The organism is Erythrobacter sp. YT30, from assembly GCF_001542875.1.
In the GTDB taxonomy this organism is placed as follows: domain Bacteria; phylum Pseudomonadota; class Alphaproteobacteria; order Sphingomonadales; family Sphingomonadaceae; genus Erythrobacter.
This window is the reverse complement of the sequence record NZ_LMAF01000002.1, coordinates 630044-744761: the sequence shown is the minus strand read 5'-3', so window position 1 is coordinate 744761 and position 114718 is coordinate 630044. Positions and strand designations below refer to the sequence as shown.

107 protein-coding genes and 1 tRNA gene (2 of these 108 cut by a window edge) are annotated in these 114718 nt (G+C 55.7%); 58 read left to right on the top strand and 50 right to left on the bottom strand.

Annotated features, from left to right (window positions below; genetic code table 11):
• The 6 genes from pheT to amt all read left to right on the top strand — a co-directional run.
• Positions 1 to 1390, top strand: the 3' portion of a protein-coding gene (pheT, locus tag AUC45_RS08150) for a phenylalanine--tRNA ligase subunit beta (protein ID WP_067600907.1). 1016 nt of this gene lie to the left of the window's left edge; only the last 1390 of its 2406 coding nucleotides appear in the window; its start codon lies beyond the left edge, outside the window; its stop codon occupies positions 1388 to 1390.
• 19 nt (positions 1391 to 1409) lie between these two features.
• Positions 1410 to 2954, top strand: coding sequence for a peptide chain release factor 3 (locus tag AUC45_RS08145; RefSeq protein WP_067603664.1), 1545 nt, complete (start codon positions 1410 to 1412; stop codon positions 2952 to 2954).
• Between the two features lie 37 nt (positions 2955 to 2991).
• Positions 2992 to 3861 carry an alpha/beta fold hydrolase gene (locus AUC45_RS08140; protein WP_067600905.1) on the top strand — a complete coding sequence of 290 codons (870 nt, stop codon included), beginning with the start codon at positions 2992 to 2994 and terminating at the stop codon, positions 3859 to 3861.
• An 18-nt stretch (positions 3862 to 3879) separates the two neighbouring features.
• Positions 3880 to 4440 (top strand): pyridoxamine 5'-phosphate oxidase family protein, encoded by a 561-nt coding sequence (locus AUC45_RS08135; protein WP_067600903.1) that lies wholly within the window; start codon positions 3880 to 3882, stop codon positions 4438 to 4440.
• A 210-nt stretch (positions 4441 to 4650) separates the two neighbouring features.
• Complete coding sequence (locus AUC45_RS08130; protein ID WP_067600901.1) at positions 4651 to 4989, top strand: P-II family nitrogen regulator; 339 nt, start codon at positions 4651 to 4653, stop codon at positions 4987 to 4989.
• Between the two features lie 14 nt (positions 4990 to 5003).
• Complete coding sequence (gene amt, locus AUC45_RS08125; protein ID WP_067600898.1) at positions 5004 to 6341, top strand: ammonium transporter; 1338 nt, start codon at positions 5004 to 5006, stop codon at positions 6339 to 6341.
• Positions 6342 to 6546: 205 nt separating this feature from the next.
• Here amt and AUC45_RS08120 read toward each other — a convergent pair whose 3' ends face one another.
• From AUC45_RS08120 to AUC45_RS08110, 3 genes are read right to left on the bottom strand one after another with little or no spacing between them, the layout of a single operon-like run.
• On the bottom strand, positions 6547 to 8142 hold the full coding sequence (locus tag AUC45_RS08120; RefSeq protein ID WP_067600895.1) for a GMC family oxidoreductase: 1596 nt from the start codon (positions 8140 to 8142) through the stop codon (positions 6547 to 6549).
• 24 nt (positions 8143 to 8166) lie between these two features.
• Entirely contained in the window at positions 8167 to 9126 is a 960-nt protein-coding gene (locus AUC45_RS08115; protein ID WP_067600892.1) for a sterol desaturase family protein, read from the bottom strand.
• An 11-nt stretch (positions 9127 to 9137) separates the two neighbouring features.
• Complete coding sequence (locus tag AUC45_RS08110; RefSeq protein WP_233998600.1) at positions 9138 to 9560, bottom strand: hypothetical protein; 423 nt, start codon at positions 9558 to 9560, stop codon at positions 9138 to 9140.
• Between the two features lie 42 nt (positions 9561 to 9602).
• Between AUC45_RS08110 and AUC45_RS08105 the strand changes: the two genes are divergently transcribed.
• Complete coding sequence (locus AUC45_RS08105) at positions 9603 to 11045, top strand: amidohydrolase (protein WP_067600889.1); 1443 nt, start codon at positions 9603 to 9605, stop codon at positions 11043 to 11045.
• Between the two features lie 7 nt (positions 11046 to 11052).
• On the opposite strand, the gene AUC45_RS08100 is transcribed toward AUC45_RS08105, so the two are convergent.
• On the bottom strand, positions 11053 to 11484 hold the full coding sequence (locus AUC45_RS08100; RefSeq protein WP_067600888.1) for a TIGR01244 family sulfur transferase: 432 nt from the start codon (positions 11482 to 11484) through the stop codon (positions 11053 to 11055).
• Positions 11485 to 11815: 331 nt separating this feature from the next.
• Here AUC45_RS08100 and AUC45_RS16145 point away from each other — a divergent pair, with 331 nt between their 5' ends.
• The 6 genes from AUC45_RS16145 to AUC45_RS08070 all read left to right on the top strand — a co-directional run bounded on the left by AUC45_RS16145 (position 11816) and on the right by AUC45_RS08070 (position 18692).
• Positions 11816 to 12556 carry a cold-shock protein gene (locus AUC45_RS16145; RefSeq protein ID WP_067600885.1) on the top strand — a complete coding sequence of 247 codons (741 nt, stop codon included), beginning with the start codon at positions 11816 to 11818 and terminating at the stop codon, positions 12554 to 12556.
• 131 nt (positions 12557 to 12687) lie between these two features.
• Positions 12688 to 13887, top strand: coding sequence for an aspartate aminotransferase family protein (locus AUC45_RS08090; RefSeq protein WP_067603661.1), 1200 nt, complete (start codon positions 12688 to 12690; stop codon positions 13885 to 13887).
• Positions 13888 to 13970: 83 nt separating this feature from the next.
• A complete protein-coding gene (gene argF, locus AUC45_RS08085; protein WP_067603660.1) occupies positions 13971 to 14843 on the top strand; it encodes an ornithine carbamoyltransferase in 873 nt (290 codons plus the stop codon).
• A 64-nt stretch (positions 14844 to 14907) separates the two neighbouring features.
• Positions 14908 to 15810, top strand: coding sequence for an Hsp33 family molecular chaperone HslO (locus AUC45_RS08080; protein ID WP_369815228.1), 903 nt, complete (start codon positions 14908 to 14910; stop codon positions 15808 to 15810).
• 532 nt (positions 15811 to 16342) lie between these two features.
• Complete coding sequence (gene queC, locus AUC45_RS08075; RefSeq protein WP_067600882.1) at positions 16343 to 17032, top strand: 7-cyano-7-deazaguanine synthase QueC; 690 nt, start codon at positions 16343 to 16345, stop codon at positions 17030 to 17032.
• 61 nt (positions 17033 to 17093) lie between these two features.
• The gene (locus tag AUC45_RS08070) at positions 17094 to 18692 is read left to right on the top strand and encodes an MFS transporter (protein ID WP_067600879.1); all 1599 of its coding nucleotides are present in this window, start codon (positions 17094 to 17096) and stop codon (positions 18690 to 18692) included.
• Positions 18693 to 18866: 174 nt separating this feature from the next.
• Here the strand turns inward: AUC45_RS08070 and AUC45_RS08065 are convergent, their stop codons facing one another.
• From AUC45_RS08065 to AUC45_RS08050, 4 genes are all read right to left on the bottom strand, one after another.
• Positions 18867 to 20015, bottom strand: a complete 1149-nt coding sequence (locus AUC45_RS08065; protein WP_067600875.1) for an OmpA family protein — start codon at positions 20013 to 20015, stop codon at positions 18867 to 18869.
• Positions 20016 to 20204: 189 nt separating this feature from the next.
• Positions 20205 to 20441, bottom strand: a complete 237-nt coding sequence (locus AUC45_RS08060) for a DUF2793 domain-containing protein (RefSeq protein WP_082701034.1) — start codon at positions 20439 to 20441, stop codon at positions 20205 to 20207.
• A gap of 109 nt (positions 20442 to 20550) precedes the next feature.
• Positions 20551 to 21042, bottom strand: coding sequence for a terminase large subunit domain-containing protein (locus AUC45_RS15870; protein WP_369815226.1), 492 nt, complete (start codon positions 21040 to 21042; stop codon positions 20551 to 20553).
• Positions 21043 to 21050: 8 nt separating this feature from the next.
• On the bottom strand, positions 21051 to 21503 hold the full coding sequence (locus tag AUC45_RS08050) for a hypothetical protein (protein ID WP_067600866.1): 453 nt from the start codon (positions 21501 to 21503) through the stop codon (positions 21051 to 21053).
• A gap of 230 nt (positions 21504 to 21733) precedes the next feature.
• Between AUC45_RS08050 and AUC45_RS08045 the strand changes: the two genes are divergently transcribed.
• Entirely contained in the window at positions 21734 to 22360 is a 627-nt protein-coding gene (locus tag AUC45_RS08045) for a YqaA family protein (protein WP_067600864.1), read from the top strand.
• 12 nt (positions 22361 to 22372) lie between these two features.
• On the opposite strand, the gene AUC45_RS08040 is transcribed toward AUC45_RS08045, so the two are convergent.
• From AUC45_RS08040 to AUC45_RS08030, 3 genes are all read right to left on the bottom strand, one after another.
• Positions 22373 to 23620 carry an aminotransferase class I/II-fold pyridoxal phosphate-dependent enzyme gene (locus AUC45_RS08040; RefSeq protein ID WP_067600861.1) on the bottom strand — a complete coding sequence of 416 codons (1248 nt, stop codon included), beginning with the start codon at positions 23618 to 23620 and terminating at the stop codon, positions 22373 to 22375.
• Positions 23621 to 23632: 12 nt separating this feature from the next.
• On the bottom strand, positions 23633 to 23875 hold the full coding sequence (locus AUC45_RS08035; protein ID WP_067600858.1) for an acyl carrier protein: 243 nt from the start codon (positions 23873 to 23875) through the stop codon (positions 23633 to 23635).
• 154 nt (positions 23876 to 24029) lie between these two features.
• The gene (locus AUC45_RS08030; protein ID WP_067600855.1) at positions 24030 to 24398 is read right to left on the bottom strand and encodes a response regulator; all 369 of its coding nucleotides are present in this window, start codon (positions 24396 to 24398) and stop codon (positions 24030 to 24032) included.
• A gap of 95 nt (positions 24399 to 24493) precedes the next feature.
• On the opposite strand from AUC45_RS08030, the gene AUC45_RS08025 reads away from it, so the two are divergent.
• The 4 genes from AUC45_RS08025 to AUC45_RS08010 are packed head-to-tail and all read left to right on the top strand — an operon-like array spanning position 24494 to position 26984.
• Positions 24494 to 24742 (top strand): DUF3572 family protein, encoded by a 249-nt coding sequence (locus AUC45_RS08025; protein ID WP_233998598.1) that lies wholly within the window; start codon positions 24494 to 24496, stop codon positions 24740 to 24742.
• Positions 24739 to 25359: a hypothetical protein gene (locus AUC45_RS08020; RefSeq protein ID WP_067600848.1), complete on the top strand. Its 621-nt coding sequence runs from the start codon at positions 24739 to 24741 to the stop codon at positions 25357 to 25359. The genes AUC45_RS08025 and AUC45_RS08020 overlap by 4 nt, the downstream gene beginning before the upstream one ends.
• A gap of 5 nt (positions 25360 to 25364) precedes the next feature.
• On the top strand, positions 25365 to 25820 hold the full coding sequence (locus AUC45_RS08015) for a RidA family protein (RefSeq protein ID WP_067600845.1): 456 nt from the start codon (positions 25365 to 25367) through the stop codon (positions 25818 to 25820).
• A 27-nt stretch (positions 25821 to 25847) separates the two neighbouring features.
• Complete coding sequence (locus tag AUC45_RS08010) at positions 25848 to 26984, top strand: GNAT family N-acetyltransferase (protein ID WP_067600842.1); 1137 nt, start codon at positions 25848 to 25850, stop codon at positions 26982 to 26984.
• 6 nt (positions 26985 to 26990) lie between these two features.
• On the opposite strand, the gene AUC45_RS08005 is transcribed toward AUC45_RS08010, so the two are convergent.
• Positions 26991 to 27320, bottom strand: coding sequence for a sel1 repeat family protein (locus tag AUC45_RS08005; RefSeq protein ID WP_067600839.1), 330 nt, complete (start codon positions 27318 to 27320; stop codon positions 26991 to 26993).
• A gap of 318 nt (positions 27321 to 27638) precedes the next feature.
• On the opposite strand from AUC45_RS08005, the gene dksA reads away from it, so the two are divergent.
• The 4 genes from dksA to AUC45_RS07985 all read left to right on the top strand — a co-directional run bounded on the left by dksA (position 27639) and on the right by AUC45_RS07985 (position 30709).
• Complete coding sequence (dksA, locus tag AUC45_RS08000) at positions 27639 to 28097, top strand: RNA polymerase-binding protein DksA (protein ID WP_067600836.1); 459 nt, start codon at positions 27639 to 27641, stop codon at positions 28095 to 28097.
• 194 nt (positions 28098 to 28291) lie between these two features.
• Positions 28292 to 28669 (top strand): PilZ domain-containing protein, encoded by a 378-nt coding sequence (locus AUC45_RS07995; RefSeq protein ID WP_067600833.1) that lies wholly within the window; start codon positions 28292 to 28294, stop codon positions 28667 to 28669.
• A 168-nt stretch (positions 28670 to 28837) separates the two neighbouring features.
• Positions 28838 to 30274 (top strand): ABC transporter substrate-binding protein, encoded by a 1437-nt coding sequence (locus AUC45_RS07990; RefSeq protein ID WP_233998596.1) that lies wholly within the window; start codon positions 28838 to 28840, stop codon positions 30272 to 30274.
• Positions 30275 to 30292: 18 nt separating this feature from the next.
• Positions 30293 to 30709, top strand: a complete 417-nt coding sequence (locus AUC45_RS07985; protein WP_067600830.1) for a DUF4112 domain-containing protein — start codon at positions 30293 to 30295, stop codon at positions 30707 to 30709.
• A gap of 26 nt (positions 30710 to 30735) precedes the next feature.
• On the opposite strand, the gene AUC45_RS07980 is transcribed toward AUC45_RS07985, so the two are convergent.
• Complete coding sequence (locus tag AUC45_RS07980) at positions 30736 to 31344, bottom strand: HNH endonuclease (protein ID WP_067600827.1); 609 nt, start codon at positions 31342 to 31344, stop codon at positions 30736 to 30738.
• Between the two features lie 138 nt (positions 31345 to 31482).
• Here AUC45_RS07980 and gluQRS point away from each other — a divergent pair, with 138 nt between their 5' ends.
• The 4 genes from gluQRS (at position 31483) to AUC45_RS07960 (ending at position 34141) form a co-directional block, all read left to right on the top strand.
• Complete coding sequence (gene gluQRS, locus AUC45_RS07975; protein ID WP_067600824.1) at positions 31483 to 32301, top strand: tRNA glutamyl-Q(34) synthetase GluQRS; 819 nt, start codon at positions 31483 to 31485, stop codon at positions 32299 to 32301.
• Between the two features lie 24 nt (positions 32302 to 32325).
• Positions 32326 to 32559 carry an HIG1 domain-containing protein gene (locus tag AUC45_RS07970; protein WP_067603654.1) on the top strand — a complete coding sequence of 78 codons (234 nt, stop codon included), beginning with the start codon at positions 32326 to 32328 and terminating at the stop codon, positions 32557 to 32559.
• Between the two features lie 43 nt (positions 32560 to 32602).
• Complete coding sequence (locus AUC45_RS07965) at positions 32603 to 33178, top strand: cob(I)yrinic acid a,c-diamide adenosyltransferase (protein WP_067600821.1); 576 nt, start codon at positions 32603 to 32605, stop codon at positions 33176 to 33178.
• A gap of 93 nt (positions 33179 to 33271) precedes the next feature.
• Positions 33272 to 34141, top strand: a complete 870-nt coding sequence (locus tag AUC45_RS07960; RefSeq protein WP_067600816.1) for a 3-hydroxyacyl-CoA dehydrogenase NAD-binding domain-containing protein — start codon at positions 33272 to 33274, stop codon at positions 34139 to 34141.
• Between the two features lie 24 nt (positions 34142 to 34165).
• Here AUC45_RS07960 and AUC45_RS07955 read toward each other — a convergent pair whose 3' ends face one another.
• Both AUC45_RS07955 and mutS read right to left on the bottom strand, forming a co-directional pair.
• Positions 34166 to 34663, bottom strand: a complete 498-nt coding sequence (locus tag AUC45_RS07955) for a hypothetical protein (RefSeq protein WP_067600813.1) — start codon at positions 34661 to 34663, stop codon at positions 34166 to 34168.
• Between the two features lie 25 nt (positions 34664 to 34688).
• Positions 34689 to 37310, bottom strand: a complete 2622-nt coding sequence (gene mutS, locus AUC45_RS07950; RefSeq protein ID WP_067600810.1) for a DNA mismatch repair protein MutS — start codon at positions 37308 to 37310, stop codon at positions 34689 to 34691.
• A gap of 161 nt (positions 37311 to 37471) precedes the next feature.
• Here mutS and AUC45_RS07945 point away from each other — a divergent pair, with 161 nt between their 5' ends.
• Complete coding sequence (locus AUC45_RS07945; RefSeq protein ID WP_067600807.1) at positions 37472 to 39733, top strand: NADP-dependent malic enzyme; 2262 nt, start codon at positions 37472 to 37474, stop codon at positions 39731 to 39733.
• A 9-nt stretch (positions 39734 to 39742) separates the two neighbouring features.
• Here AUC45_RS07945 and AUC45_RS07940 read toward each other — a convergent pair whose 3' ends face one another.
• The gene (locus AUC45_RS07940; protein WP_067600804.1) at positions 39743 to 40447 is read right to left on the bottom strand and encodes a tRNA (guanosine(46)-N(7))-methyltransferase TrmB; all 705 of its coding nucleotides are present in this window, start codon (positions 40445 to 40447) and stop codon (positions 39743 to 39745) included.
• Positions 40448 to 40545: 98 nt separating this feature from the next.
• Between AUC45_RS07940 and AUC45_RS07935 the strand changes: the two genes are divergently transcribed.
• Complete coding sequence (locus tag AUC45_RS07935) at positions 40546 to 41790, top strand: mechanosensitive ion channel family protein (protein ID WP_067603651.1); 1245 nt, start codon at positions 40546 to 40548, stop codon at positions 41788 to 41790.
• Between the two features lie 510 nt (positions 41791 to 42300).
• Positions 42301 to 42819 (top strand): GNAT family N-acetyltransferase, encoded by a 519-nt coding sequence (locus tag AUC45_RS07930; RefSeq protein ID WP_067600801.1) that lies wholly within the window; start codon positions 42301 to 42303, stop codon positions 42817 to 42819.
• Positions 42820 to 43214: 395 nt separating this feature from the next.
• Here AUC45_RS07930 and ctrA read toward each other — a convergent pair whose 3' ends face one another.
• The 3 genes from ctrA to lptB form a co-directional block, all read right to left on the bottom strand.
• A complete protein-coding gene (gene ctrA, locus AUC45_RS07920; protein ID WP_067600795.1) occupies positions 43215 to 43910 on the bottom strand; it encodes a response regulator transcription factor CtrA in 696 nt (231 codons plus the stop codon).
• A gap of 224 nt (positions 43911 to 44134) precedes the next feature.
• On the bottom strand, positions 44135 to 45646 hold the full coding sequence (gene rpoN, locus AUC45_RS07915) for an RNA polymerase factor sigma-54 (protein ID WP_067600792.1): 1512 nt from the start codon (positions 45644 to 45646) through the stop codon (positions 44135 to 44137).
• 9 nt (positions 45647 to 45655) lie between these two features.
• Positions 45656 to 46435: an LPS export ABC transporter ATP-binding protein gene (lptB, locus tag AUC45_RS07910; protein ID WP_067600789.1), complete on the bottom strand. Its 780-nt coding sequence runs from the start codon at positions 46433 to 46435 to the stop codon at positions 45656 to 45658.
• Positions 46436 to 46707: 272 nt separating this feature from the next.
• Here lptB and AUC45_RS07905 point away from each other — a divergent pair, with 272 nt between their 5' ends.
• Complete coding sequence (locus tag AUC45_RS07905; protein ID WP_067600786.1) at positions 46708 to 47103, top strand: hypothetical protein; 396 nt, start codon at positions 46708 to 46710, stop codon at positions 47101 to 47103.
• Positions 47104 to 47160: 57 nt separating this feature from the next.
• On the opposite strand, the gene ppa is transcribed toward AUC45_RS07905, so the two are convergent.
• On the bottom strand, positions 47161 to 47688 hold the full coding sequence (ppa, locus tag AUC45_RS07900) for an inorganic diphosphatase (RefSeq protein WP_067600784.1): 528 nt from the start codon (positions 47686 to 47688) through the stop codon (positions 47161 to 47163).
• A 142-nt stretch (positions 47689 to 47830) separates the two neighbouring features.
• Here ppa and hisS point away from each other — a divergent pair, with 142 nt between their 5' ends.
• From hisS to metK, 6 genes are all read left to right on the top strand, one after another.
• On the top strand, positions 47831 to 49186 hold the full coding sequence (hisS, locus tag AUC45_RS07895) for a histidine--tRNA ligase (protein WP_082701033.1): 1356 nt from the start codon (positions 47831 to 47833) through the stop codon (positions 49184 to 49186).
• A 106-nt stretch (positions 49187 to 49292) separates the two neighbouring features.
• The gene (gene prfA / locus AUC45_RS07890) at positions 49293 to 50360 is read left to right on the top strand and encodes a peptide chain release factor 1 (protein ID WP_067600780.1); all 1068 of its coding nucleotides are present in this window, start codon (positions 49293 to 49295) and stop codon (positions 50358 to 50360) included.
• On the top strand, positions 50357 to 51196 hold the full coding sequence (prmC, locus tag AUC45_RS07885) for a peptide chain release factor N(5)-glutamine methyltransferase (protein WP_067600777.1): 840 nt from the start codon (positions 50357 to 50359) through the stop codon (positions 51194 to 51196). The genes prfA and prmC overlap by 4 nt, the downstream gene beginning before the upstream one ends.
• Positions 51197 to 51422: 226 nt before the next feature.
• Positions 51423 to 52052 (top strand): DUF4167 domain-containing protein, encoded by a 630-nt coding sequence (locus AUC45_RS07880; protein ID WP_067600775.1) that lies wholly within the window; start codon positions 51423 to 51425, stop codon positions 52050 to 52052.
• Between the two features lie 30 nt (positions 52053 to 52082).
• The gene (gene lnt / locus AUC45_RS07875) at positions 52083 to 53720 is read left to right on the top strand and encodes an apolipoprotein N-acyltransferase (protein ID WP_067600772.1); all 1638 of its coding nucleotides are present in this window, start codon (positions 52083 to 52085) and stop codon (positions 53718 to 53720) included.
• A gap of 75 nt (positions 53721 to 53795) precedes the next feature.
• Positions 53796 to 55046: a methionine adenosyltransferase gene (gene metK, locus AUC45_RS07870; protein ID WP_067600769.1), complete on the top strand. Its 1251-nt coding sequence runs from the start codon at positions 53796 to 53798 to the stop codon at positions 55044 to 55046.
• A gap of 55 nt (positions 55047 to 55101) precedes the next feature.
• Here the strand turns inward: metK and AUC45_RS07865 are convergent, their stop codons facing one another.
• The 6 genes from AUC45_RS07865 to AUC45_RS07840 all read right to left on the bottom strand — a co-directional run bounded on the left by AUC45_RS07865 (position 55102) and on the right by AUC45_RS07840 (position 58675).
• Positions 55102 to 55494 carry a hypothetical protein gene (locus tag AUC45_RS07865; RefSeq protein ID WP_067600767.1) on the bottom strand — a complete coding sequence of 131 codons (393 nt, stop codon included), beginning with the start codon at positions 55492 to 55494 and terminating at the stop codon, positions 55102 to 55104.
• A 69-nt stretch (positions 55495 to 55563) separates the two neighbouring features.
• Positions 55564 to 56088 (bottom strand): hypothetical protein, encoded by a 525-nt coding sequence (locus AUC45_RS07860; RefSeq protein WP_067600764.1) that lies wholly within the window; start codon positions 56086 to 56088, stop codon positions 55564 to 55566.
• 26 nt (positions 56089 to 56114) lie between these two features.
• The gene (locus AUC45_RS07855; protein WP_067600761.1) at positions 56115 to 56603 is read right to left on the bottom strand and encodes a GbsR/MarR family transcriptional regulator; all 489 of its coding nucleotides are present in this window, start codon (positions 56601 to 56603) and stop codon (positions 56115 to 56117) included.
• Between the two features lie 166 nt (positions 56604 to 56769).
• Positions 56770 to 57240, bottom strand: coding sequence for a DUF2269 domain-containing protein (locus tag AUC45_RS07850; protein WP_067600758.1), 471 nt, complete (start codon positions 57238 to 57240; stop codon positions 56770 to 56772).
• A gap of 59 nt (positions 57241 to 57299) precedes the next feature.
• Positions 57300 to 57953 carry a CoA transferase subunit B gene (locus tag AUC45_RS07845; protein ID WP_233998593.1) on the bottom strand — a complete coding sequence of 218 codons (654 nt, stop codon included), beginning with the start codon at positions 57951 to 57953 and terminating at the stop codon, positions 57300 to 57302.
• Complete coding sequence (locus AUC45_RS07840; protein ID WP_067600755.1) at positions 57953 to 58675, bottom strand: CoA transferase subunit A; 723 nt, start codon at positions 58673 to 58675, stop codon at positions 57953 to 57955. Before AUC45_RS07840 ends, AUC45_RS07845 begins: the two co-directional genes overlap by 1 nt.
• A gap of 445 nt (positions 58676 to 59120) precedes the next feature.
• On the opposite strand from AUC45_RS07840, the gene AUC45_RS07835 reads away from it, so the two are divergent.
• Entirely contained in the window at positions 59121 to 61439 is a 2319-nt protein-coding gene (locus AUC45_RS07835; RefSeq protein ID WP_067600752.1) for a CDC48 family AAA ATPase, read from the top strand.
• 6 nt (positions 61440 to 61445) lie between these two features.
• On the opposite strand, the gene AUC45_RS07830 is transcribed toward AUC45_RS07835, so the two are convergent.
• Positions 61446 to 62522: a mechanosensitive ion channel family protein gene (locus AUC45_RS07830; protein WP_233998591.1), complete on the bottom strand. Its 1077-nt coding sequence runs from the start codon at positions 62520 to 62522 to the stop codon at positions 61446 to 61448.
• Positions 62519 to 65356: a DNA polymerase I gene (gene polA / locus AUC45_RS07825; protein ID WP_067600746.1), complete on the bottom strand. Its 2838-nt coding sequence runs from the start codon at positions 65354 to 65356 to the stop codon at positions 62519 to 62521. The genes AUC45_RS07830 and polA overlap by 4 nt, the downstream gene beginning before the upstream one ends.
• Positions 65357 to 65620: 264 nt before the next feature.
• Here polA and AUC45_RS15540 point away from each other — a divergent pair, with 264 nt between their 5' ends.
• Positions 65621 to 65917 carry a hypothetical protein gene (locus AUC45_RS15540; protein ID WP_082701032.1) on the top strand — a complete coding sequence of 99 codons (297 nt, stop codon included), beginning with the start codon at positions 65621 to 65623 and terminating at the stop codon, positions 65915 to 65917.
• Positions 65918 to 66024: 107 nt separating this feature from the next.
• On the opposite strand, the gene AUC45_RS07815 is transcribed toward AUC45_RS15540, so the two are convergent.
• Positions 66025 to 67095, bottom strand: coding sequence for a serine hydrolase (locus AUC45_RS07815; protein WP_067600743.1), 1071 nt, complete (start codon positions 67093 to 67095; stop codon positions 66025 to 66027).
• 297 nt (positions 67096 to 67392) lie between these two features.
• Between AUC45_RS07815 and AUC45_RS07810 the strand changes: the two genes are divergently transcribed.
• Positions 67393 to 69708, top strand: coding sequence for a DUF305 domain-containing protein (locus AUC45_RS07810; RefSeq protein WP_067600739.1), 2316 nt, complete (start codon positions 67393 to 67395; stop codon positions 69706 to 69708).
• 76 nt (positions 69709 to 69784) lie between these two features.
• Here AUC45_RS07810 and AUC45_RS07805 read toward each other — a convergent pair whose 3' ends face one another.
• The 11 genes from AUC45_RS07805 to AUC45_RS16090 all read right to left on the bottom strand — a co-directional run bounded on the left by AUC45_RS07805 (position 69785) and on the right by AUC45_RS16090 (position 81475).
• Complete coding sequence (locus AUC45_RS07805) at positions 69785 to 71629, bottom strand: DUF885 family protein (RefSeq protein ID WP_067600737.1); 1845 nt, start codon at positions 71627 to 71629, stop codon at positions 69785 to 69787.
• A gap of 142 nt (positions 71630 to 71771) precedes the next feature.
• Positions 71772 to 73898 (bottom strand): hypothetical protein, encoded by a 2127-nt coding sequence (locus tag AUC45_RS07800; RefSeq protein WP_067600734.1) that lies wholly within the window; start codon positions 73896 to 73898, stop codon positions 71772 to 71774.
• A gap of 233 nt (positions 73899 to 74131) precedes the next feature.
• Complete coding sequence (groL, locus tag AUC45_RS07795) at positions 74132 to 75784, bottom strand: chaperonin GroEL (protein WP_067600731.1); 1653 nt, start codon at positions 75782 to 75784, stop codon at positions 74132 to 74134.
• Between the two features lie 53 nt (positions 75785 to 75837).
• Positions 75838 to 76125: a co-chaperone GroES gene (gene groES, locus AUC45_RS07790; protein WP_067603648.1), complete on the bottom strand. Its 288-nt coding sequence runs from the start codon at positions 76123 to 76125 to the stop codon at positions 75838 to 75840.
• A gap of 116 nt (positions 76126 to 76241) precedes the next feature.
• Positions 76242 to 77642 carry an MATE family efflux transporter gene (locus AUC45_RS07785; protein ID WP_067600728.1) on the bottom strand — a complete coding sequence of 467 codons (1401 nt, stop codon included), beginning with the start codon at positions 77640 to 77642 and terminating at the stop codon, positions 76242 to 76244.
• Positions 77643 to 77757: 115 nt separating this feature from the next.
• The gene (locus tag AUC45_RS07780) at positions 77758 to 79059 is read right to left on the bottom strand and encodes an MFS transporter (RefSeq protein ID WP_067600725.1); all 1302 of its coding nucleotides are present in this window, start codon (positions 79057 to 79059) and stop codon (positions 77758 to 77760) included.
• 211 nt (positions 79060 to 79270) lie between these two features.
• On the bottom strand, positions 79271 to 79651 hold the full coding sequence (gene rplL / locus AUC45_RS07775; RefSeq protein ID WP_067600722.1) for a 50S ribosomal protein L7/L12: 381 nt from the start codon (positions 79649 to 79651) through the stop codon (positions 79271 to 79273).
• Between the two features lie 72 nt (positions 79652 to 79723).
• Complete coding sequence (rplJ, locus tag AUC45_RS07770; protein ID WP_067600719.1) at positions 79724 to 80239, bottom strand: 50S ribosomal protein L10; 516 nt, start codon at positions 80237 to 80239, stop codon at positions 79724 to 79726.
• Positions 80240 to 80545: 306 nt separating this feature from the next.
• Positions 80546 to 80773: a helix-turn-helix transcriptional regulator gene (locus AUC45_RS07765; protein ID WP_067600716.1), complete on the bottom strand. Its 228-nt coding sequence runs from the start codon at positions 80771 to 80773 to the stop codon at positions 80546 to 80548.
• Complete coding sequence (locus AUC45_RS07760) at positions 80773 to 81318, bottom strand: DUF2975 domain-containing protein (RefSeq protein WP_233998588.1); 546 nt, start codon at positions 81316 to 81318, stop codon at positions 80773 to 80775. Before AUC45_RS07760 ends, AUC45_RS07765 begins: the two co-directional genes overlap by 1 nt.
• A 25-nt stretch (positions 81319 to 81343) precedes the next feature.
• Positions 81344 to 81475 carry a hypothetical protein gene (locus AUC45_RS16090; RefSeq protein WP_255356288.1) on the bottom strand — a complete coding sequence of 44 codons (132 nt, stop codon included), beginning with the start codon at positions 81473 to 81475 and terminating at the stop codon, positions 81344 to 81346.
• A 482-nt stretch (positions 81476 to 81957) separates the two neighbouring features.
• On the opposite strand from AUC45_RS16090, the gene rpoB reads away from it, so the two are divergent.
• From rpoB to gltX, 5 genes are all read left to right on the top strand, one after another.
• Positions 81958 to 86145: a DNA-directed RNA polymerase subunit beta gene (rpoB, locus tag AUC45_RS07750; RefSeq protein WP_067600706.1), complete on the top strand. Its 4188-nt coding sequence runs from the start codon at positions 81958 to 81960 to the stop codon at positions 86143 to 86145.
• A gap of 73 nt (positions 86146 to 86218) precedes the next feature.
• Entirely contained in the window at positions 86219 to 90499 is a 4281-nt protein-coding gene (gene rpoC, locus AUC45_RS07745) for a DNA-directed RNA polymerase subunit beta' (RefSeq protein ID WP_067600699.1), read from the top strand.
• A 126-nt stretch (positions 90500 to 90625) separates the two neighbouring features.
• Positions 90626 to 91339 (top strand): hypothetical protein, encoded by a 714-nt coding sequence (locus AUC45_RS07740; RefSeq protein WP_067600697.1) that lies wholly within the window; start codon positions 90626 to 90628, stop codon positions 91337 to 91339.
• Positions 91340 to 91425: 86 nt separating this feature from the next.
• A complete protein-coding gene (locus tag AUC45_RS07735) occupies positions 91426 to 91860 on the top strand; it encodes a DNA-directed RNA polymerase subunit beta' (RefSeq protein WP_067600693.1) in 435 nt (144 codons plus the stop codon).
• A 41-nt stretch (positions 91861 to 91901) separates the two neighbouring features.
• Complete coding sequence (gltX, locus tag AUC45_RS07730) at positions 91902 to 93230, top strand: glutamate--tRNA ligase (protein WP_067600689.1); 1329 nt, start codon at positions 91902 to 91904, stop codon at positions 93228 to 93230.
• Positions 93231 to 93233: 3 nt separating this feature from the next.
• Here the strand turns inward: gltX and pyk are convergent, their stop codons facing one another.
• A complete protein-coding gene (gene pyk, locus AUC45_RS07725) occupies positions 93234 to 94715 on the bottom strand; it encodes a pyruvate kinase (protein ID WP_067600686.1) in 1482 nt (493 codons plus the stop codon).
• 81 nt (positions 94716 to 94796) lie between these two features.
• On the opposite strand from pyk, the gene AUC45_RS07720 reads away from it, so the two are divergent.
• From AUC45_RS07720 to AUC45_RS07710, 3 genes are all read left to right on the top strand, one after another.
• Positions 94797 to 95120: a DUF1244 domain-containing protein gene (locus AUC45_RS07720; protein WP_067600683.1), complete on the top strand. Its 324-nt coding sequence runs from the start codon at positions 94797 to 94799 to the stop codon at positions 95118 to 95120.
• A 106-nt stretch (positions 95121 to 95226) separates the two neighbouring features.
• On the top strand, positions 95227 to 95463 hold the full coding sequence (locus tag AUC45_RS07715; RefSeq protein ID WP_067600681.1) for a DUF2312 domain-containing protein: 237 nt from the start codon (positions 95227 to 95229) through the stop codon (positions 95461 to 95463).
• A gap of 76 nt (positions 95464 to 95539) precedes the next feature.
• Complete coding sequence (locus AUC45_RS07710; RefSeq protein ID WP_067600670.1) at positions 95540 to 95884, top strand: heavy metal-binding domain-containing protein; 345 nt, start codon at positions 95540 to 95542, stop codon at positions 95882 to 95884.
• A 2-nt stretch (positions 95885 to 95886) separates the two neighbouring features.
• On the opposite strand, the gene AUC45_RS07705 is transcribed toward AUC45_RS07710, so the two are convergent.
• Complete coding sequence (locus tag AUC45_RS07705; protein ID WP_067600667.1) at positions 95887 to 96627, bottom strand: type II CAAX prenyl endopeptidase Rce1 family protein; 741 nt, start codon at positions 96625 to 96627, stop codon at positions 95887 to 95889.
• A gap of 48 nt (positions 96628 to 96675) precedes the next feature.
• On the opposite strand from AUC45_RS07705, the gene AUC45_RS07700 reads away from it, so the two are divergent.
• The 5 genes from AUC45_RS07700 (at position 96676) to AUC45_RS07680 (ending at position 99867) form a co-directional block, all read left to right on the top strand.
• On the top strand, positions 96676 to 97422 hold the full coding sequence (locus AUC45_RS07700) for a YebC/PmpR family DNA-binding transcriptional regulator (RefSeq protein ID WP_067600664.1): 747 nt from the start codon (positions 96676 to 96678) through the stop codon (positions 97420 to 97422).
• Between the two features lie 142 nt (positions 97423 to 97564).
• Complete coding sequence (ruvC, locus tag AUC45_RS07695; protein WP_067600660.1) at positions 97565 to 98035, top strand: crossover junction endodeoxyribonuclease RuvC; 471 nt, start codon at positions 97565 to 97567, stop codon at positions 98033 to 98035.
• Positions 98036 to 98043: 8 nt separating this feature from the next.
• A complete protein-coding gene (locus AUC45_RS07690) occupies positions 98044 to 98394 on the top strand; it encodes an ArsC family reductase (RefSeq protein WP_067600657.1) in 351 nt (116 codons plus the stop codon).
• Positions 98373 to 99422 (top strand): glycerophosphodiester phosphodiesterase, encoded by a 1050-nt coding sequence (locus AUC45_RS07685; RefSeq protein WP_067600654.1) that lies wholly within the window; start codon positions 98373 to 98375, stop codon positions 99420 to 99422. The genes AUC45_RS07690 and AUC45_RS07685 overlap by 22 nt, the downstream gene beginning before the upstream one ends.
• Positions 99412 to 99867 carry a thiol-disulfide oxidoreductase DCC family protein gene (locus AUC45_RS07680; RefSeq protein WP_067600651.1) on the top strand — a complete coding sequence of 152 codons (456 nt, stop codon included), beginning with the start codon at positions 99412 to 99414 and terminating at the stop codon, positions 99865 to 99867. Before AUC45_RS07685 ends, AUC45_RS07680 begins: the two co-directional genes overlap by 11 nt.
• Here the strand turns inward: AUC45_RS07680 and ubiG are convergent.
• Positions 99864 to 100604 carry a bifunctional 2-polyprenyl-6-hydroxyphenol methylase/3-demethylubiquinol 3-O-methyltransferase UbiG gene (gene ubiG, locus AUC45_RS07675; protein ID WP_067603646.1) on the bottom strand — a complete coding sequence of 247 codons (741 nt, stop codon included), beginning with the start codon at positions 100602 to 100604 and terminating at the stop codon, positions 99864 to 99866. The genes AUC45_RS07680 and ubiG overlap by 4 nt on opposite strands.
• 100 nt (positions 100605 to 100704) lie before the next feature.
• Between ubiG and AUC45_RS07670 the strand changes: the two genes are divergently transcribed.
• The 4 genes from AUC45_RS07670 to purU all read left to right on the top strand — a co-directional run bounded on the left by AUC45_RS07670 (position 100705) and on the right by purU (position 105012).
• Positions 100705 to 101961 carry an aspartate kinase gene (locus tag AUC45_RS07670; protein ID WP_067603644.1) on the top strand — a complete coding sequence of 419 codons (1257 nt, stop codon included), beginning with the start codon at positions 100705 to 100707 and terminating at the stop codon, positions 101959 to 101961.
• 125 nt (positions 101962 to 102086) lie between these two features.
• Positions 102087 to 102788, top strand: coding sequence for a helix-turn-helix domain-containing protein (locus AUC45_RS07665; RefSeq protein ID WP_067603642.1), 702 nt, complete (start codon positions 102087 to 102089; stop codon positions 102786 to 102788).
• A gap of 238 nt (positions 102789 to 103026) precedes the next feature.
• Positions 103027 to 104046 carry a GGDEF domain-containing protein gene (locus tag AUC45_RS07660; protein WP_067600649.1) on the top strand — a complete coding sequence of 340 codons (1020 nt, stop codon included), beginning with the start codon at positions 103027 to 103029 and terminating at the stop codon, positions 104044 to 104046.
• Positions 104047 to 104145: 99 nt separating this feature from the next.
• On the top strand, positions 104146 to 105012 hold the full coding sequence (purU, locus tag AUC45_RS07655) for a formyltetrahydrofolate deformylase (RefSeq protein ID WP_067600646.1): 867 nt from the start codon (positions 104146 to 104148) through the stop codon (positions 105010 to 105012).
• Here purU and AUC45_RS07650 read toward each other — a convergent pair.
• On the bottom strand, positions 105009 to 105425 hold the full coding sequence (locus AUC45_RS07650; RefSeq protein ID WP_233998586.1) for a beta-lactamase hydrolase domain-containing protein: 417 nt from the start codon (positions 105423 to 105425) through the stop codon (positions 105009 to 105011). The two genes, purU and AUC45_RS07650, sit on opposite strands and share 4 nt — an antisense overlap.
• A 35-nt stretch (positions 105426 to 105460) precedes the next feature.
• Positions 105461 to 107629, bottom strand: a complete 2169-nt coding sequence (locus AUC45_RS07645; protein WP_067600639.1) for a PQQ-dependent dehydrogenase, methanol/ethanol family — start codon at positions 107627 to 107629, stop codon at positions 105461 to 105463.
• Between the two features lie 99 nt (positions 107630 to 107728).
• Here AUC45_RS07645 and AUC45_RS07640 point away from each other — a divergent pair, with 99 nt between their 5' ends.
• Positions 107729 to 108619, top strand: a complete 891-nt coding sequence (locus tag AUC45_RS07640) for a dienelactone hydrolase family protein (RefSeq protein WP_067600636.1) — start codon at positions 107729 to 107731, stop codon at positions 108617 to 108619.
• Position 108620: 1 nt separating this feature from the next.
• Here AUC45_RS07640 and AUC45_RS07635 read toward each other — a convergent pair whose 3' ends face one another.
• Positions 108621 to 109583 (bottom strand): complex I NDUFA9 subunit family protein, encoded by a 963-nt coding sequence (locus AUC45_RS07635; RefSeq protein ID WP_067600632.1) that lies wholly within the window; start codon positions 109581 to 109583, stop codon positions 108621 to 108623.
• 197 nt (positions 109584 to 109780) lie between these two features.
• On the opposite strand from AUC45_RS07635, the gene AUC45_RS07630 reads away from it, so the two are divergent.
• Positions 109781 to 109867: transfer RNA gene (locus AUC45_RS07630), tRNA-Leu, on the top strand.
• A gap of 26 nt (positions 109868 to 109893) precedes the next feature.
• Here the strand turns inward: AUC45_RS07630 and AUC45_RS07625 are convergent.
• The 4 genes in view from AUC45_RS07625 to AUC45_RS07610 are tightly spaced (at most 4 nt apart) and all read right to left on the bottom strand, a layout consistent with a single transcriptional unit that may run on beyond the window.
• Positions 109894 to 111792, bottom strand: coding sequence for an acetyl/propionyl/methylcrotonyl-CoA carboxylase subunit alpha (locus tag AUC45_RS07625; protein ID WP_067600629.1), 1899 nt, complete (start codon positions 111790 to 111792; stop codon positions 109894 to 109896).
• A 4-nt stretch (positions 111793 to 111796) separates the two neighbouring features.
• Positions 111797 to 113404, bottom strand: a complete 1608-nt coding sequence (locus tag AUC45_RS07620; RefSeq protein WP_067600626.1) for a carboxyl transferase domain-containing protein — start codon at positions 113402 to 113404, stop codon at positions 111797 to 111799.
• Complete coding sequence (locus tag AUC45_RS07615) at positions 113401 to 113682, bottom strand: hypothetical protein (protein WP_067600623.1); 282 nt, start codon at positions 113680 to 113682, stop codon at positions 113401 to 113403. Before AUC45_RS07615 ends, AUC45_RS07620 begins: the two co-directional genes overlap by 4 nt.
• On the bottom strand, positions 113679 to 114718 hold the 3' portion of the coding sequence (locus AUC45_RS07610; RefSeq protein WP_067600620.1) for an isovaleryl-CoA dehydrogenase. It continues 130 nt past the right edge of the window; the window shows 1040 of its 1170 coding nt (coding positions 131–1170); the start codon falls outside the window, past its right edge — the gene reads right to left on this strand; its stop codon occupies positions 113679 to 113681. The genes AUC45_RS07615 and AUC45_RS07610 overlap by 4 nt, the downstream gene beginning before the upstream one ends.

Sequence of the window (114718 nt, the reverse complement as noted above, 5' to 3'; positions counted from 1 at the left end):
CGCCCGCATCGGGGTGACGGGGCGCAGACTGGGCCTTGCATCCGATGCGCGCACCCGGTTTGAGCGCGGGGTTGATCCTGCGTTTCTCGAAGAGGGGCTCGATCTTCTGACCGGGCTGATTGTCGAATTGGCTGGCGGCGAAGCGAGCGATATCGTCCGCGCCGGATCGCCGCCGAGCGAGGCAAAAGTGGTTGCTTTTGATACAGCTTTGACCGCGAAGCTGGGCGGGGTGGATGTGCCTGCCGATGAGCAGAAGCGGATCCTGGAAAGCCTCGATTTCGAAGTGGGTGGTGATTGGCAGGTGAACTGCCCGCTGCGTCGTCACGACATCGAAGGTCCAGCCGATCTGGTCGAAGAAGTTGTGCGTATTCACGGCCTCGACAAGGTGGAAGGCGTTGCTTTGCCCCGCATGGAAGGCGTGGCGCGGCCAACCGCGACACAGGCACAGATCACCGAGCGCCGAGTGCGCCGTGCGGCTGCCGCGAGTGGTCTCAACGAGGCCGTTACGTGGTGTTTCCTGCCTGAAGCAGAAGCGCAGCATTTCGCGCCTGAAGGCGCGGAATTGTGGTCGCTCGCCAATCCGATCAGCGAAGACATGAAAGTGATGCAGCCCTCGCTTCTTCCGGGCCTGTTAATCGCGGCCAAGCGCAATGCGGACCGCGGCGGGCAGACCTCGCGGCTGTTCGAGCTTGGGCGGCGGTACTTCAAGGGCGCGGATGGATTGAGCGATGAACGCGCAACGCTTGGTGTTGTCCTTAGTGGAGAGAAAACGCAGCGCGGCTGGGCGAGTGGCAAGGCGGCGCATTTCGATGCGTTTGATGCCAAGGCGATTGCGCTCGACCTGCTCGAGGCAGCGGGCGCGCCTGCGGCAAAGTTGATGGTGATGCAGCCGGTGGCAGAAGGAACGGGCACGCAATACCACCCCGGACAATCGGCGACTCTGCGCTTAGGGCCAAAGAAGGTCCTTGCGCGTTTTGGCATGCTTCACCCAGCAACGCTCAAGGCGTTTGATTTGGATGGTCCTGTCGCGGCGGCGGAGATTTTCCTCGATCAAGTCCCTCAAAAGAAAGCGAATGTAGGATTTGCGCGCGCACCCTTCACACCGCCAGCCCTGCAAAGCGTAAGGCGCGATTTCGCATTTCTTGTAGGAAACGAGATAACGGCAGACGATCTCACACGCGCAGTCCGATCTGCTGATAAGACCAGCATTGTCAGTGCCAAAGTCTTTGACGTCTTCGCCGGAGAAGGCGTGCCCGAAGGCAAGAAATCGGTCGCCATAGAAGTGACGCTGCAACCGCAGGAAAAGAGCTTCAAGGATAAAGACTTGAAGGCGATTTCCGATGCCATCATCGCAGCTGCAGCCAAGCTCGGGGCGGAACTGCGCGGGTAAGCGCTGGTCTGAAGCATATATGTCCAATCCCAAAAGCAACCGACGCACCTTTGCCATCATCTCGCACCCTGACGCGGGTAAGACGACGCTGACTGAAAAGCTGCTTTTGCAAGGCGGCGCGATCCACCTTGCAGGACAGGTAAAGGCGCGCGGCGATGCACGGCGAGCGCGTTCGGACTGGATGAAGATCGAGCAGCAGCGCGGTATCTCGGTCACCTCATCGGTGATGACTTTCGAGAAAGAGTATGATGGCGAGACCATCACCTTCAACCTGCTCGACACGCCGGGACACGAGGACTTTTCCGAAGACACCTACCGCACGCTGACTGCTGTGGATTCGGCGGTGATGGTGATCGATGCGGCCAAGGGTATCGAGCCGCAGACGCGCAAACTGTTCGAAGTGTGCCGCCTGCGTTCGGTGCCGATCATCACCTTCGTCAACAAGGTCGATCGCGAAGGGCGCGACCCGTTCGAAACGCTTGATGAAGTCGCCGATATGCTGGCGCTTGATGTGTCTCCCCAGAGCTGGCCCATCGGCATGGGCGGACAATTCGAAGGCATCATGAACTTCGCCGATGGAGCGGTCAGCCGTCCGGAAGGCGCTTCAAAAGAGTTTCTTGGAAAGCGGGATGAAAGCCCAACCATCCCCGCGGAGTTCGCCGAAGAGGCTGAACTGGCTCAAGTCGGCTATCCCGAATTCGATGCCGAGGCATATCGCAATGGCGACCTGACACCGGTCTATTTCGGGTCCGCGCTCAAGAATTTCGGCGTCACCGAATTGATCGATGCAATAGCCAAACACGCCCCGCCGCCGCGCGCGCAACCGGCAGGTGAGGAACGGATTGCGCCCGAGCATGATGAAGTCACGGGCTTCATTTTCAAGGTTCAGGCGAATATGGACCCTAATCACCGCGACCGCATCGCTTTTATGCGGCAGGTGTCGGGAACCTTCAAACGCGGCATGAAGCTGACGCCATCAGGCCTGGGCAAGCCCATTGCGATCCATTCACCCATCCTGTTTTTCGCGCAGGATCGCGAAATCGCGGACACCGCGGAAGCTGGCGATATCATCGGAATCCCCAACCATGGCACATTGCGGGTTGGCGATACGCTGAGCGAAAAAGATCAGGTCCGCTTTACAGGCCTCCCGAATTTCGCGCCTGAAATCCTGCGCAGAGTTCAATTGAAGGATCCGACAAAGACAAAGCAGCTTCGCAAGGCGCTGGATGACCTCTCAGAGGAAGGCGTGATCCAGGTCTTCTATCCTGAGATCGGCGCTCAACATATCGTGGGAGTCGTTGGCCAGCTTCAGCTGGACGTCCTGATTTCGCGGCTTTCGGCAGAATACAAAGTGGAGGCCGCGCTAGAAGCAGCGCCTTTCGCGACTGCGCGCTGGCTGAAGGGCAATCAAAAAGCGCTCGATGAATTTGAAAGCTTCAACCGCGCGAACTTGGCCAAAGACCGCGATGGTGATCTTGTCTTTATGGCGAAGAGCCCCTGGGATGTGAATTACCAGGTCGAAAAGAACCCCGAGCTCACCTTCTCCGCTACCAAGGAAAGGTAAGGTTGCAGGGAACGCAAGTTCGCGGCATGGCAAAACCATGAACGGCCATGGACCCACGTCACAGACATTCATCTCCCAAAGACTGAAGCTCAATTACTTCGACTGGGGGAATACGGAAAAGCCGCCACTGGTGCTGGTGCACGGCGGGCGCGATCATGCTCGAAACTGGGATTGGACCGCGGAAGCCCTGAGCGATGATTATCACGTCGTCGCAATGGATCATCGGGGGCACGGTGACAGCGATTGGGTGTCCGATGGCAATTATAATTCCAATGATATGGTCTATGACCTAGCGCAATTCGTTCACCAGCTTGGCCGCGGTCCTGTACGCATCGTATCGCATTCAATGGGTGGAAATGTCGCGCTGCGATATGCAGGCATGTTCCCTAAGATGGTCACCAAGCTTGTGGCAATCGAAGGGCTGGGGCCTTCGCCTGAATGGAAGGCAGAGCAGCGAAAAACGCCCTACCCAGAGCGGATGCGCGAATGGATTGAAAAGAAGCGCTCTGCCGCCGGGCGCACGCCGCGCAAATACGAAAGTATCGAAGCGGCCTTTGCGCGCATGATCGAGGAAAACTCATATCTCACCAAGGATCAGGCGCGTCATCTCACAATTCATGGCGTCAATCGCAATGAGGACGGCACTTACAGCTGGAAGTTCGATCCTCACTTGAACGTCTGGGGTGTTGAAGATGTCGCGGACGAGTTCATCGAGGCGACCTGGGGCGCGATTTCCTGTCCCACTCTGTTGCTTTATGGAGCGGACAGTTGGGCATCGAACCCCGAAAAAGACGGTAGGCTGGAGCATTTCAATACTGCACGCTTGATCGAATTTGAGAAGGCCGGCCACTGGCTGCACCACGATCAATTCGATCGGTTTATCGGAGTGCTGCGCGACTTTCTTTAGTGTCGAGGGAGACAAAAAATGGCTGATTTTTTCGATGCGCTTGATCCAAAGCACGTGGCGATGATTGAAAAGCAGCCGATCTTCTTCGTGGCCACGGCTGCTCCGGATGCACGGATCAATCTGAGCCCCAAGGGGTATGATGCATTTCGAGTTCTGTCCCCGAAGCAAGTTGCCTATCTGGACCTGGGCGGATCAGGCAATGAAACGCACGCGCATCTGGCAGCGGATGGTCGCATAACGATCATGTTCTGCAATTTTGACAGGCCTGCCCTGATTTTGCGGATCTATGGCAGGGGGCGCCCGGTTTTGCCGCAGGATGACGAGTGGGGGGAGCTGGCTGCAGGCTTCACTTTGATGCCTGGCACTCGCCAGATTTTCGTGATTGATGTCGAAAGCGTGCAAACCTCCTGTGGGTGGGGCGTGCCGTTTATGAGCCTTGAGGGTGAGCGCGAAACCCTGAAAAAAGCGCACCGTCAGAGCGATCCCGCAGAATGGGAGGCGAAGATGGCAAAACGCACCAGCAGCATTGACGGCCTTCCGACGCGCGCGACCGATCGTTACATTGAGGGGTGGTTCTGATGACACTTTTGCGAAGTGTTTGCAGGTTAGTCGCAATTTGAACACCTTTCTGCCTAATTAGTAAGCAAAAGGTTAAAATTTGTGCAGCTCCGAATGACAGCGAGTAATACAACCCTCTGATTCCGCAGCGTCACCCAAACGACAAAAAACTGGCACGCCTTTTGCTCCCTCATATGCGCCGGGTCGTCCGGTGCATAACAGGGGGCACAGATGAAATTCATCATCGCCATCATAAAACCGTTCAAGCTCGATGAGGTCCGCGAAGCGCTGGGCAGCATTGGTGTTGCGGGCATGACCGTTTCTGAAGTGAAAGGGTTTGGTCGCCAAAAAGGGCAGACCGAGATTTATCGCGGCGCAGAGTATTCGACCAATATGCTTCCAAAAGTGAAGCTCGAGATTGCAGCCAGCGACGAGATCGCGGCGCAAGTGGTCGAGACAATCGAACAAACCGCCAATACCGAAGCGATCGGAGACGGAAAGATCTTCGTGCTCGAACTCGCATCGGCAACCCGAATTCGCACCGGTGAATCCGGCGAAACTGCACTCTAATTGGGGGACGATAAGTGACACGTTCTGTTCTTAAATTCGCTGTCCTCGGCCTGGGTGCAGCTTCGATTGCACAGCCTGCCATGGCTGCGGTGCCAGCAGCCGAAGTGGTCGCGCCAGGCACGGCATACATTCTCAATACGCTGCTTTTCTTGATCGGCGGCTTTCTGGTCATGTGGATGGCGGCGGGTTTCGCCATGCTCGAAGCAGGCTTGGTCCGGGCGAAAAACACATCGACCCAGTGTCTAAAGAACATTGGTTTGTATTCGATTGCCGGCCTGATGTTCTGGGTGTGCGGTTACAACATCGCCTACCCTGGTTTTGCCGAAGACTCGCTAGGTCTGATCGGCGGATTTACCGGTATATATTCAATGCAAGATGTTGGCACAGCCGACACAGAAACCGGCTACTCGGTCGCGTCAGACTGGTTCTTTCAGATGGTTTTCTGCGCAACGACTGCTTCGATCGTGTCGGGCACAGTTGCTGAACGCGTGAAAATCGTACCGTTCTTCATCTTCGTGACTGCTCTAACTGGTCTGATTTACCCTGTTGTTGTCAGCTGGGAATGGGGTGGTGGCTACCTTGATAGCGTTCACGGCTTCAGCGATTTCGCTGGATCCACTCTTGTGCACTCAACCGGTGGATGGGCTGCACTTGTTGGCGCAATCATCATTGGTTCGCGGGCCGGCCGCTATGGGCCTGATGGAAAGGTAAACGTCTTTCCAGGGACAAACATCCCGCTTGCGACGCTTGGCACATTTATCCTCTGGCTCGGTTGGTTCGGATTTAACGGAGCGTCGCAGCTTGCAATGGGTACGGTTGGTGACGTTTCCGACGTGTCGAAGATATTTGTGAACACCAACATGGCTGCTGCCGGGGGTGTTGTAACAGCAATCATTCTGACACAGCTGCTCTACAAAAAAGCGGACGTGACAATGGCTCTTAACGGTGCCTTGGCAGGTCTTGTTTCAATCACCGCAGAGCCGCTTGCACCATCGGTTGGCGAATCCATCGTCGTCGGCGCTATTGGTGGTGCGATCGTCGTCTTCACGGTGCCGCTGCTCGACAAGCTCAAGATTGATGACGTGGTCGGGGCTATCCCTGTCCACCTTTTCGCGGGCATCTGGGGCACTCTCGTGGTTGCCTTCACTGCAGCGCCCGACGCCGGCGTTACCTTCATGGGTCAACTCGTCGGCGTGCTTCTAACCGCTGTCTGGGTCAGCGCTGCGTCAGCAGTCGTCTGGCTGGCTCTCAAATACACCATCGGCGTCCGTCCTTCGGAAGAAGACGAAGTGAATGGGCTCGATAAGGCGGAAATCGGGGTGGAAGCATATCCCGAATTCGCTCGCACATAGATCGGTGAAATTGCGCGGGGCGTCTAATGGTTGCCCGCCCCGCGTGATCCGAACCTGAAGTTTTTTAGTTTGGCGGGGGAATTCTTCCTCTCCCTTTTTCCCCGCCTCACCTTGTTCCTCCTGCGAACAAACACCTTATGACGGGTCGGAGCATAGCGCTCCGGCCCACTTTTTTATGGCGATTGCTTCAGCAGGGGCGCAGTGGTTAGGCGTGGACTTTTTCGTCAGCTTTCACAAAATCGGCGCAGCGCTCACCGATCATGATTGAGGGGGCATTGGTGTTCCCGCTCACGATCTTCGGCATCACGCTGGCATCTGCGATCCACAGACCATCAAGGCCGCGGAATCTAAGCGATGGATCGACCACTGCATCCTCGTCTGAGCCCATCCGGCACGTGCCCACGGGGTGATAGACCGAATCTGAACGCTCGCGCAGCAGATGATCGAGCGCATCATCATCATCGAGATCAACCGGATGCCTGTCCTTCGGGCCAAAGGCCTGCATTGGAGGGGTATCCACGATCCGATGAGACAGCCTAACACCCTCGCGCAAAACGACGATATCGCGCGGATCATCAAGAAAGTTCGGATCAATCAATGGTGCGTCAGCCGCATTGCGCGATCCCAGTCGCACAGTGCCTCGGCTCTCTGGGCGAAGCACACAGGCATGCAATGAAAAGCCGTGCTCTTTAACCTGTTCGCGGCCATGATCTTCCAAAACCGCAGGGACGAAATGCCATTGGACGTCCGGGCTGGGCGCATCGGGCATGACGGACCAGAAACCGCCTGATTCAGCGTAGCAAGTGGTCATGGCTCCTGTGCGCTTGCGCCTATGTTCGACCATTGCGGCTGCCATCCGCAGCGTGCCTTTGACAGTGCCACCGATCGGTACGTCGCTTTCCGTCTCCCAGCCAGAGACGTAGTCGATGTGATCCTGCAGATTTGAACCCACAACTGGTTTGTCGATCACAACATCGATCCCATGCTGCTTCAGATGCTCGGCAGGGCCAATGCCTGAGAGCATCAGAATCTGAGGTGTGTTGAAGGCGCCAGCTGAGAGGATTACGCCGTGCCGCGCATAAAGCATTCCGACGCGCTTCCCATTGCGAACCATCACTCCGGTGACGCGCCCGCCCTCGACCACCAGCTTTTCGACCAATGTGTTTGTACGGATCGCAAAATTGCCCTGTTCGCGGATGGGTTCGACATATCCGCGTGCTGCTGACCAGCGCTCGCCATTTCGTTGGGTGACCTGATAAAGACCAAAGCCGTCCTGACGCTCACCATTAAAGTCGTTATTCGTACGCAGCTGCAATTCCTGGGCTGCTTCAACAAACGCCTGACTGGTGGGATTCGGCGATCTTTGATCAGATACGAAAAGTGGGCCGCCAGCACCGTGGTAGTCATCAGCGCCGCGCTCGTTTGCCTCTGATTTCTTAAAGTATGGAAGGACATCTTCGTATGCCCAGCCATCACAGCCCATCGCGGCCCAGTTGTCGTAGTCCCACGCAGTGCCTCTGATATATACCATCGCATTGATAGCTGATGATCCGCCGAGGCCTTTGCCACGTGGCTGATAGCCGACCCGTCCATTCAGTCCCTTTTGCGGGATGGTATCAAACTTGTAGTTCGACGAGTTGCGAATGAAGGGCATGAAGCCCGGTGTCTTAATGATGACATTGTTATTTCGGCCGCCCGCTTCAATCAGGCAAACGCGACGCGTCCCATCAACTGCCAATCGTCCAGCAGCCGCGCTGCCACCGCTCCCACCGCCTATGACGATGTAGTCAAAGCTTTCCATGTTCTCTCCTCTTGAGCGAAGAGACTAGGCAGGTTCAGCTTTGTCCGCAATCGGGTTTTGATTGGCCACCTTTTTGCTTTCGGGCGAATTGCTCGTCTGCCGGGCTAGCCATCGTTGCCGGATGATATCCGATGTATCGCGGCTGCCATCATGGCTCCAACCCGGCTCGCGCAAGAGATAGGAGAGTTTGTGCCGCCATGGAGCGCGCCAGATGTCTCCCAGCATCCCGATCCATTCGTGAAAAACAGACCACAACAGATTGAAACTGCCCAACTGCTTGATGATCCCATAGCGGATCTTTTCGTCATCACGCTCAGGCTCGAAAGTGCCGAACATCTTGTCCCAGATAATGAAGACGCCTGCATAATTGCGATCAAGATAGCGGGGATTGGTAGCGTGATGGACACGGTGGTGACTTGGCGTGTTCATGAAAGCTTCGAACCAGCGCGGCATCTTGTCGATGGCTTCGGTGTGGATCCAAAACTGGTAGATGAGATTGATGCCACCAACGATGGCCAGCATGGCAGGATGAAAGCCCAGCAAAACCAGAGGCAGAGCAAACAAGAGACCGAATGTGAAAGTGCCCGTCCATGTCTGACGCAAGGCGGTCGAAAGATTGTAGTGCTGCGAGGAGTGGTGATTCACATGGGCGGCCCACATCCAGCGGATACGGTGGCCTGCGCGATGAACCCAATAATATTTAAGATCATCAAGCACGAAGGCGACCGGCCAAGCCCACCAAACAGTCCACCATTCCGGCCCGAAATTGAATACGCGATATTCGTAGGCGGCGATGAATATCGAGAGAGCGAAACCCCCGAATAACGCGCCTGCAACCGTAGAACCCAAGCCAAAACCCAAACTCACCAACGTATCCATCGGCTCGTATGCCTCCGGCGAGCGTACGCGGGACCAGATCATCTCGGCAAGGATAGCCGCAACGAAGAAAGGGACAGCCCATTGGGTAGGTGAGAACTCTGGCATAGCGCTCAAGGCTATAGGCGATTGATCGCATCAGCCCAAGAGGCCGCATCATCAAGGCGTAGGCGCACTGTGCCAAACTGCCTTTCTGCTTTGCCTGGATCAACGATCAAGGCATCCACCTCTTCGCGTGCAGAGGCGCTGGCGGTTAGGATGCGGCCAGCAAAATGGCCGCCATGCTGTTTGACAATCAGGATGCGCCCGTGGCTGTCGCGAAGGAGCCCCGCATCACCGGTGCGTGAGATTGAAACACGGTTAGCATTGAAGCCGTCAACGATCTCCTCGGCCACTCGGATCGCTGCATCATGGTCACTTAGAATAGGCTTGCCTCCAAGCTTGAGCCAACGGGTCAACCCATAGATGCCAAGGATGGCAATCAAGGATCCGCCGAAAATCAAGAGTTGAGAGAAGCCTTCCATGGCATTTACGATTGGCATGAGCTCAGGTTTGCGGCAAGCACATGCTCAAGGGAGATTGTGATGAAACGGTTTAGATACACTCTTGCTGCGGCAACATTGCTGACCGCGACACCGCTGACAGCAGACAATCACGCGGGACAACTGGGCCCCGATCCTATCTTGTTGGTCTCTGCAGAAGCCAGCCGTACTGCCCGTGTCGCACAGGAATTGTGGGACTTTGCCGAGCTTGGATACCTCGAAAATCGCTCAACTCAGCTGATGCAAACAGAACTTGCTTCGGAAGGGTTCAAGGTTGAAAGCGGGATCGCTGATATTCCAACCGCATTCGTTGCTGAATGGGGCGAAGGCGGCCCCGTGATCGCAATCCTTGCAGAGATGGATGCACTGCCTGGGATCAACCAGTCTGCATCCGCCACTCGTGATCCCATCGAGGGTAAGCATGCCGGCCACGCTTGCGGGCACAATCTTTTTGGCGCTGGTTCGCTGACCGCAGCAATCGCAGTAAAGAATTGGCTCGAAGCGACAGGGACGCCCGGTCGCGTTCGCTTGTATGGCACACCAGCTGAAGAAGGCGGTTCGGGCAAGGTCTACATGACGCGTGCTGGTATGTTCGATGATGTCGACATTGCCATTCATTGGCACGCGGATGATGAAAACAGCGCCGCTGCGCGTACTAGTCTTGCCAATCGTTCTGCCAAGTTTCGGTTTTCAGGAATTTCAGCCCATGCAGCAGGCGCCCCCGAGCGCGGTCGTTCAGCGCTTGATGGCGTTGAAGCGATGAACATGATGGCGAACATGCTGCACGAACATATGCCTCAGGATGCTCGGATGCATTACGTCATCACAAGCGGCGGTAATGCGCCCAATGTCGTGCCAGATTTTGCCGAGGTATTCTATTACGTCCGGCATCCTGATCCAGATGGCGTAGAAGACATTTGGGCGAGATTGGAGAATGCAGCGCGCGGTGCTGCAACTGGAACAGGTACTGAAGTCGAATGGGAAGTGATCCACGGCAACAATCCGCTGCTCGTCAATGAAGCATTGGCAAAAGTGATGGATGCCAAACTGCGGATGGTGGGCGGTGTTGAATACACTGAAGAGGAACGCGCTTGGGCTGCTGAAATCCAAAAATCGCTAGGGGACGCGGCCAAACCTCTTTCGAGTGCAACTGAAATCGGTGAATACAGCAAAAGCCTTGGCTACGGCTCAACTGATGTTGGCGATGTGTCTTGGGCAACGCCGACCGTGGGCGTGCGCACAGCTGCATGGGTTCCCGGAACAAGCGCGCATAGCTGGCAAGCGGTTGCGGCTAGTGGTCACTCGATTGGCCATAAAGGTGCACAGGTTGCCGCTAAAGCTATGACACTGATGGCCGTTGAACTCTTCACCAATCCCGATCTGCGTAAAGCCGCAAAAGCGGAATTCGATGCCGCGCGCGGAGATGATTACCGCTATCAGTCACTCCTAGGTGATCGCAATCCGCCACTCGATTACCGCAAATAGTGTGCGCTTAGCGCGATGCCAGCATATCGAGCATGGGCCGGATCGGGCTGACATCATAGCCGGCCGATTGTGCTGCCTCGGCTATATCATCGGGCGCGGCACCTGATTTTGCCCGTGCAAGTGACCAAAGAAAAGTCGAGCGCGTGCCCGATCGACAATAGGCAAGAACTTTGCCGTCGGAACCGGCAAGCGCATCCTGCATCGCGATTATCTGTCCCTCGCTGAATCCGGAATGGCCGATTGGGATGGAAAGATAATCCATTCCCAGTTTCGTTGCCGCACCTTCAATCGCTTCACTCTGCGGAGCGGAGGGATCTTCACCATCCGGCCGATTGTTTATGACAAGGGTGATGCCCAGATTTTGCGCTTCTGCAAGATCATCAATGTCAATCTGAGGGCTTGCAAACATCGTGTCTGCCAACTTGCGAAAGTCACTCATCCTCACACACCTTCTTTTCGAACCAGCCCGAATCGCAAGACCATCCAATCAATCATTGTGAGAAGAGATCGCACGATAATTGCGTTACAAAGCCGCAATGCATCACCAAATAGCCAGCCGCAAGCCGGGTAATGCACTCGAAATTGTCACACATTTAGATCATATCGCGATTGAGGGCTAAATCATTCGCAAAGCGTCGCTTTGTGCGCTATGGTCCAAGACATTGGTGTTGCTCGGACTCGTTGAGCAAAGGCACTTGCGACCAGTACGGCTCTGTCCCCGCAGCTGGCGCATCGGAAGGTGGACAGAATAACAAGGTACGAAGTGCGTTATGGGTTACGATAGGGGACGTCGGCGCGGTCGGGATAAGCGCGACGGTTTCGGTGAAGACGGATTTGATCCGTTTGGTGGTGGCATGGATGGATTTGCGCCGCCCAGCGACTTCGGAAATGATCGTGTTGGTGATCGCTATTCTGGCGGAGGCGGCGGAGGAGATCGCTTCAGCGGTGGCGGCCCACGTGGTGGCGGCGGAGGTCGGGGTGGGCCCGGCGGTGGCGGAGGCGGCGGTTTCAACCGCATGCCCGCTCAAGTCGTCGGTACTGGCAAAGGCACCGTCAAGTTTTTCAACGGCCAAAAAGGCTTCGGTTTCATCCAGCAGGAAAGTGGCGGCGAAGATGTCTTTGTACATATCAGCGCTGTGGAACGTGCCGGTCTTGAAGGTCTGGCTGAGGGCCAAGAACTCGAATTCAACCTAGTTGATCGCGGCGGCAAAGTGTCTGCACAAGATCTTCAAGTGGTCGGCGATGTAATTGCTGTCGAGGCGGCCAGTGGCCCGCCAAAGCGCGAGTTGACCGGCGAGAAAGCGACCGGAACCGTCAAGTTCTTCAATTCTATGAAGGGCTTTGGATTCTTGGTGCGCGACGACGGCCAGCCAGATGCCTTTGTTCACATTAGCGCCGTTGAGCGGTCTGGTTTGAATGAAATAAACGAAGGCGAACGCTTCGAATTTGATCTTGAGGTTGATCGACGAGGAAAATACTCGGCGGTCAACCTGGTGCCTGTACAGGGGTAAACACCCACCCGACAGACCGGCCGTTTGACGCAATTCAAGAGCGGCCTTAGACTTCTGAATGGCGGCTCTTGATGGGGGTCGCCATTTCTATTTACCCACCAATTTTTTCGATTGAACTGGATCATTTTCTCATGTCAATTTCGCCATTGATGCCCGTCTATCCCCGCTGCGGTGTTCGCCCAGTGCGCGGAGAACACTGCCATCTAATTGATGAAGATGGGACGCGTTATCTCGACTTTGCCAGCGGGATCGCTGTCAATCTTCTGGGGCATTCGCACGAAGGTCTGATTGCCGCGATCCAAGAACAGGCGGGGACACTGATGCATGTGTCCAATCTTTATGGCAGTCCGCAAGGCGAAAAATTGGCCCAGCAATTGGTCGACCATACCTTTGCAGACACCGTGTTTTTCACGAATTCTGGCGCAGAAGCGGTTGAGGCCGCTATTAAATGCGCACGCGCATACCACCAGAATGCGGGCGATGAAGGCGATGCGAACAGGTTCGAACTGATCACTTTCGCGAATGCTTTTCACGGCCGCACAATGGCAACAATTAGCGCTTCAAACCAAACAAAGATGCATCATGGTTTCTCGCCGTTGCTCGACGGCTTCAAATATGCGGAGTTTGATGATCTTGAGGCGGCGAAAGCTTTGATTGGTCCGAAAACCGCCGGCTTCCTCGTTGAACCGATTCAAGGTGAAGGCGGAATTAGACCAGCATCCCAAGAATTCATGCAAGGACTGCGAGACCTTTGCGACGAACACGACCTGATGCTTGTTTTGGACGAAGTGCAATGCGGCATGGCTCGTACCGGCAAGTTGTACGCATACGAGCACTATGGGATCGAGCCCGATATTCTCGCGTCTGCAAAAGGTCTGGGGGGAGGCTTCCCACTCGGCGCGCTTTTGGCGACCGAGAAAGCGGCGCGCGGCATGACTTTCGGCACGCATGGTTCGACCTACGGCGGAAATCCTTTGGGGATGGCCGCTGGGAGCGCCGTGATGGATGCAGTAGCAAACAAGCAGTTTCTTGGCGAAGTGCGCGAAAAAGGTGAGCGCCTGAGAACGCGTTTGGAGCAGTTTATTGGAAACTACCCTGAATTGTTTGAGCTTGTTCGGGGAAAGGGGTTGATGCTCGGACTGAAGATGAAAGTCGAAAGCCGTCCATTCTTCGTTCATCTGCGTGACAATCATAAGCTTCTGACTGTTGCTGCTGGCGATCAGACGCTCCGGGTTATCCCGCCTCTGGTGATCGGTGATCCCGAGATCGACGAATTCTTTGAGAAGCTTTCTGCTGGCGCTGCTAGCTTCAAAATTCCAGAGCCGGCCTAGTGTCGAGCTCACCGATAGAATTCGCGCCTGCAGTCCAGAATTTCATCGATCTCGGTGATGCTGGTGCGGACGCATTGGCAGGGATGCTGTCTGATGCGATTGATCGGAAAGCCGCTCGAAAAGGCATGCCGAAAGGCGCAGCAGACAAGGACGCTCCTCTCGCAGGACGTGTCTTAGCGTTGGTTTTTGAGAAGAACTCTACCCGAACTCGCGTTAGTTTTGACATCGCCATGCGCCAATTGGGCGGCAGCGTACTTTTTGTGGAGGCAGGTTCAAGCCAGCTGGATCGGGGCGAAAGTATCGCAGATACGGCGAGGGTGCTCAGCCGAATGGTTGATGGCATCATGCTGCGTACTGATGATCATTCGCGAATTGAGGAAATGGCGCGCCATTCCTTCGTGCCCATTATCAACGGTCTGACAAAGCGCTCTCATCCATGTCAAATAGTAGCAGATCTGCTCACTTTAGTAGAACATGGAAAGGCCTTGCCCGGCTTAGAGATTGCCTGGTTCGGAGATGGCAACAATGTCCTTCATTCCATCCTCGAGGCGGCCGGTCTGTTCAAGTTCAACGTCCGCGTTGCAGTTCCAAGCGGATTTGAGCCTGAGGCTGAGTTTGTCGAGAAGGCGAGGGCAGGCGGCTCATCGGTTATAATCACATCTGATGCTGAAGCCGCAGCGCTAGGTGCCGATGTCCTCGTGACCGACACATGGATATCAATGGGCCAAACCGACGCTGAGGAAAAGCGCGCGGCGATGAAGTCGTTTCAGGTCAATGCCTCTCTTATGAGAAAAGCGAAGCCAGACGCGGTTTTCCTGCATTGCCTGCCCGCGCATGTCGGTGATGAGGTGAGCGAAGACGTTTTCGAAAGCGAGCAATCGATCGTTTTCGATGAAGCCGAGAATAGAATTCACGCCCAAAAATCGATCCTCCTATGGGCTTTCGGCCTACTGTAAACCGTGATTGTTTGATTGCTGTCGGACTTGCCGTCCCCTTAAAGTTAAGCGCGGGCAACCCCATATGGCGAACATGACCGCAATCAAAGAAACATACTCCGACAAGATACTTGGTTTCACGATACCGAATCGAAACGCCCGTGGGCGCGCTGTTCGACTGGACGGCGTGATCAACGACGTACTCTCAGCCCACAATTATCCTTCGCCAATCACACATCTTTTGAGTGAGGCGCTCGTTTTGTGCGCTCTGATGGGTGGATTGATGAAGCGTGAGGGAGAAGAAGCGCAGGTCACGATGCAGGCTCAAACGAAAAGCGGTGCTGTTTCCCTGCTCGTATGTGATTTTCGGGGTGGAACGATGCGCGGCTATGTCGATTTTGATGACGCTGCACTAGGCGGCTTGGGAGCAAACCCGACGCTTGGCGCCCTTTTTGGCGAGGGGTATCTTGCGATCACTTTTGAAACAGGAGCTGGACGGCGCCATCAGGGAATTGTGCCGCTGGAAGGCGATTCGTTAGCTGAAGCCGTGGAGACCTATTTCAGCCAGTCAGAACAGGTGCCAACCATCGTCCGGATAGCGACACATGCGAACGGAGATTGCAAGGTCGGCGGCGGTCTTCTTGTTCAGCACCTGGCGGATGGAGAAGAGGGCAGAGAGCGCCTGCATGTGCGCATGGACCATCCCGATTGGGAGCACGTCTCAACCATGGCCTCGTCAATCAAGCATAATGAGTTGATTGATCCGGAGCTTTCAATGGACGCTATCGTCTGGCGGCTTTTTCACGAGGAACCGGAAGTTCGCGTTCAACAGGGTCTCGCTTTGAGTAAAGGATGCCGCTGTAGTAAAGAGTATTACCTATCTGTCATCGCTCGTTTTCCGGCCGAAGAGCAGGAGGCAATGCGCAATGAGGATGGCGTCATTCAAGTGGACTGCGCATTCTGCTCAACGGTATTTCAGTTGTCCTGAGCACGATCGATCGACTATTGACGTCTACGCAGTTCAAAGTTCGACGCAGCTTCAATCGTGAATTGTGAAATGGCAACAGGGTGGATTCACATTGCGAAACTTTCTGACAATTCTGATTCTCACAGCGAGCGCATACTTCGGTGCATCGGTAGCTGCTGCCTTTGTGCAAGGATCGGACCTCGCCATGCTGAATGGCCTCTCGCGGGGTGAATGGACAGTAGAGTTTCGCGATGGACGTCCAGCTCGCAAGATCTGTGTGAAGACGGGAGATGAGTTTATACAACTGCGCCATTCGCAAAGCGGATGCAATCGTTTCGTCATTGACGACAGTCCGACCAGGGTCACGGTTCAATACACCTGTCGCGGAGATGGATACGCACGCACAGATATCAGACGAGAGAGTTCGAGACTGGTCCAAATCGAAAGCCAAGGAATTGCCGAGGGTGTGCCTTTTCAATTCGCTGCTGAGGCCCGACGTACTGGCAACTGTAGCGCCGCGTCCTAGACATCATCGCTTGCTGCTAGTCACATCATGAAAACTGATAGCCCTCTCCGAAAAGCGATCGTGCTGCTTTCAGGCGGATTAGATTCAATGGTGACAGCCGCACTTGCACAAGAGCAGGGGTTCGAAGTCAAGGCTCTTACGATCGATTATGGTCAGCGTCATCGGCTCGAGCTTGAGGCCGCAAAACGGATCGCGACCGAGCTGGAACTATCTGATCATTCCGAAATCGCTTTAGACCTTCGTGCGTTCGGAGGCTCCGCTCTTACTGATGAAATCGACGTGCCGAAAACAGGTGTCGGCGATGACATTCCGGTCACCTATGTGCCAGCAAGAAATCTGGTTTTCTTAGCTTTGACTACGGCATGTGCAGAAGCTTGGGGTGCTCAGGACGTCTTTATCGGGGTGAATGCGCTTGATTACTCAGGATATCCAGACTGCCGCCCAGAATTCATCACGAGCTTTGCGAAAACGGCTCGGTTAGGAACGAAGGCCGGCGTAGAGGGCCAGCCCTTCAACGTTCACACCCCGCTTCAGCATTTCACAAAAGCGGAAATTGCAAAGGAGACCGCGCGTCTGGGCCTAGATCCGGCTTGGTCCTGGTCGTGCTACGACCCTACTCCGGACGGATATGCATGCGGGCTCTGCGATTCCTGCAGGCTGCGCAAAAAGGGTTTTGCGCAAGCTGAAATCAACGATAACACGCTGTACGCGGCATAAGGTCCAAAGGCCCTTAAAGCGCATGCTAACAAGCGGACTAACGTGTTGAGGGGACACTTCTTTGGCCGACAATTCCAATGAAAATGAGACCGGAGCGGATCAATCCGTTCCAGCCTACAGCTGGTACGCGCTCAGCGTTCTCGTGCTGGTCTACGTCCTGAATTTCGTCGATCGCCAAATATTGTCGATCTTGGCAAATGACATCAAAGCAGATTTGGGCGTCGACGACTCTTATCTGGGCTTTCTGTACGGAACTGCTTTTGCTGTCTTCTATTCGCTCTTTGGCATTCCCTTGGGAAAGCTTGCAGATAGCTGGAAAAGGGTGAGGCTGCTCGCCATCGGCTTAACTCTCTGGTCGACGATGACAGCACTGTCTGGCTTGGCGAAAAACGCCTCAACGCTCACTGTTGCGAGGATTGGAGTGGGAGTCGGTGAAGCTACCGCCAGCCCCTCGGCATACTCGCTCATTTCGGACTGGTTTCCAGCCCGCCTGCGAGCGACAGCCTTGGCCATTTACTCGTCGGGCCTTTATATAGGAGGTGGACTTTCGCTCCTAATCGGCGCGTTGATAGTCGAGAACTGGAACGCAGCTTACCCTTCGGGCGGGCCTTTCGGAATCGTCGGTTGGCAGGCCGCATTCTTATCAGTCGGCATTCCAGGGGTGTTGCTCGCACTTTGGGTTATCTCTCTAAGGGAGCCCATTCGAGGAGAGATTGACGGCCTGACAAGCCCCGAGGATCCAGCCCCATTTAAGGGTTTTGCTCAGGAATTGGTGCAGGTGATCCCACCTTTCACTTTGATCGGTGCTGCTATGCGCGGTCCTTTCGCACTCGGCGTGAATTTGGCAGGTCTCGTATTCTTTGGGGCTGCGGCGATCTTCCTCACCTACCTTGTTCCTGCTCCCTCCAATCTCATTCCTGGATTAGTTTCAGATCAGTGGTTGTTTCTAGGTGTAGGCTACTATGCTGTCTTCAGTTGGGCGGCTGGACTCAAAGCTCGCGACTTGGCGACCTTTCGCTTAACTTGGGGCTCGCCAGCATTTCTCTGTGTCATCCTCGGATACGGAATGGTGGCGTTTATCGCCTATACAAATTCCTATTGGGGAGCCCCCTACGCTGAGAGAACTCTAGGCGCGGCGAAGTCGGACTTGGGCTGGTTTCTTGGAGCGCCAGGGGCACTGGCGGGTTTCCTCGGCGTCATTCTCGGCGGCAGGATGGCGGACGCCCTGCTGCAAAGACGCGATGATGGCCGGATTTGGGTCATTATGTTCGGACTGATCTCACCACTGCCGATAATTTACGTTGCTTTTACAACTGATAGCGTCGTCGTTTTTTATGTGCTGAGTTTTGCCGCTAACCTATTGGTTGCATCGGCATTGGGAGCTGCGGCGGCAACCAGTCAGGCCCTTGTGTTGCCAAGGATGAGAGGGGTGGCGACAGCGACATTTTTTCTCGCCACAACGCTGATTGGTCTCGGGCTCGGACCGTTTATGGCTGGATACGTTTCAGCTACCAATGGAGATGACTTGTCTCTTGGCGTCTTGTCTACGCTGATCGTCGCTCCAATAGGGCTTGCATTGCTGATCGGAGCGGTGCGGCTGGTGCCAAATGCTATCAAAACCATGTTCCAAACTGCGCGTGATGCAGGCGAGAACATATAATCATTCGAGATTCTCCCAACGCAGATGGATTGGGAGTATGTATCTATTGCTTGACTGTTCCCACTTTCGTTACGGTCTCTCGGTTGGCCGAAGTCATGCGAATTTCATAAAACCCAACAAAAAAGGGGCCGAGAATTCTCGGCCCCTTTTCGTATTTAGATCGAGTTTTGTCGACTACATGCCCGAACCCGGACCATAAGTGACTTCAACTCGGCGGTTTTGCGGTTCGCGGATACCGTCAGCAGTCGGGACTTTTGGCTGACTTTCACCAAAAGCGTTGCTGCTAATACGGGTTGCCGGGACGCCTTTGCCTGTCAGGTAAGACTGAACAGAGTCATTGCGACGTTCCGCAAGTCCGATGTTGTAGCTGACACTACCCGAACGGTCTGCGTGACCAGCAAGCATTACGCTTGCATTGCCGCAATTTGCGTAGGCTGTGACTGCTGCATCGAGAACAGTGGTCGCATCTGACGTAAGCGCCGACTCATCCCAATCGAAGAACACGATGTACGGACCAGTATTACACACAGGTGCCGGCGGTGGTGGTGGAGGCGCCGGTGGTGGCGGCGGCGGTGGAGGTGGTGGAGGTGGAGGCGGCGGTGGTGGTGGGGGCGGAGCTTCACCACCAAAGTTGTAGATGATCGAACCCATCAAAGAGTGAGAACTGATGTTTGAGGACAGATCAAACCCGCGCGTATCGATGATATCAACACCAGTCGCGTTGAAATAGCGATATTTCAAACCAGCGTCCCACTTGTCGTTCAGCGGCGCACGAACGCCAGCAAGAAGCTGCCAAGCTAGTCCGGTGTCTGAATCATCAAAAGCGCCTGGGCCGCTAAGCACTGCTGTTCCGTCAAGATCGACCCGTGCGACACCAATACCGCCACCGGCAAACGCTTGGATACCATCATCCGGACCAAAATCGAATAACCCGTTAAGCATGAAGCTCAGAGCATTGAATTCGCCAGATGCAGGTAGGGTGGTTCCGGTAAAGGTGGAAGTAGATCCGGCAGCCAGCCCAGCCGAACCTGCTGACAAGGAGTCAAGATTAGCTGCACGATAGCTGGCTTCTGCTTCCAAGCGGAATGAGCCGAAGTCATGACCAACAGTGGCCCCGAAATCGTATCCAGCATCGAAGTCTGCGGTCGCATCATTGGGCGCATCGAAATCAACGCCGCCTGTTGTGCCTGCGATATCAAAGTCGACGTCCTCGACAATCATGGCTCCGCCGTCGCCCTGAATGTACCACTGGCCCTCACGAGCCATGGCGGGCGCAGTGAGCGCTGTCGAAGCCATCGCCATTCCTATGACGAGTTTGCGCATTTGTATTCTTCCCCTTTTATTAAATGGAGTCCGGAGGTTCTCTAACTTCTCCCCCCCTCGTAAGCAAGCAGACAATATCGCGGAACTGTTGCACGTTTGCCTCTACGTACAAAGCCGGATAGGCGCGCCAGGTTGCTTGGTTTTGATAAAGACTTCATAAACATACGATCAGATCAAGCCATCCATGAATCAGGCAGTAGGCAGAATCCCGACTGTTTTAAGTCCATTGATGAGGCTCAGGAAAGCGGCTCTTAGCTCGACATCGACTACGGCACCGCCATTGGGCGCTGCCGGTTCCTGCGCGGCCTCCCATTCTGAGCGGAAAATCAGGATTTGTCCTGCATCGCGATCAAAAACCATCATTCCTTCTTGCGGCGTTACGTACTGCCAACCGCCAGACAGCTGCATGGCTATTGCGTTTTCCATGCTCGTCTATTCGCTGTTGCCGCACCGACAACAGTGTAGCTTTCGCCATCAGCAACGCTTACGGGCGGTGCAGCTTGACCAGCAGCAACTGTTCTTAGGCTTGAGGATGTCAATGATTACAAGCATTTGATTGATATAAATTTCTTTCGAAGCTTGTCCTGCACGCATGGCTGTGCTGAGGTCCACGCAGTGTCTCTGGCTCTGCGGCTGAAAAAAGCTGCGCCTGAGCACCATTGGAAAATCTGATACGTCGCAACGACGGCTCAAAAACGGGACATCGTTCTGGGGCGAAGGTAGAGAGTATGCCGCTTTCACCTTCGACCATTACAGCCCGAGCTTCCGCAATAGATGAGGAAACCAGAGCGATGCGAGCGTTGGGATGAAGTTCCGCCATCGAACGCACCCATTCGGCACCAGCTCTTGTCTTTCCAAATCCTCTGCCTGCAACGATAAGCCAAATCCGCCAATCGCCTGGCGGCGGCAGTTGTTCATCGCGTGCAAAATTTTCCCAATGAAAGCTGAATTCGGCTTTTTCGCTTTGGCTGAGCGATAGTGCCAGCTGGTCTCGCACGCCGTCCTTTTGATCAAGCAGCCAATCCAAGGATCCGATCATTCTTCGACTGGTCCTACCTTTGCATTTTCACGTGCGACTCGGAGACGTAGGTCCTCAATTTTTGTATCAATGGCCGCCCTAACTTCGGCGGCGCTAACAATGCGCCTTTCCGATTGGTGCTTCGCCGAGAACTCCCGGCGTGAGATGAGAAACCTGATCGCGTTCGTGAAATCGTACTTTGCTTCGGTTGCCGTGGCAAAATCCCCCTCTTTGAGCCTTCGAAGAATTTCCCATTCAAGTTCAGCGTATCCCTCATCGAGCGCGTATTCCCATTCGCGTTCGAATTCCGTATCGTTGCGGCGAGCGTCGACCACTTCTTGAAGGCTTACTTTCAATAGCGCCGCCGATTTCGTCACGCTTGATGTCTCGACTAGATTTCTAATGAATTTCGATTTCCAGTCGTTCCCGTGGTTGAATTCAGAAGCATCTTGATCGCCAGGAGCAGTCATTTGGAATCTCCTGGAGGCACGAATTTTTGGAGGGAGCCACTAGGTGGCGACTCGGATTTTCTCGATGATGCGCTTTACTAACCAGAGACCGTCACGATGCCAATATAAAAGTGCCAAATAGGTTAAATAATTGACCTTGCGCCCTTTCGGGAGGTGCCTTAGTTGCCCGCGACTGCGAATATTCCTGGAGCACAGAATTGAGTTGGCTGCGCGCGCTTTACGATTGGACGATGGCGAAGGCGGCACATCCGCAGGCTGTGTGGTGGCTCGCATTTTTCTGCTTTATTGAGTCCAGCTTTTTCCCGATCCCGCCGCATCCTTTGCTTGGATTGATGTGTCTTGCTGAGCCGAAAAAGGCGATCAGGTTTGCAATTGTCGCAACGGTCTCATCCGTCTTGGGCGGACTCTTTGGCTATGCGATCGGTTTTTTGCTCTACGAGAGCGTTGGCCTTTGGATGCTCGGCGTGCTTGGCCTCACCGAAAGCGGTCCAGTGGCGGCTTGCTATATTCGCGAACAGGGTGCGCTTGCGGTGTTTTTCGCAGCAGGCACACCTGTGCCTTTCAAACTCATGACGATCACCGCAGGCGCAATCGGTATGAATGTGCTGACTTTCACGCTAGCCGCGCTTGCTGGGCGCGCGCTTATATTTATGGTGGTTGGAGTACTCTTTCAGCTCTTTGGCGCACCAATTAAGGCGATCATTGATCGCTACCTGGGTTTGGTCACGACTGCTTTTGTCGTTCTACTAGTTGGCGGATTTTTAGCTGTTACTCAGCTTGGTGGTTCATCCGATGATAGCGAAGCTGTAGAGCACGCCTGCGACAGCGCCACTGACTTTCAAGGAAAAGCTATTTGAAAAGCCAGGAGATCAGGAAATGATCCCTACTGCCTTTCCGGCACGTTCAAACATTTGAAGGATTGTCTGAACTTCTTCAGCGGAATGCTCAGCACAGAGCGAACAGCGAAGCAGAGTCATCCCGGCGGGCGTTGCCGGAGGCCTCGCAAGGTTCACGTAAAGCCCTTCTTTCAGAAGCGCCTCCCACATCATAGCGCCTCGTTCGAGATTGGGCATGATCACCGCGACGATGGCACTTTGCGGTTCCTCAGTGCCCAGCGGGAAGCCCAACTCAATTAATCCTCGGTGAAGTGTCTTTGAATTCTCCCAAAGATGTGCTCGCTTGTTGGCGCCGTGCATCAACTTTCGAATTGATGTCACTGCCGTTGCCACCACGCTTGGCGGAAGGCTTGCAGTGAAAACGTATGGGCGACAAACTAGCCGCAAAATGTCGAATTTCGGATGGTTTGAGACGCAAAATCCGCCGACAGTCCCCACGCTTTTCGAAAACGTACCAATGATGAAATCGACATCATCGAGAACGCCTTGATCCTCGGCCACACCGCGTCCTTTTTCTCCGATGAAGCCCATTGAGTGCGCTTCATCGACGAGGACCATCGCGCCGTACTTTTTGGCAATCGCGATCATCTCTTTGAGCGGCGCGACGTCCCCAAGCATCGAATACACACCTTCCAGAATGACCAGCTTTCCTGCCTCTTCCGGAATACGGCGAAGACGCTTTTCCATCGCCTCGATATCGTTGTGTTTGAAAGGCACGATTTCTGCTTTGCCCATTGCGCAACCATCATAGATTGACGCGTGGCTATCGATATCAAGCACGATGTAATCGCCCTTGCCTGCAATGGTCGAGATGATTCCCAGATTGGCTTGATAGCCAGTTGAAAATACCATGGCATGATCCATGCCGTAAAATTCTTTGAGGGCGTCTTCGCATTCTTTGTGACCCTGATAGGTTCCGTTCAGAACGCGGCTTCCCGTCGTGCCAGAGCCATATTTCTCAAGAGCATCTTTGCCTGCGTCCAATACGTCAGGATCGAACGTCATGCCCATGTAATTATAAGTACCGAGAAGGATCGTGTCGCGCCCATTGCAAATGGCGCGGGTTGGAGAAAGGACCTTCTCCATTACTAAATTGTACGGATCTTCGACTCCTGTTGCGAGAACTGTCTCGCGAAGCTCAATCATTCCGTCAAACTTGGAGAGGAGATCGCCTTTTGGAGCGTCTGTCTCAGGCGCAGAGTTGGTTAGGATATCAGTCATGGCCGTTCTCTATCAGCTATCCTGCAGCTTGTGCACTGCTGTCACGAGCTGACCATAATTCTCGATCTCAGCCTGTTGATTCATACTTATGATTATGTCGAATTCGTCTTCAATCTCAGCGACGAAGTCCATTACGGTCAGGCTGTCAAACTCCAGATCATTCGCGAATGTCGTGCTATCTTTGATCTCGACACCTTTTTTATTGAAGGGCTCAATAAGGGCGCGGATACGCTTATCGACTTCTGCGATATCCATATTTTGAAATCCTTTGGCTGAAATTCGGAGAAAGAACCAAGGCAGCGATACTCATTGGCTGCGTTGGGTGGCTTGTCCTATTGGTCTGGCGAGAATTTGGTCATTGAGCAACCATTTGCAAGCAGCGTTTGGCGGCAAAGAATGCTATGCCATTCTAACTATTGATCATTTCCATAACCGCTCCCATGAAAGGAACGATTGAAACCGGCTTTGCAAGGTACTTTGTGGCGCCAGCGGATATCACCCTTTCCTCGTCTCCTTTGGCCGCAAAGGCTGTCACGGCTAAAATCGGAACTTTCTGCAGCAGGCTTTCCTCTCTGGCAGTCTGTATGAGATCAATGCCTGAGACGCCAGGTAGCTGGATATCCATTATGATAAGGTCAGGCGAATAGTCTTTCGCCAACTCAATCACTGACCTGCCGTCTGCAACCGATGCAACATCAAAGCCATTTGCCTTAAGTACGTCGCAGAACAATTTACGGTTGAGGTCGTTGTCCTCAACAACCATAATCCGTTTCGACACTAATTACCTCTTCTCCGCCAATGGGCGACAAATACTCTTACGAAAAGGCTTTCACAATCCCGCAGCCTCCTGATTCTCGTTTCGAGGACAACTCCTTGTCAGCGCAAACACTCGCTTTGGCAGCAATTGGCTGGTTAGTGGGAGACGCTGAGAGGGCAGAGCGCTACATGGCCATGACCGGACTTGATCCGGATGCATTACGCAATGGCCTCGCCGACGACGCTGTATTGGCGTCGATTCTGGAGTTCTTGACCAATTATGAGCCCGACTTGATCAAAGCAGCTGAGGCCCTCGCCACAACGCCGGAAGAGATAGTTGCAGCGCATCAGGAGCTAGCCCAATGAGTCGCCCACTGATCATCACAGATTGCGATGAAGTCATTCTGCACATGGTCGCGCCCTTCAAAATTTGGCTGGAGGAGACCCAAGGGGTGGACTTCAAGTTGGACGGCGCGAATTTTGGTGAGGCGTTGAGATGGCAGCATAGCGGAAGGCTGCTTGAAGCAGCGGATATCTGGCGGAAGCTTGGTGACTTCTTCAAGACGGAAATGGACCGTCAACATCCCATCCAAGGCGCGGTCACAGCGATCAATGAATTGGCGGATTACGCCGACGTTGTTGTCCTCACAAACCTTGTTGATGAAAACCGAGAGAAGCGCGCCGAGCAATTGGCATCGCATGGCCTGATCGCTCCTGTGTATACCAATCAAGGCCCTAAAGGCCCAGCTTTGCAAAAGATCATTGATGAACATCAGCCAAGCCGCGCTTTGTTCATTGACGATCTTGCTCAGCATCACCGCTCAGCTTCTGAGACGGTGCCGGAGACAATTAGGCTCCACATGTGCGGTGAGCCAATGATCGCCAATGACATCGATTGTGCTTTTGAGATCGGTCATGCTGATGCGCGGATCGATAAGTGGGCCGACGCTCTGCCTTGGATTAAGAAACGAATAGAGGTTTGATCGCGATGACTATTGCAGCGAAGCTTGACGAGCTTGGTATTTCGCTACCGGAAGCGGCCGCACCTGTTGCCAGCTATGTACCGATTGTTGACGTAAACGGTTTCGCGCATGTCTCTGGCCAGCTACCATTTAGGAATGGTAAGTTGATTACCGGTCAATTGGGTGCCGATCTTGATGTTGAAGATGGCATGGATGCCGCGCGTCTGTGCGGATTGATGATCCTCGCGCAACTCCAGGCTGCAGATTTGATTGAGCACGTAGATCGGATCGTAAAGCTCGGCGCTTTCGTCAACTCGACCGCAGATTTTATCGATCAGCCCAAGGTCGCCAATGGCGCCTCCGATCTTATGTTCGAAGTGTTTGGCGAGAGGGGGCGCCATGCGCGCGCTGCTGTAGGTGTGCCAGCATTGCCTTTGGGGGCAGCAGTTGAAGTGGATGCGATAATTGCGATCACCGCTTGAAGAATTCTCACCTCGAACGGAGCTCCTTTGAACGATGAGCTGACAGTGCGCCTGGCACCTTCTGTGGGAAGCCTTGATGCTGAAGAATGGAATGCACTTGGCGGTGTGAATAATCCATTTGTGAGCCACGAATTCTTATCAGCGCTTGAAGATTCTGGAAGCGTCGGCGCTGGCACAGGGTGGGAGCCAGCTCCCATCACAATTACTGATAACAATGGCCAAATACTCGCCGCACTTCCCAGCTATGCGAAAGGTCATAGTCAGGGCGAATACGTCTTCGATCATTCTTGGGCCGATGCTTTGCACCGCGCAGGCGGCCGATACTACCCCAAGCTTCAAATCGCATCACCATTTACGCCTGCGAACGGTCCTCGGCTTTTGTTGTTGGACCCCGCGTTTGCGCCTTATCTATTAAAAGGCGCAGAAGCCGTCTGCCTGCAGAATGAATTTTCGTCAGCTCACGCGACTTTTGTTGAAGAGGAGCAGGTACGATTGTTTGAGGCTCAAGACTGGCTGGTCCGGACTGATATTCAGTTTCACTGGTTCAATCGAGACTACGATGACTTTGAAGGCTATCTCGGCTCATTAGCCTCGAGAAAACGCAAGAACCTGCGCAAAGAACGACAAGCAGCACAATGCGATCTGAGGATCGCGCGACTGTCTGGTGATGATATCAAACAGGAGCACTGGGACGCATTCTGGATCTTTTATCAGGACACAGGCGCGCGAAAATGGGGAACGCCGTACCTGACGCGCGATGCATTCACGCTCCTTGGCGAACGAATGGGATCGCGGATGGTCTTGATCTTGGCATATGAGAATGACTTGCCGATCGCAGGTGCGCTTAACTTTGTAGGATCAGATGCGCTTTACGGTAGGTACTGGGGCTGCGCTCGGGATGTGAAGTTCCTCCATTTTGAGCTTTGCTATTATCAAGCGATAGATATTGCGATCGAACTCGGTCTCAAACGAGTCGAAGCTGGCGCGCAGGGCGGACACAAGCTTGCTCGCGGATATGAACCAGTACAGACATTTTCCACTCACTGGTTTGCCGACGCTGGTTTTCGTGCAGCCGTTGCAGATTTTCTGGAACGCGAGAAAGAAAGCGTCTCAATGGATCAGGATATGCTTGGTCGCCGCACGCCTTTCAGGTCGGAAACCTGAAATAGCTTACGCGGCTTTCTGACGTTCCTCGGATAACCATTGACGCGCTCTGCGCTGAGCTTCTGCGATCTCGCGGGCGGTCATTTCTTCCGAGATATCTGCGCGGCACCAAGCGGCCTCTTCATGGCCTCGGGACGCAGCGAGATTGAACCATTTGTGCGCCTCGACCAGATCAGAGTCACAGCCATGGCTTGCAGTGGAGTAAGCGACCCCGAGGTCAAACAAGGCAGAAACATCTCCTTGTGAGGCTGCGGCTAAACACGTGGCGATCAAAAGATCGGCCTCATTGTCATCAAGCTTATTTGCCTGACTCGCATCAATCTTGGTCAGTTGCATTTGTATTTCCCCGTTTTGGCGATCCGCCCCCCTGCGCATCGCTCAATCCAAGAGATCACGGATCATGGTCAACAATTGGTTAACAGCCTCGCTCTTTTTACACCTAGTGACACTTTAAGCGTGTGCAGAGCCTGATTTGCCAATGCCTTTTTTGAATTTGGCGCAAGATTTCTGAAAGCTGCTTGTGCGGGGTTCGAGGGTTGCCTATAGGGCCGCTCAAGGGAGTTCGGCTGTGTCTGGATAGCACGTCGGATTGGTATCGATGGAAGCGTCAGGACGGGACGATCTCGAGGGGATATTTTGGGACGAGAGAACCATATGGCCACCGCCACCTCTAAAGAAATCGATGCTCTCGAGAGAGTGAAAGACGCGCTTCCGCCGGGCTATGTTCCGAGCGATGACGAGAACTACATGAACACCCAACAGCAGAATTATTTTCGCATGCTGTTAATCGAATGGAAGCGGTCGATCCGAAGCGCAGCAGATCAAACGCTTCAGTCCCTGCAGGACGGACCAATACGCGAGCCAGATCTTAACGACCGCGCCTCCAGCGAAACCGATTGGGGTATCGAATTGCGCACCCGGGATCGTCAGCGCAAGCTTGTCTCGAAGATTGATGCCGCACTTCGCCGTATCGATGAAGGAGAATACGGTTATTGCGAGGTGACCGGCGACCCAATCGGTTTGCGGCGTTTGATAGCCCGGCCTGTCGCAACCATGACCGTGGAAGCGCAAGAGGCTCATGAAAGGCGGGAAAAGGTCTCACGCGAGGACTAAGATACGTGAACCAATGGACGGAATGCTGTCCCAGTTTGGGACAACGCGTTTACGAGGGCCGCGCTACGGTGAGCGTTTAACGTACCATTAATTGCGTAAAATTAGCGCATGGTCCGAATATTGAAAAAGGGCGGGCTCTCAACAACCTGCCTCCAGGCTACAAATAAGACTTCCGAAGTAGGAGCGGGTCGTTCATGACAAATCTTGAAACACGCAGCGTCTCGCGCGACAGCCTGTTTTTGCTCGCCAATATCCGTGTTGAGCAACAAGGCGCAACCCATCGCGTCCGTGTTCGCAACCTTTCCGATGGCGGCATGATGGGCGAGGGCTCAATGCGCGTACAGCGCGGAAATCGGCTCGAAATCGAGCTGAGGAATATTGGCGTGGTTCATGGAAGCGTTGCCTGGGTTCAAGACAACCGTTTCGGCATCGCTTTCGATGATGAAATCGATTCCCAATTGGCTCGGCGCCCACTCGATGTAGCTTCAGATAATGACGCCAGTACGATTGAGCGTTCCTGGGCGCATAAGGCGCCCAAGCCGCCGAGCCAGGAAAGTGTTCGCAAAATCTAAGATCGCGTTCTTGGCCGCATTGCTTTGGTCTAGAGCACTTCACATTCGAAACCGTCTTTAAGTCTGGGCCAAAGCCGAAATTTGATTGTATACGGGCTCACTATGCGAGACCTCGGCAAGCAGCCTACCTTCAGATTGTTTCTTGTCCTTTGGCAACTGGCATTCGCGTTGCTTCTTTTTTCTTGCGCGGAATCTGGCCAGGATGGGCCAATCAATGTCGCGTTTATCGGCGAAGGCAACGGTTTGAGTGAAAAGGGTCTTCGCTTGTCCTTTGCTGGCCAGCACGTGCGAGCTGCCACGAGCGAAGGTGTGGTCACCCTTGATCCTTCTGGAAGGATTCTACCTAATCTTGCCGAACGATGGCACGTTTCCCCAGATGGCCTGTTTTACACTTTCAAGCTGCGTGAAGCCTCCTGGCCCGACGGTGAGCCGATCACTGCTGAAGAGGTCTCGCGCATTCTGGATCGCACCGTTGACCAACTCGAAGGCACATCTCTCGGACTAGACTTCGACAAGCTGGAAGAAGTTAGGGCGATGGCTGGTCGCGTGATCGAACTGCGTCTCTCGAGCCCAATGCCAGAATTCTTGCGTCTGCTGGCTCAACCGGAACTGGGCCTGATGAAAAATGGCAATGGATCTGGGCCGATGACCCTTGCAATCGGTGAGGAGGACGACTTTTCAACTCTTACTGCCTTGCCTCCGGAAAGTCGTGGATTGCCAGCTGTTCGCAATTGGGAAGGCCTGACAAGGCCTCTCAATCTGCGCGTGCTTCCAGCGAAGGCTGCGGTCGATGATTTTTCGAATGGCGACATTGACTTGCTTCTCAATGGAAAACTTTCCGATCTCCCGCTGGCAGAATTGGGTCCACTCTCTCGAGGAACGATCCAGATCGATCCGACGCAAGGAATTTTTGGGCTGGCATTTCTGTCAGCCGACGGATTGCTTGCCGATGCGGCCCGACGAGAAGCTTTGTCTATGGCAATTGATCGCGAAGCTTTGATCCAGCCATTCGGATTAGCCGGCTGGCAGCCCATGACAACAATCGTGCCGGCAACAGTCGGAGAGAGTGCCGCAAACCCGATTGCAATCTGGAGCAATCAAAGCATGGATGTCCGGCGGGCTACTGCAAGCTCACGGATAGCGAATTGGGAACGTTCAGCAGGAGAGCAGGCTCGTGTGCGCCTGAGACTGCCGCCGGGACCAGGAAACGATCAATTGTTTGGGCAGATAAGGGACGCGTGGTCTGGGATAGGCGTCAATACCATTCGCGTTGCTGACGATGCACCCGCAGATGTAGAATTGCGTGACAGGATCGCGCGATATTCATCTCCGCGCTGGTTTCTAAATCAATTCAATTGCGAACTGCGAAACGGATTGTGTTCTGAAGCGGCTGATGCACTTGTAAAATCGTCTCTCGAACTGCGTGACCCCGCTGCAAAGAGAAGAGTGCTTGCAGATGCTCATGCCGTATTGTTGGCAGAACAGGTGTTTATTCCCTTTGGTGCGCCTGTACGTTGGTCACTAGTGCGCGGAGCCATCGCTGCCTACGAGCCGAATCCATGGGGCATTCACCCCTTGTTCCCTCTCTCTCAAATTCCCAATTAGCGGAGTGAGGAGACTTCTATGGACCACCCTGAGCAGCCCTATCCAGCGACTATGACTTTGCCGACAGGCTCAGATCCAGCATCGGTAAGAGCCCGTGTCGAGGCTCTTGAGTATCTTTTGGAGCGCAGTTTCCGGATTCCAGGAGTGAATGTGCCTATCGGCCTTGATGCGCTGATTGGGTTGGTTCCTGTACTTGGCGATATCGTGACGACTGCATTGGGTGCCTATGTCGTGTGGGAAGCTCGCAATCTGGGCCTATCTCGATGGCAATTGACACGGATGGGGGCGAATGTTGCCTTTGATACCGTTCTTGGCTTGGTGCCCCTGGTAGGGGACGCGGCAGACTTCGTATTTCGATCAAACACGCGCAACCTTCGGATAATCAAAAAGCATCTCGATAAGCATCATCCGGAAACTCGGGTGCTTGAAGGTTGATCGGGAAGTCGCCACTATCGCGAGCGTTATGCCTCCAATTCAATATCCCAATAAAGCCAGTCACGCCAGGTTTCATGGAGGTAGTGAGGCGGGAACATTTTGCCGTATTGCTGCAGCTGCCAACTAGTCGGACGGATGGGCTTCATTTTTATCGGCATGTGTGCCTGTTTCGGCGTCCGACCACCTTTCTTCATATTGCAAGATGAGCAGGCGGTGATGATGTTTTCCCAAGTGGTCTTGCCACCCAACCGGCGCGGAATCACATGATCAAACGTCAAATGATCGCCTGATCCGCAGTACTGGCACTGGAATCGATCCCTCAGAAACACGTTGAACCGCGTGAATGCCGGGAATTCGCTTTGTTTAACATACTGCCGAAGCGCGATCACACTTGGGATTTGCATGTCGAGCGACGGAGAATGAACCTCTCGATCATAGCTTGCAACAATGTCCACCCGGTCAAGAAACACCGCCTTGATTGCCGTTTGCCATGGCCAAAGGCTGAGTGGATAGTACGACAGCGGAGTGTAATCGGCATTCAGCACAAGGGCTGGACATGCCGACAGATTCCGTGTCGGGTCTTCGTCGGCGCTGCGGAAACGAGCAGCTCCTTCGATCAGTTCGGCTTTGAACACGCCTCGCGTTCCTCCCTGATTGACTAAGACATGCAGTGGCAACACAAAGAGTCAAAGCCATGACAGTGTTTCTTTCCACAGTAATGGGTGTCTCAGGTTTGCAGAGAGCTGAATTTTGATTGCGGGGCACAGCGTTCAGTGAAAACAGTCACTCGTTTCGCGCCAAGCCCCAATGGCAATCTCCATCTCGGACATGCATTCTCGGCGATCTATGCACATGATCTCGCTCGTGAGCATGGCGGTGAATTCTTGCTGCGAATTGAGGACATTGATGGGCCCCGGTCTCGTAGGGAGTTTGCTGACAACTTTCGGCGGGATCTCGAATGGTTGGGATTGGAATGGCTTGAAGTGCCCAATCAATCTACGCGGCTTGATAGCTACACGCAATACACACAGAAGCTCATGGATCTCGATTTGCTTTATCCATGCGATTGTACCCGCAGGGAAATTCAATCTTTGCCGCCACGAATGACAGAAACGGGAATAGAGTACCCTGGTTCTAGCAGAGGCCGAGCCCACAAGGTCAAAGGGGATTTTGCGCTACGACTGGACGTAGATAAGGCCATGGCAGCGGCTGGTGAGTGTGTTTGGACCGATGAACAGGCGGGGAGTATTCTGGCTGATCCACGTGAGTTCGGCGATGTCGTAATAGTCCGCAAGGATTTGCCGGCGAGCTATCATCTTGCTGTGACAGTGGATGATGCACATGACGGTGTCACCGACGTCACCCGAGGGGCCGACCTGTTTGGAGCGACACATATCCATCGTTTGCTCCAGGCCGTCTTGGAGCTACCCGTGCCGCACTGGCATCATCATGCTTTAATCCTTGATGGAAAAGGAGAAAAACTCTCTAAGAGCCGCAATTCACCGCCTCTCAATGATCGCCGAGAGGCAGGCGAAGATGGCCTTGGTTTGGCCGCTAAATTGAGAGCAGGACAATTCTCCCTTGGAACCTAGGGCCGTCGCATCCATTTGATGGTCATGAACTATATTCTCATTCCTCTGCTCGTCATCCTGTGCGTTTTGGTCGTCGTTTCGCTGATCCGCGGCGTCGTTGCATTTCTTAAAACGACAAAAATCGACTTGGAGACGGGCGAGGGCGAGACCGCAACTGACATGCAGCTTGCCCAGAACAAGGCGATGTTTGCTCGGATTAAGTATCAGGCTCTGGCCATTGTGGTTGTCGCCATTATCTTCGTTCTTGCACAAAACTAAGGCTTCTGGACGGGCGAGCTTCCCGCGGGCATATCGCGCGTCTATGGTAAAATTGAATAAGATATACACTCGCACGGGCGATGATGGCACAACGGGACTTGTCGACGGTTCTCGTGCCCCAAAACATTCTGAGCGGATCAATGCCATTGGCGCTGTTGATGAAGTCAACAGCGCGATCGGTCTGGCTATCTGCGCGCTCGAAAACCCAGATCACAAAGCTCTGTTAACACGCGTGCAGAACGACCTTTTTGATCTTGGAGCCGATTTGGCAACACCGGCCAACGACGGTGATTTCTCGCCCTCAGAAATGGTGCTGCGAATGGTCCCGGCTCAATCGGAGTGGCTTGAGGGTCAGATTGATACCTTAAATGAGCAGTTGGAACCGCTGACCAGTTTCGTACTTCCAGGCGGAAGTGAAGCTGCGGCGCGCTTGCACATTGCGCGTGCAGCGACGCGGGCCGGGGAACGCGCGATGGCGGCTCTTTCTCACACATCACCGGTCAATCCGGCTGCGCTCACCTACATCAACCGTCTGTCCGACTTATTGTTCGTGATGGCCCGGGTGCTGAACGGCAATGGCAATGCCGACATCAAATGGGTGCCTGGCGCCAACCGTTGACTGACGAAAAACGCTAAACACTGGCCATTTGCAAAGTGCGTCGCTAACAGCCGCGTCAAGCATACAAATGCTGCACTTGCGAAGGAACTGAATATGCGGACAATCGGCGTTATCGGGGCTGGCCAAATGGGCACAGGGATCGCCCAAACAGTGGCTCAACACGGCTTGAACGTGCTTCTGTCTGATGTTGATCTTTCGCATGCAGAAGCTGGAAAGGCCGGAATTGAGAAAGCCGTGACCAAACTGGTTGGTCGCGGGAAAATGGAAGCGGATGCTGCCGAAGCGCTTCTCTCTCGGATCACGCCCGTGGCGGAATATTCGCCCATGTCGGATGCTCATCTCATCATCGAAGCTGCGACCGAGAAAGAGCCCATCAAACAGGGCATATTCGAAAATGTCGGCAAGGTTCTGAGCGATGACGCGATCATGGCGTCCAACACAAGCTCCATACCAATCACGCGTATGGCCAATCACTCGCCCGATCCAGAACGCTTCATCGGCCTTCACTTCTTCAATCCAGTTCCAGTGATGGGGTTGATCGAAGTCATTCCAGGCCTCGCGACATCGCAGGCGACCACAGACACCGTCACAGCTTTCGCCGAGGGTTTGGGCAAGCAGGTCGTCTTGAGCCAGGATGAGCCAGGCTTTGTGGTCAATCGAATTCTGCTTCCAATGATAAACGAGGCAGTTTTTGTCCTTGGCCAATCCACCGCTGGGATTGAGGACATCGATAAGGGCTGCAGACTTGGCCTCAATCACCCAATGGGGCCGCTTCAACTGGCGGATTTTGTCGGGCTCGATACCTGCCTCGACATCATCAAAGTGCTCTATAAAACTACGCGTGATAGCAAGTACCGACCGGCGCCATTGCTGGTGAAATATGTTGAGGCAGGCTGGCTGGGCCGCAAAACTGGCCGTGGCTTTTACGACTACTCTGGTGAGGCACCCGTCCCGACGCGCTGAGCAACTCTCGACGAAGGCAGGGGGTTATTCCGTTTCGCTCGGGTCCCATCGACCCGTGCCACCGACTTCTGGGCTTACTCGGCTGGGATCGACAGTGATTGGTCCGCCCGCCCCACCGTCAGCGCCAACTACTATGCGCTCGCCTCGCGACCTCTCTACCGGTCTGGAACTGCTGCGAGGCGGTGCACTTGCAAACACAGGCTCGCTATTTGACCGAGGCTCTGCGTCAAAGCCATTGTCATATCCCTCGTCGTTGAGCTCACTCGGCGTCGATGAAGCGAAACCGTTGTCGAACTCGTCTTCTTCCTCCTCCTCATCGCCGACCATGTCAGCGAAGGTGGTTTCCGGCTGGGTTTCTTCTTCGGCAGGTCTTTCTTCTGCAACCTCTTCAGATATCGTCGCAGAATCATCAGAATCCTCGCCGCCGCGCTCAAGCGAGCCAGCGATCAGAACTCCGCCGAATGCGACAACAGCGAGCACGCTGAACATCACCCTGTTCGTTTCAAGAAAAGCCATCGACATGGCTGAGGGCATACAGCGAAATCGGTTAAGGTTTGGTAGCGGCAATTTCGCGCTTCCATTGGTACAAAAGATCAAGCGCTTCACGAGGGGAAAGGGCGTCCAATTCGGTTTCGCTTAGCTTGTCCTCAAGGGTATCGATTGGTGCCTGCGCATCTTGGTCCACCATGCTGGCAGCAAAGAGTGGCAAATCGCCAAGCCCAGCCGCGATCCCTCCAGTTTGTGTGCGAGCATCTTCGAGTTTTTCGAGCACTTGGCGAGCTCGAGCGATAACAGGGGGTGGAACGCCAGCCAGCTTTGCCACGGCAAGACCGTAGCTTCGATCGGCGGCCCCTTTGGCGAGCTCATGCAAAAGCACTAGCTCGCCTTTCCACTCTCTGGCTCTCACATGGTGGAGAGAAAGCGCTTCACACTGATCGGCGAGCCTCGCCAATTCGTGATAATGCGTTGCGAACAGGCACCGGCAAGAAACCTGGGAATGCACAGCCTCGACGACAGCCCATGCTAGCGCAAGTCCATCATATGTCGAAGTGCCGCGGCCAACCTCGTCCAGGATCACGAAGCTCCGGTCAGTAGCCTGCGAAAGGATGGCGGCAGTTTCAACCATCTCAACCATGAATGTCGAACGACCTCGCGCAAGGTTATCGGATGCGCCGACGCGGCTGAAGAGGCGGTCTACCAAGCCGATTTCAGCTTCATGTGCAGGCACAAAGCATCCCGACTGCGCCATCACAACGATCAAAGCGTTTTGTCGAAGGAACGTCGATTTGCCACCCATATTGGGGCCGCCGATCAGCCACAGCCTGTCCTCGTCTGAAAGCGTACAATCATTCGCGACAAATCGATCGCCTGTTTTTGCGAGCGCTGCCTCGACAACGGGATGTCTGCCTCCCACAATTGCAAGACGCCGCTCCTCTGAGATTGCAGGCCTGCACCAATCACCTTCAGAAGCGCGTTCCGCATTGCCAGCGGAAACATCAATGCGGGCGAGTGCCGCTGCAGTCGCTGCAATATCATTCCGAGTTTCTCTTACGGCATCGCAGAGCTTCTCAAAATGCGCTTCTTCGGTTGCGAGGGCATGGCCGCCGCTGTCAGCGATGCGCGTTGCCTCTTTGTGCAGATTGATCGAGTTGAAGCGTACTGCGCCTTTCATCGTTTGGCGATGGGTGAAGCCGCTTTCAGGTTTCATCAGGCTGTCCGCATGGCGCGATGGAACTTCAATGAAATATCCGAGAACGCCATTGTGCTTGATCTTGAGTGAGGCGATCCCGGTGTCGTCGCGATAGCGCGCCTCCATGGCCGCAATCGCTTTCCGTGCGCTGCCTGCTATTTGCCGCAACTCATCAAGCCCCGCGTCGTATCCATCTGCAATGAAACTCCCACCCGAGCGTTCGGTTGGTGGAGAAGCAACAAGTGCACGGGTCAAAAGATCGATCAACGCGTTGTGGCCGGAAAGCCTCTGCAAAAGGTGCTCAAGGTAGTTTGGTCTGTCAGACATGCCGCCAAGGATTTCGAAAAGCCTTTGCGCGCCCGCCAACCCATCGCGTATCTGTCCCAGATCGCGTGGGCTTCCGCGTCCGGCAACGATGCGCCCCAAAGCTCGCCCAAGATCGGGCAATTGACGCAAGTGATCTCGAAGGTCAGCGCGCTCGACGGGACGCTCAAACCAGAATTGCACCAGTGCCAATCGGTCCTCAATTGATTGCTGGTCGAGCAGGGGGGCTGAAAGATCTTGGGCAAGAAGACGAGAACCCGCTCCCGTTTTGCAGCGGTCGACAGCGCCAATTAGCGTATTGGCCTTGCTTGATCCTCCCGATGCGCTCGCGCTTTCCAGTAATTCTAGGCTTGAGCGGGTTGCTTCATCCATCGCCATGCTGGCCGTGCCGGTGCGAAGAACAGGCGGGAGTAGCAATGGCAAATTGCCTCTCCCGACATGGTCGAGATATCCGATCAGCCCTCCAGCGGCAGCCAGCATGGCGTGCGAAAAATCGCCAAAGCCGTCCAGCGTTGAAACCTCATGAATTTGCTGAAGACGCTGTGCACCGCGATCGCTGGAGAAGATGCGGGGATCATGCTGCACGATCTCAGACGGACCATTCATCCAGCCATTAGGTGCAACGATTTCGCTCGGGCTTAACCGTGCAACTTCAGCGAGAAGCGCGCTTGGAGAGCACTCTTCGAGCGTCATCGATCCAGTTGATATGTCACAGCTTGCAATGCCGATTGCGCCGCGAACCTCGGCCAATGCCGCAATTACATTGGCGCGCTGCGGTTCGAGCAAAGCCTCTTCGGTCAGAGTGCCAGCAGTAACAAAACGGACGATATCACGGGCGACCAGAGCCTTGGACGCTGGACGGCCTTCACGTTTTGCGCGCTCTTTCGCTTCGTCCGGCGTTTCAGTCTGCTCCGCAATCGCGACTCGACATCCTGCCTTGATGAGCCTTGCCAGATATCCTTCCGCAGAATGCACTGGCACTCCGCACATCGGAACCGGTTCTCCGCCATGCTCACCGCGGGTAGTAAGGGCGATATCGAGAATGCGCGCGGCCTTCCGTGCATCGTCGAAGAATAGCTCAAAAAAGTCGCCCATCCTGTAGAAAAGCAAAGAGCCTCCCGCTGCTTCTTTGAGCGAGAGATATTGCTGCATCATGGGGGTTGGACCGGCACCGCTAGGCATTTCTCAGGACTAGACAGCATCGGCCTGATTCGGAAACGGTGTGGGCGTTGGTTTCCCCCTATCATCTGATCAAAGTGCGAGCTAAGCGCCTGTAAACAGCGTTGACGCTACGCGCGTGAAGGAAGAATGAGATAATGGCAGACGAACCCACAGGCGGCTTCACCACACGTGAGGCGCTGTTTTACCACGAGACCATCCGTCCCGGTAAATTGGAAGTGGTCGCGACAAAACCGATGACCTCTCAGCGAGATCTTAGTCTCGCCTATTCTCCGGGCGTTGCTGCGCCTGTTGAAGCTATCGCTGAAGATCCTTCCCTTGCTGCGCGGTATACAGCGCGTTCAAACCTTGTCGCCGTGATTTCTAACGGTTCGGCAATTCTTGGCCTTGGCAACCTTGGAGCTTTAGCTTCCAAGCCTGTCATGGAGGGGAAAGCGGTCCTCTTCAAACGGTTCGCGGACGTGGACTCGATTGATATCGAACTGGCGACCGAAGACCCGGAAGCCTTTATCAACGCTGTCGCTTTGATGGAGCCGAGCTTCGGTGGCATCAATCTGGAAGATATAAAAGCGCCAGAATGCTTCATCATCGAAGCGGCTTTGCGCGAACGCATGAATATCCCCGTCATGCATGACGATCAGCATGGCACTGCCATCATTGCTGCGGCTGGACTGATCAATGCGTGCCACTTGACGGGGCGTGATTTGAAAACATCCAAGATGGTTGTGAATGGGGCCGGAGCATCTGCGCTGGCATGCACAGCTCTTATCAAGGCGCTTGGTATCCCTCATGAAAACGTCATTGTTTGTGATCGCTCGGGACCCATTACTCCGGGCCGCGACAATGTCGACCAATGGAAAAGTGCGCACGCGGTCGAAACCAAAGCGAAAGATCTCGAGGAAGCACTCGATGGCGCCGACATTTTCCTCGGGCTGTCTGCCGCGGGAGCGTTGAAGCCTGAATGGGTGAAGAAGATGGCGGACAAACCGATCATCTTTGCGATGGCCAATCCCACGCCAGAAATCATGCCAGACGATGCGAAAGCCGTTCGCCCTGATGCAATCATCGCGACTGGGCGTAGCGACTTTCCCAATCAAGTTAACAACGTGCTCGGCTTCCCTTTCATTTTCCGCGGCGCGCTGGATGTGCAGGCGACTACAATCAATGAGGAGATGAAAGTCGCCGCCGCAAAAGCAATTGCCGAGCTTGCTCGGGAGCGTGTTCCTGAAGAAGTTGCAAGCGCTTACGGGAAAAACCAGAAATTCGGCACCGACTATATTATTCCGGCGCCCTTCGACCCGCGTCTGATCGAAGTTGTGTCTTCCGCCGTGGCAAAGGCTGCGATGGACTCAGGCGTTGCACTGGCCAATATTGAAGACTTCGATCAGTATCGGACCGCGCTTCGTTCTCGCCTCAATCCCACGACAGCAGTTCTGACCGGCGTCTACAATGAGGCTAAAGCCAATCCAAAGCGGATGGTCTTTGCCGAAGCAGAAGAAGAAGTCGTGCTGCGCGCCGCAATCCAATATCGCGATTTCGGTTATGGCACACCCATTCTGGTTGGGCGCACAAAAGCCGTGGTGAACAAGCTCCATCAGCTTTCAGTGTCTGATCCCGGCAGCTTTGAAATTCAGAATTCCGCCGACAGTCAGCATGTCCCAGCCATGGTTGAACTGCTGTACAAACGCCTACAAAGGCGCGGCTACACTGAGCGCGACGTGCGGCGGATGGTCAACCAGAACCGCAACATCTTCTCCTCTCTCTTGGTGGCACTCGGGCATGGAGACGGGATGATATCGGGCCTCACAAAGACCTTCGCGCAAACCGTGCGCGAAGTGAACATGGTGCTTGATCCAAAGCCGGATGCGGCGCCTTTTGGCATTCACATGATGCTCGGCAAGAACCACACTACCTTTCTCGCCGACACCACCATCAACGAACGACCCGACGCAGAGCAACTTGCCCATATAGCCAAAGAAACCGCTGCCGTTGCGCGGCGTATGGGTCATGAGCCGCGTGTGGCGTTCCTTTCCTATTCAACTTTCGGCAATCCGTCGGGCCAGTGGCTTGGCAATATTCGCGAGGCTGTGGCTACTCTCGATAGCGAAAACCCCGGATTTGAGTACGAAGGCGAAATGGCTCCAGATGCCGCGCTCAATCCGAAAGTCATGGAGCTATATCCCTTCAGCCGTCTCTCCGCGCCTGCCAACGTGCTCGTCATGCCGGGGCTCCAATCGGCCAACCTTTCGGCCAAATTGCTTCGTGAACTTGGCGCAAACACGACTGTTGGTCCCATGCTTATCGGGATGGAGAAGCCGGTGCAGATCGCCCCGATGACGGCAATCGCGCCTGATGTGCTGACTCTCGCCGTCCTCGCAAGCGCTGGGGTCGTGGGCTAGGACTTGAGCCTAACCTCGGCGTCGAAAGCGGAAGTACCACACTTCGTGGCCGAACTTTTCGCGCGCTTTTTGCTCGTATCGCGTTTCGCACCAGCCTGAGGGGCGGTTCTGCCAACTTGAGGGGCCTTCGACGACCCACTCGAATTCGTCTGTAAAACGCTGCATCACCATCAGGGCGTGTCGCAGATAGACCGCGTGATCGGTGCCAAAACGGAATTCACCGCCCGGTTTTAATTTGTCCGCGATCAATTGTACCGGGCCATCATTCATCATTCGTCGTTTTGCATGGCGCGCTTTGGGCCATGGGTCGGGGTGAAGCAGATAGACCATCAGCAGCGAGCTATCGGGAACCCGCTTTAGTACCTCGATCGCATCGCCGTGGTGCAGGCGGATATTGGCGAGGCGCTGTTCCTCAATATGGCCCAAAGCCTGCGCAACGCCATTCAAGAACGGTTCTGCTCCGATAAACCCATGATTGGGGAGCAGATCGGCGCGGTAGGCAAGATGCTCGCCGCCGCCAAATCCGATCTCGAAATGCATCGGGCAGTCCTCTCCAAACAAGGCCTCAGCAGTTACCGGGCCTTCTTCCGGCACTGCGATCTTGGGCAGAAGATTATCGACCAACCCTTGCTGGCGGGCGCGCAGCGGTTTGCCGATGCTGCGGCCGTAAAGACGGCTGAGTGTTGTGGGGTCGCCTTCTTTAAATGCAGTCATGATCCGGCCGATTGGGGGAGGGCGCAGCTTTTGTCTACCCAAAGAATTCCAACACTTTCCTTGAGGGCGGCGCTCACATCCCTATATCGCGCCAATTCATGAATGAGCTTATCCAAACACTGCAGGCCCAACCGCTGTGGGCTCAATCGCTTATAGGGCTTGTCCTGCTCGGATCGGCGGCAGTTTTCGTCAATTACGTGCTCAAGCATGTGATCCTGCGGATCGCTGCGCCCTATCTCGACCGCAAGACAAAGACGATCGACAAGGCTGCCGCCTGGCTTGCAACTGCGGCCCCTTTGCTAATCATCTCCCAAGGCATCTCTCTTGTCCCGAACCTGCCTGAGCAGGTCTACGATATCGTCCGCAACACGGCGCAGGCGCTGATCGTTGTCTCAGTCGCGATGGCGATCGTTCGCGCGCTTGCTTACGCCAACGAGGTTTATGAGCGGCTGCCGCGAGCGAAAAACCGCCCGATCAAAGGGTTTGTACAAGTCGTAAAGATCATCGTGCTGTGCGGCGCTGCGATCATCCTTGTCTCGGTCCTGATTGATGAAAGTCCGCTGCTGCTGCTGTCGGGTCTGGGCGCAATCACGGCTGTTTTGCTGCTGGTGTTTAAGGACACCATCTTGAGCCTCGTCGCGAGCGTTCAATTGACGACGCAAGACATGTTGAGGGTCGGCGACTGGATCACCATGGACAGTATGCAAGCCGATGGTGATGTCATCGATATCTCGCTTCACACGGTTAAAGTGCAGAATTTCGATAAGACGATTGTGACAATCCCTACGCACCGGCTGGTCTCTGACAGCTATCAGAACTGGCGCGGGATGAGCGAGGCTGGCGGCAGGAGGATCAAGCGATCTTTGATGATCGATCAAAACTCGATCCGTTTCCTGAGCGATGAGGAAAGTGTTGGGCTGAAGAAGTTCAAGATCCTCAAAGAATATTTAGCGGAAAAGCGCGAGGAAATCGCTGAGTGGAATGCGCGGGAACTCGAAGGGGAAGATGCGCCGGTGAATGCGCGGCGCCTCACCAATTTCGGGACATTTCGCGCCTATGTGAATGCTTACCTCGCATGGCATCCGCGGCTCAACTCAGAGAAATTCACGATGATGGTCCGACAATTGCCGCCCGGTCCAAAAGGTGTGCCGCTTGAGCTTTATTGCTTCACAGACACCACGAACTGGGTCGAATTTGAAGGGGTCCAGGCCGATATTTTCGATCACCTGATTGCGATCTGCCACGAATTTGATCTGGCGCTGTTTCAAGAGCCGACCGGGAGGGACTTTTCGAACATGGCGCTTGCACACGAGACGTCAGCTTCTGACAATGAGGGCGGGTAAACACCCAAGCGAAGGTGACAAAGGTGACACCGTGTCACCCTAGAGTGTCTCGCAAAAATCTATTCACTACAGCACCTTATGTAAGAAATTGTTAGGGTGACGGACAGGTAGCAGAGACCTTGAATCCGGGCGCACGGGCATAGGGGCCCCGTCCAGGGGGAAACACGCGCCATCTGAATGCATCTGTTCAAGAGTGATGGACAGTGTGAAAGAGCCGGCCGTCTTAATGACAGCGAACTGGGCCGTAGGAAAACGAGCCAAGCAGCGACGACCAGCCATCAGACAAACCCGGATCTTCGCAGCGAATCATTGGATCGCGCCGCGCTCCTCCAACGGATCAAGCAATTGCCCGGTACGGCTTTCCCAATTGTGATTAGAAAGCAGAAGGTCGGTTCTTCTGCAGAAAACTCGGAAAACAGACTTCGATTTCAAAATCGGTAAGCGGTTGCTTGCGACCCGAATGAGGACTTCAGCTTGACTGACAAACGGCGCGATCAATAAACCATATAAATGGCAGCCATCTCGATACAGCAAGTCCGGCCAGACGAGCTAATCGACTTGGCACAAATTGGGCGAAAGACCTTTGAACAGGCGTTTGGAAGCGGCAATGACCCTTTGGAATTCGCAGCCTATCTGGAGGAAGCATTTGACCCAGAGCAGCTCTCACGGGAGCTAAGCAATCCCGAAACGCGTTTCTTCTTCGCCAAGGTCGATGACAAGATCGTTGGATACCTCAAAACAAATCATGGAGACGCACAAACCGAGAGAATCGAAGGGCAAACTCTGGAGATTGAGCGCATCTATGTTGACGCTCATGCGCACGGATCAGGAGTTGGAAAAGCCTTATTCAACCACGCGAAAGAAGAGGCGAAAGCCTGCGGAAAAGATGCCATTTGGCTCGGTGTATGGGAAGAAAACCCCAAGGCAATTGAGTTTTATTCTAGGCAGGGATTCAGAGTCTTCGGCGAGCACGAGTTCAGGATAGGCAATGACGTGCAACGGGACATCCTGATGCGGCTCGAATTGTGAACGACTAATTGAGCAACAAGCTTTTGCTCACGTTCACTTGCACCCCAAACTCGGTCATCAAGCTGTTGTGATTAGTCACTTGCTATCTGGCGGACCGACCAACTCGGCTGTCATCAATTCGGATTAAACAGGCTCATAAGCCGCGCCTATGGCTCAACGAGGCGTCCGACAATGGGCAAGAACGGTGCGCTTTCTGGCTGCTCGCGTTCGCGCAGGAAACTGCTCCGCTGCACCAATACAAAAGCCCGAGACCATTTAGGCCCCGGGCGATTTGTTTCAAAGAAGACCGAACTCGTGGAATTCGGATCGCAAGCGGTCACCGGTCCTGATCGCGTGCAGCAGGCCCAGTTGGGCTTGCCGGAACGGGCGCGTTAAACGCGCAGCGGACCTTTGGATCACGCGGCTTCAGCTTCGTCCTGCGGATCGCGAAGAACATAGCCGCGGCCCCACACTGTCTCGATATAGTTTTCACCGCCGCAAGCGTGGCTCAGTTTCTTGCGCAGCTTGCAGATGAAAACGTCGATGATCTTGAGTTCAGGCTCATCCATTCCGCCATAAAGGTGGTTGAGGAACATTTCCTTAGTGAGCGTGGTGCCTTTGCGCAGGCTCAAAAGCTCAAGCATGGCATACTCCTTACCGGTCAGGTGCACTCGAGCGCTGTCGACTTCGACAGTTTTGGCATCGAGGTTCACGGCAAGCTTACCAGTGCGGATGATCGATTGGCTGTGACCTTTAGAACGGCGCACAACAGCGTGGATGCGGGCAACCAGTTCTTCACGGTGGAAAGGCTTGGTCACATAATCGTCAGCGCCAAAGCCGAACGAGCGGATTTTGCTGTCCATTTCGGCGATGCCCGACAGGATCAGAACCGGCGTTTGCACCTTGGCGACGCGCAGTTTTTTCAGCACGTCATATCCGTGCATGTCTGGCAGGTTAAGATCGAGCAGGATGATATCGTAATCGTACAGTTTACCCAGATCGAGGCCTTCTTCGCCCAAATCGGTTGAGTAGACATTGAAGCCTTCCGTCGTCAGCATAAGCTCGATGGCTTTTGCTGTGGTTGGCTCGTCTTCAATCAACAGCACTCGCATTGCTGGTCCCCTATATGCCCCGTGTAAGGCGGAATTTCGCGGTCAGTTTTTTGGTAACGCCTCGATAAGAAGTGTTGCCATGTATTAACCACACAAGTTCTGAACGGAAAAGGTTAATTATGCGTAAACCTAGGGTTTCCCACGAGTCGCACGGGATAGTGCCTAGGGGTCTTAACGTTAATCCGGTTGTGAGAACGGTTGCCCTTAACGGCTAACTAAGGACGTCAGAGGCTCTCCAGCTTCTTCTGCCGCCGCCTCTGCGCGCTTGATCCGATCCCGGCGGCTTCGCGATACTTGGCGACAGTTCTGCGGGCCAGATCGAAGCCTTCCTCGTTTAGAATATCGACCAGTTTCTGATCGGAAAGCACCTTTTTTGGATCTTCGGCATCTGTTAGCGCCTTAATGCGTGCCTTGATCGCCTGTGAGGAAGCGCCTTCGCCATCGCCCGAGCCGCCAATCTTGCCGACGCCGCTTGAGAAGAAATACTTGAGCTCAAAACAGCCGCGTTCGCAGTGTAAATACTTGTTGCTGGTGACCCGGCTTACGGTGCTCTCGTGCATTTCGATCTGTTCGGCAACTTCGCGGAGGGTAAGCGGGCGAAGTTCTGACACACCCCTCCTGAAAAACCCATCCTGTTGCTTCACGATTTCGGCTGCGGTCTTAAGAATGGTTTTCTGCCGTTGGTCCAAAGCGCGGATCAGCCAGTGCGCATCGGCGAGTTTCTCCTTGAGCCACGCTTTTGCCTCGTCCGATTGGCCAGTGCTGCCGACTTCGACATAGTAATCCCGGTTAACGACAAGGCGCGGTAGGGTGTCTTCGTTCAGCGCAATGTCCCAGCCGCCTTTGCCATTGTCGCTTAGGAGAATGTCAGGGACGACCGCGCCACCGCCCTCGGATGCGAAGGCCAACCCCGGCTTGGGGTCATAGCTGCGCAATTCGCGCAGCATGTCGGCAAAATCCTCGTCATCGACGCGGCACATGCGTTTGAGCCGCTCAACTTCGCCGCGTGCGAGCAAATCGAGATTGTCGATCAGCCGCTCCATGCAAGGATCATAACGATCTGCCTCGCGCGCTTGGATTGTGAGGCATTCAGCAAGATCGCGCGCGCCAACACCGCTCGGATCAAGCGATTGGACGACTTTCAACGCGCGTTCTGCAGAGGCGAGATCAACGCCGAGGTCATAGGCGATGTCGCGCAAATCGAATGGAAGCCATCCGGCATCATCGAGCATTCCGATCAGGTGAGTCGCGATAAACGCTTCCCGCTCGCTGCTTGCCGCAGCGCCGACCTGCATTCGCAAGTGATCGCCAAGGGATAATTCGGCTGATTGCGTGGCTTCAAAATCGGGCAGCTCGCTTGCCGCACCCATTCCGGTGCCGGCGGCGCTCCAATCGGCATTGGCTCGCAAGCTCTGCGCCCCGTCGCCCGTGTCGACATCGCGGTCGAGCGCGCCATTATCGATATCAAGCGGAGCTTCCGTCTCGCCTTGTCCCTGCGCCATCAACTGATCGGATGTGAATTCCTCCCGCGGAATGTCGTCGGGCTCGCTTGGCGCATCGGCGTTTTCGGATCGCGTCTCGCCGACTTCTAAAAGCGGGTTGGTCTCCAACGCTTCGCCGATGAAAGTCTCAATTTCGAGATTGGAGGCCGCAAGCAGCTTGATCGCCTGCTGCAATTGCGGCGTCATCACCAGGGATTGCGATTGCCGGAGGTCGAGGCGTGGACCTAGAGCCATGATGGTGATCTACAGCGTAAAGCTCTCGCCAAGGTAAAGGCGGCGCACGTTTTCATCCGCAACCAGCTCTTGCGGAGAACCTGCAAACAGCACCTGGCCGCCGTAGATAATGCAGGCGCGATCAACGATATCGAGCGTTTCGCGGACATTGTGATCGGTGATGAGAACCCCGATGCCGCGTTGTTTCAGATCCTTTACCAGATCGCGGATATCGCTGATCGACAGCGGATCAATCCCGGCAAAGGGTTCATCGAGCAGCATGATCGAAGGCTTGGCCGCGAGCGCGCGCGCAATCTCGCAGCGCCGACGTTCCCCCCCCGACAAAGCCATGGCAGCGCTGTCACGCAGGCGAGTAAGGCCAAATTCGCTCAAGAGCCTTTCAAGTTCCGCCTTGCGCGTTTCCCCATCGGGCTCGACCATTTCAAGAACGCAATTGATGTTCTGTTCAACCGTCATGCCGCGAAAGATGCTGGTTTCCTGCGGCAGATACCCTAGGCCAAGGATCGCGCGGCGATACATGGGCAGCTTGGTCACGTCTTCGCCGTCCATCAGGATGCGGCCCGAATCCGGACGGACAAGCCCCATGATGGAATAGAAACATGTCGTCTTGCCCGCGCCGTTGGGACCGAGGAGGCCCAGCACTTCCCCTTTGGCGACCGTCAGCGAGATATCGCTGAGCACGCTTCTCTTGTCGTAACTCTTGGCGATCGAGATGACTTCAAGCCCGCCCTGGGCCTCGACAGTCTCTTGCGCTGATGCAGCGTCGGGAGGCGATGCAAGTTCGTTCATTTCCCCTCTCTAGCACTGATAGCTTACCAGAAAAGGGCGGAAGGCCTGGACTTGGTCGATTCTGGCAAGATTTTTGCTTTCCGACTGCAAATTTTGGCATCCTGCGCTCCGCCAAATCAGCCTCCAAATCGAAAAAGTTCACAAATCCGGGGTGTTGGCTGGTCTCAAATGCGCGCTGTGCAACATAATGACACTTTGGTTACCATGCTTGCAACGCAGCGCGCTATTTGAGATACTACGTCAAATAAAAACATCCGTTGGGGAGCGGTAATATGAACGATCAGCTGCACGAAAAGGACTATCACAGCTACAGCACGCGCGCAGCGTCGGGAGAGGACACTCATCAGCGTGACTGGCGCAAAGCAATGAGCGATCATGTCGCTTATGCTCTTCTGGTATACACCGGCTTGCAGATTTTCGTCACAATCAAGGCCTTGGCACAAGGCGTATCCTCAATCCTACCTTATGTTGCTCTCGTAGTCCTTGTGGCCGGTATTATTCCGGCCTGCCGCTGGTTTGAACGCCGCTGGGCCGGTCTTTCCGATGAAGAGGCGAGCGACATGGCCTACGCATCGGCATTCCGCCGCGACATATTCGGTCTGTGGGTGTTGGCAATTGGATTGCCGTTTGCACTGACGGGCCTGTTCAAGATGATGTTCGCCGGCTGATCAGGCGCAAAAGCAGCGCCCGGCAGAACGCCTAGACCGCCTAATCCCAACTTCGAATTAGCCTTTGGCGCGTTCAATCGCCTCGATTACGATCTGGCGCGCGTCTTTCGCGTCGCCCCATTTCCCGATCCGCACCCATTTTTCGGCCTCAAGATCTTTGTAGTGCGTGAAGAAGTGTTCGATCTGTTGCATTATGATCGACGGCAAATCTTTCGTCTCACCAACATCTGAGTAGTACGGGAAAGTTGTGTCGACCGGCACGCAGACCAGCTTTTCATCGCCGCCATGTTCGTCTTCAAGATTGAGCACGCCGATTGGGCGTGAACGCACAACACAGCCAGGAATAAAAGGTGAGCGCGCGATAACCAAAGCATCAAGCGGATCGCCGTCGGGGCTTAGTGTGTGCGGGACAAAGCCATAATTGGCAGGGTAGCGCATCGGTGTGTGCAGGATCCGGTCGACGAAGAGTGCACCTGATTCCTTGTCGAACTCGTACTTCACCGGCTCGCCGCCCGTTGGCACTTCAATGATGACATTAAGGTCTTCGGGGGGATTTTCGCCGGTTGGGATTTTGTCGATACGCATAGGGCTGTCCTGTTTCGCTAATTTCTACGCCCCTCTCCCAAAAGGCTTCGCGCGGCGCTTAGCCGAGCAATGAGCATTGCGAAAGACCTCCCTTGGTCGTAATCGCGCACCTCTTTCAGTTGAGCGCAAATCGGACACGCGGATGAGCAAGAACACACCCAAAGCGATCAGGGGCACACAGGATATCTTCGGCGCAGATGCCGAAAGCTTCGCATTCGTGGTCGAAACATTTGAACGCGTGCGCAAACTCTATCGCTTCCGCCGCGTTGAAATGCCGGTGTTCGAAAAGACCGAGGTTTTCAGCCGCGCGATTGGCGAAACCACCGATGTTGTGTCGAAAGAAATGTATTCATTCGAGGATCGCGGTGGAGATTCTCTGACGCTTCGACCGGAGTTTACCGCAGGTATTGCGCGGGCCTATCTGACGAATGGTTGGCAGCAGCACGCGCCTTTGAAAGTCGCCACGCATGGTCCTTTGTTTCGGTATGAACGCCCGCAAAAGGGCCGCTACCGCCAGTTCCACCAGATTGATGCCGAGATCATAGGTGCTGCTGAACCGCAAGCGGACGTGGAATTGCTGGCCATGGCGGATCAATTGCTGCGCGAACTTGGGATTGAAGGCGTGACGCTTAACCTTAATACGCTCGGCGATGTGGCAAGCCGAGAGGCGTGGCGTGCCGGCCTGATCGAATACTTCAGCAAGGTGCGCGGTGATCTGTCCGAAGACAGCCAGGAGCGACTTGAGAAAAACCCGCTTCGTATCCTCGACAGCAAAGATCCGCGCGACAAAGCCTTTCTCGCGGATGCGCCCAAGATCGATGAATTTCTGTCCGATGAGGCGCTGGCCTTTTTCGAAAACGTGACCAGCGGGCTTGATGCGGCTGGCGTCAAATGGACGCGGGCTGAAAGCCTTGTGCGCGGGCTCGATTATTATCGGCACACCGCGTTTGAGTTTATCCCGGATGAAGGCTCAGCCGCTGCAGATGCTTTGGGTGCGCAGTCGACTGTGCTGGGCGGTGGACGCTATGACGGGCTGATCGAAAGCCTTGGTGGATCGGTGACGCCAGCGGTCGGCTGGGCGGCTGGGATAGAACGGTTGGCTATGTTGGTTGGGGAGAAGGAAGCTGCGCCCTTGCACGCCTCCATAGTGCCGATCGGCGAGAATGGGGCGAAGGTTGCTGCAAGCTTGGCTTCATTCCTCCGCATGCATGATTTGTCTGTTGATGTTGCCTTTCGCGGTAACATGAAGAAACGGATGACCAGGGCAAATGACGCTGGAGCGTTTTTTGCGCTTATTCTTGGCGACGATGAGATTGCTAGCCGGAAAGTTGCGGTCAAAAATCTGCGAACAGGCGATCAGTCACTTTGTTCATTTGATGACGTCGCTGTTGTCCTTAGCGAAGCAGTTGAAGGAGAAGAAATGGCTCGGGTGGCTCGGAAGTTTCGCGGCAGCGGTGGCTTCGCTGGCAAAGAACGTCATCCATTCTCAAATTATTAGCCCCCTTGTCATCCCCGCGAAGGCGGGGATCCAGCTGCCTTCAACGACAGTCGCGTCAATTACTTGGATTCCCGCCTTCGCGGGAATGACAATTAGAGATTAAGCAATGCAAATCCCACCCGAACGCCTTGATCAGATAGCCAATCGCTTTGCCGAGCTTGAAGCGCGCATGGCGTCGGGCACGCTTGAGGGCGACGAATTCGTGCAGGCCTCGCGCGATTACGCTGAGCTTGAGCCGGTCGCCAAAACCGCTGCCGAGGTAAAGGCCATTCGCGAGGAAATAACCGGCCTCGAGGAAATGCTCGATGATCCGGAAATGAAGGCGATGGCGGAAGAGGAGCTTGCTGAGCTGCGCGCCGCCTTGCCTCAGAAAGAACGCGCGCTCGCTATTGCACTACTCCCCCGCGATGCCGCTGATAGCAAACCCGCAATGCTCGAAATCCGGGCCGGTACGGGCGGCGATGAAGCGGCTTTGTTTGCAGGCGACCTTTACCGAATGTACGAACGCTTCGCTCAGGAGAATGGCTGGCGGGTGGAACCTGTCAGCATGAACGCTTCCGAAGTGGGCGGGTTCAAGGAAATTGTCGCCAACGTGACCGGCCAAGGTGTTTTTGCAAAGCTCAAATTCGAAAGCGGCGTCCACCGTGTTCAGCGCGTACCTATCACTGAGAGCGGCGGACGAATTCATACGTCTGCCGCGACTGTTGCAGTTCTGCCTGAGCCTGATGAAGTCGATGTACAAATCGACCAAAATGACCTCAAAATCGACACTTACCGCGCGAGCGGCGCAGGCGGCCAGCACGTCAACACCACCGATAGCGCGGTGCGCATTACCCATTTGCCCACCGGCCTTGTCGTGATGCAACAAGATGAGCGCAGCCAGATCAAGAACCGCGCGAAAGCCATGCAGGTACTGCGCGCTCGGCTCTATGAGAAAATGCGTGACGAGGCCCAGGGTGCAGAGGCCGAAGCGAGGAAGGCGATGGTGGGATCGGGTGACCGCTCTGAACGCATCCGCACATACAATTTCCCGCAAGGTCGCGTGACCGATCACCGCATCGGGCTCACTTTGCATAAGCTAGAAGAAGTGCTGGCAGGGCCGGGTCTTACCGAGATGGTGGATGCGCTTATTTCCGAGGATGAGGCCAAACGACTGGCAGCGCTTGCCGAATGAAGGTTGCAGACGCTCTGCGCGCTGGTGCCGAACAACTAGCGGCTACCTCCGATACCGCGCGCCTCGATGCTCAACTGCTGATGGCGCACGCGCTCAACGTGACGCGCTCAGAGATGCTGCTGCGATTTGCAGACAAGCCTTCGCCTCAAGGGTTTTCCGGTCTTATCGAGCGACGCCTGAACCATGAACCCATCGCCTACATCACCGGCTGGACGGAGTTTTACGGTCGGCGTTTCAATATCGCGCCGGGAGTATTGATCCCTCGCGGGGATAGTGAAGTGCTGATTGAGGCTGCCTTGGAGATCTGTCCCGATGCCAAAAGGGTTTTGGATTTGGGTGTCGGATCTGGCGCGCTTTTGCTCACCATTCTGTGCGAAAAACCCAAGGCGTCGGGTGTCGGGGTCGACGCGTCATCAGAGGCCATCGAAATCGCCGGGGAAAATGCCATTACCCTACAGGCTGCTGGAGAACTCAATCTAGCGACCGCGTGGGCGTTTCGTGAGGCCGACTGGAGCATGCCGGGCTGGAGCGACGACATTGGCGCGTTTGATCTCATCCTCTGCAACCCGCCCTATGTCGAAACGTCAGCCAGGCTTGATCCAGATGTGCGCAATTACGAACCCGCATCGGCCCTCTTTGCTGGCGCCGACGGGCTTGACGACTACCGCGTCCTTATCCCCCAACTGCGTGCATTGATGGAAAATAACGGCGTCGCGTTGTTCGAAATCGGGCATTTGCAATCCGATGCGGTTACAAAACTCGCCTATGATGCGGGTTTTGAGGTGCAATTGCGACATGACCTTGCAAACAGGCCGCGCGTCCTCATCCTTTCCTAACGATTTGTGCTCTAGGGCTTGGCAAACCCGATTTCGCTCGCTAGCTAGGAATCGGTCACGACTTGCGAAGGGCGCAAATCGTTGAACCAAGCTCCAAATTTCGCTCAGAATAGCCGTCAGGGCTTGCCCTCGGCTTGATTGCAGCGCGGAGTCTGCTCTGTTTGGAGAGTGAAGGCCTTGTAACGCTCATAATGTGACGCAGGGCCGCTGATAGGGAACGTTTTCCTTGAATAACAATCGTAACAATCGTCGCCGCGGTCGCGGGAATCGCAATCAGGGCGGCGCAAACAGTCAAAACCGGATTGATAGCCGCGCGCGGGGCAATGCACCGCAATTGCTCGATAAGTACAAAAAACTGGCTCAAGACGCGCAGCATAATGGCGACAGGGTGCAGGCAGAATACTACCTGCAATTCGCCGATCACTATTTCCGCGTTATCGCCGATAACAAGGCCCGCCAGGAAGAAGCGCGCGCAAAGCGCAATGAAGAGCGTGATCAATCGGGCGACGACAGCGATGACGGCGAAGATGGTGGCAATCGCCGTCGCAGCAGCAATCGCCGGTCCCGTTCGCGCCGCGATGACAATGAGAATGTCACCGAAGGCGAAGTCGGCAACGAAGGCGAAGCCGCAAGCGAAGGCGAAAGCGCTTCAGAAGAGAGCGAAGAGCCCAAGCGCCGCACGCGCAAACCCAGAGGCGAAGGACGCGGCGAAGGCCGGGCTCCCCGTCGCAAGCGCAGCGAAGCCAAGTCGGACGATGCACCTGCAGAGATTGATCAGTCGGTCCTGCCTCCTGCTATCGGTTCAGATGACAGCACCGATGGGGATAAAGACGATAGCCTTGAGGCAGTCGGCTAATCGATGAACTCCCGCGGGGGTTTGACCGCAATGAACCCTTCGCAGGCGCGTAATCCGCTCGGTAAGATTGTCGAGCTGGCGAAAGCTTGGCCTAAACTCACGTCGATCATCCTCGGATTGATAACCGCCTGCGGCTATCCGCCGCTGCACGCCTGGTGGATTGCCTTGCCCGCATTGGCGCTAGCTATCCTTCACTGGCATGCTGCACCCAATTGGAAAGCCGCCTTATGGCGGGGTTACTTTTTTGGATGGGCGCATCTGACGCTCGCGAACAACTGGATTGCCACCGCTTTCACTTATCAGGCGAAGATGCCCGAATTTCTGGGCTGGATTGCCGTACCCCTCCTTTGCATTTACCTCGCCGTTTATCCTGCGATTGCGGTTGTGGCAGCGCATCTGTTGAGCCAAAAACTGATCGGCGAGAGGACGGGAGTTTTGGCCTACGGTCTGCTGCTTGCCGGAGCGTGGACTATCACGGAATGGGTGCGCGGGTGGGCCTTTACTGGCTACCCTTGGCCACCTTTGGGACTAATCGCCCTCGGCAATTGGAACACCGGCGGGATCGCTGCACTTTTGCCATGGCTCGGCACTTACGCGCTGTCTGGTTTGGTGGTTTTAATTGCTTGCCTCCTTGCAGCAGGGAGCGCCCGCCGACCATGGCTGGCGCGCGCTGGTTACGGCGCTCTTATCGTAGCGGGGATGGTGCTGCCCGTGATGTCTCAGCAAGACGAAACCGATGTTCGCTATGCTCTTGTCCAGCCACTCATCCCGCAAAATGAAATGAATGACGGCTCCAAGTTTGAAGAACAATTTCAGCGTATCACTGATCTGACGCTGCCCGGCAATGAAGAGGAGCGATTGGTGCTTTGGCCGGAAAGCGCAATCCCCGATTACCTCGAGGATGGCTATCCGCAGCGCTATTATGCGCAGCTTACCGCGGGCGCTGATCCTGAATTAGCCCGCCGCCGGATTGGCTCTGTCATCGGGCCAAAATCGACGCTTCTGACGGGCGTAGTCAACCTTGATATCGGCAAGGGCGCTGGAGGTTTTCCGACAGCTGTTACCGCGCGCAATTCGGTTCTTGGTCTTAACGGTGAGGGCGAGATTACGCACCACTATGCCAAGGCGCATCTTGTGCCTTATGGCGAATACCTTCCCCTATCATGGGCACTCGAGCCGATAGGTCTTGATCGTCTGACTGCGGGCACAATCGACTATGATCCGGGTCCAGGACCGCAAACGCTGGACCTCGGAGCTCTGGGCAAGGCTGGCATTCAGATCTGCTATGAAATTGTCTTTCCAGGCGAAGTTGCTGATCGCAACAATCGGCCTGATTACATCTTCAATCCTTCCAATGATGGTTGGTTTGGTGCCTGGGGTCCACCTCAGCACCTCGCCCAAGCCAGGCTGCGAGCGATCGAAGAAGGGCTGCCTGTTCTGCGCTCCACTACGACCGGGATCAGCGCCGTTATCGATGCGAGTGGAGTAGTCCGCCAGTCTGTTCCCACGGGCGAGGCCGGCCGTCTCGATGGCTTTATACCCAAGGTGAAAGCACCGACGCTTTTTGCGAGATTGGGGCATGTTCTGACGCTTGGTTGGGCCGTGATTTTTCTGCTCGCAGGGCTCGGCATGCCAAGACTGCTTGCGCTGCGTGAAACCCGCAGCTAGTGCTTCGCCGCGACATAAAGGTTTCCTTATATCGTACCGGAAACCATTCCCCGACTGCATTCTTCAGGAGCATCCATGCGCAGCGATTATCTGTTCACATCTGAAAGCGTTTCTGAAGGGCATCCGGACAAAGTCTCCGACCAGATTTCCGACGCGATCGTTGATTTGATGCTCGCCAAAGATCCCGAAGCACGCGTAGCATGCGAGACGATGACGACAACGCAGCGCGTGGTCCTATCCGGCGAAATCCGCTGCAAGCCGATGTACGATCTCAGTCGCGATGAGTGGAAATACAACAATTACTGGGCACCCGGCGCGCGCGATGAGATTGAAAGCGCCGTCCGCCGGACTGTGGCCGAAATTGGCTATGAGCAGTCAGGCTTCCATTGGGAAACGCTTGTTTTCGAAAACCACCTTCACGGCCAGTCTTCCGAAATCGCAATGGGCGTCGATGCGGGAGACGCTGGATCAAACAAGGATGAAGGCGCGGGCGACCAAGGCATTATGTTCGGTTTTGCCTGCGACGAAACGCCCGACCTGATGCCGGCAACACTCGACTACAGCCACAAGATCCTTGAACAACTCGCAGCTGACCGCAAATCAGGCGCCGCGCCTTTCCTGGAGCCCGACGCGAAGAGCCAGGTCACTTTGCGCTACGAAAATGGTAAGCCCGTGGGATGCACTGCGATTGTGGTGTCGACGCAGCACGCCGCTGGATATCATGAGGGCAATAAAGAGGCGGAGCTTAAATCCTACGTCAAAGGCGTGGTGACGAAGATCCTTCCTAAAGGCTTCATCAATGGCGAGACCGCGTGGCATATTAACCCGACGGGTGCATTCGAAATTGGCGGACCGGATGGCGATGCTGGCCTCACGGGGCGCAAGATCATCGTCGACACTTATGGCGGCGCATCGCCGCATGGCGGGGGCGCATTTAGCGGCAAAGATCCGACCAAGGTTGATCGCAGCGCTGCCTACATCACCCGGTATCTTGCAAAGAATGTCGTTGCGGCTGGCTTGGCGAGGCGCTGCACGATCCAGATTGCCTATGCCATTGGCGTATCGGAGCCCTTGTCGCTTTATGTCGACACTCACGGCACGGCGGCAGATGGCGTCACTGACGCAGCGGTTGAAGACGCGATCAAAGGTATTGGAAAATTGGGTGGTCTGACCCCGCGCGGCATTCGCGAACATTTGGGATTGAACAAGCCCATCTATCGCAAAAGCGCTGCTTATGGGCACTTTGGCCGAACGGCGGACGGCGATTTCTTCCCTTGGGAGCGGACCGATCTGGTCGATGATTTGAAGGCGGTTTTGGCCGGGTAAGATCAAGATGGAGGATTGGCGACTGCCCAATGGGAGGCAGCCGCCCTTCGGAGCTTCAGGCTTCTTCGCCTGCCGCTTTTGCAGCCCATTGTTCCTCGCGGAACCAGCTGCCGACTTTGCGACCGAACTTGGCGATCGCGTTCATGTTGAAGAAGTGCATGAGGCCAAGTGCCACAACAACTACGCCGATTTTCCCGGAGAGAAACCGGATTGCTTCGACGGCGGTTTCAGGCGGATTGCCAAAACGCAAGGTTAGCAAAATCCAGCCAAGATTGACGAGATAAAATCCGACGACCAGCAGATGATTGGTCGATTTGGCCAGAGTTTCGTCATGGCCAAAGCATTCGATCAGGAACACCAGACCGTTTTTAGAGAGGGTCTGGGCTACCCAGATGGTCAACCCGATGCTGATTGCGAGATAGGCGAGATAAGAACCGATATCGTACATTATTCACTCCTGTTTTTTCTGTAGTGACCGAAGCTGACGAGGATGGCCTTGCAGTTCGGGTTCTTCTTTTCAGTGGATCAAATCGTGGATTGGGTTCGTGCGTTTGGCTGACGCAATCTCATCGGCTCTCTGGTCCAGCTGGAGAGTGGTTTGCTCGCGCCATCTCCCCCACCTCAATGCTGTGGCAAAGCCAGCCAGCGCGCCGGATACTGGCCCGAGAAAGCTTTGAGGCGACATGCTCTGAGGAAGCTCAAAAAGCACCGCCAGCATGATGAAGCCCACCGCTGCGCCACATGCTGCATAAAGCGCGGCATTCTCAAGCCTGAGCAGCCGCAGGACAAAGGTAAGCGGCAGGCCCACCGCCAGCATGGCCGCCAGGAAAAAGAGGGACACAAAAAAGGCGAAGAACATCATAGCGCCGCCAATGTCCGCAAGTTGGAGTTCCGGGCTATTTATGATCGAGAGCCCAAGGATCATTGCAGCGGTTCCGGTCGCTACGCCCCAGAGAGCGGATGCTCCGAAATGCCATATGCCTAATCTTTCCGTTATTTCTGGAATTTGTGAAATACCGGCTCGCGGAGTTTCGATCATCATTTTCAGTCTCCTTCTAAGTCAGAGAATCAGTCCGTGGACTTGCCGGGAAGAAACCGCGCGATCCCGCGGCCGAGCTTCATCAGGCGCACCAGCGTCGGCTTGGGCAGGTTGCGCACATCAGCGTACCAGCCTGTCAGTGTGCCGATGAACTCGTGCATCCGGCCGATCCGCTCGCGCACATGCGTTGGCACGTCTTCACGGCCATTCACGCTTTCGGCCAATTCGCCGAGAAACTGGATAGTGGGATCAAACTCGCGCCGCTTACGCTCTGCAGCGAGCTTCATTAGCATCTCCCAAAGATCGGTCTCTGCAACAAAGTGATCGCGCCGATCGCCTTCGACATGGACGCGGCGAACGATCTGATAGCTTTGTAATTCTTTGAGCCCGGTTGAAACGTTGGATCTCGCAAGCGCCAGGGCTTCGCAAATTTCTTCAGCGTGAAGCGGGCGATCGCTAAGATAAAGCAGCGCATGAACCTGGGCGACGGAGCGGTTCACACCCCACTCGGTGCCCATCTCCCCCCAGTGTAGGATGAAGGATCGCACTTCGGGTATGTCGAGCAACTTGCTCACGAATCACCTCGTTTCCATTAATTTCTGAAATTACAGAAATAGTCGGAATTGGCAAGTGTGATCTGGATGGGAGGATGATTTCCTGACTGAAATCTATATCTGCACCTGGCTAAAGCGGCTTTGCCACCATCAGCCACAAAACCGCGCATAGCGGCACTGTGCTGATGAGGCCCCATGTGATCCATCGGCGTGAGAGACGGCGGTATTCGCTTGTGACACCGTCTTGCGATGTGAAGGCGTTGGCGAGCCGCGCCTGCTTGATCTGGATCGGCACGAGTATGAAGAGCCATATGCACCCAGCAATGACGAACAGCACCTGGCTCCACAAAAGCCATGCGGGTTCGTTCAGTTTATAGCCCATCACCCATAGCGAGCCATAACCGCCAACCATGGTGAGGATAATGCCGGGTATTGTGAGTCCGAAATCCGTGCCGGTGACCAAACGCTGGCCAAACTGGATAATCCGCCAATCGCCATTGCGATCAGCGAAGACCTTCCAAACTGCCGTGACTGTGATGTTCCCGGCAAGAAGGATGATCCCCAGGTAATGGAGAAACTTGAAGAAATAGAGCGATCCCACGCCGGTGGTGGTAGCGCATGCAATCGCCGCGTGTGAAGCCCTCTTGATGAGCGAATGCCTTAGAGAGCGACCTCGTAGTCGGCCGTTGTCTTCGCAGCGACCTCGTCCACTGTTACGCCCGGTGCAAGCTCGATCAGGCGGAACTTCGATGACTTGTCAGGCCGATGGAACACGCCGAGATTGGTGATAATCATGTCTACCACATTTTTACCCGTGAGCGGCAATGTGCACGCGGGGATGAATTTCGGATCACCGGCTTTCGAATTGTGATCCATCACCACGATGATTTTTTTAACACCCGCAACCAGATCCATCGCGCCGCCCATGCCTTTGATCATTTTGCCCGGGATCATCCAGTTGGCGATATCGCCGTTCTCGGCCACTTCCATCGCGCCAAGAACAGTCAGATCGATATGTCCGCCACGGATCATGGCAAAGCTGGTGGCGCTGTCGAAATAGGCGCTGTGCGGTAGCTCGCTGATCGTTTGCTTGCCTGCGTTGATAAGGTCGGGATCAACTTCGTCATCATAAGGGAAGGGACCAATACCCAGCATTCCGTTTTCCGATTGCAGCGTTACATGCATGCCATCAGGGATGTGGTTGGCGACAAGCGTCGGAATACCAATGCCAAGGTTGACGTAGTAGCCATCGCGCAGCTCCTTCGCAGCGCGAGCGGCCATGTGATCGCGGGTCCAGCCGATTGCCTCGCTCATTACGCCGCCTCTCTTTCACGAGTGGTTCGAAACTCGATCTTCTTGTCGTAGGGGGCGCCCACGATCATGCGATTGACGAAGACGCCGGGGAGGTGAATTTCATCGGGATCGAGTGACCCCGTCGGAACAATCTCTTCGACTTCAACAATGCAAATCTTGCCGCAAGTCGCAGCAGGCTGATTAAAGTTGCGGGCGGTCTTGCGGAAGATGAGATTACCGGTTTCATCGGCTTTCCACGCCTTGACGACGGACAGGTCAGCAAAGATGCCGTGTTCAAGTATGTAGGTCTCCATCTCACCGTCGCGATTGGCAAAATCCTTGTGCTCCTTGCCCTCAGCAACTTGAGTGCCAACGCCTGTTTTGGTGTAGAAACCAGGAATGCCAGCGCCGCCTGCGCGCATTCTTTCTGCGAGCGTTCCTTGCGGGCAGAATTCGACTTCGAGCTCGCCTGAGAGGAACTGGCGCTCAAATTCCTTGTTCTCGCCAACATAAGAGCTGATCATTTTGGCGACTTGGTGTGTGCGCAGCAGCTTGCCGATCCCTTCATCGTCAATGCCTGCATTATTGCTTGCAAAAGTGAGGCCTTTGACACCGCTATCCCGGATCGCATCGAGCAATCTTTCAGGAATGCCGCACAATCCAAAGCCTCCAGAGGCGATCAGCATGTTGTCTTGAAGGACGCCATCAAGCGCGGCGGCGGCGGTAGGGTAAAGCTTGGTCATGTCATACCTGGCCTGGAGAATTGGGACGGCTTTTGTCTTTGTGCAAACCCGATAATCGCTTGCGCTTGCCCTGTCACGCAAAGAGCGAGAGGGTCTTTGCGAGAGCCAGAATTGCTGCGCCGCAACATGCAACGATTACGCTGAAAATGCCTAAAAATTATGCATAAGCCTCAAAAGCAGGCAGTGATTTTGCAGAATTTGACACAAATATGAAAACTAAGGAGCAATAATTGCGTATTTTGCAAGTAAGTATGCGCCTTTCGCACTTGCGAAAAAAACTGGCGGCGGTCATACCAATCCGTGCCTTACAGGCATCCTCTCCCAAACTTTTCAGCCCGGCCTTTGTGCCGGGCTTTTCTTTTTGAAGTCAATTGCGCCGATCAAGGTTTGCAATGACTGATCTGGCACCCTAGCTAACGTCACCTGCAATCAGGAGACTTTGCCCATGGCCGAAGCCGACGCCGCGCCCACTCAATCAGTACGACTGCAAGTCGCGGCCGCGCGTCAGGAGGAATCGGGACAGGGCATCGCCCGCATGCCTCGTTCAGCGTTTCAAACGCTTGGCATTACCGAAGGCGACGTTGTTGAGATTAACGGCAAACGCGCCACAGCAGCGATCGCCATGGCGGCATACGATGAGGACGAGACTCTCGATGTGGTGCGGCTCGATGGTCTGCAGCGCGGCAATGCGGAAGCGGCCTCTGGCGAGCACGTCGAAATCACCCGGGCCGAAACGCGCCCAGCCACTCGTGTCGTCTTTGCTCCTGCCCAGCGCGATATGCGACTGCAGGGGCCAACACAGGCGTTGAAACGAAATTTCTTCCGAAAGCCTCTCGTCGCGGGAGATTTGGTTGCAACCACTGGCCAGCAGCCTGTACAGAATATGCCGCCCGATGTGCGCCAATTGCTGCGCGCACCAGCATACGCATTGACCCAGATCCGCCTGTCGGTCGCCTCGACCAACCCCAAAGGCATCGTCCATATCGACGAGAACACCGAGGTTGAGCTTCGCACTGAATTCGAAGAGCCTCGCGATGCGCGCGGCACAGTCAACTACGATGATGTCGGCGGGATGGAAGAGACCATCCAAGCCCTGCGCGAGATGGTGGAATTGCCGCTGCGCTATCCTGAATTGTTCACCCGCCTCGGTGTCGATCCACCAAAAGGCGTTTTGCTTCACGGACCACCGGGCACTGGCAAAACCCGGCTAGCGCAAGCTGTCGCGAATGAAAGCGATGCCGAGTTTTTCACCATCAACGGCCCAGAAATCATGGGCTCGGGATATGGTGAAAGCGAAAAGCGTCTGCGCGAAGTGTTCGAAGAGGCGACACGCGCGTCTCCTGCCATTGTGTTTATCGACGAGATTGATTCCATCGCGCCTAAACGCAGCGGAGTGCCCGGCGAGGCGGAAAAGCGCCTCGTCGCACAGCTGCTTACCTTGATGGATGGATTGGAATCGCGTGCCAATCTGGTGGTCATTGCAGCTACCAATCGTCCTGATGCCATTGATGAAGCGCTGCGCAGGCCCGGACGATTTGACCGCGAGATCGTCATTGGCGTTCCCGATCAGAGAGGTCGCCGTGAAATTCTAGCAATCCATACGCGTGGTATGCCACTAGAGGAATCGGTCGATCTTGCTGAGCTTGCTCGCATTACGCACGGATTTGTCGGCGCGGATATTGCCGCTTTGGCGCGCGAAGCGGCCATTGATGCGGTGCGCCGGATTATGCCAAGGCTTGATCTTGATGCGCGGGAAATTCCGCCGGACGTGCTTGAAGACCTTTGCGTCAATCGCAGCGACTTTATGCAAGCATTGAAGCGCATTCAGCCCTCTGCGATGCGCGAAGTCATGGTGCAGATGCCCAATGTCGGCTGGAACGATATTGGTGGGGTCGGTGACGCCATCGACAAACTAAAAGAGGGGATCGAACTCCCGCTTAAAAACCCTGATGCCTTTCGCAGGCTGGGTATTCGTCCTGCAAAAGGCTTCCTGCTTTACGGCCCTCCCGGCACAGGAAAGACTTTGCTCGCGAAGGCTGTCGCCAAAGAGGCAGAGGCGAATTTCATCTCAATGAAAAGCTCGGATTTGCTGTCCAAATGGTATGGCGAAAGCGAGCAGCAGATCGCCCGGCTGTTTCAGAGAGCGCGTTCGGTTGCCCCCTGTGTCCTGTTTATCGATGAGATTGATAGTCTCGTGCCAGCAAGAGGATCTGGTCAGGGCGAGCCGCAGGTGACGGGCCGCGTGGTCAATACGATCCTTGCCGAGATGGATGGACTCGAAGAACTTCAATCCGTGATCGTTGTAGGCGCGACCAACAGACCCACGCTGGTTGACCCTGCATTGCTTCGCCCCGGTCGTTTTGATGAGCTCGTTTATGTCGGCACTCCTGATATGCCGGGCCGCGAGCATATCCTCAAAATCCATACGAGCTCGATGCCGCTCGCAGAGGATGTCGATCGTTCCGATATTGCCAAGAAGACTGAGCGCTTCACTGGCGCAGATTTGGAAGACATTGTCCGCCGCGCTGGCTTGGGCGCGCTAAGGCGTGTGGGCGGCGAAGTTTCCGAAGTGACCGCGCAGGATTTCGCAGAAGCATTGGAAGATAGTCGCGCTACTGTCACATCAAAGATGGAAGCGGAGTACCGCAAGATGCGCGGCGAACTGAAAAAGCGCGCCGCCGAGGCCAACCCAATCGGCTTTGTCGTGCCTGAAACGCTACAGCCAACCCGGGCAAAAAAGCACGGGAACGATGAGGAGTCTTAGGCGCACTTAGGGCTCTCCGGCCTTTGGGTGGCCATGAGGCACTTCGAGCCGGTGACGGATTAGCGCATGTTCCATGTTTTCCCGCAGCCAGCCCATCATGTGCTCGCGTACATCGCAGCGCAACTGCCACAGATCGCCGATTGTGTTGGCGCTCATCGACAAGCGCAGCTCAATGCTTTCGGGCCATGTCTCGGTAAGCAGCAGAGCCATGTTGCGATGATCGAACAACTCGTGTTCCTGGATGTAGCGTTCAAATTCGGCGCGGATCGGTGGCACTTCAGTAATGGGATCGAGGTGCAACATGACTGTGCCCGTCAGCGTCTCATCAAGGCGTGACCAGTTTTCGAATGTGTGATCGAGAAAGCTGCTTGTCGGAACCACCAGAACGCGTTCATCCCACGTGCGGACGGTGACGAAGCTCATATGGATCTCCTCCACACGGCCCGCATCGCCATCCACTTTCACCAGGTCGCCAATTCGCATCGGTTCGGTGAGCGCAACTTGGACGCCCGCTATAAGCGATTTGAGTGCCGGCTGCGCGGCGGCGCCAATGGCCAAGGCGGCAAGACCAGCTGAGGCCAACATTGTGGTGCCGATGGTGCGGACAGAAGGGATGGCAAACAGCATCAACCCAACTGTGATCACGACTATTGCGAATACGGCGATCCGCGAAAGGACGGCAATGCGCGTGCGACGGCTGCGCGATGCGACGGGATCGGCATCAGCCATCCGCAATTCCATCGCAGCGGTAAGCCCGCGCACCACATTGTAAGCAATCCAGCCCAGAAGCGCGGGCCGAAGGAATTGCGCCAAAGGTTCCCAGACTTGCCGCAACGCAGGATCGGTTTGCGCCGCCAAAGTGATGCCAATCGCAATGAAAGACCACTTGATCGGCTGTCTGATGCGTTTGAGCAGGATTTCATCGACTGAAACTTCTGAAAGATGCGCGATCTTCCCGACAGCTTTGAAGACAATGAGATACGCGATGTAGGCGACTGCGACCGCTATCCCCACGGCAAGTGCAGAAAAGGCTATCGCGTTCCAATCAACCGACAGGCCTCCCGAGATAACTTCCTCAATCAATGCGCTGCATCCCAACTTGGCCCCGTGCCGATATCTATCGCAAGAGGCACGTCAAGCGTGACAGCAGGCAGTGCCGCTTCGGCCATGACACGTTCGATAATCGGAGAGGCTTTCTCTACGTCACCTTCTGGCAATTCGAAGACCAATTCATCATGCACCTGCAACAGCATACGCACCTCGTTAAGGCCCGCATCGCGAAGCGCTGGCAGCATCCGGGCCATGGCGCGTTTGATGATGTCAGCACTGGTCCCCTGGATTGGCGCGTTGATTGCAGCGCGCTCTGATCCCTGTCGTTCTGCCTGGTTCTTCGATTTGATCCGCGGGAACCAAGTTTTGCGGCCGAACAAGGTTTCAGAATATCCGCGCTCACCAACGGTTTGTAGCGTTTCAGTGATGTAGCGCTGGATGCCGGGGAAGCGTTTGAAATAGGTGTCTATCATGTCCTGGGCTTCATCGGGCTCAACTTCGAGCCGACCGGCAAGGCCCCAGCGCGAAATACCATAAAGGATCGCGAAGTTAATGGTTTTGGCACGAGCACGTGTGTCACGAGTGACTTCGCCAAACATTTCCGTGGCAGTGCGCGCATGGATGTCTTCACCATTGGCAAACGCATCCTTCAATGTGTCGACATCTGCCATATGCGCCGCCAACCTCAGCTCAATCTGGCTGTAGTCAGCCGCCAGCAGCGTGTTCCCTTCCTCCGGTACAAAGGCCTCTCGAATAGTGCGGCCTATATCAGTGCGGATGGGAATGTTCTGGAGGTTCGGATCAGTTGAAGACAATCGCCCGGTCTGCGCACCCACCAAAGAATAACTGGTATGGACACGACCGGTGTTCGGATTGATCTGCGCTTGCAATGCGTCGGTGTAGGTCGACTTGAGCTTCGAGAGGTGCCGCCATTCGAGCACCTTTTTGGTAATCTCTGCCGCCTCAGGATCGCTGCTCAGTTTTTCAAGCGTCGATTGGTCGGTTGAATAGGCTCCACTCTTGCCTTTCTTCCCGCCTTTGAAACCCATCTTGTCGAACAGGATTTCTCCCAACTGCTTGGGGCTGCCCACGCTGAATTCCTCGCCAGCGATTTCGTGGATTTCCCCTTCGAGCTCGGCAGTCTTGGTGGCGAATTCCTCCGAGAGTTTGGCAAGCCGAGCGCGATCAACTTTGATGCCTTCACGTTCCATTCCCGCAACCACCGGGATGAGCGGACGGTCCACCCGTTCATGGATGCGCGTGCCGCCCTCTTCCGAAAGACGCGGTTTGAGCATCTGGTAGAGCCGCCAGGTAACATCAGCATCTTCGGCTGCATACTCGGTCGCGCGGTCGAGCGGTACTTCGCCAAACGGGATGGCTTTCTTGCCTGTGCCGCACACGTCCTTGAAAGACAGCGGCGTATGGCCAAGGTGGCGCTCGGACAGTTCGTCCATTCCGTGTCCGCCGCCCATGCCTTCGCCGCGCCCCGCATCAAGGTTGAAGCTCATCACCATCGTATCTTCGATGGGAGCAACCTCGATCCCGTACCTTGCCAGCACATTGAGATCGTATTTGCCATTTTGGAAGATTTTGAGGACGGCGTCATTTGCGAGCAAAGGTTTCAAAGCGGCCAGCGCATCATCCAGCCCAATCTGCTCAGGCTTTTCCGAGAGCAGATCGTTGCCGCCATGGGCGAGCGGGATATAGCAAGCATCATTGGGCCCAAGCGCAAGGCTCACACCGACAAGATCGGCCTGCATCGCATCCAGAGAAGATGTCTCGGTATCGACAGCGACAAACTGCGCGGCGGAAGCGCGAGAGACCCAGTCTTCAAGGCGGTCCATTGTCTGAACTGTCTCATACGCGCTTCGATCGACCCTGGGCATTTCCGGGAGCGGCTGACGATTGCCGTCCGCATCTCCTGCATCCCCCGCCTTGTCCGCTTTCTCAGGATGGAGATTGTTCGGCCTGTCCGGGCTGCCTGATCCCGCGCCCAGCCGCTTTAAAAGAGAAGTAAAGCCATGTTCTTCCAAAAAGGCGGCTAGGGGTTCGGAAGGAATACCTTCCAGTTTCATTTCTTCGATGGGCTGCGGGAGGTCACAGTCTTCCTTAAGTGTTACCAGCACCCGGCTAAGTTCAGCATCCTCCCGGCCTTCGATAAGGCGCTCTTTGAGCTTGGACTTTTTCATGTCGGGCGCCTGATCCAGCGCCGCGGTCAGCGAACCATGCTCGGCAATGAGTTTGCTCGCCGTTTTGGGACCAACGCCATAAATGCCGGGAATGTTGTCGACGCTATCCCCCATCAGCGCAAGCACATCGCCAACGAGTTCAGGCTTGACCCCGAATTTCTCTTCGACCTCTTCAATATAGATGCGCGCGCTTTTCATCGTATCAAGCATGTCGATGCGCGCGCCGTTTTCTTCGCCCACCAACTGCATCAAATCCTTGTCAGAGGAAACGATGGTGACGTTCCATCCCTGACGCTGCGCTTCGCGTGCGTACGAAGCGATCAAATCATCGGCTTCAAGGCCCGCTTCTTCGATACATGGGAGGCTAAATGCACGTGTTGCATCGCGGATCAGCGGAAATTGCGGGCGCAGGTCTTCCGGCGGTTCGGGACGGTTCGCCTTGTATTCGGGGTAGATGTCGTTGCGGAAACTTTTCGAGTCTTTATCAAGAATGACCGCAAGATGGGTGGGGCCTGATGCGGTGTCGAGATCATCGGCCAGCTTCCACAGCATCGTTGTGTAACCATAAACTGCACCCACCGGCGTTCCTTTTGGATTGGTGAGTGGGGGCAGGCGGTGATAGGCGCGGAAGATATAGGACGAGCCGTCGACGAGATAGAGGTGCTGCTGATCAGACATGATCGCCTGCTAGCACTGGCAGCGATGCTGCGTAAGGCAGTTTGAGCCGCCATGCACTGCCCTTTCCAATATGTTCAGCTTTGTAAAATTTGGCCGAAATGAGGCAGGAATGAGGCAAAATTGCCTTATTTGACTTGATTTGCCACATTTCGGCCTTTATTAAGCAGGTAAGTCGGGATCATAAGCCGGCTGACGCGGAGGGAGCTTTTGACCCGACGCGTATTCAAACCGCGCTATTTAGCGCTGAATAAGGGAATTCGTATTATGCGTAAGTTCGTTCTTGCCGCTGCTGTTGCAACTTCTGCTCTGGGCCTTGCTGCTTGCGGCGAAACCGCTGAAAAAGCTGGTGAAACCGCAGACGCAATGGCTGCAGACGCTCAGTCTGTCGCTGACGACGCAACCGCTGCTGCCGAAGAAGGCGCAGAAGCTGTTGAAGGCGCTGCTGCAGACGGCGCAGAAGCTGTTGAAGGTGCTGCTGCTGACGGTGCCGAAGCTGTTGACGGCGCAGTTGAAGCAGCCGGCGACAAAGCTGAAGAAATGATGGCTGGCGAAGGCGAGTAATCGTTTCCAGCTAACTCACCTACTCAAGCAGGTGACGTTTCAGAGAAGGCGGTGCCATAACGGTGCCGCCTTTTTCTTTGGGGTTCTAACCTCGAATGAGGTCTGGATCAGCCGCCAGTGCGGGGCTCTGCGGTCCAGTTCCTAGTGGGATCCTGCCGCAAACCAGCCTTGGCAGAAAAGCCGTTGTAAAGAGCGCGCGTGATATCAGCGATCCGTGCGTCACGTTTGGCTCTTGATGCGCGTTTGTTGCGCGCTTCGTCAGCCAAGCTGCTGCTTTGTCCTGTCACATAGATCGCCGCTACTACTGCACGCCCATCTGCAAGGCGGAAAATGCCAATATCGCTTGCTGTGCGAGTTAAGGTGCCGGTCTTGTGAGCAAGAGCTGCCGCATCGGGCAAAGCGGCGTTCATCCGGCGGCGGCCTGTGGTTGTCTCTTCCATGGCGCCGATCAGCAAGTTGCGGCTGTTCGCGCTCAACCAGCGTCCCTGATAGATACCTGCAAGCAATTGACCCATGACGCGGGGTGTTGCGGAGTCGCGCGGATCGATCCATTCGACCGGATCAAATTCGCCATCATCGCGCACCAATGTGGCGATGTCGCGGGAAAGTTCGAAATCGCTCAGCCCAGCCTGACGCATCCATTTATTGACTTCTTCAGTGCCGCCGACAGCCTTTAGAAGAGCATCCGTGCAGCTGTTGCAGCTTTTGCTGATCATCAGGCTGATCAATTCATACGCAGGAACGTAATTGCCAGTGCGAACAGGCGCTTTTTCGCTTGAGAATTTCTTTGACCGGACAGGAATCAACAACGGGTATTCGCTCGTCAGGCTGTAGCGGCCCTCATCGACACCGGCGAGGAAAGTCGCAGCGACCGCGACCTTACTGGTTGAAGCCATCGGAAAACGTTGATCGCCCAAAACAGAGATCTCTTCGCCTGTTGCAAGATCAACCGCGTAAACGCCGATGCGACCGAGATTGCCGTCCGCGAGCTCTGCAATACGCTGCTCAAAAGAGCTCTCGTAAATCGCCTCAAACGATTGCGGCTCGCGCATGTCGGTGCCGAGCGCGCGATCAAAGCTCGCCTCAAAATCGGCTGTTTGCGCGGCGATCGGCGCGGAAAACACGGCTGCACCAAAAGCGAGTGCGGCGGCGATGGGGGTGCGGAAGATGGAAATCATTTAATGATATATACTCAAAGACGGTTGCCTAAGACTGAATGAAACCATCTTGAATCGCACGACTCGTCGCTGCAACAAGTCGGCTGATCGACTGCGGCGAACGGTGCTACGTGAGAGACAAAATCACAAAACGCCTCATTTTCGGCGGCTTATTCGCCGCTCAAAGCGCAGTCCGTTGCGCGATTTGACCGTGGCAATACAGAAGGCCGCAATTGGGGGTTTTGACTTGACTGGCGCTGTGAGACGGGCACTTGTCAAGACGACGATTCACATTCGGACCATCAACGGGAAATCGCAATGATCCATCCAAAATCCGCCGCGTGCGCCTCGCGCATTGCTATGTCTGCTCTATTGCTTGGCACTTCTGGCCTCGCCTTTGCCCAAAGCGCGCCGATCGTGCAGCCGGGCGCTCCTGGGCAGGACAGCAGAACTTTGTCCGCCTCTGAGGCGAGCCAACTTGCTGGTTCAAAATACACCGATGCAGACGTTGGTTTCATGCAGGGCATGATCGTTCATCATCAGCAAGCAGTCGACATGGCGAACCTGGTCGAAGACCGCACAAACAATGAAGGTGTCGTCACGATTGCGGGTCGTATCCTTTCGAGCCAGGCAGACGAAATCACATTCATGAATGAATGGCTGACCGCGCGCGGCGAAAAGACCGTGATGGTGGGGATCGACCACAGCAGCATGAGCCATTCAGCAATGGACCATTCAAACCACGCAATGGTCGATCATTCGCAGATGGCCGGTATGGCAACGCCTGCCCAGATGGAGGCACTGGCAGCTGCTGAGGGCACCGAATTTGATCGCCAATTCCTTACCCTGATGATCGCTCACCACGAAGGGGCGATAGACATGGTCGAGGATCTGCTCGAACAGCCGGGCAGCGCTTCTGATCCGATCCTTTTCCGTTTCGTTGGCGATATCGAAAGCGATCAAACTTCCGAGATCGAACGGATGGATGAGCTTCTGGCAGAGCTGTCGCCCGATCCGCGAGCGGGCCTCACCGCCGGATTTGCCGATGCGGGCGAAGCGATTTCAAATCTGCGCAAGGTCGTGAGCCTCAGCAAACCCGCTGGTTTTTTCGACCCCGATAACCCAGCCGATTTGCGGCCTGCCGTTCCACCTCGTGAGGATGAAGAAGGCCAAACCAGCGACGCTGAAGCGGCTGAAGAACTCGCCAATACAGAAGGCGAGGAATCCGAGCGCTCGAACGATAATGAAGATGAAGAAGACCTCACCGAATTCGCTGAGCGTTCGCCGCTGCTCGATTTCGCGAACACCGATATGGCCTTCTTTGACGACATCATGGTCGCGGGCAATTATCACGGCTTCAACATCTACAAGCTTGGCGAAGACGGCGTACCGAATCTGATGAGTTCCGTCGTCTGCCCCGGCGGGCAGGGCGACGTCTCGGTCGTCGGTGACATCCTCATTATGAGTGTCGAGCAGACCCGAGGACGCGTTGATTGCGGCCTTCAGGGCGTGGAAGGCGACGTATCTGACGAGCGTTTCCGCGGTCTTCGCGTGTTCAACATTTCCGATCTCACCGCAGTGCGCCAGGTCGGTCAGGTACAGACATGCCGCGGCAGCCACACGCACTCGGTCGTGAGTGCGGATGACGAAAAAATCATTGTCTATAATTCTGGCACATCCGTCGTTCGCGATCAGGAAGAGCTTTCGCGCTGCATTGATAACCCATCGGACAGCCGCACAGCCCTGTTCAGTATCGACGTGATTGAGATCCCGCTGGCTGACCCTTCGCAGTCGCGCATTATCAGCAGCCCACGTGTTTTCGCAGATGCCGAAACGGGTGAGATCGCTGGCCTATGGAAAGGTGGCGAGAGCGAAGAGGGCGCCCAAGATACGCGCCAGACCAACCAATGCCACGACATCACTGTCTTCCCGAGCCTAAATCTCGCCGCTGGCGCGTGTTCTGGCAACGGCATCCTGATGGACATCTCAGATCCGATGAATCCCGTCCGGATCGATGCGGTCTTCGATAAGGGTTTTGCCTATTGGCACTCAGCCACATTTAACAATGACGGCACAAAGGTTGTCTTCACTGACGAATGGGGCGGCGGGGGCCGCCCGCGCTGCAAGGCATCTGATCCGATGACGTGGGGCGCGAATGCGATCTACGACATCGTCGACGGAAGACTTGAATTCCGCAGCCATTACAAGATGCCTGGCCCGCAAAGCGAAACCGAAAACTGCGTGGCGCACAATGGTTCGATCATTCCTGTACCGGGTCGCGATATCTTCGTGCAAAGCTGGTATCAGGGCGGGCTTAGCGTGATGGACTTCACTGACAGCGCCAACCCCAAAGAAATCGCCTTCTTCGATCGCGGACCGATCAGCGAGGAGCAACTTGTGGTTGGCGGTTACTGGTCCTCTTACTGGTACAACGGACGCGTTTACGCGACCGAGATTACGCGCGGCGTCGATGTGTTTGCCCTAGAGCCAAGCGAGCACCTTACCGCAGCTGAAATCGCCGCTGCCGAGGCAGCGAGCTATGCCAACACCCGCTTCAACCCGCAGACTCAGACGCAGGTAACATGGGATGAAGATGTGATCGAAGCCGCTGCTGAAAGCCGCAAAGGCGGATAAGGCGCGACGCTTGCAACAAAAGGGGGCCGGGAATGCAGTACGCTTTCCCGGCCCCTTTTTGTAGGGTGGAAATGGGTCAGGCGTTTTCCGCTTTCACCTTCGCAATCCAGCGATCCACCATCTGTTCAAGAATGTTGAGCGGCACGGCGCCGCCACCCAATACCGTGTCGTGGAACCCGCGAATGTCGAAGTCTTCGCCCAGTTCCTCTTCAGCCTTTGCGCGCAGTTCCTGAATCCTGATCATGCCGACTTTGTACGAAGTCGCTTGTCCTGGAAGCACGTAATAGCGCTGCACTTCAGACCGCACGGCGGCCTCTGGGTTGGGCGAATTTTCAAGCGCGTATTGCACCGCCTCTTCCTCGCTCCATCCTTTCGCGTGGATACCGGTGTCGACGACCAACCGGATCGCACGCCAAATCTCACTCGATAGGCGGCCGAAATCGGAATACGGATCCTCGTATCCGCCCATTTCTTTGGCGAGAAGTTCGGTGTAAAGCGCCCATCCTTCGCCATAGGCAGAGATAAAACCGCCTTGCGCGCGGAATTTCGGAACGCCTTCCAATTCCTGCGCAATCGACACCTGCATGTGGTGGCCCGGATTGGCCTCATGATAGGCGATCGATTCCAGTTCAGGGATCGGCATCGCATTCATATCGGACAAATGCGCATAATATATGCCGGGTCGCGATCCATCAGGCGTGCCGGGGCTGTAGTGTTGTGCCGCACCATCCTGTTCACGGAATGGCTCCACCCGGCGCACTTCGAGATCAGCCTTTGGCAGAATGCCGAAATAGTCTGGCAGTCGACCATTGATGAAGTCGATGTGTTTCTTCGCTTGCGCGATGTATTGCTCCGCCCCCGCATCGTTGTCGGGATAGAAGAATTGCGGGTCGGTGCGGGTGAATTCGAAGAATTCCTGCAGGCTTCCCTCAAAACCGACCTCGTCCATGATCGCGCGCATTTCCTCTTGAATTCGCGCAACTTCGGCAAGGCCCAATTCGTGAATTTCGTCCGCCGTCAAATCGGTGGTGGTCATCTCTTTCAGGCTGGCCGCATAGAACGCATCGCCATTGGGAAGTGCGGTAACGCCCTTTGTCGCTTCATCGGTATTCGGCTTGTCCGCCGTGTACCAATCGATGACGCGGCCATAGGCGGGGGCAAATTCATCTGTAAGCGCGGCACGTGTTTCGGCCCGCAGTTCCTCGGCCCGCTCTTCGGTGATCTCGCCTTTTTCAACGAGACTTTCGAGATGTCTCTCGGCTGCCGACCACAAAGCGGAAGGATCGCCATCATCGAAGGGCGCACCGGTGGTCAGGTTGCGCGACTCTTCTATTACTGCGTCATAGGCAAAACGCGGCGCGCGTGTTCCAGCCTCGGCATTGGCCTGTGCGCGGGCGAGCAATTGGTCCATCGCCGTACCAATCGCACCAATGCGCGTAATAAATGCCTGCATGTCGCTTTCATTGTCGACCTTGTGCTGGGTCAGCAGAAAGGTGGGCAGATTTGATTGAGCAGATCCCATTTGGTGCAACACATAGGCCTGCTCACGGAACTCCCATGCGCGCTCTGCCTGCTCGAGACGGAACTTCCACATATCGTAGGATAGCTTTGCATCGGGTGTCAGCGCATCGTAATCGAAATTCGCTTCCATCTCAGCCGTTGCGGCGCGCATCCATTCGAGCTGTTCAAGCTGAGCATCCGCACTGAAATCGTCGATCTTGTCATAATCGGTTTTCCGGCCGAGCGCGGTCTGCGTGATTGGGCTGAAGGCAAGTTGCTCTTCAAACTTCTCTTCGAACCAAGTATTCAGGCACTCTGTTTGTTCACCAGCGCACTCAATCGTGGCAACCGGGCTTATCAGCGCATCGCATCCTGCCAGCGCGACAGACGCGAGCAGAGCTGCAGCAAGTCTCGTTTTCAATGGTAGTCCCTTCAAGATAAAATCTATCCGGGGTCCATGCGGCAGCGCGCCGAGATTGGGAAGGGGGCTATTCGACGAAACAAAAACCCCGAGAGACGAACGTCTCACGAGGCTCTTGTTTGGTGCTGGATGCTACCGGTTATCAGGCGCCGAAATCTTCGATGATTTCTTCGCCAACGACATGGCGCAGCCACCAATCGCGAGGGGAGACCTGATTGCCTTGAGCATCGCAGATCACAAGCGATGGGCAGCTTGCGGATGTTCCAGCAATTGTGATGAGATCACCGTCAAAGCTCTTGAACATGATCTCGACCTCTTCGCCGTATGATGGGATTTGCTCCATCAAGATGCCAATCGCGATCCGCTCTCCCATACGAGCGCTGTCATAATAGTCGGAGTAGTAATGCACCCCGGCCATATTACGCCCGATTGAGATATTGGCCGCCAGCTTATCAAGCTCTCCCTGAATGGTGAGAGTGGTGTTCGGCACAACTTGCAATTGTGTGCCTGTTGAATTGGGCTCCCAAACCGTTGCATTGCCGTCCAGGTCTAGGATGCGCTCTTCTTCACCGCGGCTATCGGTGTACATCTCAAAGAAAGCCTTGAGCATGGTGACGCACCCGCCAGCAACTGTCGCATGGCCCGCGCCATAGGCAGGATGCATCGGAGAGCCTTCTGGAAAAGCCATCGGCAAGAGGAGGTTGCTGTCACGCCAATTGGGTTGTGTGCCAAAGGCGTCCGGACGGCCATCGGGCACACATTCTACGGCCCGCAGGGCCTCAATCTCAGGCCGGTTCTGCAAGCGATTGTGCTCAATCACGGCAGCCCGGATTGCATCGGGAAGTTCGGCTTCCGCTTCGCGAATGCTGTTTGCCTGCACGCCAAACAATTCATCAAGCGACGTGCCGTTTAGGTGCCCGTTGCGATCACCCAGCGCGAATGAAAGCAATGCCGCTGTCGCCTCGGGACGTGCGCGGCGGTGGTAATTGAATTTTTGCCGGCGCACAGCCTTGAGGCACCGTGTCGCGACTTCAGTTACAAGGCTCAGAATGTGCGGTCCGCCGAAAGTGGCAAATGGCGTGCGCCGTTCGCTTACAGATGGTTCGGGAAAGCCACGCTGGAATGGCGCGCCCGCGCCCAGCAAGAGCAAGGCCGCGTTGAGATAGGCCTGATAAAGCGCGTCAAAGTGCACATAGGTTGCGAGATCGCGCGGAGTGGTGATGAACCTTCGATCACTTTCCCAAGTGTTTGCAGGTAGCGCGCCAAAATTTGCCCCATTCTGCACATCGAGCCAGTGGCTCCACTCGGTCATATGATCGACGCCAATCTGGTGCATGACGCTGCGCTGATCGATGATCTGGTTGCCATAATTGATGAAACCATCTTCGGCATCAAAATTGGCCTGTGTTCCGGGGAAACTCGCTGATCCACCATTCATTCCGCCAAGCCGACTGGTGTTTCCGGCGACCATGAACTGGGAAATATAGGGGCCTTCAAGAGCGCCTGGGGTAGAACCTCTGAACAGGGTTTGTGTCGTCAGCGCTCCCCCTTGCAGCCTTGCGTCCAAGCGGTTTGCTTCGAATGCGTTATAGCCGTCAAAATTACGCGTAGGGGTTGAGGAGCGGCGGGTGCCGTTCTCATCAAAGAACGGCAGTGTGTTGAGCGCATCGACGACCTCGCTAGATGTCAGTTCGGCATTGGCCGCGATCGCTGGATCGCCCCCGGTGATGCGGGCGCCGCCGCCACTTGCAATCTCGCTGAATGGCACATCCCGCAAGATAGCCATGCCGTAGACTTCGCATATTTCAGCGACAAACTCGCTTGAACGCATGCGAGGTGCAGGAGCCATTCCGACTGCGCCCGCATCGGGACCTTGCAATTCATAGACATGGCCCGAGCGCGGGCTTTCCCAACCGCGCCAACCGGGCGTCTCGCCGGCTACTGTGCAGTTGTAGGTGACACCTTCATCCTGCGCAGTGGTTACGTGCTTTTCAAACAGGGTGATGTCGGGCGAATTGATAGCTTCGACGAATTCACGATAATGATCGGGATCCGCCAACAGGCCATTGCCATCGTGCAGCAGCCCCTTTGTAAAGTTGGCGGGATAAACTTGGTTTTGCCCTTGTTCGAGTTCTTCCCCGTTGGATTTGGTGAGGGCCTGCGGTCTCAGCCGCGATATCTCGGTTGCAAGATCGCGTTGCCGCTTGGCTTCGCGTGCGCGGACAGAACCTGAGGGACTGGGTTCAGAAAAAGGTAGGCGATTTGGCATGATACTCTCCTGTCATCGTGGTATTGTGCGACCCGACGATCAGTGAGAAAGGCGAATTTGATAAGTAAATCATATTGACTTACCTAACTAACTGCCGCTCCGATATTTGAGGAGATATCTAGAATTCTGTACCTTCACTTGTAATTTTCGGTCGTCTGCCCTCAGCTGATCTTAAAAAAGCCTCGCCGGATCGCTCCGACGAGGCTTTTTTGTAAGCTAAGAGATGTTGGGCGTTAGAAGCCGCCCATACCTCCCATTCCGCCCATACCGCCCATATCGGGCATTGCAGGAGCAGCGGCCTTATCTTCCGGAGCATCAGTAATCGCTGCCTCGGTCGTGATCAGCAGGCCTGCAACCGATGCCGCATCTTGCAGCGCGGTGCGAACAACCTTGGTCGGGTCAATCACGCCAGCTTCGACGAGGTTCTCGTACACGTCAGTTGCAGCGTTAAAGCCCTGCGTTTCGTCATCTTCGCGAAGCAGGTTGCCGGAAACGACTGCGCCGTCATGGCCTGCATTCTGAGCGATCTGACGCACCGGCGCCATGATCGCATTGCGAACGATGTCGATACCGCGAGTCTGATCGTCGTTCTCGCCTTTAAGACCAGCAAGAGCTTTCGTAGCGTAAAGAAGAGCCGTGCCGCCGCCGGGGACGATGCCTTCTTCAACGGCTGCGCGGGTTGCGTGCAGCGCGTCGTCAACGCGATCCTTGCGCTCTTTCACTTCGACTTCAGAAGCACCGCCAACCTTGATCACGGCAACGCCGCCTGCGAGTTTGGCAAGACGCTCTTGCAGCTTCTCACGGTCATAGTCGCTGGTGGTGTTATCGATCTGCGTGCGGATTTCACCAACGCGGGCCTTGATGTCTTCTTCAGAACCAGCACCATCAACGATGGTGGTGTTGTCCTTGTCGATGGTGACGCGCTTCGCTTCACCCAGCATGCCGAGCGTAACGTTCTCAAGCTTGATGCCAAGATCTTCTGAGATCATTTCACCCTTGGTGAGGATGGAAATGTCCTGAAGCATCGCTTTGCGACGATCGCCAAAGCCTGGTGCTTTGACCGCAGCGACTTTCAGGCCACCACGCAGCTTGTTCACAACCAGAGTTGCGAGCGCCTCGCCTTCGATGTCTTCCGCAATGATCAACAGCGGACGGCCTGACTGCACAGCCGCTTCAAGGATCGGGAGCATCGCCTGCAGGTTCGACAGCTTCTTCTCGTGGATCAGGATGTAAGGGTTGTCGAGTTCAACGGTCATCTTGTCCGGGTTGGTGATGAAGTAAGGCGACAGGTAACCACGGTCGAACTGCATGCCTTCAACGACGTCGAGTTCGAATTCGAGGCCCTTGGCTTCCTCAACGGTGATGACGCCTTCTTTGCCGACCTTGTCCATGGCTTCAGCGATCTTCTCGCCAACTTCCTTGTCGCCATTTGCAGAGATCACGCCGACCTGGGCGATTTCAGACGAGCCAGAGACGTCTTTCGAACGGCTCTTGAGGTTCTCGACGACCTTGTCGACTGCGAGATCAATGCCGCGCTTGAGATCCATCGGATTCATGCCAGCTGCAACAGCGGTCATGCCTTCGCGAGCGATCGCTTGGCCCAGAACGGTTGCAGTGGTGGTGCCGTCGCCAGCGAGGTCGTTCGTTTTAGACGCGACTTCGCGCAGCATCTGAGCGCCCATGTTTTCGAACTTGTCTTTAAGCTCGATTTCCTTGGCAACAGTCACACCATCCTTGGTGATGCGCGGCGCGCCAAAGCTTTTGTCGATTACGACGTTGCGGCCTTTCGGGCCGAGCGTCACTTTAACAGCGTTTGCGAGCGTATCGACGCCCTTGAGGATGCCCTCACGGGCTTCGCGGCCGAACTGTACGTCCTTAGCAGCCATTGGTGTTTCTCCTGAAATTCAGTTTATTTGAAAAAGCGTGAAAGGGACGGCGATCAGCCGATGATCCCCATGATGTCGCTTTCCTTCATGATCAGCAGGTCTTCGCCGTCGATCTTGACTTCGGTGCCTGACCACTTGCCAAACAGCACGCGATCACCAGCTTTCACGTCCATAGCGATACGATCGCCATCGTCATCACGGGCGCCTTCGCCAACAGCGACGATTTCACCTTCGCTTGGCTTTTCTTGAGCTGAGTCGGGGATGATGATGCCGCCAGCGGTTTTGGTGTCTGCTTCGATGCGACGAACCACTACGCGGTCATGCAGGGGACGAAATGCCATTTTTATGACCTTTCTCTTGAATTGAAACATTGATTGGCACTCTCACCACGAGAGTGCCAGTGCGGCGCATGTGGTTGCGCGGCCTGCATGAGTCAACAGCATTAAGTGAAATTTTTTCAGGGTGCGGGGCTGTGCCTGACGGTTAGCCCCAAGGTCTCGCGCCGCATCCACCGCCACGTCAACAAAGCCGCCGCAAAAAACAGTCCGGTGGCAAGGCCGATCCACACGCCATTACCTTCGAGCGGGGTGAAAAAGCCAAGGCTGACGGCAAGCCCGAATCCTGGCACCCAATAGCTGAAAACCGCGATCCACATCGGCACGCGCGTATCTTGAAGCCCACGGAGCGATCCCAGAGAAACCGCCTGCAGCCCATCAACGATCTGAAACGCTGCTGCCCAGACAAGATATTGGAGCGCAAAGGCGACAAGCGCTGCGTTCTTTGCCGCGTATGGATCAAGATAGATCGACAAGAGCACATTCGGCGCAAAGATCATTGCGCTGGCAGTCAAAAACATGAAGCCTGTTCCAATTGCGATGGCCACCCAGCCTGCCTGCTTGATCCCCTGGCGATCGCGCGCGCCATAGAAAAAGCCCACACGAATGGTCGCCGCTTGTCCAACACCGAAAGGCACCTGAAAGGCGAAAGCAGCGATGTTGAGCGCGATTGTGTGTCCAGCAAGCTCTGACGCGCCGAACCGGCCCATCAAGAATGCTGCTGCCCCGAAGATTCCGGCCTCCGCAATCACGGTTAGTGCGATAGGTGTTCCGATCCGGATGATCTCCCAGAACTTTGGCCAATCCGCTCGCCACCATTTGCCGAATATGCGGTAGCGATGAAGCTTCTTGTCGAACCGGATAACAGCGACATAGACAAGCATTGTCACCGTCGTCGTGATGATGGTCGCTATGCCTCCACCGATAAGTTCCAATCGCGGCATGCCGAGATTACCGAAAATAAGCGCATAATTGCCGACTGCATTCACGCCGATGCCAAATGCCGTGATCGCCGTCGCGAAGATCGGGCGTCCCAACGTCGAGACGTAGGTGCGCAGGACATTGCCGATAACCATCGGGATCAATGACCATACGACTGCAAAAAGGTAGGGAATGGCAAACGCGATCACCTCGGGCGGCTGACCCGTGGCATACATCACCGGAATCGTAAGAAGCGCGAGCGCCATCCCGCCAGCTCCCGAAATCACGGACAACCATAACGCCATGCGAACCGCGCGCCGAACGGGGCGAACGGCATTAGGGTTCTCTCCCAATTGTGCGGCAATTAAAGGTGCAACCGCAGCAGTCAGAGAACTCAAAGCCCAAACAATGAGCCCGAAGATCGCCATCACGAGAGACGACGCGGCAAGCTGACCCTCGCCCAATCGAGCGATAAAGATAACATCCACCGCATAGGTCAGCATCTGCAGCAAATTGGCGAGCGCCAGCGGCCCGGCAAGCAACAAAGTCGCCCGAACTTCACCGCCCCAACTTGGCGTTCGAAGAGGTTGCATCTCGCGCATAAAGCCGGCCCGGATAGGCTCATGTGCGAGTCGGCGAAAGGTCTAGTTTTGTGCTCCAGATCTTTAAGGCTGGTTCTGAGGCCTGCAGGTCACTTAGCAAGCGCGCGCTTCCGCTCTATTCCTGAACCTCTTCTAGCTGACCAGCTGACCAGCAAGCCAATCCGCACATCATTGTTAGGATCGCCAACGTGACCTCAAGCCCCGCCATACTGGCGATCAGGCTAAATGCGCCGCCCGCCAGGAGCACTAGCCCGATGGCGGTGTTGGAAAGGGCTGTGAACGCCGCGCGGGTTTCGGTATTGGCCATGTCGACAAGATGGGTCGAACGTCCCAGGCGCACCCCTTGGTAACTAACCATGAGAACAAACAGAAAGACTGGCATAACATAGTCGTTCTCGATCAGCGCAAAAATAGAGCAAGCCACTGTGCCCGCCAGCGCCGCTGCGCCAATCACCGAGGCCAGAAGAAGCACCCTTCTGCTCGATCGATCCGCCAGACTGCCCCAGATAAAACTGCTCAAGAGTGCGGCGAGGGCCGATGAGAAAACGAGCAGGCCCAGGTTTTCAGGGCTAGATTGGCCCTGCGATCCCAGTGCGACCATGAAGGGCGGTGCAAAAGCGGTCGCTGTCAGCAAACCCCGTGTCACAATGAAAGTCCGGAGCTGCGGTTCGGTCTTGAAATAGCTGAGATTATCGATCGCAGATTGGAATGCGTTTTCGCCACCTTCGGTTGCCCCTGCTTTCTCCGAAAGCCTGGTGAAAACAAGGCCCGCGCTTATCCAGATCACCCCGGCGGCAAAAAGCGCGCCCACCACCACATCAAACCGATCAGCGGGACCGAAGTAAAGAATAGCGGCGAAACCAATCGCGACGCTCGCAGCCAGAGAGCTGGCGAGGCCTGTAGCGCGGCCCCGGCGTGATTTGTCGACGGTCTTACCCAGAACATCTTTATAGCACACCGAGCACACGCTGCGCGCCAGCGAAAGGACGGCAAGAGCGATCACGATCGCCAATCCCGCCGCCAGTCCTGATAAGAGCACAGCCGACATCGCGATCGCCAACGCCGCCAATCCCTGGACAATTGCTCCTGCGGTCCATGCCCATTTGCGCTTCGGCAATTGGCGCAGTTTTTCGGCGGTGAACATTTGCGGCAAAAGCGCGCCTGCCTCGCGTATCGGGACTAACAGTCCGACCAGCGCAGCGGGCGCGCCGACGGCGGGAATGAGCCAGCTCAGGACAAGCTTAGGATCAATGAGAGCGTCCGAACTCTTTGAAAGCGACAACGCCGTTACATGAGCGAAGAAATTTCCGGCTTCGTCTTGGCAAGCGCTTTCAGGAATATCCGAACACGCCCTTCCATCGTCGTCAATGGCGATGGCCTCGAAGGCGGGGTCAAGCCAATCTGTCGAATTAGCCATGGCGGCTTCCTGCGTGCGTCATAAGTGGACAATGCTTTCGGTCCAGAAGTGATCCTACCGGTACGGCCTCAACACGACGCGCGCTGTATTGGCTGAACCTTGGATCGTACGCCGTCTTGGACGTGCGCAAGAGTTCAGGGTCTGCGGCGCAAAAAAAGGGCGGCGCCATCGCTGGCACCGCCCCTTCCTTTCAGTCGGAACTGAACGAAGCTTACTTGAGCTCGACGGTGCCGCCGGCTGCTTCGATCTTGCCCTTGATCTCTTCGGCTTCTGCTTTCGCAACGCCTTCTTTGAGAGGCTTCGGTGCGCCTTCGACAAGACCCTTGGCTTCGGTGAGGCCCAGGCCAGTGATGGCGCGGACTTCTTTGATGACCTGGATTTTCTTGCCGCCGTCGCCGGTGAGGATGACGTCGAATTCGTCTTTTTCCTCAGCAGCAGCGCCGCCGTCACCACCGCCAGCAGCGGGGCCAGCAACAGCCACAGCAGCAGCGGCGCTTACGCCCCACTCTTCTTCGAGGGCAGTTGCAAGTTCAGCTGCCTCAAGGACGGTCAGCTTCGAAAGTTCTTCAACAAGCTTGGCAATATCAGCCATGATGTTCACTCCAAATAATAGGCGGGGTCTTCAATTCACCCCAGATGTTTCGTTGTTCGCGAATAATGTCTCTTAAGCTGCGTCCTTGGCGCCATAGGCACCAAACACACGGGCCAGCTTGTTCGCAGGCGCGTTGACGACCTGAGCAACCTTGGTTGCCGGGGCGTTGACGAGGCCAACGATCTTGCCGCGCAGTTCATCGAGGCTCGGCATCGAGGCGAGCGCCTTGACCCCAGCTTCGTCGAGTACCTGCGTGCCCATCGATCCACCGACGATTTCCAACTTGTCGTTCGATTTCGCAAAATCGACCGCCGCTTTGGCTGCTGCGACAGGGTCTTCAGACCATGCCAAGGCAGTTGGGCCGGAGAGAAATTCTTCGATCCCGGTGTAATCGGTGTCTTTCAGGGCGAGCTTGGCGAGACGGTTCTTCGCAACCTTGTAGGATGCACCTGCTTCACGCATCTTCCCGCGCAGTTCGGTGGATTGATCCACCGTCAGGCCGAGGTTGCGGGTTACAACCACCACGCCGACCTCGTTGAAGACGTCGTTGAGCTGGGCAACCGCATCGGCTTTTTGCGAACGATCCATGCCATACTCCTTCATTATGGCCGAGCGAATGTTCAGGTCCGCACGACCGGCTCACATTTCACCTTGCCGCTAACCGACAAGGCCCCAGCCGATATTCGGCAAGGAATGGGTCCAACGATGGGGAAGGAGGGCAAATCAATTGCCAATAGGTCGCGCATGGCGAACCGGAAATCTCTTTTCCCCGCCTAGGCTGCAAATTAAGAACGGCATATTCCGCTCAGCAACTGTCTCGGACGGATGACTGCAAAAGCAATCGAGGCGCGCAATTAGCCTGCACGCCTCGAAAGTCAAGCTGTTCTGTCACGATCAGCTGGCAGAATACTCCAGCAGATCGCCCGGCTGGCATTCCAATTCGCGGCAGATCGCGGCGAGGGTTGAGAACCGGATCGCTTTGGCTTTGCCTGTTTTCAGGATCGAGAGATTGGCAAGTGTGAGACCAACTCTTTCTGCAAGTTCAGTAAGCGTCATGCGACGTTCGTGTAGAAGATCATCGAGTTTGACCATGATCATGGCTCCTTCATCATCAGCAGGCATCACACGGTTCCTTCCAGGTCGTCGCGCATCCGGGCACCGTGTCTGAACACACGGGCGAGGATGAACAGGATAAGCGCTAGCAATATGCCTTCGATGTCGAGCCCTGCATCAATGGTGATGTCGGCGTTTTCCATCGGTTCGGCCCATTTGGCGACCATCAAGGCCAGCCCAGAGATCGGGATCAGAAGTATTTGGCCAGCGATCGTCACCCACCCCATCAGTGTAAGGCGATCAGCGTTTTCATCAGCAAATGGATCGCCGTCGCCGACCGTAGATATGATGGCTCGCAGTTTCCCGAAGAAAACAAAGCCAAGTGCCAAAAGACCGAGCACAAGGCCCAACGTTCCCGCCACAGTTAGGGCAGGAAATGCCCCGACAGCGGCATCAAATTCGGAAGCAATTTCAGCGTTTATCATGTCCTGAAAGACAAGCATCAACGGAATTGCGAGCAGGATAAATACACCTCCAAGGGCAATGGCGGCTTGCATGATAATAGTCAGGACTTTCGCCGCCAGCAGCAGCAAGTCGTTTGGTTTGTCGGTCATGGTTCGCTCCAGTACTTCGTGCGGCTTAGGCCAGCTCTGCTGTTGAAGTGGGCGTGCTGGCATCTGCCGGCGGGACAGTGACGATGGCGCCGATGGATGCGAAGGCCAGAATGGCTGCTGCGCAGATTGCGAGGGATTGTGTGAAAAGCTGTGTCATATCGTTCTCCTATAAAGCTCTTATTGAATTTCAATAACACCTAGCTAGGAGAAGTTCGATTTATCGTCAATCAATAAATATTGAAAAACGATAAGGCCATGATCGAAAAGCGATATTTCGGTCATATTGTTTTTCAATATAAGATGGCGTGGTGCTTTTAGCGTTGCTGTGGCGCGCACTTGGCTCAGTTTTCGAATCACCGCATGCCCGGTTGACGTGCCCCTTTGCTCTTCCTACATGGCTGCCAAGGCCAGCTTCGAGCCGGACTGATTCATGCGCGACGGATCGGACCAAGAATGGAAGCGGCGCTTTGCCATATTCGCGACGATGAAAGCTGCATCTGAAACGGCCCAAAAGGGGTGAGTTTTAGAAGGCGGCTCTTTTGCGTCGTTATCTGGCTGCAGTCTCGCGTGACGACTGGATAAGGTAATGCGCGAGGCTTCTTCTCGCGCTTCTATGACAAAAAGAGGCACATCCCCTCCATGGCGACCAAGGCGAAAGCAACCCGCAGCCGAGCAGCAAAAGGCACGGCGAAAAGACGCATCCGCAAAATCTTCGGCGACATCCACGAAGTTGTCGATATGCCAAACCTCATTGAGGTTCAGCGCGAAAGTTACGAGCAATTCCTGCGTTCCGATAAGGAAACCGGATATGTCTCGGGTCTTGAAAAGACACTGCGCAGCGTATTTCCGATCCGCGATTTTGCAGGCACGGCAGAGCTCGATTTTGTTCACTACGAACTAGAAGAGCCGAAATACGACACGACAGAGTGTCGTCAGCGCGGCATTACCTATGCGGCGCCGATGAAGGTGACGCTGCGCCTCATCGTCTTTGAAGTCGATCAGGAAACCGAAACGCGCTCGGTCCTCGATATCAAAGAGCAAGACGTTTACATGGGCGATATGCCGTTGATGACCGAGAACGGCACGTTCATCGTCAACGGCACCGAGCGTGTGATCGTGAGCCAGATGCACCGTTCGCCTGGCGTTCTGTTTGATCATGACCGTGGCAAAACGCACTCTTCGGGCAAGCTCCTGTTTGCAGCTCGCGTCATTCCTTATCGCGGTAGCTGGCTCGACTTCGAATTTGACGCCAAAGACATCGTCAACGTTCGTATCGACCGTAAGCGTAAGCTGCCGGTTACGGCGCTGCTGTACGCATTGGGCCTCGATAGCGAAGGCATCCTCCAGCACTTCTACGACATCATGTCTTGGGAGCGCGCAAAAGACGGTTGGAAAATCCCGTTCGTTGCTGAGCAATGGCGGGGGGCAAAGCCTGCCTTCGCGCTGGTGGATGCAAAGACCGGCGAAGAAATCTTCCCAGCTGGCCAAAAGATCAGCCCGCGTGCAGCCAACAAGGCTGAAAAAGACGGCCTCAAAGACTTGCTGCTTCCAACCGAAGAAGTCGTGGGCCGCTATGCCGCATATGACATGATCGATGAAGGCACCGGTCGTATCTATGTTGAGGCGGGCGATGAACTCACTCTCGAACATGTTGAAGCGCTTGATGAAGCTGGCTTTGACAAGCTTGATCTCCTCGACATTGATGAGGTCAACACTGGCCCTTGGATGCGCAACACGCTGAAAGTCGACAAAGCGGAAAATCGCGATGAAGGCCTGGAAGCCATTTACAAAGTGATGCGCCCAGGTGAACCGCCGACCAAGGAGACAGCAGAGGCTCTGTTCGAAGGTCTGTTCTTCGATGGTGAGCGTTATGACCTTTCCGCGGTTGGCCGTGTGAAGCTTAACATGCGCTTGAACCTTGATGCCGAAGATACGGTAACGACGCTGCGCAAGGAGGACATCCTTGCTGTCGTGAAAGAGCTAGTTGGTCTTAAGGACGGTAAGGGCGAAGTCGACGATATCGACAACCTCGGCAATCGCCGTGTTCGCTCTGTCGGTGAGCTTCTCGAAAACCAGTATCGTGTTGGCCTCCTGCGTATGGAGCGTGCGGTGAAAGAGCGCATGTCTTCGGTCGATGTCTCGACCGTCATGCCCAACGACCTTATCAATGCGAAGCCTGCTGTGGCTGCCGTGCGTGAATTCTTTGGTTCATCGCAGCTCTCGCAGTTCATGGACCAGACGAACCCCTTGTCCGAAGTCACCCACAAACGCCGCGTGTCGGCGCTTGGCCCGGGCGGCTTGACGCGTGAGCGCGCTGGTTTTGAAGTCCGCGACGTTCACCCAACACATTATGGCCGTATCTGCCCGATTGAGACGCCTGAAGGCCCGAACATCGGTCTCATAAACTCGCTGGCCTCGTTCAGCCGAGTGAACAAGTACGGGTTTATCGAAACGCCGTATCGTCAGGTGGTCGATAACAAGGTTACCGGCGATGTGATCTATCTCTCAGCCATGGAAGAGCAACGCCACACCGTTGCGCAGGCCTCAGCTGAGCTGTCCGATGACGGGTCTTTCGTAGAAGATCTGATTTCCGCACGTCAGGCTGGTGACAACCTGATGGCGCCCAATGATCAGATCACGCTGATGGACGTATCGCCGAAGCAGCTGGTGTCTGTTGCAGCATCGCTCATCCCGTTCCTTGAGAACGATGACGCCAACCGCGCTCTGATGGGATCGAACATGCAGCGCCAGGCCGTGCCTTTGGTGAAAGCCGAAGCGCCATGGGTTGGCACCGGTATGGAAGAAACTGTTGCGCGCGATTCTGGCGCGGCTATCGCTGCAAAACGCGGCGGTATCGTCGATCAGGTCGATGCGACCCGGATCGTGATCCGCGCGATCGGTGATGTTGAAGCGGGCCAGTCCGGCGTTGACATTTATACGCTGCAGAAATTCCAGCGTTCAAACCAGAACACCTGCATCAACCAGCGTCCGCTTGTGAAAGTGGGCGAAGTCATTGAGCCAGGCGATATCATCGCTGATGGTCCTTCGACCGATCTGGGTGAGCTCGCGCTGGGCAAGAACAGCCTCGTCGCGTTCATGCCGTGGAATGGCTACAATTATGAGGACTCCATCCTCATCAGCGAACGCATCGTGAAGGATGACGTCTTCACCTCGATCCATATCGAGGAGTTCGAAGTCATGGCTCGCGATACGAAGCTTGGGCCGGAAGACATTACTCGTGATATTCCGAATGTCGGTGAGGAAGCGCTGCGCAACCTCGATGAGGCTGGCATCGTCTATATCGGCGCTGAAGTTCACCCCGGTGACATTCTTGTCGGCAAGATCACGCCAAAGGGCGAAAGCCCGATGACGCCGGAAGAAAAGCTTCTGCGCGCCATCTTTGGTGAGAAAGCCTCTGACGTTCGCGATACTTCGCTGCGGCTGCCTCCTGGTGTTGCAGGGACGATCGTCGAGGTGCGCGTGTTCAACCGTCACGGTATCGAGATCGATGACCGTACCCGTGCGATCCAGAACGAAGAGATCGAGCGTCTGCGCAAGGATGCGGCCGACGAACGCAACATTCTCAATCGCGCGACTTACAACCGCCTGAAGGACATGCTGCTCGGTCAAACCGCTTCGGCGGCTCCGAAAGGCGTCAAAAAAGGCATCGAAATCGGCGAGCAGGTTCTCGCGGATGTCGAGAAGCACGAATGGTTCAAGTTCGCCGTTGCTGACGATGCGCGTCAGCAGCAGATCGAAGCGATCAAATCGCAGTATGACGATGCGGTTGCTCTGATTGATGCGAAGTTTGAAGACCGTAAGGAAAAGTTGGAGCGCGGCGATGAGCTTGCTCCAGGTGTTCTCAAGATGGTCAAAGTCTTCGTCGCGGTGAAGCGCAAGCTGCAGCCAGGTGACAAGATGGCTGGTCGTCACGGGAACAAGGGTGTGATTTCTCGCATTCTTCCGGTCGAAGACATGCCGTTCCTTGAAGACGGAACGGCCGTCGACATTGTGCTAAATCCGCTGGGCGTGCCTTCGCGTATGAATGTCGGGCAGATCTTCGAAACCCACCTCGGTTTCGCAGCTCGCGGGCTCGGCATGGATATTGCTGGCAAGCTTGAAGAGTGGAAGGCTGCCAACCCCAACGCCGCCGAAGACTACAAGAGCGTCAAACCTCCTGAAGCTGTCGTTGAGCGGCTGAAGGATGTGTACGGCGAGCAGTATTTCGACGATCTCGAGAGCCGTTCAACCGATCAAATCGTTGAGCTTGCGACCAATCTGTCCGCTGGTGTCCCGATGGGCACGCCAGTGTTCGATGGCGCACGCGAAGCAGATGTGTCCGATATGCTGGTGAAAGCCGGTGTCGACAGCTCTGGCCAATCGACGCTTTATGATGGCCGTACCGGCGAAGCGTTTGACCGTAAGGTGACCGTAGGCATCATCTACATGCTCAAACTGCACCACCTGGTCGACGACAAGATTCACGCTCGCTCAATCGGCCCATACTCGCTTGTCACCCAGCAACCGCTGGGCGGTAAAGCACAGTTCGGCGGACAGCGCTTCGGTGAGATGGAAGTCTGGGCTCTGCAGGCATACGGCGCTGCCTACACCTTGCAGGAAATGCTCACCGTCAAATCCGATGACGTTGTCGGCCGTACCAAGGTCTACGAAGCGATCGTCAAAGGCGATGACACCTTCGAAGCGGGCATTCCGGAGAGCTTCAACGTTCTCGTAAAGGAAATGCGCTCGCTGGGCATGAATGTCGAACTCACATCCATCGGCGACGAGGATGATGACGACGGCGATATGCTGGAGGCAGCGGAATAGGGGTGCAGGACTTTTCAGTCCCCGCTCTTAACTCCGCTCTGAAGATTTCACCTCCAAGTGAGGAATTTGAGAAATGAATGAACTGACCAAATTCACCAACCAACTGGCCAAGCCGGAAACCTTTGACCAGATCCAGATCGGCATCGCCTCGCCAGAGCGCATCCGTTCGTGGTCTTTCGGCGAGATCAAGAAGCCGGAAACGATCAACTACCGCACGTTCAAGCCTGAGCGTGACGGCCTTTTCTGCGCGCGCATCTTTGGTCCGGTGAAGGACTACGAATGCCTTTGCGGCAAGTACAAGCGCATGAAGTACAAAGGCGTCGTCTGCGAAAAGTGCGGCGTTGAAGTCACCGTCACCAAAGTCCGCCGTGAGCGCATGGGCCACATCGAGCTCGCCGCTCCAGTCGCGCACATCTGGTATCTGAAGTCGCTGCCTTCGCGCATTGGCCTGCTGCTCGATATTCAGTTGAAGCAGCTTGAGCGTATTCTCTACTTTGAGAGCTATGTTGTGATTGAGCCGGGCCTGACCCCGCTTGAGAAGTTCCAGCTGCTGACCGAAGACGAACTGCTCGAAGCGCAGGACGAATATGGCGAAGACGCCTTCTCCGCTGACATCGGAGCAGAAGCGGTCAAAGTCATGCTGATGGACCTCGATCTGGAGCAGGAGCGCGAAGACCTTCTCGAAGAGCTGGCGACCACCAAATCGACGCTCAAGCCCAAGAAGATCATCAAGCGCCTGAAGGTCGTCGAGAGCTTCATCGAATCCGGCAACCGCCCGGAATGGATGATCCTCGAAGTGATCCCGGTGATCCCGCCAGAGCTGCGCCCGCTGGTGCCGCTGGATGGCGGCCGCTTCGCGACGTCGGATCTCAACGATCTCTATCGCCGCGTCATCAACCGTAACAACCGTTTGAAGCGCCTGATTGAGCTGCGCGCGCCGGACATCATCGTCCGCAACGAAAAGCGTATGCTTCAAGAAGCTGTCGATGCGCTGTTCGACAACGGCCGCCGCGGCCGTGTCATCACCGGCGCGAACAAGCGTCCGCTGAAGTCGCTTTCCGACATGCTCAAGGGCAAGCAGGGCCGCTTCCGTCAAAACCTGCTCGGTAAACGCGTCGATTATTCCGGGCGCTCAGTCATCGTGACCGGTCCTGAGCTCAAGCTGCACCAGTGCGGCCTGCCGAAGAAGATGGCGCTCGAGCTGTTCAAGCCGTTCATCTACGCCCGCCTTGATGCCAAGGGTCTGTCGATGACCCTCAAGCAGGCGAAGAAGTGGGTCGAGAAGGAGCGCAAGGAAGTCTGGGACATCCTGGACGAAGTGATCCGGGAGCACCCGGTTCTTCTGAACCGCGCGCCAACGCTTCACCGTCTCGGCATTCAGGCTTTCGAGCCGGTCCTTATCGAAGGCAAGGCGATCCAGCTTCACCCGCTCGTCTGCTCGGCCTTCAACGCTGACTTTGACGGTGACCAGATGGCTGTGCACGTTCCGCTCAGCCTTGAAGCACAGCTCGAAGCGCGTGTGCTGATGATGTCGACCAACAACATCCTCTCACCCGCGAACGGTAAGCCGATCATCGTGCCTTCGCAGGATATGGTTCTGGGTCTCTATTACCTCTCCATGGAGCGGCAGGAAAAGACACCCGAATTCCTAGAAAACGAAGATGGCACCAAGGAAGAGAAACTGCCGCGCTTTGCCGATATGGCAGAGGTGCACCAGGCTCTCGAAACGAAAGCTGTCACGCTGCACACCAAGATCATCGCCCGTGTTCCGCAGGCCGATGAAGATGGCAATATCGTGATGAAGCGCTTTGTCACGACGCCTGGCCGCATGCTCATCGGTGAATGTCTGCCGAAGAACAGCAAGGTGCCTTACGACATCATCAACCGCCTTCTCACCAAGAAGGATATCGGTGACGTGATCGATGAGGTGTACCGTCACACCGGTCAGAAAGACACGGTGCTGTTTGCCGATGCCATCATGGTCCTCGGTTTCCGCCACGCGTTTAAGGCCGGGATCAGCTTCGGTAAGGATGACATGATCATTCCTGACGCCAAGGAAAAGTTGGTTGAAGACACCAAAGCGATGGTTGCTGACTATGAGCAGCAATATCAGGACGGTCTCATCACCCAGCAGGAAAAGTACAACAAGGTGATCGATGCTTGGTCGAAATGTGGTGACCTTGTCGCTGATGCGATGATGGAACGCATTAAGGCAACGCCGATCGACAAGGATGGCAAAGAAGCGCCGATCAACTCGATCTACATGATGAGCCACTCCGGTGCGCGTGGTTCGCCAGCGCAGATGAAGCAGCTCGCCGGTATGCGAGGCCTGATGGCCAAGCCTTCGGGCGAAATCATCGAGAACCCGATCATCTCGAACTTCAAGGAAGGTCTCAACGTCCTTGAATACTTCAACTCCACGCACGGCGCTCGTAAGGGCCTTGCCGATACAGCTCTGAAGACGGCAAACTCGGGTTACTTGACTCGCCGTCTGGTTGACGTGTCGCAAGACTGCGTGATTGTCGAAGAGGACTGCAAGACTGAAAACGCGCTTGAAATGCGTGCGATCGTCCAAGGTGGTTCAGTGATCGCTTCTTTGGGTGAGCGTATTCTCGGCCGCACGGTCGCAGAGGACATCGTCAACGCGTCCACCGATGAAGTGATTGTTCCCGCTGGCACCCTGGTAGATGAATCGATGGTGAAAGCGATCGAAGCAGCTGAAGTGCAATCCGCGAAGATTCGCTCACCGCTGGTGTGTGAAGCAGAGCAGGGCGTTTGCGCTACCTGTTACGGACGCGATCTTGCTCGCGGCACGCCTGTGAATATCGGTGAAGCTGTCGGCGTTATCGCCGCTCAGTCCATCGGCGAACCTGGCACGCAGCTGACGATGCGTACGTTCCACATTGGTGGTGCTGCGCAGCTCAACGAGACATCGCACCTCGAAGCCATCTCTGATGGTAAGGTCGAATTGCGCGACATGCCGACCATTACGGACAAGAAAGGACGTATCCTTTCGCTTGCCCGTAACGGTGAGATCGCGGTGATCGATGCAGAGGGCCGTGAGCGTGAAATGCACAAGGTGCCTTACGGTACCGTCCTGCACTTCAAGGATGGCGCCAAGGTGAAAGAAGGCGATCGTCTGGCTGAATGGGACCCGTTCACTCTGCCGATCATCACCGAGCAATCGGGTGTGGTGAAGTATCAGGATCTGGTCGAAGGCACGACGCTGGAAGAGCAGACTGATGACGCCACCGGTATTGCGCAGCGTGTCGTGACCGAAAACCGGGCAACTGGTCGCAAGAAGAAAGAGGAACTGCGTCCGCGAATGACTCTTCTCGGCGAAGGTCAGACCGATGCGGATGAAACTGAAGCGCAGCGCTATATGCTCGCTCCGGGTACGACGCTTTCGGTTGAAGATGGCCAAACAGTTGAAGCCGGCGACATCCTTGCCCGTGCATCGCGTGAAGCGGCAAAAACCCGCGACATCACCGGTGGTCTGCCGCGTGTTGCCGAACTGTTCGAAGCACGTATGCCTAAGGACGTTTCGGTAATCGCCAAGATCTCTGGCAAGATCGAATTCGTTCGCGAGTACAAGGCGAAGCGCAAGATTGCGATTGTTCCTGAAGAGGGTGACCGCGTCGAATACCTGATCCCGAAGACCAAGGTCATCGACGTTCAGGAAGGCGACTTCGTGAAGAAGGGCGATACTCTGATCTCTGGCTCGCCTAACCCGCATGACATTCTGGAGGTTCTGGGTGTCGAGGCACTTGCTGAGTATCTCGTCAACGAAATCCAGGAAGTCTACCGACTGCAGGGCGTGAAAATCAACGACAAGCACATCGAGGTGATCGTTCGCCAGATGTTGCAAAAGGTTGAAATCACAAAGGGTGGCGACACCACGCTGCTTCCGGGTGAACAGGTCGACCTTGCCGAAATGCTCGAAGTGAATGCCAAGCTTGGCAAGAACAAAGAGCCTGCCGAAGGTAATCCGATCCTGCTGGGCATCACCAAGGCATCGCTGCAGACTCGCAGCTTTATCTCGGCTGCCTCGTTCCAGGAAACAACCCGCGTGCTTACGCAAGCTTCGGTTGAAGGCAAGAAGGACACGCTGATCGGTCTCAAAGAGAACGTCATCGTGGGTCGCCTTATCCCAGCTGGTACGGGCGCTGGCATGAACCGTATGCGCGTGACGGCATCGAGCCGCGACGCAGCGCTGAAAGCTCAGTGGAAGAAGCAGCAGGAAGCGCTTGCTGCGGCGAATGCTCCCGAGCCCGAGCCAGAGGCCGATCCGGTTTCGAGCGAGGAAGCGATGAAAGCTGCCATGGGCGGCGGAGATACTGCCGCAGCCGAATAAGGTTGTGCTGACCAAATCAAATGACCCCGCTGCGGCAAAAAGCTGCGGCGGGGTTTTTTGTGTTCACTTTACAGTCGGGTGCGCGCGGATAGTCTGAAGGAGTAAATTCAACGCAGGGAGGGACTTATGAAGAGATTGATGATTGCAGCCGCAACTGTGTGTGCGGCGCTGCCGATGCAATTGGCGGCACAGGAAACCATCGTGGTGACAGGTTCACGACAGGATCGCTCTGCGGGCAACGCATACTTTTCTCCTAACAACGGCCCAGCTGCTATCGGTGTTACGCGCAAGGCAGACTATTTCGTGACACCGCTCTATGTAAGCTCGGATTCGCGCGATCGCGACACCCGGCTCGCCGAGCTCTATGCCATGTTTGAAGCGACGCTAGATCGTGCAGATGCGCAAGGTATCGCTATAGTTGCGGGACGATACAAGCTGCAGCCTGTTACTAAAGACAATATGCGTCAGTTGCCTGTCGTCGGCGGCAACAGGCCGGACACCAATCGTGTTCAGGTCTATGCCCGCATCCCATTGCGCGGCGATGATGCGAATGTGCGCAAAACCGCTGACCGGATCGAGGCATTCGTCAAAGACATAACCGCTACTGGACGATCGTTCATTGATGTCGGCACGACCGGCCTCGCCATCGACAATCCCGAGCAATATCGCCCCGATGTAGTGCGCCACGTCGCCAAGGAAGCGACAAGCTATGCATCGATGTTTGGCAATGATTACGGCGTGTCGATCGATGGGTTGGACGGCGAACTTTACTGGCAGCAATCGAGCGAAACGGAAGTTTTCATGTATATTGATCACAGCTTCACGGTTCGCCCGAAATAAGCCTCTGACGCCATAATAGCTATTGCGACGCATTCGCAGATAAGGCATGAAGCTCTCTATCCACTGGAGCAAGAGGTTCGACATCTATGCCAAAAATCCATGCGGCAAACGCGCAGTCTATCATTGCCGATCTGGCGCGGCCTCCGCGTCTTTCAAACTTGCATCCGATCGCCGCGCGCTTTGTCTACTCGCTTCGTTTGATCGCGGTACACGAACATGCGCGCCGGGATCCGGTGGCTGAATTGGCGGTTCGCCTGGGAAGCATGGATGTGGCCGCGAAATCGCTCAGCATGGCAAAAGTCATTGCGCGGGTATGGCCTGAGAATATTCAGGTTTCACGCTTCTGCTGCGGATTGATGAGCCACGATGAGGCGACAATCGGATATATGATCGAGGCAACCGCGCATAGAGATCGCGCAGCCTTCGATCGAGTGCTCGAAGGATTGATCAGGCCCGGCAGAGCTCAGGCATTGTGGGACGCTTCGATTGATCTTGTTGCCGCCGAATTCAGAGGCGCTTGAACCGCTTGCGGGGAGAGCCGCTGCGCAGTAACGCACCGGCCATGAGCACAACCCGTTTTGCCCCTTCGCCAACTGGCCGTCTGCATGTCGGCAATATTCGCACCGCGCTCCACAATTGGATGCTCGCGCAAAAGACCAACGGCGAATTCATCCTGCGCATCGATGATACCGATGCCGCGCGCTCAAAAGAAGAGTATGTCGACGCGATACAAGCCGACCTCGGCTGGCTCGGTATTGATTGGGATCGCGAAGAGCGCCAGTCGCAGCGATTGGCGAGGTATGAGGCTGCCTTTGCTGCGCTGCGCGATGCGGGGCGGATTTATCCCGCCTATGAAACCGCTCAGGAACTTGAGCTGAAGCGTAAGGTTTTGCTGGGGCGCGGCTTGCCGCCAATCTATGATCGCGCCGCACTCAATCTCACTGACGAACAGCGCGCAGCAAAAGAGGCCGAGGGCGTTGAACCGCATTGGCGCTTCAAGCTCGATCATTCAGAAGCAATCGAATGGGAAGATGGCGTGCGCGGCAAAGTGAAATTTGACCCTGCGCAATTGTCAGACCCGGTCATTCGGCGCGCCGATGGCTCCTGGCTCTACATGCTGCCCAGCACGGTTGATGATGTCGATATGGGGGTAACTCAGGTTCTGCGCGGCGAGGATCACGTGTCTAACACCGCTGTTCAAATCCAGATGTTCACCGCGATGGAGGCTGCCGTCCCTGCCTTTGCGCATGAGGCGCTATTGGTGGGTAAGGAAGGCAAGCTTTCCAAGCGCCTAGGCTCACTAGGGTGCGACGCTTTTCGTGAGAAGGGTATCGAACCAGAAGCCGTCATTGCGCTTCTCTGCCGGTTGGGAACCTCGTTGCCCGTTGAGCCTATCGCAGACCGATCAGCGCTGCTCGACACATTTGATTTGAGCACATTCGGCCGCGCTCCGGCAAAGTTTGACGATGCTGAACTTGAGCGGGTCAACACGGCAATTGTTCACGCGATGGAATATGACGCGGTAAGAGACCGCCTTCCCGACGGCATGGATGAAGCTGGCTGGTATGCCGTGCGCCCCAATGTTGCGACGATTAACGAAGTGGGTGAATGGTGGCGATTGGTCACAGGCCCGATTGATCAGCCCGAATTTTCCGAGGAAGATCGAGCTTATCTCGCCCAAGCGAGCGCCTCACTCGAATGGGGCAATGACCCGTGGGGGACGCTGACATCGACGCTCAAGGACGCTACAGGCAGAAAGGGCAAGCAATTATTCCTCCCCTTGCGCCAGGCGCTGACGGGCATGAACCACGGCCCTGACATGGGTGAACTGCTGCCACTGATCGGTGAGGAAGAAGCGCGGGCGAGGTTATCTCAAGCTAGCGCGAGCTGACGCTTAGTCTTTGTGCTTGTTCAATTCGTCACCTGAAAGAGTGACGACGTGCAAAAGATTGGTCGCACCCGGCGTCCCGAAGGGCACACCTGCCAGAACGATCTGCTTGGAACCCGCTTCGCCAAAGCGATGACGCAGCGCCATGCGCTTTCCTTTGGCAATCATCTCTTCAAAGCTTCCGATATCTTTTGTCGCCACCGCATGAGTGCCCCACAGCAAGGCAACCCGTCTTGCCGTGCGCATACTCGGCGTGAGGACGAGCACAGGGGTAGTGGGCCTTTCGCGCGCCACGCGTCGGGCGGTTGATCCGCTTGCAGTGAAGATTGTGATTGCGCTGATCGGCACCGTTTCGGAAATCGTCATACAGCTGTGCGCCAGCGCGTCGGATGTGGTTGCATCGGGCGGTGTATCGAGGAAGCGGATACGCTCTTTGTATCCCTCTTCACGTTCGACTTGAATTGCGATCTTATCCATCATTCTGACGGATTCTTCAGGCCAATCCCCAGCTGCGCTTTCTGCTGATAGCATCACCGCATCAGCGCCGTCATAAACCGCGTTGGCAACGTCCGATACCTCAGCGCGAGTGGGTATCGGGCTCTCAATCATGGATTCAAGCATCTGCGTTGCCACAATTACCGGCTTGCCCGCCCTACGGCTGGCATTGACGATACGCTTTTGCAGCGGAGGCACTTCGTGGGGTTCAAGCTCGACACCCAGATCGCCGCGAGCAACCATTATCGCATCGGAAAGCTCAATGATGGAATCGAGCCGCTTTACCGCTTGCGGCTTTTCAATCTTCGCGCACAGAGCGGGGCTGTGGGCGCCATGCTGGGCAATCAATTTGCGCGCTTCAGCAAGATCTTCAGGGCGCTGGACAAACGAAAGCGCGATCCAGTCGGCGCCATGCTCGACTGCGAAGGCCAGGTCTTTCCGGTCCTTTTCAGTCAAAGCCGGGATCGGCACTTCGGCATCGGGGACATTCACGCCTTTACGATCCGAGATAACTCCGCCCACTTCGGCTGAGCAGATTATCCGGTCGTCATCCGCCTCTTTGACAATCAACCTTATTTTGCCATCGTTGATCAGAAGGCGCTGGCCGCGCTCCATGATCCCGAATAATTCGGAATGAGGTAGGCAGACGCGCGTTTCATCACCGGGCGTATTATCGCGATCAAGCGTGAAGTGTCGCCCGTGCCGGATAACCGCTTTCCCGTCTTTGAAAGTACCGACGCGCAGTTTTGGCCCCTGCAAATCGGCAAGGATCGCGATGGGCCGCGCGAACTCTTTTTCCAGCGCGCGAATGGATTTGATCGAGGCTGTGTGATCTTCATGATCGCCATGGCTCATGTTCAAGCGGAAAGCGTCCGCGCCCGCCTTAAAGAGCCGGCGAAGCATTTCGGGTGAACGGCTGGCTGGGCCTATGGTCGCCAGGATCTTGACCTTGCGGCCGCGTGGATCGATCCTTGTATGATCTCTTTTCGTCATGACCCTTAACGATCTCTCTTGGGTGACCTAATTGACGGAGCTATGGCACACTAAAATTTCAACTCAAGGAAAAGCCCGATCATGACCGATGAAAACACGCCCGATCCGCTCGAGAGCCTCGATGATGAGGTTGCTGCGGCTGCGTTCCGCCGATTGGTCAAACACTTGCGCCATCGCCATGATGCGCAAAACATTGAGTTGATGGGGCTTGCCGGTTTCTGCCGCAATTGCCTCGCCGACTGGATCCGTGATGGAGGGTTCGAAGGCGACAAAGTCGAAGCGCGCGCGTTGATCCATGGCATGCCGCAAGACGAATGGAAGGCGACACGCCAGAAACCCGCCACCGAGGCGCAACTTGAAGCAATGAAGGCAAGTGTCGCCAAGAACGACCCGGAATTGCACTGAGGTTTTGCTTCAACCACAGCCTTATTCACAATTGCCCCTTCAAGAGTTCGGGAAGGGCGATTATCCGACCCGTCAACTGATTCCCTTTCATCGGAGATAGACCCCAATGGCTGAAGCCACGGACGACCGCCTGCGCCTGCTAGTTGAGCGTATCGAACGCCTCGAAGAAGAGAAGAAAGGCATCGCTGATGATATTCGCGATGTTTACGCCGAAGCCAAAGCGGTTGGTTACGACACCAAGATCATGCGCCAGATCATCAAGTTGCGCAAAATGAAGCCTGATGAACGCAGCGAGCAGGATATGGTGCTCGAAACCTACAAGGCAGCGCTTGGGATGGGTTAACTCTCGCCACTGTAGACATTGAAAATACGCCCTTGTGTCTTATGTAGATAATACAGTTTAGGGAGGTATTAAACTCATGTCAGAATGGAAAGACGCGCGCGGCGTCATCGTCACCACAACCCCTTCAATCGAGGGGCGCCCCATCCAAGATTACCACGGCATCGTAGTCGGCGAAGTGATCGTCGGCGCAAATCTGTTTCGTGACTTGTTTGCCAATATTCGGGACATCGTTGGTGGGCGATCTGGCTCGTACGAGCGCATTCTCAAAAAGGCCCGCGATGAGGCAATTGAAGAGCTACAAGCCGAGGCCGCCTCGCGCGGAGCAAACGCAGTGGTGGGCGTCGATCTTGACTATGAAGTGGTTGGCGAGACGGGGTCGATGTTGATGGTCAGCGCTAGCGGGACGGCCGTCCGGGTCTAAGCCTATCCCCAAATACTGACATCGGTCAGAAGGATGAGGTTGAACGCTGCGTGCTGTCCGATTGCAGCGCCGAGGCCCAGTCTCGTGCGTGTATACGCGAGTATCAGGCCGCCTAGCGTTTGCGATGCGACCAGCATGAGATCCACCGGGCTGCCAAAGGTTTCAAAGTTGGTGATGTGGATCATCCCAAAGGCAAGCGTGCTTCCCCATACAAGCTTTCCGTAATGCGCTTTGAACCAATCGGGCACCTGAGTTTCGGTTTTGCGAGTTGCCAGCCATTGCAACAAGCCAATCAACAGCAGGATCAAGGCCACACCGGTTGCGCTGCCAAGAATTGCCCACTCCAGAAGCTCAGCCAGTAGCACGAGCGCCACGGCGATCCATGCAATCGCTGCAAAGCGCAAAGCGGCCAAATTTCCCCTTAGCCAACCGCGGAAAAGCGATTCTTCAACTATCGGGGCAAGGATCACCATCCCAAAGAAATCGGATTGGAAAGAGTAATCTTCCTGGAGCGGATTGGGAAACTCGTATCCCGTTTCCGCGATGCCAGTTTCCAGATAGAATACGCCGAGAGAAAGCGTGCAGTCGAGCACGAACAAGGCGCCCAACATGACCACAAATGCCTCTCCCAGGGGGATGGGTTTGGCCGCCATTGTAGGACGCAGGGCAAATCGCCCCACATCGCGATACAGGCCAAAAACATGGCGGAATGTGAGGGCCGAGCTTGCTTGCGGCACTGCCATTGCTTAAGCGAAATCCATCCAATTCAAGCCTAACGCAAAAGAGTTCCTATGGCAGGCCATTCCAAATTTAAAAACATCATGCACCGCAAGGGCGCACAGGACAAGAAGCGCTCCAACCTGTTCTCGAAACTGAGCCGCGAAATCACCGTCGCGGCAAAAATGGGCGCACCCGATCCCGATATGAACCCGCGCCTGCGCTTGGCTGTGAACAACGCTAAGGCGCAGTCAATGCCCAAGGACAATATCCAGCGCGCAATTGACAAGGCGAGCGGCGGCGATGACGAGAATTATGAAGAGGTTCGCTACGAAGGGTATGGCCCGGGCGGGAGCGCCATCATCGTTGAAGCGCTGACAGACAACCGCAACCGCACTGCCACAGCAGTGCGCACAGCATTCAGCAAGAATGGCGGCAATCTGGGCACCGAGGGTTCGGTTGCGCATGGTTTCGAACGGCTTGGGTTCATCGAATACGGGCCAGAGGCAGGCGATGAGGAAAAGGTTCTCGAAGCTGCACTGGAAGCAGGCGCCGAAGATATTTCATCGTCCGAGGACGGTCATGAAATCTGGACAGCCGCGGAAGACTTGCACGAGGTTTCCTCAAGCCTTGAGAAGGCTTTGGGTGAGGCAAAAGAAGTGAAGCTTGCGTGGAAACCCAATCTTACCGTTGAGATGGACGAGAAAGGCGCGGGCACTCTTCTAAAGCTGATCGACGCACTCGATGACGACGACGATGTGCAGACTGTTTGGGGCAATTACGACATCCCGGATGCGGTCATGGAGAAGCTTGACGATTGACGCGCTCCGATGAGCTTAGCCGATGACTTGGCGCGAATGGCTGTTTGCGATTTTGCTGGGAACAGCATTTCTGCTCGCAGCTGCATGGCGTCTGGGTTGGACGATTGGGCTTTCCTAACACTCTCAAGCGGGGAAAGAGGCCGTGATAATTCTCGGTCTTGATCCCTCGCTTTCCTGCACGGGCTGGGGAGTGGTGCGTACCGAGGGTTCGCGCCTAACACATATTGCGAACGGGCAATTGCCGACATCCACCAAGGCTTCGATGGCGAAGCGGTTGGCGCAGCTTCAGTCAGGGATTGCTGCTGTCATAATCAAACACAAACCTGATCGGGTGGCATGTGAAGAGGTGTTCGCCAATAAAAACCCCCAATCGACCCTAAAGCTAGCCCAGGCTAGAGGCGCTGTTCTCGCTGCGTGCGGGGCGGCTGGGCTTTCGGTGAATGAGCACGCGGCTCGCAAAGTCAAACAGGCTGTGGTTGGAACGGGCGGCGCAGACAAGGCTCAAGTCGCCGCCATGGTCAAAATGCTGCTCCCCGGGGCAAGCCCTGCTGGAAACGATGCCGCCGATGCTCTTGCCGTCGCCATTGCCGATGCGCATCTATCGCGCGAATAGGAGAACCCATGACGATCCATTTCTACGGTATTCCAAACTGCGACACTGTGAAGAAGGCGCGCAAATGGCTTGAACGTGAGGGTCTTGATTACACCTTCCACGACTACAAGAAGGAAGGCGCCGATAAGGCCAAAATCGCCGGGTGGATTAAAAACAAGGGCGTCGACGTCATTCTCAACAAACGCGGCACGACCTTTCGCAAGTTGTCGGATGCTCAAAGATCGGATGCAGAAGACAGTAACAAGGCTGCCGCATTGCTTGTTCAGAACCCTTCAATGATCAAGCGGCCAGTGGTCGAAACGCCAAGTGGCATTCTTGTCGGTTTTAAGGAAGATGAATGGTCCGCACACTTTTCCTGAGCGCAATTGCCGCAGCGCTCGCAATTCCGGGGGTCGCCATGGCGCAATCTGATCCACTGATTATCGCCCATCGTGGTGCGTCCGGTGAAAGGCCAGAACACACTCTCGCTGCCTACGAACTCGCGATTGATAGAGGAGCTGATTACGTCGAGCCCGATCTGGTAGTGACGAAAGATCTGGTGCTAATTGCACGCCACGAAAACGAGCTTTCAGGCACCACTGACGTCGCGAGCCGGGAAGAGTTTGAATACCTGCGCCGCACCAAAAACATCGAGGGCCAGCAGGTCGCAGGCTGGTTCGCCGAGGATTTCACATTAGCTGAACTGCGCACTCTAAGGGCCCGAGAGCGGGTCGGAAACATCCGTCCGGCCAACACGGCGTATAACGGCCTCTATCAGGTGCCAACGTTCGAAGAGATCGTGAAGCTGGTGCGCGCAAAGGAAGCAGAAACGGGGCGCACCATCGGCATTTATCCTGAACTCAAGCATCCCACATGGATACTTGAGCAGGAGGGGATCGACATGATTGATCTTCTCGTCAGCGAGCTCAAAAAGCACGATCTCGCGGGCGCGGATGACCCGGTTTTTGTACAGGTGTTTGAAGTGGGTCCGTTGCAAAGGCTCGACAAACTGATCGATTCAAAGCTTATTCTGCTGATCAAGCCTGAGGGCGGACCTTATGATGAGCCTGATATGCGCTGGTCCGATATCCTTTCGCCAACAGGTCTTGCCGAAGTCGCGACGTATGCTGATGGTATTGGCCCATGGCTTGGCCACGTGATTGACCCTGAGAACATGAGTGCGACTTCTCTTGTAGCCGATGCGCATGCTGTTGGGCTGCAAGTTCATCCCTGGACGTTGCGCAAGGAAAACGGGTTTCTGCCAGCAGGCCTGCAAAATGAAGGCGGCCCGGCAGCCAACGGCCAATATGAGAAGCTATGGAAGGCCGCGATCGAAAGCGGTGTCGACGGTGTTTTCGTCGACAATGTGAAAGAGTTCGTCACCATGATGGGCGCGAATGGCGACTAGCTCAGCAATTCCAGCCGATGGCGCGGTCTCGATCCCAAGAGACAAGGCCATCATCGTTTTCGATGGGGTGTGCGTGCTGTGCTCTGCCAACGCGCAGTTCATATTGAAGAATGATACCAAAGGCACATTTCGTCTTGCAGCAATGCAAAACCCAGTGGGCGCTCAGATCATGCGAGAGGCAGGGTTCGATCCGAATGATCCCGAAAGCTTTGTGCTGGTCGATGCAGCGCAAGACGGCGGGCGCATCTGGAAAAACTCCGATGCTGTTTTGCATATGTGGTCACAATTGGGCTGGCCATGGAAGCTGAGCCGCGTTTTTCGCCTGATACCACGATTTGTGCGCGACCCCCTGTATCTGCTGATCGCTCGAAACCGGTACACATGGTTCGGCGTACGCGATACATGCTGGATGCCATCGCCCGATCAGGCGGACCGAATTCTTTAGCGCTTGTGCCGGGCTGACAGGATGTAATTGAGCTTTTCGTCATCTGACAGGTGCAAACCCTTCGATGGGCTAAAGGCTATTCCGCGCCTCCGTGTCACTTCGAGGCCAACACCGCTTAGCAAATCCTCTAGCTCTTCTGGCTGGACAAAATCGCGCCAGTGATGCGTTCCCTTGGGCACGTAGCCGATGGCTTCTGCAGCACCGACAAGTAGAACTCGGCTGGCTGTGGTGCGATTTGGGGTCGACATGACGAGCAGACCATCGGGCGATAGCCGCGCTGCAACGTCGGCAAGGAATTGCTCCTTGTCTGCAACATGCTCCACCACCTCGAGGCATGTGACGAGATCGAAGGTGCCAATATCGAGCGTCGCGACTTCTCCGGCCATATAGCGGATATCGAGGCCCGAAGCCTCAGCATGCGCGCTTGCAGCCGCGACATTGTCTGTTGCTGCATCTACCCCCGTCACCTCAGCGCCCAGTCGAGCCAGCGGCTCGCATACCAGCCCAGCACCGCACCCGATATCGAGCGCAGTCTTGCCCGCAAGCGGGTTTGCGGTGCGAGAGGCATCCTCCCAGTGCGCATCCACGGCATCACGAATGAAGGCGAGCCGAACCGGATTTACCTGATGAAGACTGGCCATCTTGCCCTTGGGATTCCACCAGTCGCGCGCAAGATCAGCAAAGAATGCTGCCTCTTCAGGACGGATGGTTACATTTGTTACGTTTGCCTTTGTCATCATGCGTCCCTAACAGCGCGCGAAACGTCTCGCCACCTCAACTCTCGGGAGCTTTGCGATAGTGACTGCCAGCACAGCCAAATCACGGCAGCGAATTGTTATGAAATTCGGCGGCACATCAATGGCCGGGACCGAACGCATACGGCGCGTCGCGGGCATTGTGCGGGCGCAGGCATCGCGCGGAGATGAGGTTGCGGTGGTAGTGAGCGCTATGGCTGGTGAAACCGACAGGCTTGTTGGCTTTTGCCGCGAAGCAAACGCCCTTCACGATCCAGCGGAGTACGACGTTGTCGTATCGAGCGGAGAGCAGGTGACGAGCGGCCTTCTCGCGCTCACGTTACAATCATTGGGATGCAAGGCGCGAAGCTGGCTCGGCTGGCAGGTCCCTGTGAAAACAATCGAAGCGCATTCGAAGGCGCGCATTGAAACGATCGATGCACCCGGCATGCTGGCTGGCATGGAAAGTGGCGAGATTGCCATAGTGCCTGGGTTTCAGGGCATCTCGCCAGAGGGCCGGGTCACGACGCTTGGCCGCGGCGGATCTGACACATCAGCCGTCGCAGTTGCTGCGGCAGTCGGTGCGGATCGCTGTGATATCTACACTGATGTTGATGGCGTCTACACGACCGATCCCCGTATCGTGGCGCGCGCGCGCAAGCTGAAAGCGGTGACGTACGAGGAGATGCTGGAGCTTGCCAGCGTTGGCGCGAAAGTGCTGCAGACCCGCTCTGTCGGTTTGGCAATGAAGTCGGGCGTGCGCATTCAGGTGCTCTCCAGCTTTATCGGAGAGGATGCGGCACCAGCAGACGAATTGCCGGGGACGCTCATCGTCTCCGAAGAAGAAATGAACGAATTGGTGGAGAAGGGCGAAATGGAACGCCAACTGGTCACAGGGATCGCGCACGACAAGAACGAGGCCAAAATCATCCTTACCCGCGTGCCTGATAAGCCGGGCGCTGTGGCGGACATTTTTACTCCGCTCGCGGATGCCAGCATAAATGTCGACATGATCATTCAGAACGTCGGACGCGATAAAGGCGAAACCGATGTTACCTTTACTGTGCCGCAATCTGATCTGGCCCGCGCGCAGGCGCTGCTTGAGGATCGCCGTTCGGAGATCGGCTTCAATCGCATCATTACCGACAGTCAGATCGCCAAGATAAGCGTTGTCGGCGTTGGCATGAAGAGCCATGCTGGTGTTGCAAGCACCATGTTTCGGTCGCTTTCCGATCGCGGAATCAACATTCAGGCGATCTCCACTTCAGAGATCAAGGTGAGCGTTATGATCGACGAGGATGAGACAGAATTGGCGGTCCGTGTGCTTCACACTGCTTACGGTTTGGATGCGGCTGACTAAATATTTCGCCGATTGCTGTGTTTCTCGCAGAGTTAGGGCGTTTCGTCGGAGGTTAGGATGATCCGCTAACCTCATCTTAACTTTCTGGATAGGATTACTGCAACTCCATGAAGGAGTTGCATGTTATGGCTATCAAAGCCCACCTCGAAAGCCTTGCCGATCAAGCTGAACACCGCCGACATCCGCGCCGGGCTCTATACCTAGAAACGGGTGGGCAGATGCCAGACGGCGCGCAGGCCAACGTTACCATCCACAACCTGTCGGTTTCAGGCATGCTTCTCGAGACGGATGCGGAGCTCTCGGATGGAGAAAGCTTTTCGGTAGAGCTTCCTGAAATCGGATCTGTGTCGGCGCATGTTGTTTGGCACAGCGGCGATCTTTTCGGCTGCGCGTTCGATCAGACTTTGAACGAGGCAGCGCTCGCTGCTGCATCCTTGCGCGGCACAGTCATCGGGTCGCTTGATCCTGTCTTACCTGTCGGATCTTCTGGAGCGTCTGCTGATGGCACGAACCAAATGCCTCGTAGGGCTGAACCATTTGGTGTGCGACTAAATCGTTTGCGCCGCGAAAGGGCGATGACTTTGTCCGACGTGGCTGAGGCTCTTGGAGTGAGCAAGCCGACCGTGTGGGCCTGGGAGAAAGGCAAAGCGAAACCCATCCCAGAAAGACTTGATGCTATTGCCGAGGCGCTTGGTGTTTCCGCAGACGAATTGCGCGTGTCTGGCGGCAATGGCGATGGCGCCGCGCTGGTCGAGGAATGCCGCTTACGTATTGCTACGACTTTCGGAACGGACCCTCAGAATGTTCGTATCATGATCGAGGTCTGAAGGTGTAAAATCCGATAAAGTCGAAATCAGAAGCCTGACTTACCTCAATAAAATGGTAAACAAAAGCATAAGTTGATTCGAATATTATACGGGTTAGCAAACAATTATTCGAAAGACTGATGTGCAGAGGGTGTGTAGTAGCACAGAACTGCCATCGAGTTAGTCGATTTTAGTTTACAAGTCTCGTATCTTTATTTGAAAAGATTTGGCTTTTAAACTGAGCCGGGGGGCTGTCGGCATGGATTTGGCATTGAACTTTACAGAAGGGGAGGCCCTGCACGGCCTTCTGGAAGAGGCATCAGACGACATCGTCATCAAGGTGGATGCTAGCGGCTTCATCGTGCATGCCTCAGCAAATATCACCCAATTAGGTCAGGACCTGACAGAACAATTGGTAATGCCGCACATCCGCGATTTAAGCGATCACGATCACAGCGAGTTTGTCGCGCTCTACTCAGAAAAAGTGCTGAATGGGTATTCTGGTGAAGGTTCGGTCGAGTTTCCCGTTAGCTTGTGTGAATGCGAAGACGCATGCAATCCAATTACTTGCAGGCGATGGTATTCTCTGAGCCTGAGACCAATCGTAATGGACCGGACCTCGGGGTTGGAAGAGGCCAAGGTAGTTCCGACTGAATTGTGTGATGACAATGCACCGGCCCGAGAATTCGAGAAACGCGAAGTCATCGGAGCGGTTGGTCTGCTGCGATCTGTTCAGCGCGTTCGGCTACTTGAACGCGAGCTTCATTCGCGTTCCGTTACCGACCCGCTCACCGGGCTTTCGAACAGGCATGCGTTTTCCGCGAGCCTTCGTCGCCAACTGGCTAACGGGAGTGATCAAATCGTGGTCGTTTTTGCGATCGACCGGATGCGTTCCATGCTGCTGCAATACGGGCAGCGTACGGCTGATGAGATCCAATGGGGATTTGCGAAGTTCCTGGAAACTATGGTCCGCTCTGATTTTGAACTGGCGCAAATGGATGGTGAACGCTTTGGTGTAAGAGTGCCAAACATCTCCACCGTAGAAGCGCGCGCATGGGCGCAAGAAGTGCTTGATACGTTTTCATCATTAGCGCTGACTACTTCACCAAGAATGCCCAAATTGAGCGCCAGTGCAGGGCTCGCCCGTCTTGAGAGCACGGTTGATTGGACCTTGCGCCAAGCTGAGCTTGCGCTTGTTATAGCACGCGCGGGCGGGGGCATGCAGGTTGGCCAATGCACGTATCAGAGTGCGCCGTCCCAGAGGCTGACTGGAAGCTAGTTGGAACCTGTGCTCGCATAGGATCATAGCCGGTCTTGCCGATGAGGTGGTGAGAGCGTAGTCGCGCTCACTTACCAAAGAGCGAGTTCCAATTGCGCGATGCCCGACCCTCTCATCCTTACCCTCGACTGCGTTGATACTCCCGGCATCACCGCCAGCGTCACAGCTTTTCTGTTTGAGCGAGGCTGCAACATTCTCGAGGCGCAGCAATTCAATGATCGGAACGCTGAGGATAGCGATGATCGCTTTTTCATGCGTGTCGAATTCGACCAGGGCGCGATCGATTCTGCGCAGATGCGCACCGAATTTGCCGGATTCGCCGAGCAATTCGGCATGCGATGGAGGATTGCTCAAAGAGATCGTCCACGTCGTGTAATCATTCTAGTTAGCAAAGCGGATCACTGTCTTGTCGATCTGCTCTATCGCTGGCGCACAGGCGAGCTCAACATCGATCCAGTCGCTATCGTGTCCAATCATCCACGTGACGTCGCAATCCGCGCCGATATTGGCGGTATCCCTTTTCATCATGTTCCGGTGACGCCTGACAAAAAGCCAGAGGCTGAAACACGCCTTCGCACCATTGCCGACGATGCCAATGCAGAATTGATCGTGCTTGCGCGTTACATGCAGATATTCTCCGATGAACAATCAGACTACTTCGAAGGGCGCTGCATCAATATCCACCACAGTTTTCTGCCGGGTTTCAAAGGCGCCCGGCCTTACCATCAGGCGCACACTCGCGGTGTGAAGATCATCGGCGCAACCGCCCATTTCGTTACGGCAGACCTCGATGAGGGTCCGATCATCCACCAAGATGTCGAACGGATCAGTCATGCCGACAGCCCATCAGATCTAGTGAGAAAAGGTCGCGACATTGAAAGGCGCGTTTTGGCTGAAGCGGTGCGACTATTTGTTGAAGAGCGCGTGCTTTTGAACGGCAGCCGGACTGTGGTTTTCCGAGGCTAGCTAAGCAGCTTGCGCCAAGGAGCAACTCTTGGGTCATCGCTGAACAGTGGGTCCCAGACTTTCGTCATCAGTTCGCGTGCTTGCGCTTCAGGAACGCCGCTTTCACAATCGAGGATATAGAAGAAAGCGCTCACCCGGTAATTCATGATGCAATGCACGTGCGTTGGCCCCGGCGCTCCTTCGATAGCTTTTATCATCTGATCGACATGCTCGCGTGTTGGTTTGTCGAATGGCACCGGAATATGGGTGTATTTGATGCCGTGCTGCGCCAGCAGTTCCCGTTCGTTTTTAAGCGCCTCGGGATGATCGTCCAGTGCGAGATTGACGACGTGCCTCACACCGATGGCGGCAAGGCGGGCAGGATCGTCAGCCTCTAATTTCCCAGAGGTTGTAATCCCGTTAGGTCTCCTCACCCAGTTTCGGATATCAACCGGATCATTGACCGTCCTCAACGCTGTGCGACCTGATCGGCTCTGCTCACCTCCATGCCTTTGTCCTCGTTTGCACGGTGAATAACGTAAGCGCGAATGGCTTCGATCTCTGACTTGTCGAGCGACCCGGAAAAACTCGCCATACCGCTGTCTTTTAGAATGCCATCGTGGACAACCGCCATCCAACTCTGTGCGTTTCCGAGTGTGCCGGACCGCCTTAAATCGGGCAGCACTGTTGATCCAACTGCTCCAGGAGCATGGCAAACTGCGCAATATCGAGCGTACTTTTCCGCGCCAAGAGCAATGATTTGCGCCGATGCGCGGCTAGCGGGAGGATCAAGCGGCAAAGCTGCCAGTTCTTTTTCTGGCGGAAGCGATGCGTTCCCTCCCAACTTGAAAACCAGCAATCGCGACACGTTTCGAACAGGAGCCTTGTTGTCGATCAAAGCGCCATCAACGCTCAGCGCGTAGGCACCGCCCCATCCGGCAAGGACAGCGATATACTGCTCCCCATCGACGGTGTACGTGACAGGCGGCGCAACCACCCCTGTTTGCGCACCAAAGCTCCAAAGCTGATTGCCCGAAGATGCGTCGTAGGCGTTGAATTCGCTTCCGGCAGTGCCTTGGAAGACGAGGCCTCCGCCAGTTGCAAGAAGCCCACCATTCCATGGCCCGGGATGCTCGACAGTCCATTTGGCCTTTCCAGCCACTGGATCCCAGGCGACCAGCATGCCGCGTAGGGTTCCAGCAACTTCGCGCCTGATGCCAAGGTCAGGTGGCAGGTCACCTGCGCCAAGATTGAAGCCTACGTTGAAACCGCGTGCTCGATCGGGTTTCCAGTCTGCCTCAGGTGCATAGATCATGCCCGCTTCGAATGCCGGGATGTAAACGAGGTTCTCGCCGGGATGATACGCCATCGGGTGCCAGTTGTGGCCACCCAAGGCGCCGGGCGTCACCAGCGCTGGCTTCCCGGTCTTATCAACCCTTGCGTCGGGATTTTCGATCGGCCGGCCATCTTCTCCAATGCCAGTGGCCCAATTCACCGAGACGTAGGGTTCTGCGGAGATAAACTCTCCATTCACGCGGTCGATTAGGTAGAAGAACCCGTTCTTGGGAGCCTGCATCAATACCTGGCGCTCTTCTCCGTCGATCTCCATATCGGCAAGAATAATGTGCTGGGTTGCCGTATAATCCCACGTTTCACCCGGCGTCGTTTGATAGTGCCAAGCATATTCTCCTGTATCGGGATTGAGCGCGACAATGCTGGACAGATACAGATTGTCGCCGTCGCCTGTCCCGTTGTCCCCGGGGCTGCGATAGGCGCGGTTCCAAGGGCTCCCATTGCCAACCCCAATGTAAAGCAGATTGAGATCGGGATCATATGCCATTGAGTCCCAAACCGTCCCGCCTCCACCAATCGCATCACTTCCGGCAAGAACATCGGTGTTCCAGGTCTCAGCAGCGGTCTTCAGATACTCAGGACTCTCATCGCCTTCGGTTCCGTCAGGAACAGTGTAGAACCGCCACAGTTCATCGCCGCTCGCCGCATCATAGCCGGCGATGTATCCGCGCACTCCGAACTCCGCGCCGCCATTGCCGATGATGACTTTGCCATCAATAACGCGCGGTGCGCCGGTAACAGTATAAGACTGAGCCTGATCTACGGTGACTTTTTCCCACTGCACCTCGCCGGTATCGCGATCAAGGGCGATTAACCGGCCATCGAGTGTGCCAAGGAAAAGCGAGTTGCCCCAAGTCGCAAGCCCGCGATTTACGACATCGCAGCAGGCTTTAACGGCGGTCTCACCTGGAACCTCCGGGTCATAGTCCCAGAGCATTTCACCCGTCGCAGCATCGTAAGCGCGCACTTTGCTCCAGGCTGTTGTCAAATAGAGCTTGCCATCGATGACCAGCGGCGTTGCCTCCTGCCCGCGTGCTGTGTCCATATCGTCAAACCAGGCAAGGCCTAGATCGCTGACATTTTCGACATTGATTTGATTTAGCGGAGAAAAGCGCTGCTCTGAATAGGTGCGACCATGCGTGATCCAGTTCGCATCATCTTCGCCAGCACTCACCAGCATCGCGTTGGTGATGCCACTTTGCTGTTCAGAAACCAGCTCATCGCAGCTGACCAGTCCCAGCGCGCTCATGATGAGCAACGGCGCGATCCCAAATCCACTTTTCATTCTTGTCTCTCCCCTTGAATATCATGTTGCCAAGACAGAGTTCGGTTGTCCATATTCCGCCCGCATGATGATTGCGCGACAAGCGAAGGAGATGGCTAAATGTGCGAAGAAGCAGACCTGAAAAAATGGGCAAGGAACCAAGCGCTGAGCCGTCGCCAGTTTGGGGTGATGACTGGCGCCGCGGCGGTCGCCGCTTGTGCTCCAGGTGATGCAGAAGCCGTTGATGATGCCGCTGATGGACAAGATGCTTTGGACTTGACCGAAGCTGGAGTGACTTTCGAAACGGCCGACGGCACGATGGACGCGTTTTTCGTCCACCCAAGCGAGGGTAAACACCCTGGCGTTATCTTCTGGCCAGACATTGCATCCCTTCGCGAGGCAAAGCGGAACATGGCGCGGCGCCTGGCTGGAGAAGGCTACGCAGTGCTCGTTCTCAACCCATATTACCGCGATGTTGCGGGCGAACAGTTTGCCGATTTCGCTGCATGGGTGAATGGTGGCGCGATGGAAGCGGTTGCGCCTTATCGGGAAAAGCTCAACGCGGACAGCATTGCCCGTGATGCCGTTGCAGCCGCCACCTGGCTTGATGAACAAGCCGCTGTTGATACGTCAAAAGGTATTGGCACGCAGGGGTATTGCATGGGTGGGCCATTCACGGTCTGGAGCGCAGCCGCAACTGATCGGGTCAAGGCAGCAGCCAGCTTCCATGGTGGTGGATTGGTGCGGGATGATTATGACAAAAGCCCACACAAGGTCCTCGACGACACGGAAGCATCATTTTTGATCGCCGTGGCACAGGATGACGACGCGCAGGCACCGGATCACAAAACGATCTTTGCCGAGGCAGCAGATGCCGCTGGCCGGCCAGCCGAAGTCAAAGTCTATGACGGCGATCACGGCTGGACCGTGCCAGACTCACCTGCATACGACGAAGACGCAGCCGAAGTGGCTTACGCAGACTTGCTGGCGCTGTATTCAGCCAATCTCTGATCTATTGATCGCGCTGTTTGGCGCGCTCATTGCTGAGGCCAAATCGGCCATGCTTGCGATAGCGCGTCATCCACTTGTCCAGGAAAAGGCCGAGCGGCTTGGGCTCTATGCCGAGATCGGCAAAAGTGCGATGCTCGCCCGAAACCGTGCTCCCGGGCTTGAGCAATGTCCACTGGTCACGGCTCATCGGCGTCAACGGCATAGCTGCGAATAAAGATGAGAGGCCGTCGGGCATAGCGAAAAATGTACGCTTGCGACCCTGCGCCTCTGCGATCCGCTCATTGATTTCCATCATGCTGAGCTGTTCCGGACCGCCCAGTTCGTATATCGCGCCGCCATGTTTTTCGGGAAGTTCAAGAGCGACCGCAACTGCCTCAGCCACGTCATCGACGTAAACCAATTGCAGTTTGGCATCAGGGCCGAAAACTGGAAGCGCGGGCAGGGTCTCGATCATCCGACCAAACAAGTTGAGGAAGTTATCATCCTTGGCAAACACAATGGAAGGCCGGAGAATGGTGGCATTGGGGAAAGCTTCAAGAACGCGTTTCTCGCCAATTGCCTTGCCGCGGGCATACTCCGCGCTTGAATTTTCATCCGGTCCAATCGCGCTGACATGAACAAATGCGCTCGCACCGTTCTCAGAGGCGATACTCGCCATTTGCCCCGGAGCCTCACCCATCAGTTCAGTCAGATTGCCCTCGAATGCGCCGACCAGATTCACGACTGCATCCGCCCCGTGCAGCGCTGCGCGCAGGCTCTCCTCCTTGATAATGTCGCACCGCGCAAACTGGAGCTGCCCAAGATTAGCCAGCGGTTTCAACCCAAAGGCTTTCTCGGGATTCCGGCTCGCAATTCGCAGCCGCGCGCCGCGCGAAAGCAGGCTCTGCGCGACATACTGCCCGATATAGCCGCTGCCGCCGAAAACGGTGATCAGCTTTTCCGATAAAGGCGAAGACGTGGTCATAAAGCGATGCTCTTTGGGTGTGATCTGATTGTTACGTGAATGAACTCGCGAGGCTCATTGAGGCAATGCGCTCGCGCGGGCAAGAGTTCCCTCGTCTAAGTGCCCCGCAATCAGAGTATTTGCGTTGACATCCAAGGCCAGTGCTCGCTATTGGCCCGCGCCTACCCCGGAACGGTTTAAACCTACTCCGGCTGTGTGCCCAGATGGCGGAATTGGTAGACGCGCCGTCTTCAGGTGGCGGTGGGGGCAACCCCGTGGAGGTTCGAGTCCTCTTCTGGGCACCATTTAAGAGGGCCGACAAAGAAACGCGTCAGTTCTCTTTGAACGGCTCTACCACGCACAGGATCGCTTCCACTTGGACTTGTCCTCCTTCATTGGCGGAAAGCTCGGTTACGATCCCGTCGAAGGGCGCGGTGAGCGCATGCTCCATCTTCATCGCTTCGAGCACCATCAGGCGCTGGCCAGCGGTGACTGCGTCGCCCTCGGCCACATCGACGGCGATCACCTTGCCGGGCATGGGGGCGAGGATCGCGCCGTCGGCGGCGGAGGCGTGGCCGCCGGAATCGTAGCGATAGGGCTCCATCTTAAACGTAGCGCCGTTCTTGAAGAGCAGCTGCCCACTATGCCCAGAATGGTCGAGATGCAGCACAAACGCGTCAGGATCGTCGCTGTCCGGCGTCACCTCGATTGCCTCGCCATCGACGAGAACTGTCATAGTCTCTTTCCGAGAGGCATTCAGACGAAAGCCGCCAATCCCTTCGAGTTTTGCAAAGTCGCTGCCAAATACGTCTGCAAAAAGCAGGTCGTTGGCCATCATCGCGAGTAGAGAGATTGGCGCTTTTGGAGCCTCCGTGAGCGCTTCAAGATGATTGCCAATCGAGCCAGTAGTCATATCGCCTGTGACGAAGTCTTCAAGGTGGAGAAGCCTGAAAAGGAACCAAGCGTTCTGCTTGATCGGGTAGATTTGAACATTAGCGGTAGACCGGCGCAGGGCCTCAATCGCGCTCGCGCGATCTTCGCCGTGACAAATAACCTTTGCGATCATTGGGTCGTAAAATGGGCTAACCTCTGCACCTTGTTCTACGCCCGTGTCGACCCGCGCCAGATAGTCCGACACATTGAGATATTCCAACCGCCCCGTACTCGGCAAAAACCCTTTCGCCGGGTCCTCCGCATACAGTCGCGCCTCAATGGCCCAACCGTTGATGCTCAGCTCGTCCTGCTTCACTGGGATCGGCTCACCCGCCGCCACTCTCAGCTGCCACTCCACCAGGTCCACTCCGGTGATTTCCTCGGTTACCGGGTGCTCGACCTGCAGGCGTGTATTCATCTCCATAAAGAAGATGCGGTCCGCGCGCAGGCCTTCGCTGGCGTCGGCGATGAACTCGATCGTACCTGCGCCCTCGTAATCGACCGCCTTGGCGGCGCGCACGGCGGCGGCGCAGATTTCCTCGCGGGTTGCCTCGTCCATGCCGGGGGCGGGGGCCTCTTCGATCACCTTCTGGTGGCGGCGTTGCAATGAGCAGTCGCGCTCAAACAGGTGGACGACATTGCCGTGACTGTCGCCGAAGACTTGCACCTCGATATGGCGGGGCGAGGTGATCCACTTTTCCAGCAGCACCTCGTCATTCCCAAAGCTTGCCTTGGCCTCACGCCGACAGCTTTCGAGCGCGGCTTCGAAATCCGCCGCCGCTTCGACCTTGCGCATCCCCTTGCCGCCGCCGCCCGCGACGGCCTTGATCAACACGGGATAGCCGATGGCGTCGGCCTCCTGATTGAGGCGCTCGACCGACTGGTCTTCACCTTCGTAGCCCGGCGTGACCGGCACGCCCGCCTCGCGCATCAGTTTCTTTGCCGCATCCTTGAGACCCATCGCCTCGATGCTCGACGGTTTTGGCCCGACCCAGATCAGCCCTGCGTCGATCACCGCCTGAGCAAAGCCTGCATTCTCCGACAGGAAGCCGTAGCCCGGATGGATCGCCTCCGCGCCGGTCTCTTTGGCGGCAGCGATGATTTTGTCGCCAACGAGATAGCTCTCTGCAGCGGGCGAGGGGCCGATATGCACTGCCTCGTCGGCCTGGCGAACATGCAGCGCTTTCGCATCGGCGTCTGAATAGACCGCGACGGTTGCCACGCCCATTGCGCGGGCGGTGCGAATGATGCGGCAGGCGATTTCGCCGCGATTGGCAATGAGGAGTTTCTGGATCATCGCATTACATCCTGAATACGCCAAATGCTGGTCGCTCGGGGATTGGGGCTTCAAGAGTTGCGGCAAAGGCCAACCCAAGCACATCGCGGGTCTGCACCGGGTCAATCACGCCGTCGTCCCATAGCCGAGCGGTGGCGTAGTAGGGGTTACCTTCGTCCTCGTACTTCTGGCGGATTGGAGCTTTGAATTCTTCTGCTTGCTCCTCGGTCCATGCTTCTGCGTCGCGGTGGACGGTGGCGAGCACGCTCGCGGCTTGCTCTCCTCCCATCACACTGATGCGCGCATTGGGCCAGGTGAACAGGAACCGCGGCGAATAGGCGCGGCCCGCCATGCCGTAATTGCCCGCGCCGAAGCTGCCGCCGATCACCACGGTGATCTTAGGGACGGTCGCGGTGGCGACCGCGGTGACGAGCTTCGCGCCATGCTTGGCAATCCCCTCCGCCTCGTATTTCCCGCCGACCATAAAGCCGGAGATATTCTGCAAGAACAGCAGCGGAATGCGCCGCTGACACGCAAGCTCGATAAAGTGCGCGCATTTCTGTGCGCTCTCCGAAAACAGCACGCCGTTATTCGCAAGGATCGCGACCGGCATGCCCCAGATATGCGCGAAGCCGCAGACCAGCGTCGAGCCGTAATGCTGCTTGAACTCGTGGAACTCGCTGCCATCGACCAGTCGCGCGATGATCTCCTTCACGTCGTAGGGTGCGCGCACGTCTTCGGGGACGATGGCGTAGAGATCTTCGGCATCGAACTTGGGCGGGCGCGGGTCCTTGAGCGCAATGTCCTTCGCCGCGCCGGTATTCGCGCCCAACTGGCTGACGATGTCGCGTACGATGGTGAGCGCATGCTCGTCATTCTCGGCGAGGTGATCGACGACGCCCGATTTCTTGGCGTGGAGGTCGCCGCCGCCAAGGTCCTCGGCGCTGATTTCCTCGCCCGTCGCGGCCTTCACTAGCGGGGGCCCGGCAAGGAAGATCGTGCCCTGGTTGCGTACAATCACGGTCTCGTCTGACATGGCCGGCACGTAGGCGCCGCCAGCCGTGCAGCTGCCCATCACGCATGCGATCTGCGGGATGCCGAGCGCGCTCATGTTTGCCTGATTGAAGAAAATACGGCCAAAGTGGTCGCGATCGGGGAACACCTCCGCCTGATGGGGCAGGTTCGCCCCGCCTGAATCGACCAGATAGATGCACGGCAGCCGGTTCTCCTGTGCGATCTCCTGCGCGCGCAGATGCTTCTTGACCGTCATCGGATAGTACGTGCCGCCCTTTACCGTGGCATCGTTGCACACGATCATCACCTGACGGCCTGAAACGCGGCCTATCCCGGCAATTATCGAGGCGGCGTTGATGTCGCCTTCATACATGCCATTGGCAGCGAGCTGGCCGATTTCAAGGAAGGGAGAACCGGGATCGAGCAGCCGTTCGACGCGCTCGCGGGGCAACAGCTTGCCGCGCGACACATGGCGCTCTCGGCTGCGCTCCGGGCCACCCAAAGCGGCTTCGGCAACGGAAGCGCGCAAATCGGTCGCGAGCATCTTGTTATGCTCGAAGCGGGCTTTGGCATCTGGCGCTTCGCGGTCCAATGAGGATCTAAGAACGGGTGCGGTCATGCCTGTGCTTCTTCATTTTCTTCTTCCTCGCCGGGCGCAATCAGGTAGCGATAGACACCGAGCAGGTTGATCGCCAGCAGGCCGATATTCTGATAGCCGACAGCCTTACCCTCGTCGTTCAGAAAACCCCATGCGATGAGTGCAAGCGAACTCGTCACGAAGACAATGAAGCCGAAACCGGTCTTCCGCGCACCCAGATTGAGCGAAACGATGAGCGCGCCGATCATGCCCGAGATCGCGCCGTACCATTGAAGGATCGCAAGAGAAGTTTCGCTCACCCCGCCGCCCCGATCAGCTCGCGACCGATGAGCATTCGCCTGATCTCATTCGTCCCCGCGCCGATATCGAGCAGCTTCGCATCGCGCATGTAGCGTTCGACCGGCCAGTCGAGCGTGTAGCCCGCGCCGCCCAGCGCCTGCACGCTTTCCGCAGCAACCTTGAAAGCGTTTTCGCTCGACAGCAGGATCACGCCCGCTGCATCAAAGCGTGTCGTCTGATCAGCATCGCACGCCTTCGCCACCGCATAGGTGTAGGCGCGCGCCGATTGCAGCGCGACATACATGTCGGCAACCTTGGCCTGCATCAGCTGAAAGCTGCCGATGGGTTTGCCAAACTGCTTACGCTCGCGAAGGTAGGGAATAACCGTGTCGAGGCAGGCCTGCATGATCCCAAGTTGCAATCCGGCGAGCACCACACGTTCGTAGTCCAAGCCGCTCATCAATACGCCGACCCCACCATTGACCGGGCCCATCACGCGGTCTTCTGGAATGTGGCAATCGTCGAACACCAGCTCTGCTGTGGGCGAGCCACGCATGCCGACTTTCTCGATCTTCTGGCCAATTGAGAAGCCTTCATCGTTCTTCTCGATCAGAAACGCGGTGATCCCGCGCGATCCGGCCTGCCCGTCGGTCTTGGCATAGACCACCAGCGTGTCAGCATAGGGCGCGTTGGTGATCCAAAACTTTGTGCCATTGAGCACATATCCGCCCTGAACCGCTTCGGCTTTCAGCTTCATCGAGACGACGTCTGATCCAGCGGCGGCCTCTGACATGGCAAGGCTACCGACATGCTCGCCGGAGATCAGGCCAGGCAAGTATTTCGCTTTCTGCTCGTCATTGCCCCAACGCCGGATCTGGTTGAGGCAGAGATTGGAATGCGCGCCGTATGAAAGGCCAAGCGACGCGCTCGCTCGGCTCACTTCTTCGACCGCGATAACATGTTCGAGATAGCCGAGACCCAGCCCGCCATCCTCTTCCTCGACCGTGATCCCGTGCAGGCCGAGCTCGCCCATCGCCTGCCAGAGTTCATCGCGGG

What these genes read in the sequence shown, in the direction of transcription:
- queC (WP_067600882.1), top strand. Translation starts at nt 16,343, where the DNA reads ATGAAAACTGATAGCCCTCTCCGAAAAGCGATCGTGCTGCTTTCAGGC.
- prfA (WP_067600780.1), top strand. Translation starts at nt 49,293, where the DNA reads ATGCAAATCCCACCCGAACGCCTTGATCAGATAGCCAATCGCTTTGCC.
- AUC45_RS07735 (WP_067600693.1), top strand. Translation starts at nt 91,426, where the DNA reads ATGCCAAAAATCCATGCGGCAAACGCGCAGTCTATCATTGCCGATCTG.
- groL (WP_067600731.1), bottom strand. Translation starts at nt 75,784, where the DNA reads ATGGCTGCTAAGGACGTACAGTTCGGCCGCGAAGCCCGTGAGGGCATC.
- AUC45_RS07965 (WP_067600821.1), top strand. Translation starts at nt 32,603, where the DNA reads ATGGTAAAATTGAATAAGATATACACTCGCACGGGCGATGATGGCACA.
- AUC45_RS08140 (WP_067600905.1), top strand. Translation starts at nt 2,992, where the DNA reads ATGAACGGCCATGGACCCACGTCACAGACATTCATCTCCCAAAGACTG.
- AUC45_RS07765 (WP_067600716.1), bottom strand. Translation starts at nt 80,773, where the DNA reads ATGCCTGCTGATGATGAAGGAGCCATGATCATGGTCAAACTCGATGAT.
- AUC45_RS08040 (WP_067600861.1), bottom strand. Translation starts at nt 23,620, where the DNA reads ATGACTGATATCCTAACCAACTCTGCGCCTGAGACAGACGCTCCAAAA.
- AUC45_RS07810 (WP_067600739.1), top strand. Translation starts at nt 67,393, where the DNA reads ATGATCCATCCAAAATCCGCCGCGTGCGCCTCGCGCATTGCTATGTCT.
- AUC45_RS08135 (WP_067600903.1), top strand. Translation starts at nt 3,880, where the DNA reads ATGGCTGATTTTTTCGATGCGCTTGATCCAAAGCACGTGGCGATGATT.
- AUC45_RS07940 (WP_067600804.1), bottom strand. Translation starts at nt 40,447, where the DNA reads ATGACTGCATTTAAAGAAGGCGACCCCACAACACTCAGCCGTCTTTAC.
- AUC45_RS08020 (WP_067600848.1), top strand. Translation starts at nt 24,739, where the DNA reads ATGAGTCGCCCACTGATCATCACAGATTGCGATGAAGTCATTCTGCAC.
- AUC45_RS16090 (WP_255356288.1), bottom strand. Translation starts at nt 81,475, where the DNA reads ATGACACAGCTTTTCACACAATCCCTCGCAATCTGCGCAGCAGCCATT.
- groES (WP_067603648.1), bottom strand. Translation starts at nt 76,125, where the DNA reads ATGGCATTTCGTCCCCTGCATGACCGCGTAGTGGTTCGTCGCATCGAA.
- AUC45_RS08060 (WP_082701034.1), bottom strand. Translation starts at nt 20,441, where the DNA reads ATGGAAAACGCAATAGCCATGCAGCTGTCTGGCGGTTGGCAGTACGTA.
- AUC45_RS08065 (WP_067600875.1), bottom strand. Translation starts at nt 20,015, where the DNA reads ATGCGCAAACTCGTCATAGGAATGGCGATGGCTTCGACAGCGCTCACT.
- AUC45_RS07855 (WP_067600761.1), bottom strand. Translation starts at nt 56,603, where the DNA reads ATGGGCACCGAGTGGGGTGTGAACCGCTCCGTCGCCCAGGTTCATGCG.
- AUC45_RS07680 (WP_067600651.1), top strand. Translation starts at nt 99,412, where the DNA reads ATGGCGACTAGCTCAGCAATTCCAGCCGATGGCGCGGTCTCGATCCCA.
- AUC45_RS07955 (WP_067600813.1), bottom strand. Translation starts at nt 34,663, where the DNA reads ATGTCGATGGCTTTTCTTGAAACGAACAGGGTGATGTTCAGCGTGCTC.
- AUC45_RS08080 (WP_369815228.1), top strand. Translation starts at nt 14,908, where the DNA reads ATGGCGAACATGACCGCAATCAAAGAAACATACTCCGACAAGATACTT.
- AUC45_RS07700 (WP_067600664.1), top strand. Translation starts at nt 96,676, where the DNA reads ATGGCAGGCCATTCCAAATTTAAAAACATCATGCACCGCAAGGGCGCA.
- dksA (WP_067600836.1), top strand. Translation starts at nt 27,639, where the DNA reads ATGGCCACCGCCACCTCTAAAGAAATCGATGCTCTCGAGAGAGTGAAA.
- mutS (WP_067600810.1), bottom strand. Translation starts at nt 37,310, where the DNA reads ATGATGCAGCAATATCTCTCGCTCAAAGAAGCAGCGGGAGGCTCTTTG.
- ctrA (WP_067600795.1), bottom strand. Translation starts at nt 43,910, where the DNA reads ATGCGAGTGCTGTTGATTGAAGACGAGCCAACCACAGCAAAAGCCATC.
- rpoN (WP_067600792.1), bottom strand. Translation starts at nt 45,646, where the DNA reads ATGGCTCTAGGTCCACGCCTCGACCTCCGGCAATCGCAATCCCTGGTG.
- lnt (WP_067600772.1), top strand. Translation starts at nt 52,083, where the DNA reads ATGAACCCTTCGCAGGCGCGTAATCCGCTCGGTAAGATTGTCGAGCTG.
- hisS (WP_082701033.1), top strand. Translation starts at nt 47,831, where the DNA reads ATGAGCAAGAACACACCCAAAGCGATCAGGGGCACACAGGATATCTTC.
- AUC45_RS07780 (WP_067600725.1), bottom strand. Translation starts at nt 79,059, where the DNA reads ATGGCTAATTCGACAGATTGGCTTGACCCCGCCTTCGAGGCCATCGCC.
- AUC45_RS07665 (WP_067603642.1), top strand. Translation starts at nt 102,087, where the DNA reads ATGGCTATCAAAGCCCACCTCGAAAGCCTTGCCGATCAAGCTGAACAC.
- ppa (WP_067600784.1), bottom strand. Translation starts at nt 47,688, where the DNA reads ATGCGTATCGACAAAATCCCAACCGGCGAAAATCCCCCCGAAGACCTT.
- AUC45_RS07685 (WP_067600654.1), top strand. Translation starts at nt 98,373, where the DNA reads ATGGTCCGCACACTTTTCCTGAGCGCAATTGCCGCAGCGCTCGCAATT.
- AUC45_RS07905 (WP_067600786.1), top strand. Translation starts at nt 46,708, where the DNA reads ATGAACGATCAGCTGCACGAAAAGGACTATCACAGCTACAGCACGCGC.
- AUC45_RS08050 (WP_067600866.1), bottom strand. Translation starts at nt 21,503, where the DNA reads ATGACTGCTCCTGGCGATCAAGATGCTTCTGAATTCAACCACGGGAAC.
- AUC45_RS07930 (WP_067600801.1), top strand. Translation starts at nt 42,301, where the DNA reads ATGGCAGCCATCTCGATACAGCAAGTCCGGCCAGACGAGCTAATCGAC.
- AUC45_RS08120 (WP_067600895.1), bottom strand. Translation starts at nt 8,142, where the DNA reads ATGGAAAGCTTTGACTACATCGTCATAGGCGGTGGGAGCGGTGGCAGC.
- polA (WP_067600746.1), bottom strand. Translation starts at nt 65,356, where the DNA reads ATGTCTGATCAGCAGCACCTCTATCTCGTCGACGGCTCGTCCTATATC.
- lptB (WP_067600789.1), bottom strand. Translation starts at nt 46,435, where the DNA reads ATGAACGAACTTGCATCGCCTCCCGACGCTGCATCAGCGCAAGAGACT.
- AUC45_RS07800 (WP_067600734.1), bottom strand. Translation starts at nt 73,898, where the DNA reads ATGCCAAATCGCCTACCTTTTTCTGAACCCAGTCCCTCAGGTTCTGTC.
- AUC45_RS07760 (WP_233998588.1), bottom strand. Translation starts at nt 81,318, where the DNA reads ATGACCGACAAACCAAACGACTTGCTGCTGCTGGCGGCGAAAGTCCTG.
- AUC45_RS07740 (WP_067600697.1), top strand. Translation starts at nt 90,626, where the DNA reads ATGAAGAGATTGATGATTGCAGCCGCAACTGTGTGTGCGGCGCTGCCG.
- AUC45_RS07960 (WP_067600816.1), top strand. Translation starts at nt 33,272, where the DNA reads ATGCGGACAATCGGCGTTATCGGGGCTGGCCAAATGGGCACAGGGATC.
- AUC45_RS07995 (WP_067600833.1), top strand. Translation starts at nt 28,292, where the DNA reads ATGACAAATCTTGAAACACGCAGCGTCTCGCGCGACAGCCTGTTTTTG.
- AUC45_RS07970 (WP_067603654.1), top strand. Translation starts at nt 32,326, where the DNA reads ATGAACTATATTCTCATTCCTCTGCTCGTCATCCTGTGCGTTTTGGTC.
- AUC45_RS08045 (WP_067600864.1), top strand. Translation starts at nt 21,734, where the DNA reads ATGGCGAAGGCGGCACATCCGCAGGCTGTGTGGTGGCTCGCATTTTTC.
- AUC45_RS07705 (WP_067600667.1), bottom strand. Translation starts at nt 96,627, where the DNA reads ATGGCAGTGCCGCAAGCAAGCTCGGCCCTCACATTCCGCCATGTTTTT.
- AUC45_RS07860 (WP_067600764.1), bottom strand. Translation starts at nt 56,088, where the DNA reads ATGATGATCGAAACTCCGCGAGCCGGTATTTCACAAATTCCAGAAATA.
- ubiG (WP_067603646.1), bottom strand. Translation starts at nt 100,604, where the DNA reads ATGACAAAGGCAAACGTAACAAATGTAACCATCCGTCCTGAAGAGGCA.
- AUC45_RS16145 (WP_067600885.1), top strand. Translation starts at nt 11,816, where the DNA reads ATGGGTTACGATAGGGGACGTCGGCGCGGTCGGGATAAGCGCGACGGT.
- pyk (WP_067600686.1), bottom strand. Translation starts at nt 94,715, where the DNA reads ATGACGAAAAGAGATCATACAAGGATCGATCCACGCGGCCGCAAGGTC.
- AUC45_RS15540 (WP_082701032.1), top strand. Translation starts at nt 65,621, where the DNA reads ATGCGTAAGTTCGTTCTTGCCGCTGCTGTTGCAACTTCTGCTCTGGGC.
- rpoB (WP_067600706.1), top strand. Translation starts at nt 81,958, where the DNA reads ATGGCGACCAAGGCGAAAGCAACCCGCAGCCGAGCAGCAAAAGGCACG.
- AUC45_RS07645 (WP_067600639.1), bottom strand. Translation starts at nt 107,629, where the DNA reads ATGAAAAGTGGATTTGGGATCGCGCCGTTGCTCATCATGAGCGCGCTG.
- AUC45_RS08100 (WP_067600888.1), bottom strand. Translation starts at nt 11,484, where the DNA reads ATGAGTGACTTTCGCAAGTTGGCAGACACGATGTTTGCAAGCCCTCAG.
- AUC45_RS08130 (WP_067600901.1), top strand. Translation starts at nt 4,651, where the DNA reads ATGAAATTCATCATCGCCATCATAAAACCGTTCAAGCTCGATGAGGTC.
- AUC45_RS07720 (WP_067600683.1), top strand. Translation starts at nt 94,797, where the DNA reads ATGACCGATGAAAACACGCCCGATCCGCTCGAGAGCCTCGATGATGAG.
- AUC45_RS07985 (WP_067600830.1), top strand. Translation starts at nt 30,293, where the DNA reads ATGGACCACCCTGAGCAGCCCTATCCAGCGACTATGACTTTGCCGACA.
- rpoC (WP_067600699.1), top strand. Translation starts at nt 86,219, where the DNA reads ATGAATGAACTGACCAAATTCACCAACCAACTGGCCAAGCCGGAAACC.
- rplJ (WP_067600719.1), bottom strand. Translation starts at nt 80,239, where the DNA reads ATGGATCGTTCGCAAAAAGCCGATGCGGTTGCCCAGCTCAACGACGTC.
- AUC45_RS07690 (WP_067600657.1), top strand. Translation starts at nt 98,044, where the DNA reads ATGACGATCCATTTCTACGGTATTCCAAACTGCGACACTGTGAAGAAG.
- AUC45_RS08110 (WP_233998600.1), bottom strand. Translation starts at nt 9,560, where the DNA reads ATGCCAATCGTAAATGCCATGGAAGGCTTCTCTCAACTCTTGATTTTC.
- metK (WP_067600769.1), top strand. Translation starts at nt 53,796, where the DNA reads ATGCGCAGCGATTATCTGTTCACATCTGAAAGCGTTTCTGAAGGGCAT.
- AUC45_RS08090 (WP_067603661.1), top strand. Translation starts at nt 12,688, where the DNA reads ATGTCAATTTCGCCATTGATGCCCGTCTATCCCCGCTGCGGTGTTCGC.
- AUC45_RS07715 (WP_067600681.1), top strand. Translation starts at nt 95,227, where the DNA reads ATGGCTGAAGCCACGGACGACCGCCTGCGCCTGCTAGTTGAGCGTATC.
- AUC45_RS08145 (WP_067603664.1), top strand. Translation starts at nt 1,410, where the DNA reads ATGTCCAATCCCAAAAGCAACCGACGCACCTTTGCCATCATCTCGCAC.
- AUC45_RS07845 (WP_233998593.1), bottom strand. Translation starts at nt 57,953, where the DNA reads ATGAGCGAGGCAATCGGCTGGACCCGCGATCACATGGCCGCTCGCGCT.
- rplL (WP_067600722.1), bottom strand. Translation starts at nt 79,651, where the DNA reads ATGGCTGATATTGCCAAGCTTGTTGAAGAACTTTCGAAGCTGACCGTC.
- AUC45_RS08015 (WP_067600845.1), top strand. Translation starts at nt 25,365, where the DNA reads ATGACTATTGCAGCGAAGCTTGACGAGCTTGGTATTTCGCTACCGGAA.
- AUC45_RS07945 (WP_067600807.1), top strand. Translation starts at nt 37,472, where the DNA reads ATGGCAGACGAACCCACAGGCGGCTTCACCACACGTGAGGCGCTGTTT.
- AUC45_RS07660 (WP_067600649.1), top strand. Translation starts at nt 103,027, where the DNA reads ATGGATTTGGCATTGAACTTTACAGAAGGGGAGGCCCTGCACGGCCTT.
- AUC45_RS07635 (WP_067600632.1), bottom strand. Translation starts at nt 109,583, where the DNA reads ATGACCACGTCTTCGCCTTTATCGGAAAAGCTGATCACCGTTTTCGGC.
- AUC45_RS07865 (WP_067600767.1), bottom strand. Translation starts at nt 55,494, where the DNA reads ATGTACGATATCGGTTCTTATCTCGCCTATCTCGCAATCAGCATCGGG.
- AUC45_RS07785 (WP_067600728.1), bottom strand. Translation starts at nt 77,642, where the DNA reads ATGCGCGAGATGCAACCTCTTCGAACGCCAAGTTGGGGCGGTGAAGTT.
- AUC45_RS07640 (WP_067600636.1), top strand. Translation starts at nt 107,729, where the DNA reads ATGTGCGAAGAAGCAGACCTGAAAAAATGGGCAAGGAACCAAGCGCTG.
- AUC45_RS07710 (WP_067600670.1), top strand. Translation starts at nt 95,540, where the DNA reads ATGTCAGAATGGAAAGACGCGCGCGGCGTCATCGTCACCACAACCCCT.
- AUC45_RS08005 (WP_067600839.1), bottom strand. Translation starts at nt 27,320, where the DNA reads ATGCAACTGACCAAGATTGATGCGAGTCAGGCAAATAAGCTTGATGAC.
- AUC45_RS07620 (WP_067600626.1), bottom strand. Translation starts at nt 113,404, where the DNA reads ATGACCGCACCCGTTCTTAGATCCTCATTGGACCGCGAAGCGCCAGAT.
- AUC45_RS07835 (WP_067600752.1), top strand. Translation starts at nt 59,121, where the DNA reads ATGGCCGAAGCCGACGCCGCGCCCACTCAATCAGTACGACTGCAAGTC.
- AUC45_RS07815 (WP_067600743.1), bottom strand. Translation starts at nt 67,095, where the DNA reads ATGATTTCCATCTTCCGCACCCCCATCGCCGCCGCACTCGCTTTTGGT.
- AUC45_RS08035 (WP_067600858.1), bottom strand. Translation starts at nt 23,875, where the DNA reads ATGGATATCGCAGAAGTCGATAAGCGTATCCGCGCCCTTATTGAGCCC.
- purU (WP_067600646.1), top strand. Translation starts at nt 104,146, where the DNA reads ATGCCCGACCCTCTCATCCTTACCCTCGACTGCGTTGATACTCCCGGC.
- AUC45_RS07670 (WP_067603644.1), top strand. Translation starts at nt 100,705, where the DNA reads ATGAAATTCGGCGGCACATCAATGGCCGGGACCGAACGCATACGGCGC.
- AUC45_RS07935 (WP_067603651.1), top strand. Translation starts at nt 40,546, where the DNA reads ATGAATGAGCTTATCCAAACACTGCAGGCCCAACCGCTGTGGGCTCAA.
- AUC45_RS07840 (WP_067600755.1), bottom strand. Translation starts at nt 58,675, where the DNA reads ATGACCAAGCTTTACCCTACCGCCGCCGCCGCGCTTGATGGCGTCCTT.
- argF (WP_067603660.1), top strand. Translation starts at nt 13,971, where the DNA reads ATGCTGTCTGATGCGATTGATCGGAAAGCCGCTCGAAAAGGCATGCCG.
- prmC (WP_067600777.1), top strand. Translation starts at nt 50,357, where the DNA reads ATGAAGGTTGCAGACGCTCTGCGCGCTGGTGCCGAACAACTAGCGGCT.
- AUC45_RS08115 (WP_067600892.1), bottom strand. Translation starts at nt 9,126, where the DNA reads ATGCCAGAGTTCTCACCTACCCAATGGGCTGTCCCTTTCTTCGTTGCG.
- AUC45_RS08105 (WP_067600889.1), top strand. Translation starts at nt 9,603, where the DNA reads ATGAAACGGTTTAGATACACTCTTGCTGCGGCAACATTGCTGACCGCG.
- AUC45_RS07625 (WP_067600629.1), bottom strand. Translation starts at nt 111,792, where the DNA reads ATGATCCAGAAACTCCTCATTGCCAATCGCGGCGAAATCGCCTGCCGC.
- gltX (WP_067600689.1), top strand. Translation starts at nt 91,902, where the DNA reads ATGAGCACAACCCGTTTTGCCCCTTCGCCAACTGGCCGTCTGCATGTC.